Genomic DNA, 82237 nt, shown 5'->3' with positions numbered 1-82237 from the left:
TGCCAACGCTCCGCGTTGCCGCCCTCCTCCGCCTTGCGATCGCACGCACCAGACCCCGCTCCCTGATCCGGCCTGATCCAAACGAAAGACCCTAGACGTACGGATCGAGCGCCGTGAAGACGTGCTGAGCGGTTCGGGCCGGGGCTCCGTGGACGGGCCCCGGCCTGTGCGTCGTGCGGCGTACGACGGCCGGGAGCGGCGTACGCCGAGGTGCCGGTGTCAGCCGGCCGCGCGCGCGTGGAAGCGCAGGAGTTCCTTCCAGCGGTAGCGGAAGCCGCCCCACGCGTCACGCCCCACGACCTCCAGGAGGTGGGCGTCCACCAGCCGTTCGATCAGGTCCTCCGCCTCGGCCGACGTCGTGGAGAGCGTCTTGGCGCCGGTGGTGAGGTCGAACTCCGGGGTGTCGATCGAACCGAGCCGGTGGTAGGCGGCGGCCACCCGGGTGCTCAGGTTCTGGAAGCAGCGGTCGAACCTGCTGCGCAGCGAGTTCTCCCCGTGGCTGAGCTCGGCGAGCCGCTGCTCGGGGTCGCGCAGCCGGGCCACCAGGTCGTCGGCCGACCAGTGCTGCCTGCTCTGCAGCCGGATGCCGGCCGCGCGCAGCGCGAGCGGGATGTGGTCGCAGAGCGCGGCGAGCGTGCGCAGGGTCTCCGGGTCCGTGGTCTTGAGGCTGTTGCGGGTGATGGAGCGCAGCATCGACACGGACTCGTCGGACGACAGGGCGCCGAGTCGTACGCGCAGCGTGTCGGAGCTCTCCAGCAGGTCGTTGAGACCGTCCCTGCCGGTGACCAGGACGCCGCACAGGCCGCTGCCGGGCAGCAGAAGCCGCACTTGGGCGAAGGAGACAGCGTTGTCCAACGTGATGAGGACGCGGCGGCCGTCGAGCTTGCTGCGGTAGAGCGCCGCGCACTCCTCGACGCCGACGGGGATGCGGTCGGCGGGTGTGCCGAGCGCCCGCAGGAAGCGGTGCAGGACCTCGCGCGGATGCAGCGGAAGGCCGTTCTCCTGGAGGTCGATGAAGAGCTGGCCGTCCGGGAAGCGGGCGGCGGCCCGGTGCGCCCAGCTCAGCGCGAGGCCCGTCTTGCCGATGCCGGGGCTGCCGGTGATGCAGCCGACGGGCAGCGGCGCGTGCTCGGTGCGGCCGAGCAGCGCCTGGTCGAGCGCGGCCAGTTCGGTGGCGCGGCCGACGAAGCCGTGCACGCCGGGCGGGAGTTGGGCGGGGGTCGACCAGCTGTCGTCCTGCGGGGTGGTGGCGGCCGCGGGAGCGGGCGCGGCCAGGTCGAGTGCCTCGTCCTGGAGGATCAGCTGGTGCAGCTCCTGCAGTTCGGCGCTGAGGCCGATGCCGAGCTCCTCGACGGAGATCTGGCTGCCCTGGCGGAAGGTCTCCAGCGCCTCGGCGCGGCGTCCCGACCGGTACTGGGCCAGCATCAAATAGGCACGCATCCGGTCGCGCAGGGGCCTGGCCTGCACGAGCGCGGTCAATTCCCCCAGGAGCGCGTCGTGTTCACCCAACTCAAGGCGCAGCGCCATCTGTCGTTCGATGGCGTGCATGCGCTCCTCGTCCAGGCGCATCACCTCCACTTCGGCGAAGTTCGACGTGACGTCGCTCAGCGCGGGGCCGCGCCAGAGTCCGAGCGCGTCCCGCATCAGGTCGGCCGCCTCCGCGAGCCGGCCGCGGCGGGCCTGCTCCTCGCCCGCGCGCACCAGGCGCGCGAAGGTGACGGTGTCGAGGGTGTGGGAGTCGGAGCGGAACACGTAGCCGGGGGTGACGGTGGCGATCACCGTCTGCTCGCAGCCCGCGGCGCGGAACACCTTGCGCAGCGCGGCCACGCAGATGGCCACCTGGGTGCGTCCGGTGCTCGGCGGGCTGCCGCTCCACACCTGTTCGATCAGGGAGTCGACGGAGACCACCTGGTCGGGCGAGAGCAGCAGGGCCGCGAGCACGGCCCGCTGCCGCGGCCCGCCCACCGCGATGCTCTCCGACCGTGCGCGGACCTCCAGCGGGCCGAGTATTCGAAACTCGAGGCCCTGCTTGGCCGGCTGTCTTCGCTGACTTGGTACGTAATCGACTGCCGCGCGCTCAGAGCTCTCCGACGTGGGTCGGGGTGGGCAGGGCGAGAAAATCGACTCCATGAAGTTACCCCCAGGTATTACCTTGCGGTATTTATGGCGGCTCGAAGGGAGACTGGTGCATGGCCGCGCGGGGGCGTATGGAGCCCGCGCCGGATTACGAGCGAGTGGGGCACCGCGACAAGGCGCAGTTACCCCTTTGCGTCAGGACAGATTTGACAGGACATAAGGTCCGAGTCTCCGTCGATCGCAGAACCTTCCTCTGGTGCTCGGTCGTCATCACGGCACGGAAGAGTTCCGCCTAGGGAGGGTCTCGATCCCTCCGCCCCCGTAGTTCGAAATCATACGGACTATGGTCGCCCGTCGCAGTCGCCCATCGTCAATAATCGGCCTTACTTTAGTCGAGTGTCCAGCCGCCCCTTTCGCGCCAATTGGCCGGAACTATGCTCAACTGCGCCCGGTTTGGGGCCGTTTGTAGGCCGCATATGCATGCTAAGTGATCAAAGTCTCCGCCCCGGGCGTGTACGGATGAGGTGCGTCACCGGGGTCGCATCGTTCGGCATTTCGCAATAACCCTTAGGAAGGTCTGCCCCCTGACCTTCGTCGTGTACCGGAAAGCGAAGGTCGTGCGGGGCCTACCGGCAGTGCCAAGAGCCCTGTTGACCTTGTAACGTGACGCGGGTGGTGGAAACGGCAAGTGACCCGAGGACCGTCTGGGCGAAGAGCCGGCGGCGGGTGAGCGAATATCTGCATTCGCGAACAGCCGCCGCCGACGCGCTCCTTTTCGTCCTGCTGATGGTGGCGCCCGCGGTCACGATGGCCTTCTCGCGGCAGGGCGCGGTCGAGTCGGCGGTGTCCGTGGCGCTCATCGCCGCGGGTGTCGCGACAAGCAGGCGCGCACCCTTTGTTTCCCTGATGGCCGTCACCGCTTTCGCACCGCTTTACGTTGCGATCGATACGATTCCGCTCGGGATGTCGCCCGCGGTGGCGATGGTCGTACTCGGCTGGCTCGCCGGACACCGCATGCCCGAGGCGCGCCCCGCGACCATCGGATTCGCCGTGGTCGCGCTCCTCGGCCTCGCCCTCGCCGCGGCCTTCGGCAACGTCTGGTCCTGGCCGTTCGTGACGCTGATCGAACTGCTCGCCATCCTGCCCTGGTGGGCCGGGCACTACAGCCGGATGCGGGCCCAGGTTTTCCGCGCGGGCTGGGAGCGCGCCGACCACCTGGAGCGCGAACAGCGGATCATCGCCGAACAGGTCAGGCTCCGCGAACGCGCCCGCATCGCCCAGGACATGCACGACTCGCTCGGCCACGAGCTGAGCCTGCTCGCCCTCCAGGCGGGCGCCCTGGAGATGGCCACCGACCTCACGGAGCGCCACCGCACGGCCGTCGCCCAGCTGCGCTCCACCGCCATCACCGCCACCGAACTGCTGCACGACGTCATCGGGTTGCTGCGCGACGCCACCGACGACGAGCCGGCCCGCCTTGAACCGGCGTCGGAGTCCGTCACGGAGCTGGTGGCGCGCGCCAAGGCCTCCGGGGTGCCGGTCACGCTGCGCAGCGACGGCACGCTCGACGGGCTGCCGCCGATGACCGAACGGGCGGCCTACCGCGTCGTCCAGGAGATGCTGACCAACGCCATGAAGCACGCGCCGGGGATGCCGGTGCGGGTGCATCTTGAGGGCGACCCCGCCGAGCTCGACGTGACCGTCTCCAACGAACTGCCCGCGGACGGCGCGCACAGCGGCCTGCCGAGCGGCGGGCGCGGACTGCTCGGCCTCCAGGAGCGGGTCAGGCTCGCGGGCGGCAAGCTGCGCATCGACTCCTCGGGCGGCGTCTTCTCGGCGACCGCGCGGCTGCCCCGGCACGCCCCGCTCCCCGACGACGCGCTCCCCGATGACGTGAAATCGCCCTCCGGAACGCCGGATTCGGAATCGGCGCACCAACTGCTCAGGGCGAGGCACGGGCTGCGCAGACAGCTGAAGCGGATGGCGATGGTGCCCGTCGTGCTCGCCGTCGGAACCGGCCTCGCGCTGATCGGCGTACGCACCTATACGGTCATGACCACCGCGATCTCGGCCGAGACCTTCGAGCGGATCGAGACCGGCGAGACCCTGGCGGAGCTCGGCGACCAGCTGCCCGAGTCCTCGCTCGACAAACCGTCCGACGGCCGGGCGGAACAGCTTCCCGCGCCGCCCGGCTCGACCTGCCGCTACTACGGCACGAGCCGCAACGTGCTCGACGCCACCCGCGACCTGTTCCGGCTCTGCTTCGATGACGGAGTGCTGGTGGCCAAGGACAGGCTGCAGGCGGTGCCGCAGCGGTGAGAGCCGCCGCACCACAGCCGAACCGCAGCCGCACCACCGGCGTGCACCACAGCCGCACCACAGGCGTACCGAGGAAAGCGGAGACCATGATTCGCGTAATGCTCGCCGACGACGAGGCGATGATCCGGGCCGGAGTCAGTTCGATCCTGTCCGCCGACCCGGACATCGAGGTGATCGCGGAGGCCAGGAACGGCAAGGAGGCCGTCGAGCAGTGCCGGCTGCACCGGCCGGACGTCGCGCTCCTCGACATCCGCATGCCGGAGCTCGACGGGCTCGCCGCCGCCACGCAGATCAAGTCCGCGGTGCCCGGCACCGCCGTGCTGATGCTGACCACCTTCGGCGAGGACGAGTACATCACCCGGGCGCTCAGCGAGGGCGCCAACGGGTTCCTGCTCAAGGCGTCCGACCCGCGCGAACTCATCGCCGCCGTGCACGCGGTGGCCGAGGGCGCGGCCTACCTCTCGCCGCGGGTCGCGCGCCGCGTCATCACCAAGCTCCAGGAGACGGGGCTCACTCCCGCGGGCCCGGCGCGCAGCCGGGTCGCGCTGCTCACCGAGCGGGAGCGGGAGGTGCTCACGCTGCTCGGTTCCGGCATGTCCAACGCGGAGATCGGGCGGCGGATGAACCTCGTCGAGGGCACGGTGAAGAGTTACGTCAGCGCGATCCTGAACCGGCTCGACGTGCGGAATCGGGTGCAGGCGGCGATCCTCGCGTACGAGGCGGGGCTCGTGAGCCGGTCCGGGGGGCGTTGAGCGGGCCCTCGGGGCGGGGGCGGGATCGGGTGCGGCTGCGTCGTGGCTGGGCGCGCCCCAGGCGGCGGAGCCGCAGGCGGGACGGCCCCGCGCCCCTTTGCGGAGTTCCCCGCGCCCCTTGCGCAGTTCCCCGCGCCCCTTAGGGGGCTGGCTCAGCTGGAGAGGTGGCGGATCATCGCTGCCAGGCGTTTGATGCCCTCGTCGACCTGATTGCCTGTCAGATAGCTGCAGGAGAGGCGGATCTGGCGGTCGCCGTCGTGGCCCAGGTGGAAGTAGCGCATCGGCGTCCACAGGACCCCGAACTCGCGGGCCGAGACGTCGAGCGCCGCGTCGTCCGCCTCGAAGGGGACGTCGAGACTGAGGAAGAAGCCGCCGTCCGGATGGTTCCAGGAGACCTGGGAGCGGGGCCGCTCCGCGCTCGGGAACTCGCGCTCCAGGCCGTCCCTGATCCGGCCCATCATCTCCTGGTAGTGCTCGGCCGCCACGGCGTTCGCCGCGCGCAGGCCGCCGTCGCCCGCGAGGAGCATCGCGCCGATCACCGCCTGCGAGACGCTCGGCGTATTGACCGTGATCATGCTCTTGATCTTGGCGAGTTCCGCCGCGAGCAGTCCGTCGGCGGCCGGTCCCGCCTCGGTCGTCAGGCCGGTGACCCGCTGGTCCGCCACCACGTAGCCGACGCGGGCGCCGGGGAAGGCGCTCTTGGCGAACGAGCCGAGGTAGACGACCTGTTGACGGTCGTCGAGGGACTTCAGGGTCGGCAGACGCCGGCTGCTGAAGAGCCCGTACGGATTGTCCTCCAGGAGCAGCAGGTCCAGGCGGCGTGCCGTCTCCAGGAGTGCCTCGCGGTCGGCGCGCTCCATGCTGACGCCGGTCGGGTTGGAGCAGTCGGGCACCACGTACAGGGCGCGCACCCGCTTGCCCCGCGCGGTCAGTTCCGTGACGGTGCGCTCCAGTGCGGCGAGGTCCACGCCCGTGCCGGTGCCGGGCACCGCCACCACGGGGATCTCCAGGAGCCGGGCCGCGCCGGTGACGCCCACGTAGCAGGGGTTGTCGACCAGGATCACGTCGTCGGGGTCGCGGCACAGCGCACGGAGGACGAGCAGGACGGCCTCCTGGCAGCCGACGGTCACCACGACCGACTCCGGGGGCACGTCGATGTCCTCGTCCACCCGCAGCATCCGGGCGACGAGCTCGCGGATCTGGCCGGCGGTGTGGCCGTACTGGAACAGCGCGGTACGGACCTCGTCCTCGCTGTTCCCGGCGGCCCGCAAATGGTCGATGTACGCCTGGACCAGGCGCGGGATCTCGTCCGCGGCGAAGAACCCCTCGTAGGGGCGGCCCGGCGCGAACGACACCGCGTCCGGGTAGCGGTACGTGATCTCGTTCAGGAACGTCATGGTCGTCAGGACCGGGCTGGTGACGCTGGCGTGCAGCGCCCCCGCGTCCAGCACCACGGCGGACGTGCCGGGGGCCGGGTCCCCGGCGGCGGTAGGGGCCATCAGCGCTGCTCCTTCGGGAGGTACGGAAGGTCCAGATGCCGCAGGTGCATCGCGCGCGGCGCGAGGACCGAGACGTCGACGGCGTCGACCGTGGCGCGTCCGGTGAGCGCCATGGTGTCGGCGAGTTCCCGCATCAGGAGTGAGAGTACGGCGTGTGCGCCCGCCGCGCCGTCCACCGCGAGGCCGTGCAGCACGGGGCGGCCGACGAGGACGGCGGTGGCGCCGAGCGCGAGCGCCACGACGATGTCCGAGCCGCGCCTGACGCCGCCGTCCAGCAGGACGGGGCAGCGCCCTTCGACGGCGGCCACCACCTCGGGCAGCACCTCCAACGTGGCCGGTGCGCCGTCGAGTTGGCGTCCGCCGTGGTTGGAGACGACGATGCCGGACACCCCGGCGTCCATCGCGGCCCGCGCGTCGGCGCCGCTCAGCACGCCCTTGGCGATGACGGGCAGCCCGCTCCACTCGTGGAGCCGGGCGACCACCGACCAGTCGAGGGCCGGGTGGAAGGCGGTGCGGCTGTGCGCGGCGGGTGACGCCGCGCCGCCCGCCTGTGCGCCGTCGGCCAGGTCGTCGACCAGGTTGGCGGGCACGATGTGGGGCGGCACCTGGAAGCCGTTGCGCAGATCGCGCAGGCGCCGCCCCATGAAGGGGGTGTCGACCGTGACGACGAGGGCCTCGTAGCCGGTTGCGGCGGCGCGCCGCGCGAGCGAGCGCGTCACCTCCTCGTCCCGGAAGCAGTACAGCTGCAGCCACAGGGGAGCGCTCGCGGCGCGCGCGACCCGTTCCAGGGCCTGGCTCGCGAAGGTGGAGACCACCAGCGGCAGCCCGAGCGCGCCCGCCGCGCCCGCCGTGCCGATCTCGCCGTCGCCGTGCGCCAGTTCGTGGTACGCGACGGGGGCCACGCCGAGCGGCGCGGCCCACCGGCTGCCGAGGACCTCGACGTGGGTGTCGGGCTCGGTGAAGCCGGGGAGGGCCTTGGGGCGCAGGGACACCGTGTCGAACACCGCCTCGTTGGCCGCGAGGGTCCGCTCCCTGCCCGCGCCGCCCGCGATGAAGTCCCAGACGTCCTTGGGGAGTTCGCGCCGGGCGAGCGCGGCGTAGTCGTCCAGGCTCAGCGGTGGTGCGCCGTGCGCCGTGGCTGCGGGGCCGGTCACCGGTTCGCCGTCTCCCGGGTGCGCTCGACCGCCTCGTACAGCGCCTTGATGTTGGAACTGCCGAAGCCCTGGGCGCCGTTGCGCTGGATGAGCTCGTAGAAGACCGTGCGGCGCTCGTAGGGCGAGCGGGTGAAGATCTGCAGCAGGTGGCCCCACTCGTCGCGGTCGACGAGCACGTTGGTCTCGCGCAGGTCGGCGATGTGCTCCTCCAGGTCCCCGACGCGCTCGCGGATCACGTCGTAGTACGTGGCGGGGGTGTTGAGGAACTCCACGCCGCGCCCGCCCAGTTCGCGCACCGAGCCGATGATGTCCTCGACGAGGAAGGCCAGGTGCTGTACGCCGGCCCCGGCGTGCGCGGCGAGGAACTGGTCGATCTGGCCCGGGTTGCGGGTCGGGTCGGGCTCGATGAGCGTGAAGGTGATGCCGCCCGACTCGTTGCGCACCACCTTGGAGTCCATGGCCTGGTCGCCGACGAGGATGTACTCCTCGGAGAAGTAGTGCAGGTCGAAGGCCTGGTTGTAGAAGTCGACGGTCCGCTTGAGGGTGTCGACGGGCAGGCAGGCGGCGATGTGGTCGACGCCGCCGAGGACGGTGGCGGCCGACGGTGCGTCGCCGGGCACGTCCAGGACGTTCCAGCGGCGGTCGGGCGGCAGCGTGCCCGCGGGCGACGCGGCCTCCTGGACGAGGGTGTGGCGCAGGTCGCCGAAGCCCGAGACGACCGCGAAGCGGTCCTCGCGCGCCGGGTCAGCGGCCGCGGCGGGCTCGCGCAGCGCGGCGGCGCCCGCGCGGGTGGCCCGCGCGTAGTCCTGGTCGAGGTCCTCGCAGACGAACGCGAGGTCGGCGAAGGAGTCGCCGTGCGCGTCGAGGTAGCGGGAGACCTCGCCCGTGTCGCCGACCGGTGCGGTGACGACGAGGGTGACGGCGCCGTTGCGCAGCGCCCACGAACGGCGGTCCGCCGTGCCGGTCTCAGGACCCGCGGTGGCGATCGGCTGGAAGCCGAAGCGGTCGGTGAAATAGCTGATCGCCGCGTCCTCGCGCGCGGTGTACAGCTCCGAGTAGGCAATGGTGGTCGGTGACATACCAGCTCCAAGCGGATGGCTTACCCAGTGCGAATTCCTGGCATGGAGGGCGGTAATCCATGCGCCTTTTCAAGGATCCCGCTAATGCCCCTGGAGGCTACTTTACGAGCTTGGTTTATACCCTCGTTATTGAAGCCATATTAAGGCTCTGACCTGCGAGTATGTCCCGCTCGCGAATAATCTTGACGGTCTCTTCGAGCGGCTGCTACCGTCTCGCTCGAATCCAATTATTGTGCATCCTGAAGACTGTCGGGGAACTATATCGACAGGTTCTATCGCAGGATGTATCGGGTTGTCGACACAGGGGGGTCACCATGCGTCCGATTTCTGCTGAGCATTCTGTTGAATCCATTACGGCCTGGCTGACCGAGCGGTTCGCCGGGTACGCGCGGCGTGCCGTCGAGGACATCGACCCGCAGCGTCCGTTCGCCGACTACGGCCTCGACTCGGTGGGCGCCATGTCGCTCGCCGTCGACATCGAGGACCACTTCGGCGTCGAGATCGACGCCGAGGAGATGTGGAACCACCCCTCGCCCGCGGCCCTGGGCGAGCTGCTCACCGGCAAGCTCGCCGGGACCTGAGCGATCCACAGGTCCGGCCGCGGCGCCTGAGCGCCCCACAGGTCCGGCCCCGGCGCCCGCGCGCCCCACAGATCCAGCCCCGGCGGCACAGAACAGCCTTTTGAGGAATGCGAGGAGACAGGTGTCCGACGTTGCAGCCATGCGACACGATTTGTCCGGCGCTCAGCTGGGGGTATGGCTGGCGCAACAGCTGGAGCCCGCCAGCTCCCGCTACAACGTCGGCGTCTGCCTGGAGATCGAAGGGCCGGTCGACACCGAGCGCTTCCCCGAAGCGGTGCGCCTGGTCGCCGCCGAGACCGAATCGCTGCGCGTCCGGTTCGACACCGACGCCGAAGGGCCCTTCCAGGTCCTCACGCCGGACTGCGAGATCCCCTGCCACGTCCTGGACATGACGGACGAGCAGGACCCGCGCGCGGCCGCCGAGGCCTGGATGCGGCACGACCTCACCACCCCGCTCGACCTGCGCAGCGCACCGCTGTTCACGCACGCCCTGATCGCCACGGGCCGGGACCGCTTCGTCTGCTACATCCGCTACCACCACATCCTGCTCGACGGCTTCGGCCTGATGCTCTACGTGCGCCGCCTCGCCGCCGTCTACTCCGCGCTCGTCGCGGGCGAGGAGTACCCGCCGAGCACCTTCGGCGCCCTGGAGCACCTGGTCGGCGAGGACGCCGCCTACCGCGAGTCGGCCGCCTTCGCCGCCGACCGCGACTTCTGGCTGGAGCAGTTCGCCGACGCCGGTGAGCCCGCCACGCTCGCCGGACGCTCCGCGCCCGCCGCGCCCACCGCGCTGCGCGGCAGCGTGCCGCTCTCCGAGGAGCGCACCGACGGACTGACCCGCGCCGCGGCCGCCACCGGCGGCCCCCGCTCGGCGCTCCTGATCGCCGCCATGGCCGCCTATGTGCACCGCATGACGGCCGCCGAGGACATCGTCCTCGCGCTGCCCGTCAGCGCGCGGGCCGGACGCACCGCCCTGTCCACGCCCGGCATGCTCGCCAACGAACTGCCGCTGCGCCTGCGCGTGGAGTCCGGCACGAGCTTCGCCGACCTGGTGGCCCAGGTCTCCCGCGAGGTCGGCCAGGTGCTCAAGCACCACCGCTACCGAGGCGAGGACCTGCACCGCGATCTCGGCCTGTCCGGCGGCGAGTCGGGCCTGGTCGGGCCGATGGTCGACATCCTGTCCTATGTGCGCATCCCGTCGTTCGCGGGCAGCGAGGCCACCATCCGCCCGCTCTCCGGCGGCCGCGTGCGCGACCTGATCGTCACCGTCTACGGCGACCCGCACGGCGGCATGCGCGTCGACTTCGAGGCCAACCCGCGGCTCTACACGCAGGACGAGACGCACGCCCACCAGGAGCGCTTCCTGCGGCTGCTCGGCGCCCTCACCGAGGACCCGGCGCGCCCCGTCTCCGAGCCCGAACTCCTCGCCCCCGGCGAGCGCGACGACGTCCTCGGCACCTGGAACGACACCGCCCACGAGGTGTCCGCCGCCACCCTGCCCGAGCTCTTCGAGTGGCAGGCCGCGCGCACCCCGGGCCGGGCCGCCCTCACCTTCGAGGACACCACCCTCACGTACGCCGAGCTCGACGCCCGCGCCACCCGGCTCGCCCGGCACCTGACGCTGCGCGGCGCGGGCCCCGAGCGGTTCGTCGCCGTCGCCGTGCCGCGCTCCCTCGACCTCGTCGTCAGCCTGCTCGCCGTCCTCAAGACGGGCGCCGCCTATCTGCCGGTCGACCCGGACTACCCGGCCGACCGCATCGCGTACATGCTCGACGACGCCTCGCCCGCGCTGCTGCTCACCAGCGCCGACGTCGCGGAGCGGCTGCCGGAGACCGAGGGCGTGCCGCACCTCGTGCTCGGCGACGACGTCCCCGGCGACCGCGCCGCCGATGGCCAGCCCGCGGCCACCGCGGCCCGCGCCTGCCCGCGCGACCTGCGCCACCCCGCGTACGTCATCTACACCTCGGGTTCGACGGGCCGGCCCAAGGGCACCGTCGTCTCGCACGGCGCCATCGTGAACCGGCTGCACTGGATGCAGGACACCTACGGCCTCGACGAGACCGACCGCGTGCTCCAGAAGACGCCGTCCGGCTTCGACGTGTCGGTGTGGGAGTTCTTCTGGCCGCTGATCGTCGGCGCCACCCTCGTCGTGGCCCGCCCCGACGGGCACCGCGACCCGGTCTACCTCGCCGAGCTGATCCGCCGCGAGCGCGTCACCACGCTGCACTTCGTGCCGTCCATGCTGCACGCCTTCCTGCGCGCCAACCCGGTGCCCGAACGGGGCGCGCTGCGCCGCGTCTTCTGCAGCGGCGAGGCGCTGCCGCGCGAACTGCTCGCCGAGTTCCAGACCACCTGGAACGTGCCGCTGCACAACCTCTACGGCCCCACCGAGGCCGCCGTCGACGTCACCTACTGGAACGGCTCCGACGAGCCCGCCCACGGGCCCGTGCCGATCGGCCGCCCGGTGTGGAACACCCGCTGCTACGTCCTGGACGCAGCCCTGCGCCCGGTGCCGCCGGGCGTCCCCGGCGAGCTCTACCTTGCGGGCGTCCAGCTCGCCCGCGGCTATCTCGGCCGCAGCGCGCTGACCGCCGAACGCTTCGTCGCCGACCCCTTCTCGACGGGCGGCGCACGCCTCTACCGCACCGGCGACCTGGCCCGCTGGAACGCCGACGGCACGCTCGGCTACCTCGGCCGCACCGACCACCAGGTCAAGCTGCGCGGCTTCCGCATCGAGCTCGGCGAGATCGAGTCCCGGCTCGCCAAGGAGCCCGAGGTCGCGCACGCCACGGTCCTGGTCCGCGAGGACCGCCCAGGCGACCAGCGCCTGGTCGCCTACCTGGTCGCCGCGCCCGGCACGGACCCCGACACCGAGCGCATCGCCCTCGCCCTCACCGGCGACCTGCCCGCGCACATGGTGCCGTCCGCGTTCGTCGTCATCGACACGCTGCCGCTGACCGCCAACGGCAAGCTGGACCGCAAGGCGCTGCCCGCGCCCGAGTACGGCCCGCAGGGGGCCGGGCGCGGCCCGCGCACCCCCCGCGAAGAGGTGCTGTGCCAGCTGTTCGCCGACGCCCTCGGCCTCGACCGGGTCGGCATCGACGACAGCTTCTTCGACCTCGGCGGCCACTCGCTGCTCGCCACCCGGCTCAGCAGCCACATCCGCGAGGCCCTCGGCTTCGACGTGCCGATCCGCCAGCTCTTCGACACGCCGACCATCGCCGGGCTCTCCGCGGCCCTGGACCGGGCGGGCACCGCGCGCGCCCGGCTCACCGCGGGCGAGCGGCCCGAGCGTCTCCCGCTCTCGCCCGCCCAGCAGCGCCTGTGGTTCCTGCACCGCCTCGAAGGCCCATCGGCGACGTACAACATGCCCGCCGTGCTCCGCCTGACCGGCGAACTCGACGCGGCCGCCCTCCGGTCGGCGCTCGGCGACGTCGTCGCCCGCCACGAGACGCTGCGCACGGTCTTCGCCGAGGACGAGTCCGGCGCCCACCAGAAGGTGCTCCCCGCCGAGGCGGCCAAGCCCGTGCTCGTCACCGAGCGCACCGACGCGGAGCTCGTCGACGAACGCGTCGAGCGGGCCGCCCGCCACACCTTCGACCTCACCTCCGAAATCCCGCTGCGTACCTGGCTGTTCGAGACCGGGGAGCAGGAGCACGTGCTGTTGCTCCTGCTGCATCACATCGCGGGTGACGGCTGGTCGATGGGTCCGCTGGCCCGTGATCTCGCCACCGCCTACACCGCGCGGCTGGCCGGTGGCGAGCCCGGCTGGGACGCGCTGCCCGTGCAGTACGCGGACTACGCGCTGTGGCAGCACGACATGCTCGGCGACGAGAGCGACGCCGACAGCCCCCTTTCCCGCCAGCTCGGCTACTGGCGCGAGCACCTCGCCGACCTGCCCGAGCAGCTGCGCCTGCCCACCGACAGACCCCGGCCCGACTCGCCCACCCAGCGCGCCGGTTCGGTTTCCTTCACCGTCGCGCCCGCACTGCACGGCGCCGTCGCCGACCTCGCGCGCGCCACCCACTCCAGCGTCTTCATGGTCACCCAGGCCGCCCTCGCGACCCTGCTGCACCGGCTCGGCGCGGGTGACGACATCCCGATCGGCACGCCGATCGCGGGCCGCACCGACAAGGCGCTCGACGACCTCGTCGGGTTCTTCATCAACAGCCTGGTGCTGCGCACCGACACCGGCGGCAACCCGACCTTCCGCGAGCTCCTGCACCAGGTGCGCGGGCGTGACCTGGCCGCCTACAGCCACCAGGACCTGCCCTTCGAGCGACTCGTCGAGGCCCTCAACCCGACCCGCTCGGCAGGCCACCACCCGCTGTTCCAGACCCTGTTGACCTTCGACTCGACGCGGCACGACGCGGCCGAGGGACTCACCGGCATGCCCGGACTCGACGTCACCGTCGAGCAGGCCGCCGCGGCGAGCGCCAAGTTCGACCTGTCCTTCTCCTTCGACGAGCGCACCGACGACGAGGGCCGCCCCGCCGGGCTCGGCGGACTCCTGGAGTACAGCGCCGACCTGTTCGACCGGCACACCGTGGAGACGCTCGTCGAGCGCCTGCTGCGCGTCCTCGCCGCCGTCGCCGCCGACCCGGAACTGCGCATCGGCGCCGTCGACATCCTCGACGCCGCCGAGCGCGACCAGGTCCTGCCCCGCCTCGCGGGCCCGGCCCGGCACACCCGCCCCGGCACCCTCGTCGACCTCTTCGAGGCACAGGCCCGCCGCACCCCCGGGCGCGCCGCGCTGACCTTCGACGGCGCCTCCCTCACGTACGCCGAGATCAACGCCCGCGCCAACCGGCTCGCCAGGCTGCTCGCCGGGCGCGGCATCGGCCCCGGCTCCGTCGTCGCGCTCGCGCTGCCCCGCTCCGCCGAGCTCGTCGTGGCGCTGCTCGCCGTCGTCAAGTCCGGTGCCGCCTATCTGCCGCTCGACCCGGACTACCCGGCCGACCGCATCGCCTACATGATCGAGGACGCCGCCCCCGCGGCCGTCCTCACCGACACCGCGACGGCCGGGACGCTGCCGGTGCGCGGCGCCGCGGAGTTCACCGTCGACGCCCCCGAGGCCGCCGGGCTCGACGCGCACGACCTGGCCCCGCACGAGCGGACCAGGGCCGTCCACCCGCTGGACACGGCGTACGTCATCTACACCTCGGGATCGACGGGCCGGCCCAAGGGCGTCCTCGTCCCGCACCAGAACGTGACGCGGCTCTTCTCCGCCACCGAGCACTGGTTCGGGTTCGACGAGAACGACGTGTGGACGCTCTTCCACTCCTACGCCTTCGACTTCTCGGTGTGGGAGCTGTGGGGCGCGCTGCTGCACGGCGGCCGGCTCGTCGTCGTGCCGCACCGCGTCAGCCGTGACCCCGGCGCCTTCCGCGCGCTGCTCGCCGACGAGGGCGTCACCGTCCTCAACCAGACGCCGTCCGCCTTCCACCAGCTCGCCGCGGCCGACCGCGAGGCCCCCGAAGGCGCCGAACTCGCCCTGCGCTACGTCGTGTTCGGCGGCGAGGCGCTCGACGTCACCCGGCTCACGGACTGGTACGCGCGGCACGCCGACGACGCGCCCGTCCTGGTGAACATGTACGGCATCACCGAGACGACCGTGCACGTCACCCATCTCGCCCTGGACCGCGCCGCGGTGACCGGCCCCGCGGGCCGCATCGGCACCGGCATCCCCGACCTCAGGGTGTACGTCCTCGACGCCCACCTCCAGCCGCTGCCCGCGGGGTCCGTCGGTGAGATGTACGTCGCGGGCGCCGGTGTCGCACGCGGCTACCTGGGCCGTCCGGGGCTGAGCGCCGAGCGGTTCGTCGCCGACCCGTTCGCGGCCGGCTACGGCGAGCACGGGACCCGCATGTACCGCACGGGCGACCTCGCGCGCCTCGGCGCCGACGGCGTCCTGGAGTACGCGGGCCGCGCCGACCAGCAGGTCAAGCTGCGCGGCTTCCGCATCGAACTCGGCGAGATCGAGGCGGCGTTCGCCGCGCACCCCGACGTCGCCGACGCCACCGTGCTGGTCCGCGAGGACAGCCCCGGCGACCAGCGCCTGGTCGCCTACGCCGTCCCCCGCACCGGCACGGCCACGCCCGCCGGCCTGCGCGAACACGCGGCCGCCGCGCTGCCCTCGCACATGGTGCCGTCCGCCGTCGTCCTCCTGGACCGGCTGCCGCTGACCGCCAACGGCAAGCTGGACCGCAAGGCGCTGCCCGCGCCCGAGTACGGCCCGCAGGAGTCGGGGCGCGCCCCGCGCACCCCGCACGAGGAAGCCCTCTGCCGCCTGTTCGCCGACGCCCTCGGCGTCGAGCGGGTCGGCATCGACGACAGCTTCTTCGACCTCGGCGGCCACTCGCTGCTCGCCACCCGTCTGGTCGGCCGGGTCCGTTCGGTGCTGGGCGCCGAACTCCCCGTACGCCAGCTCTTCGACACCCCCACCGTGGCCGGTCTCGCCGCCGCGCTCGGCGAGGCGGGCACCGCGCGGGCGGCGCTCACCGCTGGCACCAGGCCCGAGCGGCTCCCGCTCTCGCACTCCCAGCGCCGGCTGTGGTTCCTCAACCGCCTCGAAGGCCCCTCGGCGACGTACAACATCCCGGCGGCCCTGCGCCTGTCCGGCGCACTCGACGTGTCCGCCCTCCGGTCGGCGCTCGGCGACGTCGTCGCCCGGCACGAGAGCCTGCGCACCGTCTTCGCCGACGACGCGGAGGGACCGCACCAGGTGGTCCTGGACGCGGCCGCCGAAGCGGCCCGCCCCGAACTGACCCTCGTCCGCACGGACGAGGCGGGCCTCGAAGCGGAAGTGGCCGCCGCCGCGCGCCACATCATCGACCTCACCTCCGAAATCCCGCTGCGCTCCTGGCTGTTCGAGACCGGCGAGCAGGAGCACGTGCTGCTGCTTCTGCTGCATCACATCGCGGGTGACGGCTGGTCGATGGGTCCGCTGGCCCGTGATCTCGCCACCGCCTACACCGCGCGGCTGGCCGGTGGCGAGCCCGGCTGGGACGCGCTGCCGGTGCAGTACGCGGACTACGCGCTGTGGCAGCACGACATGCTCGGCGACGAGGCCGACGCCGACAGCGCCCTCGCCCGCCAGCTGGACTACTGGCGCGAGCACCTCGCCGACCTGCCCGAACAGCTGCGCCTGCCCACCGACAGGCCCCGCCCCGCGCAGGCCACCCAGGACGGCGACACCCTCTCCTTCACCGTCCCCGCCGCGCTGCACGCCCGCCTGGACGCGCTGGCCGCCGAGACCCGCTCCAGCGTCTTCATGGTCACCCAGGCCGCGCTCGCCGCCGTCTTCTCGCGGCTCGGCGCGGGCGACGACATCCCGATCGGCTCGCCCATCGCGGGCCGCACCGACAGCGCCCTCGACGACCTCGTCGGGTTCTTCATCAACAGCCTGGTGCTGCGCACCGACACCAGCGGCGAGCCGACGTTCCGCGAGCTCGTGGACCGCGTCCGCACCACCGACCTGGCCGCCTACACCCACCAGGACCTGCCCTTCGAGCGGCTCGTGGAGGTGCTCAACCCGGTCCGCTCGCTCAACAGGCACCCGCTGTTCCAGGTGTGGCTGACCGTCCACGACACCCAGCGCGACGCGCTCGCCGCCCTCGGCGCGCTGCCCGGCATCACCGTCGCCACCCACCAGGTGGACCAGGGCAGTGCCCGCTTCGACCTCGCCTTCGAGCTGAAGCAGCACCGCACCGAGGACGGCACGGCCGCCGGGCTCGAAGGAACCGTCGAGTACAGCACCGACCTCTTCGACGCCGCCACCGTCCGCTCCCTCGTCGACCGCCTGGTGCGCTTCCTGGACGCCGCCACCGCCGCGCCCGACGGGCCCGTCGGCGCCGTCGAACTGCTCGGCGCCGACGAGCGCGAGCGGCTGCTCGTGGCGTGGAACCGGACCGTGGCGCCCACCGGCCCCACGGCAGGACCGACCGTCCCCGAGCTGTTCGAACTGGTCGCGGCCGCGCACGCCGACAGGCCCGCGATCGTCGACGACGAGGTCACCCTCACGTACGCCGAACTCGACGCACGCGCCAACCGGCTCGCGCGCCTCCTCCTCGCACGCGGCGCGGGCCCCGAGCGGTTCGTCGCCGTCGCGCTGCCCCGCTCCGCCGACCTGGTCGTCGGCGCGCTCGCCGCGCTGAAGGCGGGCGCGGGCTATCTGCCCGTCGACCCCGACCAGCCCGACGACCGCATCGCCTATCTGCTCACCGACGCGCGGCCCGCCGTCCTGGTCACCACCGCGGAGACCGCGGCCAGGCTGCCCGACGCGCACTGCGCGAGCGTCCTGCTCGACGAGGCCGCGACGGCCGCCGGGCTCGCCGCGCGGTCCGCCGACGCCCTCACCGACGCCGAACGCGGCGCCCCGCTGCGGCCCGACAGCGCCGCGTACATGATCTACACCTCGGGAACGACCGGACGTCCCAAGGGCGTCGTCGTCTCCCACGCGGGCGTGCCCCACCTGACGGCGACCCACGTCGACAGCGTCGGCGTCACGCCGGAGAGCCGCGTCCTGCACAACCTGGCACCCGCCTTCGACGGCGCGTTCTGGGAGGTGTGCATGGGCCTGCTCACCGGCGCTGCCCTCGTCGTCGTCCCGTCCTCCGTCGCCCCGGGGGCCGACCTCGCCGCGTACGCGCGCCGCCACGGAGCCACCCACGCCACGATCCCGCCCGCCGTCCTCGCCCTCGTCCCCGAAGGCGCGCTGCCCGAGCGGATGACGCTCGTCGTCGCCGCCGAGGCCTGCTCGCCGGAGCTCGTGGAGCGCTGGTCGGCGGGGCGCGTGATGCTCAACGCGTACGGCCCGACCGAGACCACCGTCTGCGCCACCATCAGCGCGCCCCTCGCCGGCCGCGCCGTGCCGCCGATCGGCCGCCCCATCGCCGCCACCCAGGTGTACGTACTCGACGAGCGCCTGCGGCCCGTACCGCCCGGCGTCCCCGGCGAACTCTGCGTCGCCGGCGCGGGCCTGGCCCGCGGCTACTTCGACCGGCCCGCGCTCACCTCGGAACGCTTCGTCGCCAACCCCTTCGGCACGCCGGGCGAACGCATGTACCGCACCGGGGACCTGGTGCGCTGGCGCGCCGACGGCACGCTCGAATACCTCGGCCGCGCCGACAACCAGGTCAAGATCCACGGCCTGCGCGTCGAGCTCAGCGAGATCGACACCGTCCTCGAAGGCCACCCCGCCGTCGCCCAGGCCGCCGTCCTGGTCCGCGAGGACCGGCCCGGCGACAAGCGCCTCGTCGGCTACGTGACGCCCGGCGCCACCACGCCAGAACCGGCCGGACTCCGCGCCCACCTGCGCGACGTGCTGCCCGAGTACATGGTCCCCGTCGCCCTCGTCGTCCTCGACGCGCTGCCGCTGACCTCCACCGGCAAGCTCGACAAGAAGGCCCTGCCCGCCCCGGACTTCCAGGCGGACGCGGGCACCGGCGAGCGCGGTCCCCAGGGCCGCACCGAGGAGGTGCTCTGCGCGCTCTTCGCCGACATCCTCGGACTCGACAGGATCGGCGTCGACGACGGGTTCTTCGACCTCGGCGGCGACAGCATCCTCTCCATCCAGCTGATCAGCCGGGCCCGCGCCGAGGACATCAGGCTCACCGTGCGCGACGTCTTCGAACGCCAGACGGTCGCCGCGCTCGCGCAGTCCGTCGAGGAGGCCCTCGCGGCCGCCGCCACCGAGGAGAGCACGGACACCGCACCGGCCGGGGAGACCGCCACGTCCGGCACCGGCACGGCCGACGCCGAGCGCCCCGTGCGGTGGACGCCGATGATGCGCTGGTTCGCCGAACTCGGCGCGCCCGTCGCCCCGTTCAACCAGTCCGTGGCCGTCCAGGTCCCGGCGGGCGCGGAGCTCGACGCGCTGACGGACGCCGTCCAGGCCGTCGTCGACCACCACGACACGCTGCGGATGCGCACCGGCGCCGTACCCGGCGACGTGGAGATCACGGCCGCGGGCACGGTCCGGGCCGAGGACCTCCTGCGCCGCTTCGACGCCACCGGTCTCGAAGGCGCCGCACTCGAAGAAGCCGTCCGCCGCGAGGCGCGGCGGGAACGTGCGCTCCTCGACCCCGCCGAGGGCCGGATGCTGCGCGCGGTCTGGTTCGACCGGGGCGCGCGGGACGGCCTGCTCGCGCTGGTCGCCCACCACTTCGCCGTCGACGGCGTCTCCTGGCGCATCCTGCTCCAGGACCTCGCCGAGGCCTACGAGGCCGCCGAACACGGCAGCTACACGATCCTCGCCGACGTCGGAACGCCGTGGTCCCGGTGGGCCCGCGCACAGTCCGACGACACCACCGACACCGACGCCGAACTCGCTTACTGGCAGGCCGTCGTGGCCGGCGCCGACGACCGCGGCACCCCGCGGCTCGACCCCGCCCGCGACACCCAGGAGAACGCGGGACGCATCGCACTCAGCCTGCCCGCGGACCTCACCCGCGACCTGCTGACCCGGGTGCCCGGCGCCCTGCACACCGGCATCTCCGACGTCCTGCTCGCCGCCTTCGGCGGGGCGATCGGCGACTGGCGGCGCTCGCGCGGACTGCGCGGCGGCCCCGTCCTGGTCGACGTCGAACAGCACGGCCGCGACGACGCCCACGGCGCCGACCTCACCCGCACCCTCGGCTGGTTCACCGCGCTCTACCCGCTGCGCCTGCCCACCGGCACCACGGAACGCGGCCACGGCACGCTCGGCGACCTGGTGCGGGACGTCAAGGAGTGCACCCGCGCCGTGCCAGGACAGGGCGCCGGCTACGGCCGACTCCGCTACGCCCAGGGGGCGTTGGCCGACCACACGGCCCCCGAGTTCCTCTTCAACTACCTGGGCCGCGTCACCGGATCCGGCGAGGGGGAGGCCTGGGGCGTCGCCCTGCGCGACGTCGCGGGCACCGACCCCGCGATGCCCCTCGACCACCCCGTCGCGCTGAACGCCGCCACCGAGGACGGCGCGGACGGGCCGTGCCTGCGCGTGGAGTGGACGTACGCCACGGGCCTGTACGCCGAGGACGACGTCAGGAGCCTCGCCGACGGCTGGTTCCGCAGGCTCGAAGAGCTCGTCACCTACGCGGGCCGCCCCGAGGCCGGCGCGCTCGTGCCCTCCGACGTCACCCTGCCCGGCCTCACCCGGGCCGACATCGACCACCTGGAGCAGGCCGCCGCGGCCCCGCTCGCCGACGTCCTGCCGCTCACCCCGCTCCAGGAGGGCTTCGTCTTCCTGAACCTCGCGGACGACACCGCACTCGACGTGTACGTCGGCCAGATCGTCCTCGACCTCGACGGCGAGGTCGACGCGGAAGGCCTGCGCACGGCCGCGCGACAGCTCCTCGACCGGCACCCCAACCTGCGCGCTGGCTTCCACCAGCGCGCCGACGGCGCCTGGGTCCAGGTCGTCCCGCGCACCACCGAAGTGCCGTGGCGCTACGCCGACTTGACCGACACCGCCGACACGGAGACGGCCGACCGGATCGCCGAGGAGGACCGCTGGGCCGAATTCGACCTGGCCCGCCCGCCGCTGCTCCGCTTCACCCTGATCAAGCTCGGCGACACACGCCACCGCCTGGTCATGACGAACCATCACATCCTGTTCGACGGCTGGTCCCTGCCCGTCGTCTTCCGTGACCTGCTCACCCTGTACGCGCGCCGCGACGGCACCGGGAAGATCCGCGCGCTGCCCAAGCCGCGCGACTTCCGCGACCACCTCGGCTGGCTCGCCCGCCAGGACAAGGACGCCGCCCGCACCGCGTGGACGCGCTCGCTCGGCGACCTCGACGCGGGCTCGCTCCTCGCCCCCGACGCGGGTCCCGTCGTCACGGCCCCCGGCCAGGTCCCCTTCCAGGCGGGCCGCGAACTCAGCGAGGGCCTCACCACGTTCGCCCGCGCGCACGGCCTCACCGTCAACACGGTGGTGCAGGGCGCCTGGGCCCTGGTCCTCGCCCAGCTGACCGGCGCCTCCGAGGCCGTCTTCGGCGTCACCGTCTCCGGCCGCCCCGCCGAACTCCCCGGCGTGGAGAGCATGGTCGGCCTGTTCATCAACACCGTGCCGCGCCGGGCGCACATCGACCCGGCCGAGCCGGTCGGCCAGTACCTGCGCCGCCTCCAGGAGGAGCAGACCCGCCTCCTCGACCACCAGTGGGTCGGGCTGGCCGAGGTGCAGAACTGGGCCGGATCCACCGGCCTGTTCGACACCGCGATGGTCTTCGAGAACTACCCGCTCGACGGCGACGCCCTGGACGAGACCCTGAACGCCGCGGGCCTCGCCATCGCCGGCATCCAGACAGCCGACAGCACGCACTTCGCCCTCAACCTCGTCGCCGACCTGCGCGATTCGGAACTCAACGTCCGCTTCGACCACCGCTCCGACGTCCTCGCGGAGGAGCAGGTCCGCGAGATCGCGGAACGCTTCGGCCGGGTTCTGGCAGCGTTCGTCGCGGACGCGGAGGTGCCGGTGGGCCGGATCGGCCTGCTGGGCGAGGCGGAGCGCGAGCGGATGCTCGTGGAGTGGAACGGTGTGACGGGCGGCGAGGTGTCGTCGGTGTCGCTGCCGGAGCTGGTGGCGGCACGGGCGCAGGCCACGCCGGACGCGGTGGCCGTGAGCGACGAGAACTCCGCGCTCACGTACGGGGAGTTGGTGGATCGCGCGGACCGTCTCGCGCGGCACCTGGTCTCGCGGGGCGTGGGTGCCGAGCGGTTCGTGGCGGTGGCGATGCCTCGTGGTGTCGACGCGGTCGTCGCGCTGCTCGGTGTGCTGCGGGCCGGTGGGGCGTACGTTCCGGTGGATCCGGAGTATCCGGTGGAGCGGATCGCGTACATGCTGGAGGATGCGGCGCCGGTGCTGGTGCTGGCCTCCGGTGAGGTGGCCCAGAAGCTGCCCGCGACGCAGGTTCCGGTCGTCGTACTCGATGGTCTCGAACTGCCGGACGCGAGCGCGGAGCTGAAGGCTCCCGCTCCTGGTGATCCCGCGTACGTCATCTACACCTCAGGTTCGACCGGCCGCCCCAAGGGTGTCGTGGTCGAACACCGTGCCGTGGCGGCGTACTTGGCGCACGCGGGCGCGGCCCACCCTGACGCCTCGGGTTCGACCGTGCTGCACTCGCCGCTGTCCTTCGACCTGACGGTGACCGCGCTGTGGACTCCGCTGACGGTCGGCGGTCACGTCCACCTCACGGCTCTCGACGAGGGTGACGTGGCGGCCCGTCCGCAGCCTTCGCTGATGAAGGTCACGCCGAGCCACCTGCCCCTGCTCCAGGAGCTGCCGGAGACGGTGAGCCCCAGTGGCACGCTGATCATCGGTGGCGAGCAGCTGACCGGCGAGGCGCTGGCGGCCTGGCGTGAGCGTCACCCGTCCGTCCGAGTCATCAACGCCTACGGTCCCACCGAATCCACCGTCAACTGCGCCCAGTTCGAGATCGAGCCGGGCCAGCAGGTTGCCGGAGGCCCGGTGCCGATCGGGCGGCCCTTCGGGCATCTGCGGATGTACGTCCTGGATGGCGCGCTGCGGCCCGCTCCGGTGGGTGTCGCGGGTGAGCTCTATCTCGCGGGCCCGCAGTTGGCGCGCGGATACTGGGGCAGGGCCGCGCTGACGGCCGAGCGTTTCACCGCCGATCCGTACGGCGGTCCGGGCGCCCGCATGTACCGCTCCGGTGACCTCGCCCGCTGGAACGGCGAAGGTCAGCTCGAATACGTCGGGCGTACCGACCACCAGGTCAAGCTGCGCGGTCACCGCATCGAACTCGGCGAGATCGAGTCCGCCGTGCTCGCGCACCCCGCCGTGGCCCAGGCCGCCCTCGTGCTGCGCGAGGACGAGCCCGGTGACCAGCGCCTGGTCGCGTACGTCGTGCCGGCCGACGGGGTCGACCTCGCGGCCGCCGACGTGCAGACGCGGCTGCGCGACGGGCTCCCGGACTACATGGTGCCGTCGGCGGTCGTCGTGCTCGACGCGCTGCCGCTGACCGTGAACGGCAAGCTGGACCGGGCCGCCCTGCCCGCGCCCGCCTACGCCGACCGCCCGGCGGGCAGCCGTGGTCCGCGTACGCCGCAGGAGGAGATCCTCTGCACCCTGTTCGCCGAGGTCCTCGGTCTCGACCGGGTCGGCATCGACGACGACTTCTTCACCCTCGGCGGGCATTCCCTGCTCGCCACGCGTCTGGTCAGCCGGATCCGGCAGGGCCTCGACGCCGAGGTCTCCATCCGGCAGGTCTTCGACAAGCCGACCGTGGCCGCGCTGGCCGAGGCCCTGACGGCGGCGGGCCGGGCGCGGTCCCCGCTGGCCCCGCAGGTGCGCCCCGAGCGGCTCCCGCTGTCGTACGCCCAGCGCAGCATGTGGCTCCTGCACAAGCTGGAGCCCGAGTCGACGGCGTACAACATCCCGACCACCCTGCGGATGACCGGTGACCTGGACACCGGGGCGCTGCGCGCGGCGCTCGCGGACGTCGTGGCCCGGCACGAGAGCCTGCGCACCGTCTACGCGGAGGACAAGGAGGGCGACCACCAGATCGTCCTGCCCGCCGACGAGGCGCGGCCCGCCCTGCCGGTCGTGGCATGCGGACGGGAGCAGCTGGCCGACCGGATCGCGGAAGCGACCCGGTACGTCTTCGACCTGTCCGCCGAACTCCCGCTGCGCGCCACCCTGTTCGAGGTCGCGCACGACGAGCACGTGCTCCTCCTGCTCGTCCACCACATCGCCAGCGACGCCTGGTCGCGCGTCCCGCTTGCCCGTGACCTGACCACCGCCTACACGGCACGCGCGGGCGGCTCGGCCCCCGAGTTCGCGCCGCTGCCCGTGAGTTACGCGGACTACGCCCTGTGGCAGCGCGACGCGCTCGGCGGCGTGGACGACGCGGACAGCGTGCTGGCCCGCCAGCAGGACTACTGGGCCGCACAACTCTCCGGCCTTCCCGAGGAGTTGCAGCTTCCCGCCGACCGGCCGCGGCCCGCCGTCGGTGGCTACCGGGGTGACCGAACCGTCTTCACCGTGCCCGGTGACGTGCACCGGAGGCTCGGTGCGCTGGCCCGCGAGACCGGCAGCAGCGTCTTCATGGTCGTGCAGGCCGCGCTCGCCGCGCTGCTCAACAGGATCGGCGCGGGCGACGACATCCCGGTCGGCACGCCCGTCGCCGGACGCACCGACAGCGCGCTGGACGACCTCGTCGGCTACTTCATCAACACCCTGGTGCTGCGCACCGACGCGAGTGGCGACCCGACGTTCCGGGAACTCCTGGACCGGGTGCGCCGCACCGACCTGGAGGCGTACGCCCACCAGGACCTGCCCTTCGAGCAGTTGGCGGAGATCGTCAACCCCGTCCGCACGCCGGGCAGGCATCCGCTCGTGCAGGTGACCCTCAACGTCACCCACGTCGACGCGGGCTCCGTCGCCCGGCTGCCCGGACTCGACGTGACCTTCGAGCACGCCGAGGTGACGGGCGCCAAGTTCGACCTCGCCTTCAGCCTCGCCGAGGAGCGCACGGAGGAGGGCGAGCCCGTCGGCATGATGGGCGCGCTCGACTACCGCACGGAACTCTTCGACGCCGCGACGGCCGACGAACTCGCCCAGCGCCTGCTGCGCGTGCTGACCGACGCCGTGACCCACCCGGACCGGCCGCTCAGCCGCATCGACCTGCTGGGCGCGGCGGACCGCGAACGCGTCCTCGTGGAGTGGAACGGCGCCACCGGCGGCGAACCGCCCACGCTGACCCTGCCGGAGCGGGTCTCCGCGCGGGCGCGGGTGTCGCCGGACGCGGTGGCCGTGAGCGACGAGAACTCCTCTGTGACATATGGGGAGTTGGTGGGGCGTGCGGATCGTCTCGCGCGGTATCTGGCCGCTCAGGGTGCGGGTGCCGAGCGGTTCGTGGCGGTGGCGATGCCTCGTGGTGTCGACGCGGTCGTCGCGCTGCTCGGTGTGCTGCGGGCCGGTGCGGCGTACGTTCCGGTGGATCCGGAGTATCCGGTGGAGCGGATCGCGTACATGCTGGAGGATGCGGCGCCGGTGCTGGTGCTTGCTTCCGATGAGGTGGCCCAGAAGCTGCCCGCGACGCAGGTTCCGGTCGTCGTGCTCGATGGTCTCGAACTGCCGGACGCGACAGGTGAGTTGACGTCTCCCGCTCCCGGTGATCCCGCGTACGTCATCTACACCTCGGGCTCGACCGGCCGCCCCAAGGGTGTCGTGGTCGAACACCGTGCCGTGGCGGCCTACTTGGCGCACGCGGGTGCGGCCTACCCGGACGCCTCGGGCGCCACCGTCCTGCACTCGCCGCTCTCCTTTGACCTGACCGTGACCGCGCTGTGGACCCCGCTGACGGTCGGCGGTCACGTCCACCTCACCGCCCTCGACGAGGGTGATGTCGCGGCCCGTCCGCAGCCCACCCTCATGAAGGTGACCCCAAGTCACCTGCCTCTGCTCCAGGAACTGCCGGACACGGCGAGCCCCAGTGGCACGCTGATCATCGGCGGCGAGCAGTTGACCGGCGAGGCTCTGACGGCCTGGCGTGAGCGTCACCCGTCGGTCCGTGTCATCAACGCCTACGGTCCCACCGAATCCACCGTCAACTGCGCCCAGTTCGAGATCGAGCCGGGCCAGGAGATCGGCGCCGGTCCCGTCCCGATCGGGCGGCCCTTCGGGCATCTGCGGATGTACGTCCTTGACGCCTCCCTCCAGCCCGTACCGCCTTCTGTGGCAGGCGAGTTGTACCTCGCCGGTCCGCAGTTGGCGCGCGGGTACTGGGGTCGGGCCGGTCTCACGGCCGAGCGGTTCACCGCCGATCCGTACGGTGCGCCGGGTGCGCGCATGTACCGCTCCGGTGACCTCGCCCGCTGGAACAGGGACGGTCAGCTCCAGTACCTCGGCCGCACCGACCACCAGGTCAAGCTGCGCGGTCACCGCATCGAACTCGGTGAGATCGAGTCCGCCGTGCTCGCGCAGCAGGGAGTGGCGCGGGCCGCCGTCGTGGTGCGCGAGGACAAGCCGGGGGACCAGCTGCTCGTCGCGTACGTCGTGCCGGCCGGTGCGGGCGGTCTCGTGGCCGCCGACGTGCAGGAGGGGCTGCGCGCCGGGCTGCCCGACTACATGGTGCCCGCGGCGGTCGTCGTGCTCGACGCGCTGCCGCTCACCGTGAACGGCAAGCTCGACCGGGCCGCCCTGCCCGCACCGGAGTTCGGCGGCGGCGCGCAGGCGCGGCGGCTGCCGCGCTCCCCGCAGGAAGAGATCCTCTGCGCGCTCTTCGCCGAGGTGCTCGGCGTCGAGGCCGTCGGGATCGACGAGGACTTCTTCGCGCTCGGCGGGCACTCGCTGCGGGCCACCCGGCTCGTCAGCAGGATCCGGCAGGCGCTCGACGTGGACGTCTCCATCCGGCAGGTCTTCGACGTGCCGACCGTGGCGGGCCTCGCCGCGGCCCTGACCGGCGCCGCGCTCCCCGCACGCGCCCCGCTGGCCGCGCGGCCGCGCCCCGAGCGCGTCCCGCTGTCGTACGCCCAGCGCCGCCTGTGGTTCCTGCACCAGTTGGAGGGCCCGTCGGCGACGTACAACATCCCGACCGCCCTGCGGATGTCGGGGGCGCTCGACGTCGATGCGCTGCGCTCGGCGATCGCGGACGTCGTCGTGCGGCACGAAACCCTGCGGACCGTCTTCGCCGAGTACGAGCACGAGGACGGGCCCCGGCAGATCGTCCTGGCACCCGAGGCCGCCGTGCCGGACCTCGCCGTGGTGGACGTGGCGGCGGACGAGCTCGACGACGCCGTCGTACGGGCGGCGGGACACGCCTTCGACCTGCGCTGCGACCTGCCGGTGCGGGCCACGCTGTTCAGGACCGCGCCCGACGAGCACGTGCTGCTCATGCTGATCCACCACATCGCCACCGACGGCTGGTCCACCGGGCCGCTCGCCCGCGACCTGGGCACCGCCTACCAGGCCCGGACCCGCGGTGCCGCGCCCGCCTGGGCGCCGCTCGCGGTGACCTACGCGGACTACGCGCTGTGGCAGCGCGACGCGCTCGGCGGCGTGGACGACGCGGACAGCGTGCTCGCCCGCCAGCAGGCCTACTGGACCGGCCAACTGGCCGACCTTCCCGAGGAGTTGCAGCTCCCCGCGGACCGGCCGCGGCCCTCCGTCAGTGGACACGAGGGCGGCCGCGTCACGTTCACCGTGCCCGCCGCGCTGCACGGGCGGCTCGCCGAGCTCGGCAAGGAGACGCACACCAGCGTCTTCATGGTCGTGCAGGCCGCGCTCGCCTCGCTCCTGAACCGGCTCGGCGCGGGCGACGACATCCCGATCGGCACGCCCGTCGCCGGACGCACCGACAGCGCCCTCGAAGACCTCGTCGGCTTCTTCATCAACAACCTGGTGCTGCGCACCGACACCGCGGGCGACCCGACGTTCCGGGAGCTCCTCGACCGGGTGCGGCGCACCGACCTGGACGCGTACGCACATCAGGACCTGCCCTTCGAGCAGCTCGTGGAGGCGCTCAACCCGGTCCGCTCGCTCGGCCGGCACCCGCTCTTCCAGGTGCTCCTGAGCGTCAGCCCAGTCGACGACGACCCGGCGGGACAGGCCGGACTCGCGGGCCTCGACGTCGCCCCGTACCGGCTCGGCACCGCCGTCGCCAAGGTGGACCTCGCGCTGGCGCTCGCCACCGCGCGGTCGGCCGACGGGGCGCCCGCCGGGTTCTCCGGAGTCCTCGACTTCGCCACCGCGCTGTTCGACAGGGCCACCGCGGTCTCCGTCGTCGACCGGTTCCTGCGGCTGCTCGAAGCCGTCACCGCGGACCCGGACCTGCCGATCGGCGCCCTGGACGTCCTGTCGGCGGCCGAACGCCACGAGATCCTCGTGCGCCGCAACGACACCGGCACCGCCGCCTCGCCCGCCACCCTGCCCGAGCTGTTCCAGCGGCAGGCGCGGAAGACCCCGGACGCGCCCGCCGTCGTCTCCGGCGAGCTCACGCTGTCGTACGCCGGACTCGACGCGCGGGCCGACCGGCTCGCGCACCGGCTGCGCGCCCACGGCGTGCGGCGCGGCACCCCCGTGGTGCTCCTGATGCGCCGCTCGCCCGACCTGATCGTGGCGACCCTCGCCGTCGCCAAGGCGGGCGGCGCCTACGTCCCGCTGCACGAGTCCTACCCGGTGGAGCGCATGCGCTTCGTCCTCGACGACGCGGCGGCGCGGATCGTGCTCACCGACGACGAAGAGGCCGCCCGCGCCGCCGAGTTGGGCGCGGACCTCACCGTCCTCAGGGCCGACGAGGACCCGGCGGGAGTCCCGGACGGGGCACTCGCACTCGACCTGGCGCCCGCCGACCTGGCGTACGTGATGTACACGTCGGGCTCGACCGGCGTGCCCAAGGGCGTCGCCGCCACCCAGGGCGGCGTCGCCGACCTGGCCCTGGACGGCTGCTGGTCGCCGCAGGCGCGCGAACGCGTCCTGCTGCACGCCCCGCACGCCTTCGACGTCTCCAACTACGAGATGTGGGTCCCGCTGCTCTCCGGCGGCACCGTCGTGGTGGCCCCGCCCGGCACCCTGGACGCCGCCGCGCTCGGCGCACTCCTGGAACGCCACCGCATCACCGGGGTGCACCTGACCGCCGGGTTCTTCCGGGTCGTCGCCGAGGAGGCGCCCGGCTGCTTCGCCACCGTCCAGGAGGTCCTCACCGGCGGTGACGTCGTCGCCCCCAACGCGGTCGCCCGCGTCCTGGACCACGCACCGCACCTGGTCCTGCGCCAGCTGTACGGGCCGACGGAGACCACGCTGTGCGTCGCGCACCACGCGGTGACCGCGCCGTACGAGCCAGGCGCCCGGCTGCCGCTCGGCAGGCCGCTCGACCACACCCGCCTCTACGTCCTGGACGCCGCGCTGCGCCCGGTGCCCGACGGCGTCGTCGGCGAGCTGTACGTCGCGGGGGCCCAGCTCACCCGCGGCTACCTCGGGCGCGCCGCGCTCACCGCCGAGCGGTTCACCGCCGACCCGCACGGCGCGCCGGGGGAGCGGATGTACCGCACCGGCGACCTGGCCAGGTTCGACCGCGAAGGCCGGCTCGACTACCTCGGCCGCGGCGACGACCAGGTCAAACTGCGCGGCTACCGCATCGAACTCGGCGAGGTCGAGGCCGTCCTCGCGCGCTTCCCCGGCGTGGCCCAGGCCGCGGCGCTGGTCCGCGAGGACCGCCCCGGCGACCGCCGCCTGGTCGCCTACGCGGTGCCATCGGGCGGCGGCGAGGCCGACCCCGGCGAGCTGACCGGATGGCTCCGCGAGCGGCTGCCCGACTACATGGTCCCCGCGGCCGTGCTCGTGCTGGACGCGCTGCCCCTGACCACCAACGGCAAGCTGGACCGCAAGGCGCTGCCCGCGCCCGACTTCCAGGCACTCGCCACCGGACGCGAGGCGGGCACCGGACCGGAGAAGCGCCTCGCCGCCCTCTTCGCCGAGGTCCTCGGCCTGGAGCGGGTCGGCGTCGACGACGGGTTCTTCGACCTCGGCGGCGACAGCATCCTCTCCATCCAGCTGGTCAGCAGGGCCCGCGCGGCGGGCCTCGCGCTCACCGTGCGCGACGTGTTCGAGCACCAGAGCGTCGCCAGGCTCGCCGGGCTCGACCTGACGGCCGGCACCGGACCGGCCGCGGCGGACGTCGCCCCCACGGGCCCGCTGCCCGCCACCCCCGTCATCAGCGCGTACGGCGAGAGCGGCGGCCCCGTCGCCGGGTTCAACCAGTCCGCCGTGGTGCGGGTGCCCGCAGAGGCAAGGCTCGACACGCTCGGCGCGGCCCTGCGGACGCTGCTCGACCACCACGACGCGCTCCGGCTGCGGGTCGGCGGGCTCACGCCCGACACCGACCTCGACGTACTGCCGCCCGGCACCGTCGACGCCGCCGACTGCCTGGTCCGCGTCGACGTGGCGGACCTGACGGACGAGCAACTGCCCGACGCGGTCAGGCGCGAGGCGGAGAGCGCCCGCACCCGGCTCGCCCCGGCCCGCGGCGTCATGCTCCAGGCCGTCTGGCTCGACCGGGCCGCGCGCCCCGGACTCCTCGTCCTGGTCGCCAACCACCTCGCCGTCGACGCGGTCTCCTGGCGCACCCTGCTCCCCGACCTCGCCGAGGCCTGGCGGGCCGCCCACGACGGAACACCGGTGAGCCTCGCGCCCGTCGGCACGTCCTGGCGGCAGTGGGCGCACACCCTGCACGCCATGGCCACCACCCAGGAACGCGAGAGCGAGCTGGACATCTGGCGCGCCGTCCTCGACCGGCCCGCCACCCCCCGGGCGTACGGCAGCCACGACGAGGCGGGCACGCTCTCGCTCACGCTCCCCGCCGACGTCACCGAGCCGCTCCTGAGCTGGGTGCCCGGTGTCTTCACCGGCGGCGTCAACGACGTGCTGCTCACCGCCTTCGCCGTCGCCGTCGCCGAATGGCGGCGCGAACGCGGCGAGCAGGCGGGCCCGGTCGTGGTCGACCTGGAGAGCCACGGACGGCACGAGGACGCGGTGCGCGGCGCCGAACTCTCGCGCACCGTCGGCTGGTTCACCAGCGTCCACCCCGTCCGGCTCGCGCCGCGCGACGAGGCGGACCTGTGGGACGGCGGACCCGGCATGGGCCGCGCCGTCCGGCACGTCAAGGAAGCGCTGCGGGCCTTCCCCGACCACGGCATCGGCTACGGCCTGCTCCGCCACCTCAACCCGCGCACGGCGGCCGCGCTCGCCGCCTTCCCCGCCCCCGAGTACGGCTTCAACTACCTGGGCCGCGGCGCCATCGCCGGCGACCCCGGCGACTGGGACCGCGTCGCGGGCGGCGTCGCGGGCCGCCCCGAAGGCACCCCGCTCACCCACGCCGTCGAGATCAACTGCGCGGCGCAGGACGGCCCCGAAGGGCCGCACCTGACCGCCAACTGGACGTACGCGGGCGGACTGTACGACGCCGAAGGCATCCGGCGCCTCGCCGACCTGTGGTTCACCGCCCTCGCGGCCCTGGTGGAGCACGCGCGCAGGCCCGACGCCTCGGGCCTCACACCGTCCGACCTCACGCACGCGTCGCTGAGCCAGGCAGAGATCGACGAGTTCGAGGAAGACCTCATGTCCGATTGGGAGAACCAGCAGTGAGCAAGCAGCCACCACAGATCGAGGACATCCAGCCGCTGTCCTCGCTGCAAGAGGGCTTTCTCTTCCTCAGCCTCTTCGACAAGGCCGGACTCGACGTCTACATCCGCCAGTTCGTCCTCGACCTGGACGGCGACCTCGACGCGGACGCCATGCGCGCTGCCGCGCAGCAGCTCCTGGACCGGCACGCCACGCTGCGGGCCTCCTTCCGCCAGCGCAAGAACGGCGACTGGGTGCAGATCGTCATGCGCGGCGTCCGGGTGCCGTGGACGGTCGTCGACCTCACCGCGCTCGACGACGACAAGCGCGAGGAGGAGGCGCGGCGCACCGTCGAGGAGGACCGGCTGCGCCGCTTCGACCCCGCGCGCCCGCCGCTGATCCGCTTCACGCTCATCCAACTGGCCCCGCACCGGCACCGGTTGGTCATGACCAACCACCACATGCTGTTCGACGGCTGGTCCCTGCCCATCCTGCTGCGCGAACTGACCGCCCTCTACACCGGTACGAGCGGTGCCGCGCTGCCCCGCCCGCGGCCCTTCGCCGAGTACCTGTCCTGGCTCGGCGAGCGCGACAAGGACGCCGCGCGCACCGCGTGGACCGAGGCCCTCACCGGCATCGAGTCCCCGACGGTCGTGGCGCCCGACGCGGGCCCCATCAGCGAGCTGCCCCGTCAGATGCCCGTGCCGCTCGACCCCGAGGTCAGCAGCGGGCTCGCCGACCGGGCCCGCGCGCACGGCCTCACCGTCAACACGGTGGTGCAGGGCGCCTGGGCCCTGGTCCTCGCCCAGCTGACCGGCGCCTCCGAGGCCGTCTTCGGCGTCACCGTCTCCGGCCGCCCCGCCGAACTCCCCGGCGTGGAGAGCATGGTCGGCCTCTTCATGAACACGGTGCCGCTGCGCGCCCGCATCGACCCCGCGGAGACCGCGGGCCAGTACCTGCGCCGCCTCCAGGAGGAACAGACCCGCCTCCTCGACCACCAGTGGGTCAGCCTCGCCGAGGTGCAGAGCTGGGCCGGGTCCACCGGTCTGTTCGACACCGGCATGGTCTTCGAGAACTACCCGGTCAACGCCGCGAAGCTGGACGCGGGACTCGGCTCGGCCGGCCTCACCGTGGACAGTGCCGCGATCCGCGGCGGCGGCCACTTCGCCATGCAGCTCATCGCCGACCTGCGCGGCACCGCGCTGAACGTGCGCGTGGACTACCGCCCCGACCTCCTGGCCGACGACCGCGTCCGCGAGATAGCAGGGCGCGTGGCCCGCGTCCTGGCGGCGTTCGTCGCGGACGCGGAGGTGCCGGTGGGCCGGATCGGCCTGCTGGGTGATGCGGAGCGCGAGCGGATGCTCGTGGAGTGGAACGGTGTGACGGGCGGCGAGGTGTCGTCGGTGTCGCTGCCGGAGCTGGTCTCCGCGCGGGCGCAGGCCACGCCGGACGCGGTGGCCGTGAGCGATGAGAACTCCTCTGTTACATATGGGGAGTTGGTGGGGCGTGCGGACCGTCTCGCGCGGTATCTGGCCGCTCAGGGTGCGGGTGCCGAGCGGTTCGTGGCGGTGGCGATGCCTCGTGGCGTGGACGCGGTCGTGGCGCTGCTGGCGGTGGTGAAGTCGGGTGCGGCGTACGTGCCGGTGGACCCGGAGTACCCCGTGGAGCGCATCGCGTACATGCTGGAGGATGCGGCGCCGGTGCTGGTGCTCGCCTCCGATGAGGTGGCCCAGAAGCTGCCCGCGACGCAGGTCCCGGTCGTCGTACTCGATGGTCTCGAACTGCCGGACGCGACGCCCCAGTTGCAGGCTCCCGCGCCGGGCGATCCCGCCTACGTCATCTACACCTCGGGCTCGACCGGCCGCCCCAAGGGTGTCGTGGTCGAACACCGCGCCGTGGCCGCCTACTTGGCGCACGCGGGCGCGGCCTACCCGGACGCCTCAGGCGCCACCGTCCTGCACTCGCCGCTCTCCTTCGACCTGACCGTGACCGCGCTGTGGACCCCGCTCACGGTCGGCGGCCATGTGCATCTGGCCGCGCTGGACGGCGACGACCACGCGTCCCGCGCGCGTCCCTCCCTGATGAAGGTCACCCCGAGCCACCTGCCCCTGCTCCAGGAGCTGCCCGAGTCGGTCAGCCCGAGCGGCACGCTGATCATCGGCGGTGAGCAGCTGACCGGCGAGGCCCTGACGGCCTGGCGTGAGCGTCACCCGTCGGTCCGTGTCATCAACGCCTATGGTCCGACCGAATCCACCGTCAACTGCGCCCAGTTCGAGATTCTGCCCGGCCAGGAGGTCGGGTCCGGTCCGGTGCCGATCGGGCGGCCCTTCGGGCATCTGCGGATGTATGTCCTCGATGGCGCGCTGCGGCCCGCTCCGGTGGGTGTCGCGGGTGAGCTCTATCTCGCGGGTCCGCAGTTGGCTCGCGGTTACTGGGGTCGGGCCGGTCTCACGGCCGAGCGTTTCACCGCCGATCCCCACGGCGCGCCCGGCGCCCGCATGTACCGCTCGGGCGACCTCGCCCGCTGGAACGCCGAAGGCCAGCTCGAATACGTCGGGCGCACCGACCACCAGGTCAAGCTGCGCGGTCACCGCGTCGAACTCGGCGAGATCGAGTCCGCCGTGCTCGCGCACCCCGCCGTGGCCCAGGCCGCCCTCGTGCTGCGCGAGGACGAGCCCGGTGACCACCAGTTGGTGGCGTACACCGTGGCCGCCGAGGGGCGGACCGTCCAACCGGCGCACGTGCTGGCCGAGTTGGGCGGGCAGCTGCCCGACTACATGGTGCCGTCGGCGATCGTGGTGCTCGACGCGCTGCCGCTGACCGTGAACGGCAAGCTGGACCGGGCCGCGCTGCCCGCACCGGCCTACGCCGACCGCCCGGTCGGCGGGCGTGGTCCGCGTACGCCGCAGGAGGAGATCCTCTGCACGCTGTTCGCCGAGGTCCTCGGTCTCGACCGGGTCGGCATCGACGACGACTTCTTCACCCTCGGCGGGCACTCGCTGCGGGCCACCCGGCTCGTCAGCAGGATCCGCCGGACGCTGGACGTGGAACTGCCCATCCGCCAGCTGTTCGAGACGCCCACGGTGGCGGGCGTCGCGACGGCGGTCGCCACGGCGGGCCGCGGCCGCGCCGCGCTGGTGGCCAGGCCGCGCCCCGAGCGCGTCCCGCTGTCGTACGCCCAGCGACGCCTGTGGTTCCTGCACCAGCTGGAGGGTCCCTCCGCGACGTACAACATGCCGACCGCGCTGCGCCTGAAGGGCGCGCTCGACGAGGGCGCGCTGCGCGCCGCCGTCGCGGACGTCGTGGCCCGGCACGAGAGCCTGCGCACCGTCTTCGCCGAGGACGACGAGGGACCCCGGCAGATCGTGCTCGCGCCCGAGGACGCGCGCCCCGGGTTCGACCGGGTGGACAGCGGCCCCGACGACGTGGCCCGCGCGCTCGGCGAGGCCGCCGGGTACTGCTTCGACCTCGCCGCCGAACTCCCGCTGCGTGCCACCCTGTTCAGGGTCGCGCCCGAAGAGCACGTGCTGCTGATCCTGCTGCACCACATCGCGGGCGACGCCTGGTCGATGACGCCGCTGGCCCGTGACCTGAGCGCCGCCTACAGCGCGCGCGCCGGGGGACTCGCGCCGGACTGGACCGTGCCCGACGTGGCGTACGCGGACTACACGCTGTGGCAGCACGAGACGCTCGGCGCCGCGGACGACGCCGACAGCGCGCTCGCCACCCAGCTCGCCTACTGGCAACGGCAGTTGGCCGGGCTGCCCGAGGAGCTCCAGCTCCCCGCCGACCGGCCGCGCCCCGCCGTTGCCTCGCACCGCGGCGACCGGGTGGCCTTCACGCTCTCCGCCGACGCGCACCGAGGGCTCGCCGAGCTCGCCAGGTCCACGCACACCAGCATGTTCATGGTCGCGCAGGCCGCCGTGGCGGCGCTCCTGAGCCGGCTCGGCGCGGGCACCGACATCCCGGTCGGCACGCCGATCGCGGGCCGCACCGACGCCGCGCTCGACGACCTCGTCGGCTTCTTCATGAACACCCTGGTGCTGCGCACCGACACCTCCGGCGACCCGACCTTCCGGGAGCTGCTTGCCGGTGTGCGCGGCACCGACCTGGCCGCCTACGCCCACCAGGACCTGCCCTTCGAGCAGCTGGTGGAGGCCCTTAACCCGGCGCGTTCGCTGGGCCGTCACCCGCTCTTCCAGATCCTGCTCACCGTGCACAACGCCGACGAGGGCGCCGCCGCCGACGCGATCGGCCGGCTGCCGGGACTCGACGTCTCGGTGCAGGGCGGCGGGGACGGCGCGGCGCGCTTCGACCTGTCGTTCGCGTTCACCGAGCAGTTCGCCGAAGGGCGGGAGCCCGCCGGGCTGCACGGCTCGGTGACCTACAGCACCGACCTCTTCGACCGGGGCACGGCCGAGGCGCTGGTGGCCCGCCTGGAGCGGGTCTTCGCCGCCGCCGTCGCGGACCCCGACGGGCGCGTCGGCGCCGTCGAACTCCTCGCGCCCGCCGAGCGCGAGCGGCTGCTCGGCACGGACGGCGCGACCGAGCGCGTCTTCCCCGAAGAGTCGGTCGCCGAGGCGTTCCGCGCCCAGGCCGCCCGCACCCCGGACCACCCGGCGCTGCTCGCGGGCGACACCACCCTCACGTACGCCGAACTGGACGCCCGCGCCGAGCGGTTGGCGGCGCTGCTCCGGTCCAAGGGGGCCGGGCCCGAGCGGTTCGTCGCGCTGGTCCTGCCGCGCGGCGCCGAGCTGATCGTCAGCCTGCTCGCGGTGCTCAAGAGCGGCGCCGCCTATCTGCCGATCGACCCGGGCCACCCCAGCGAGCGCATCGCGTACATGCTGGCGGACAGCCGGCCGATGCTGGCCATCGGCACCACGGAGACCGCCAGGGACCTGGCCACGACGACGGACCTGGAGTGGCTGCTGCTCGACGACCCGGAGCTCGAACTCCCCGTCGTCGAAGGGACCTCGGCGGAGACGGCGGAGGCCGGGCACCCCGCGTACGTCATCTACACCTCCGGCTCGACCGGGCGGCCCAAGGGCGTCGTCGTCAGCCGGGGCAGCCTCGCCAACTTCCTCGGCGACATGCGCGCCCGCGTCCCGGTGGGCGCCGCCGACCGGCTGCTCGCCGTCACCACCATCGGCTTCGACATCGCCGGACTCGAAGTCTTCCTGCCGCTCGTGGACGGCGCGACGCTCGTGCTCGCCGACCGCGCCACCGTGCGGGACCCGGGCGCGCTCGGCGCGCTCCTCGCCGACAGCGGCACCACCGTCGTGCAGGCCACCCCGAACCTGTGGCACGGCCTGCTCGACACCGTCCCCGACGCGCTGCGCGGCGTGCGCGCGCTGGTCGGCGGCGAGGCGCTGCCCGCCGAACTCGCCCGCCGCCTCGCCGAGTCGTGCGCGTCCGCGATCAACGTGTACGGCCCGACCGAGGCCACCATCTGGGCGAGCGCCGCCCCGCTCGCCCCCGCGCTCACCGGCGCCCCGCCCATCGGCGTCCCGCTCGCCAACACCCGGATGTACGTCCTGGACGCGGGCCTGCGCCCGGTGCCGCCCGGCGTGCCCGGGGAGCTGTACATCGCGGGCGCCCAGCTGGCCCGCGGCTATCTGGGCCGGGCCGCGCTCACCGCGGAGCGGTTCACCGCCGATCCGTTCGGGGCACCGGGGGAGCGGATGTACCGCACCGGCGACCTGGCGCGGTGGCGCGGCGACGGACAGCTCGACTACCTCGGCCGCACCGACCACCAGGTCAAGCTGCGCGGCTTCCGCATCGAGCTCGGCGAGATCGAGGCGGCGCTCGGCCGCCACCCCGGCATCGCCAAGGCCGCGGCGCTGGTCCGCGAGGACCACCCCGGCGACCAGCTCCTCGTCGCGTACGCCGTGCCCGAGGACGGCGCCGCGCTCACCCTGGCGGACGTGCGCGAGCGACTGGCCGCGTTCCTGCCCGACTACATGATCCCCTCGGCGCTCGTCAGCCTCGACGCGATGCCGCTCACCCCCAACGGCAAGCTCGACCGCACGGCCCTGCCCGCGCCCGACCACTCCGGGCGCGCCGCGGGCCGGGCCCCGCGCACCCCGCAGGAGGAGATCCTCTGCACGCTCTTCGGCGAGGTGCTCGGCGTGGACGGCGTCGGCATCGACGACGACTTCTTCGCGCTCGGCGGACACTCGCTGCGCGCCACCCGGCTGGTCAGCCGCGTCCGGGACGTGCTCGGTCTCGAACTGGCCGTCCGGGGGCTCTTCGAGACGCCGACCGTCGCCGGTCTGGTCGCCGCCCTCGGCCGCGCCGACCGCGCCCGCGCCGCCCTGCGGGCCCGCCCGCGCCCCGAGCGGCTCCCGCTGTCGTACGCCCAGCGCCGCCTGTGGTTCCTGCACCACCTGGAGGGGCCGTCCGCGGCGTACAACATCCCGACCGCGCTGCGCCTGAAGGGCGCGCTCGACGAGGACGCGCTGCGCGCCGCGCTCGCGGACGTCGTGGCTCGGCACGAGAGCCTGCGCACCGTCTTCGCCGAGGACACCGAAGGGCCGCACCAGGTCGTCCGCGCCGCCGACACCGCACGGCCGGGCCTCGACGTCTCCGACACCACCGAGGCGGACCTGCCGCGCGCCCTGCGCGAAGCGGCGGGCCACTGCTTCGACATCACCGCCGAACTGCCCCTGCACGCCCACCTGTTCCGCCTCGCACCCGACGAGCACGCGCTGCTGCTGCTCGTCCACCACATCGCGGGAGACGGCTGGTCGATGGCGCCGCTCGGCCGCGACCTCACCACCGCGTACGCCGCCCGTGCGCGCGGCGCCGCGCCCGGCTGGACGCCGCTGCCCGTGCAGTACGCCGACTACGCCCTGTGGCAGCGCGAGGTGCTCGGCGACGAGAGCGACGCGGACAGCCCGCTGGCCCGTCAGATCGCCTATTGGAGCGAGCAACTCGCCGCACTGCCCGAGCAGTTGGAGCTGCCGACCGACCGGCCGCGCCCCGCGGTCTCCGGGAACCAGGGCGACCGGGTCACCTTCACCGTGCCCGGCGAGCTGTACGAGCGGCTCGGCGCGCTCGCCCGCACCAGCCGCACCAGCGTGTTCATGGTCACCCAGGCCGCGCTCGCCACGCTCCTGAGCCGGCTCGGCGCGGGCACCGACATCCCGATCGGCACACCGATCGCGGGCCGCACCGACAGCGCGCTCGACGACCTCGTCGGCTTCTTCGTGAACACCCTGGTGCTGCGCACCGACACCACGGGCGACCCCACCTTCGGGGAGCTCCTGGACCGGGTGCGGCGCACCGACCTGGACGCGTACGCCCACCAGGACCTGCCCTTCGAACGGCTCGTGGAGGTCCTCAACCCGGTCCGCTCGCTGGGCCGTCACCCGCTCTTCCAGACCCTGCTCACCTTCAACAACGACCGGCAGGACGCGGGTGGCGCGGGCCCGGACACGGCGCTCGACGCGAGCCGCGTGGAGACCAGCACCGGCGCCGCCAAGTTCGACCTGTCGCTGACGTTCAGCGAGCGGCGCGACGGCGCGGGCGAGCCCGACGGGCTGCACGGCTGGCTGGAGTACCGCACCGAGCTGTTCGACGCCGCGACCGCGCGGGCCATGGTCGACCGGCTGCTGCGCGTCCTCGCCGCGGCCGCCGCCGATCCCGGGCTGCGCATCGGCGCCATCGACATCCTCGACCCGGCCGAACGCGAACGGATCGTCGTGGGCCGCGGCGGCCCGGTGCGGGACCTGGCGCCCACCACCGTGCTCGACCTGTTCGCCGCGCAGGCGGCGGCAACGCCGGGCGACACCGCCGTGCTCGCGGGCGACACCACCCTGACGTACGCCGGACTCGACGCGCGCGCCAACCGGCTCGCGCGCTTCCTGACCGCGCGCGGCGCGGGCCCCGAGAGCGTCGTGGCCATCGCCATGCCGCTGTCGGCGCAGACCGTCGTCTCGGTCCTCGGCGTCCTCAAGTCCGGCGCCGCCTATCTGCCGATCGACCCCGAGACCCCCGCCGACCGCGTCGCGCACCTGCTGCGCGACGCCGCGCCGCACGCCGTCCTGACCACGGCGGCGACTCCGGCGGGACTGCTTCCTGACGACACCGACCCGTACGCCGTCGGCCTGCCCGACGTCGTCGACCTCGACGCCCCCGGCACGGTCGCGGCGCTCGCCGCGCTCGACGACGGGGCGGTCACCGACGCCGAGCGCACCGCACCGCTGACCCCCGGCAACGCCGCGTACGTGATCTACACGTCGGGCTCCACCGGACTGCCCAAGGGCGTCGTCGTCGAACACCTGCCGCTCGTGCGGTACCTGACGACGGCCAAGGACCGCTACGCGGGCGCGGCGGGCACCGCGCTGCTGCACTCGCCGCTCGCCTTCGACCTGACGGTGACGGGCCTCTACACGCCGCTCCTGACCGGCGGCACCGTCCGCGTCGGCGACCTCAAGGAGCTGCACGGCGTCGCCGTCAGCGCCCCGCAGACCGGCTTCCTCAAGGCCACGCCCAGCCATCTGCCGCTCATCCAGGGCATGGCGGAGCAGGACGTGCCGCGCGGCGAGCTCGTCCTCGGCGGCGAGAACCTCACCGCGGGCCCCGTCCGCGAACTCCTGCGCGCCCACCCCGGCGTGACCGTGGTCAACGAGTACGGGCCCACCGAGGCCGTCGTGGGCTGCACGGAGTGGCGGGTCACCGCGTCCGACGAGGTGCCCGACGGGTCCCTGCCCATCGGCTCGCCGTTCCCCGACACCCGGCTGTACGTCCTGGACGAGGGCCTGCGCCCGGTGCCCGACGGCGTCCCCGGCGAGCTGTACATCGCGGGCACCCAGCTGGCCCGCGGCTACCTCGGGCGCGCCCCGCTCACCGCGCAGCGCTTCGTCGCCGACCCGTTCGGCGGGCCCGGCGCGCGCATGTACCGCAGCGGCGACCTCGCCCGCTGGAACAAGGACGGCCTGCTCGAATACCTCGGCCGCACCGACGACCAGGTCAAGCTGCGCGGCTTCCGCATCGAGCCCGGCGAGATCGAGGCCGTCCTCGACCAGCACCCGCAGGTCGCCCAGACCGCCGTCGTGGTGCGCGAGGACCGGCCGGGCGACCGCCGACTCGTCGGGTACGCCGAGGGTGCGGAAGGCAGCACCCCGCAGGGCGCCGACCTGGTGCGGTGGCTGCGCGAGCGGCTGCCCGACTACATGGTGCCCGCGACCGTCGTCGTCCTCGCCGGACTGCCCCTGACCGGCAACGGCAAGGTCGACCGCAAGGCGCTGCCCGCGCCCGACTACCAGGCGCTCGCCACCGGACGGGCGGCGGACACGCCCCGGCAGAAGGCGCTCGCCGCGCTCTTCGCCGAGGTGCTCGGCCTGGCACAGGTCGGCGTCGACGACGGGTTCTTCGACCTCGGCGGCGACAGCATCCTCTCCATCCAGCTCGTCGGCAGGGCGCGCGCGGCCGGACTGCGCCTCACCGTGCGGGACGTCTTCGAGCACCAGTCGGTGGCGGCCCTCGCGGAGTTCGCCGCGGAGGCGGGCGAGGACGGCCCCGCGGCCGGCGCGGACCAGCGCACCGGCACCCTGCCCGCCACGCCGATCATGCGCTGGTTCACCGGACAGGGCGGCCCCGTCGCCCCGTTCAACCAGTCCGTCGCGGTGCGCGTGCCCGCGACGGTGGACCTGCCGACCCTGACGGCCGCGCTCCAGACGCTCCTGGACCACCACGACGCGCTGCGCATGCGCGTCACCGACACCGGCACGGACGACGGCGTGGAGATCCTGCCCGCCGGAGCCGTCCCGGCGGCGGAGTGCGTGCGCCGCGTGGACGTCTCGCACCTCGCCGCCGACGACCTGCCCACGGCCCTGCGCACCGCGGCCGAGGAGGCCCGCACCCGGCTCGACCCGGCCACCGGGCGGATGGTCGACGCGGTGTGGCTCGACCGGGGCGAGGCGGCGGACCCCGCGGACCGGCGCGGTCTGCTCGTCCTGGTCGCGCACCACTTCAGCGTCGACGCCGTGTCCTGGCGCATCCTGCTGCCCGACCTCGCCGAGGCGTGGCAGGCGGCCGCGCGCGGGCAGGAACCGGCGCTCGCCCCCGTGGGCACGCCCTGGCGGCACTGGGCCCGCACCCTCCACGAGGGGGCCGCCGAGCAGGCCCGTGAGGCCGAACTCCCCCTGTGGCAGGGCATGTTCGACGGCGCGCGGGACCCGGGCACCGACCCGGCGCGCGACACCCGCGAGGACGCGGGACGCCTCGCCGTCAGCCTGTCGCCCGAGACCACCAAGGAACTGCTCACCTGGGTGCCCGGCGAACTCCACGCGGGCGTCACCGACCTGCTGCTCGCCGCGTTCACCGAGGCGGCCGGCGCCTGGCAGCGCTCGCGCGGGCGCAGCTCGGGCGGAGTCCTGCTCGACCTGGAGAACCACGGCAGGCACGAGGAACTGCACCCCGGCACCGACCTGTCGCGCACCGTCGGCTGGTTCACCACGCTGCACCCGCTGCGGCTCGCCACCGACCCGGAGGGCACCGGCGGCGCCACCCCCGGCGTGCTCGTCAAGCACGTCAAGGAGCAGGTGCGCGCCGTACGCGACCACGGCGTCGGCCACGGCCAGCTCCGCTACCTCAACCCCCGCACCCGGCAGCTCCTGGAAGCCACCCCGGCGCCCGAGTTCGGCTTCAACTACCTGGGCCACTTCACCGGTTCGGACACCGCGGAGGAGGCCGCCGACTGGGCCGCCGTCAGCCGCGGGCTCGCCGGACAGGACCCCGGGGCGCCGCTCGCGCACGCGGTCGAGCTGACGGCGGGCGCGCACGACGACGAGGCGGGGAACCCGGTCCTGCGCGCCGAATGGACCTTCGCGCGCAGGCTGCACTCGGAGGCCGACGTCCAGCGGCTCGCCGACGCCTGGTTCCGCGCCCTGCAAGCCCTGGTCGAGTACGCCCGGCGGCCCGACGCCGGCAGCCTCACCGAGTCCGACGTCGCGCTCAGCTCCATCAGCGCCGACGAGATCGCGCTTCTGGAATCCGATTGGGAGGCGTCCCTGTGACGACCACACGCTCCGGCCTGCAAGACATCCTGCCGCTCACCCCGTTGCAGGAGGGGATGCTCTTCCACCACGCCTACGACGCGGACGCCGACGACGCCCTGGACGTCTACACCGTCCAGGTGTTCCTTGAGCTGGAGGGCCACGTCGACGTGGCGGCGCTGCGCACCGCCGCGGACGCGCTGCTGCTGCGCCACCCGAACCTGCGCGCCGGATTCCGCTTCCAGGGCGTCAAACGGCCCGTGCAGTTCATCCCGCGCACGGTCTCCGCCGTACTGCGCGAGAAGGACCTGACCGCCGTGCCGGAGGCCGACCGGGAGCCGCAGGCCGAGGCCGTGGCGGTGCGGGACCGCTGGGAGCGCTTCGACCTGGCGCGCCCGCCGCTGGTCCGGTTCACGCTGCTGCGCCTGGCACCCGGGCGCCACCGTCTGATCATGACGTGCCACCACATCCTGCTCGACGGCTGGTCGATGCCGGTCCTGCTGCGCGAGCTGATGGCGCTGTACATCTCGCGCGGCGACGCCACCGCGCTGGCGCCGGTGCGCCCCTACCGCGACTACCTGGCCTGGCTCGCCGCCCGCGACCGCGACGGCGCGCGCGACGCCTGGCGCGCCGCCCTCGAAGGACTGGACAGGCCCACGCTCGCCGCGCCCGAACCCGGGCCGCTCACGGTGCGGCCCGAGCGCGTCGGGTTCACGCTGACCGACGCCTCGCACGCCGCGCTCGCCCAGTACGCCCGCTCCCAGGGCCTGACCCTGAACACCGTCGTCCAGGGCCTGTGGGCCGTCGTGCTCGGTCGGCTCACGGGCAGCGCCGACGTGGTGTTCGGCGCGACCGTCTCCGGGCGGCCCACCGACCTGCCGGGCGTGGAGAACATGGTCGGGCTGTTCATGAACACGCTGCCGGTGCGCGCCAGGCTCGACCCGGCCGAGCCCGTCGGCGCGCTCCTGCGCAGGCTCCAGGACCAGTCGGCGCGGCTCCTCGACCACCAGTGGGCGGGGCTCGCCGAGATCCAGAACTGGGTCGGCTCCAAGCGCCTGTTCGACACCGCGATGGTCTTCGAGAACTTCCCGTCCCGGGTCGGTGGCGGCCAGGGCGGCGAGGACGCCCCCGCCGTCGACGCGCCCCGCGTCGTCAAGATCCACTCCAGTGACGCCATGCACTACCCGCTCGGCCTGCTCGTCCTGCCGCGCCCGCCCATGCGGTTCTCGCTGGGCTACCGGCCCGACCTGTTCGAGCGCGCCGAGGTGGAGCGCGTCGCCGACCGTCTTCGGCACGTCATCGACGCGGTGCTCGCCGACCCGGACCTGCCGGTCGGCCGCATCGACGACGGCGCCCGCGCCACCGCGTCCACCGGCACGGCCACCGCGGACACCGCCCAGACCGGCGCCGGACACCCCGCCGCGCTGCCCGAGACGACCTGCCGCGACCTCTTCGAGGAGCAGGCCGCCCGTACGCCCGAGGCGCCCGCGCTCTCCGACCACGAGGCCCTGCTCGGCTACGGCGAACTCGACGCCCGCGCCAACCAGTTGGCCCGCGACCTGATCGGCCGCGGCGTCGGCCCCGAGTCGTATGTCGCCGTCGCCATGCCGCGCGTCAACGACCTCGTCGTCGCGATGCTCGCCGTCCTCAAGGCGGGCGCCGCCTACGTGCCCGTCGACCTCGGCTACCCGGACGAGCGCATCACGCGGATGATCGACGACTCGGCGCCCGTGCTCGCGCTGACCGTCACCGAGGCGGCCGGCCGGCTCGACGGCCTCGGCGTACCCGTGCTCGCCGTGGACGACGCCGGACACCGCGAACTGGTCGCACGCCAGGACGCGGGCCCGGTCACCGACGCCGACCGGATCGCCCCCGCGTCCCCGCGCCACCCCGCGTACGTCATCTACACCTCCGGCTCCACCGGACGCCCCAAGGGAGTCGTCGTCGAGCACCGCTCGCTCGCCGCCTACGCCCAGCGCTGCCGCGAGGAGTACCCCGGCGTCGACGGCGTCGGCCTGCTGCACTCCTCGATCTCCTTCGACCAGAGCGTCGGCGCCCTGTACGTGCCGCTGATCAGCGGGGGACAGGTGCGCCTCGCCGAACTGGACGAGCGCGCGGTGCCGGGCCCCGGGCCCGGCGCCGCACGGGCCACGTTCATGAAGGCGAGCCCCTCCCACCTGGCGCTCCTCGCCGAACTGCCCGACGAGGTGTCGCCGACCGGCAGCATCACCTTCGGCGGCGAACAGCTGCGCGGCGAGGTGCTCGGACCTTGGCGCGAGCGCCACCCCGGCACCACCGTCTTCAACGTGTACGCGCCCACCGAGGCCACCGTGCACTGCGTCGACCACCGCATCTCGCCCGAGGACGAGACCCCCAAGGGCCCCATCCCGATCGGCCGCCCCAACGCCAACACCCGCCTGTACGTGCTCGACACGGCGCTGCGGCAGGTGCCCGACGGCGCGCCCGGCGAGCTGTACATCGCGGGCAGCCAGCTGGCCCGCGGCTACCTCGGCCGTCCCGCGATGACCGGCGAACGCTTCGTGGCCTGCCCCTACGAGGCCCCCGGCGCCCGCATGTACCGCACCGGCGACCTGGTGCGCCGCAACGCGGACGGCGACATCGAGTACGTGGGCCGCGTCGACGAGCAGGTCAAGGTCCGCGGCTTCCGCGTCGAACTCGGCGAGATCCAGACCGCGTTGACGGGCCATCAAGGCGTCACCCAGACCTCCGTGATCGTGCGCGAGGACGAGCCGGGCGACCAGCGCATCGTCGCGTACCTGGTCCCCGGCCAGGACGGCTGGGACCAGTCCGTGGCCCGCCGCCACCTCGCGGGCGTGCTCCCCGAGTACATGCTGCCCGCCGCCTACGTCACCCTGGACGCGCTGCCGCTCACGCCCAACGGCAAGATCGACCGCACGGCGCTGCCCGCCCCCGACTACGGCGCCCAGGCCACCGGCAGGGAGCCGCGCACCCCGCGCGAGGAGATCCTCTGCGGGCTCTTCGCCGACGTGCTCGGCACCAGCCGCCGCATCGGCATCGACGACAACTTCTTCGACCTGGGCGGCCATTCGCTGCTGGTGATGCGCCTGGTCGGCCGCGTCCGCACGGCGCTCGGCGTGGACCTCGGCATCCGCAGCCTCTTCGAGGCCCCCACGGTCGCCGCGCTCGTCGAACGCCTCGACGCGAGCGCGCCGGACGCCAGGCCCGCGATCCGGCGGGACGGCACACGCCCCGAGCGGCTGCCGCTCTCCTTCGCCCAGCGCAGGCTCTGGTTCCTCGCCCAGCTCTCCGGACCTGGCCACACCTACAACATCCCCATCGCGCTGCGGCTGCGCGGCCGTCTCGACCGCGCCGCGCTCGCCGCCGCCCTCACCGACGTCGTCGACCGGCACGAGAGCCTGCGCACCGTCTTCCCCGCCGCCGACGGCGAGCCCTACCAGCGGGTCCTCGACACCGTGCCGTTCGAGCTGCGCCCCGAGAGCGTGCGCGAGGACGCGCTGCGCGAGACGCTCGCCGAGGCCTCCCGCGCCGTCTTCGACCTGGCCGAGCAACCGCCTTTGCGGGCCCGCCTGTTCGAGGTGGCAGGCGAGGCAGCGGTATCCGCTGAAGAGCACGCCGACCACGTCCTGCTCCTGCTCGTGCACCACATCGCCAGCGACGCCTGGTCGCGCGGCCCGCTCGCCCGCGACCTGGGCGCCGCCTACGCCGCGCGCGCCGAAGGCCGGGCGCCCACCTGGACGGCCCTGCCCGTCCAGTACGCCGACTACGCCCTGTGGCAGCGCGAGCTGCTCGGCTCCGAGGACGACGCGGACAGCCTGGTCTCCCGGCAGCTCACCCACTGGCGCGAGGCGCTCGCGGGACTGCCCGAACAGATCGAACTGCCCCTGGACCGGCCGCGGTCCGCCGCCTCCAGCCAGCGCGGCGGCCAGATCCACCTGACGATCGACCCCGACCGCCACCGCCAACTCCTTTCCCTGGCACGGGAGTCGGGCGCAAGCCTGTTCATGGTCCTGCAAGCGGGCCTCGCCGCGCTCCTGAACCGGCTCGGCGCGGGCGACGACATCCCGATCGGCTCGCCGGTCGCGGGCCGCGGCGACGAGGCGCTCGACAACCTCGTCGGCTTCTTCGTCAACACCCTGGTGCTGCGCAACGACGTCTCCGGCGACCCGGCCTTCCGTGAACTCCTGCGCCGTACGCGGGAGACGGACCTGGCCGCCTACGGTCACCAGGACGTGCCCTTCGAGCGGCTCGTCGAGGTCCTCAACCCGGTCCGCTCCGCCACCACCCACCCGCTGTTCCAGGTCACCCTGGTGCTCCAGAACACCGCCCGCTCCACCCTCGACCTGCCGGGCCTGACCGCCAACACCGTGCAGGTCACCGACGGCTCCAACAAGTTCGACCTCGGCTTCAGCCTCACCGAGCGCTACACCGAGGACGGCACGCCCGTGGGCCTCGTCGGCACCGTCGACTTCTCCACCGACGTCTTCGACGCCGCCACCGTCGAGACGGTCGCCCGCCGCTACACCCGCCTCCTCGCCCAGGCCGTCGAGAACCCCGCCACCACGGTCAGCGGCTTCGCACTCTGGGACGAGGGCGAGCGCGGGCGGGTGCTCACCGAGTGGAACGACACCGCGCACCCGGCGCCCGCCGCGAGCGTGCCCGAACTCTTCGCCGCGCAGGCCCGCCGCACCCCGGACGCCACCGCCGTCCTCTTCGCGGGGGACCGGCTCACGTACTCCGAACTCGACGCCCGTGCCGAGGAGTTGGCGAGCCGTCTCAGCGCCGAGGGGGCAGGCCCCGAGTCCCTGGTGGCCGTCCTGATGCGGCGCTCGCCCGACCTGGTCGTGGCGCTGCTCGCCGTACTCAAGTCGGGCGCCGCCTACGTGCCGCTCGACCCGCGCTACCCCCAGCGCCGCATGGAGCAGGTACTCGGCGAGACCACGCCCGCCGTGCTCCTCGCCGACGCGGCGGAGCGCGAGCGCGCCGAGAGCCTGCGCGCCTGTGCCCCCTCGGCGAAGGTCGTCGCGGTGGCCGACACGGGGCCCGCGGCCGACGGCGGCGCGGACCGCGCGCCCGTGCGGCCGGGACAGCTCGCGTACGTCATGTTCACCTCCGGCTCCACCGGCCGGCCCAAGGGCGTCGCGGTCAGCCACGAGAACATCGTCGGTCTCGCGCTCGACCCGTGCTGGCGGGGTGAGGCCCAGGAGCGGGTGCTCGCCCACTCGCCGCACTCCTTCGACGCCTCCACCTACGAACTGTGGGTGCCGCTGCTCTCCGGCCGCACCGTCGTCGTCGCGCCGCCCGGCGAACTGGGCGCGCCCGAACTGCGGCAGGTCATCCAGGACAACGACGTGAGCTGCGTGTTCCTGACGACCGCGCTGTTCAACTTCCTCGTCCAGGAAAGCGTCGACGCGCTGCGCGGCCTCAAGCAGGTGTGGACCGGCGGCGAAGGCGTCTCGCCGGACGCCGTGCGCCGGGCCGTCGCCGAGTGCCCCGACACCGTCGTCACCCACGTCTACGGACCCACCGAGACGACGACGTTCGCCACCTTCCACGCCCTGCGCGCGGACCGGGCGATCGACGGCACCGTGCCGATCGGCGGACCGATGGCCAACACCCGCGCCTATGTGCTCGACGACCGCCTGCGGCCCGTGCCGCCCGGCGTCCCCGGCGAGCTCTACCTGGCCGCCTCCGGCCTGGCCCGCGGCTATCTGGGCCGCCCGGCGCTGACCGCCGAACGCTTCGTCGCCGTCCCGTTCGCGGGCCCCGGCGAGCGCATGTACCGCACCGGCGACCTGGTGCGCTGGAACGCCGGGGGACAGATCGAGTTCATCGGCCGCAGCGACCAGCAGGTCAAGATCCGCGGCTTCCGCATCGAACCCGGCGAGATCGAGACCGTCCTGACCCGCCACGACACCGTCGCGCACGCCGTGGTCACCGTCCACGAGCCGCAGCCCGGCGACAAGCGCCTGGTCGCCCACGTGGTCGCCGCCGACCCCGGCACCCCGGTCGACATCGCGAAGCTGCGCGCGTACGCCGCCGAGACACTGCCCGACTACATGGTGCCGGTGGCGATCACCCCCGTCGACGCGCTGCCCCTCACCCCCAACGGCAAGGTCGACAAGAAGGCGCTGCCCGCGCCCGTCTACGACACGGCGGGCGGCCGCGGCCCGCGCGGACCCGTCGAGGACGTGCTGTGCGGCCTCTTCCGCGAGGTCCTCAAGATCGACAAGGTCGGCATCGACGACAACTTCTTCGACCTGGGCGGGCATTCGCTGCTCGCGCCCCGGCTCGCCGAACGTATCCGTACGGCCTTCGGGGTGCGCCTCGCGGTCCGTGACGTGTTCGCGGCGCCCACCGTCGCGGCCCTCGCCGACCGCGTCTCGGGCGACGGCGCGGGCCACGACCCGCTCGGCGTCCTGCTGCCGCTGCGCCCGCACGGCGCCGCCGCCCCGCTGTTCTGCGTCCACCCCGGCCTCGGCCTGAGCTGGAGTTACGCGGGACTGCTGCGCCGCATCCCGGCCGACGTGCCGGTGTACGGACTCCAGGCGCGCGGCTTCGCCGAGGGCGACGTGCTGCCCGAGTCGATCGAGCGGATGGCCGCCGACTACGTCGACCAGATCAAGACCGTCCACCCCGAAGGCCCCTACCGGCTGCTCGGCTGGTCGCTCGGCGGCAACGTGGCCTACGCCATGGCGTCGCTGCTCCGGGCCAAGGGCGAGAAGGTCGAACTCCTCGCGCTCCTGGACGCCTACCCGAGCGCGGGCGCCGCGGCACCGGCCGCGCCCACCGCCGGCGCCACCGCGCCCGCCGCCCCCGACGAGCGCGACCGCGCCGAACTCCTCGCCCGCAACCTGCGCGCCGACGGGTTCGCCGTCGACGCCGAGGAACTCCTCGCCACCGGCTTCCCAGCGGCCCGCTACAAGGCCCACCTGGCGGGCCGGGGCGACCCGCTCGGCGAGCTCGACGAGCGCGAACTGACCGCCGTGTCACGGGTGTACGCCAACAACGTCCACCTGCTGCGCGCCCACCGCCCCGAGCCGACCGACGACGGCGTGCTGCTGTTCTCGGCCACCCGGGTGTCGGCCGCGGCCGCCGAGCGCGCCGAGCGCGCGGGGGACGGCCGCCCGCGCGGCGAGGCGGCCTGGCGGCCCTACGTCGGCGGCGACATCGAGATCGTCGACGTCGACGCCGCCCACGCCGACCTGCTGGCCTCCGACTCCGCACTCGCCCGCATCGGCGACACCCTCGCCGACCGGCTCTGAACCTCCCGCCCCGCACCAGCCCGCACCAGAAGGACGACGTCATGCCTCTCATCAAGGTGAACGGCATCAATCTCAACTACGAGGAGTCGGGACCGAGTTCGGGCCCGCCCGTGCTGCTCGTCATGGGCAGCGGCTCCGGCGGCAGGGCCTGGCACCTGCACCAGGTGCCCGCCCTGACCGCCGCCGGATACCGAGTCATCACCTTCGACAACCGCGGCATCCCGCCGACCGACGAGTGCGGCGACGGTTTCACCATCGACGACCTCGTCGGCGACACCGCCGGGCTCATCGAGGCGCTCGGCATCGGCCCCTGCAAGCTGGTCGGCACCTCGCTCGGCGCCCGCGTCGCGCAGGAGCTGATGCTCGCCCGCCCCGGCCTCGTCGAACGCGCCGTGCTGCTCGCCACGCGCGGCCGCGCCGACGCGCTGCGCGCCGCCCTCGGCCGCGCCGAGGTCGAACTGTACGACTCGGGCGCCGAGTTGCCGCCCGCGTACGAAGCGGCCGTGCAGGCCATGCAGAACCTCTCGCCGCGCACCCTGAACGACCCCGAGCAGGTCCGCGACTGGCTGGACGTCTTCGAGCTGACCCGCCGCTCGGGCCCCGGACACCGGGCCCAGCTCGGCCTCAACTCCGAGCAGGACCGCCTCGCCGCCTACCGCGACATCGCGGTGCCCTGCCTCGTGGTGGCCTTCCAGGACGATCTGCTCACCCCGCCCTCGCTGTGCCGCGAGGTCGCGGAGGCGATCCCCGGCGCGGGCTTCGACGTGGTGCCCGACTGCGGCCACTACGGCTATCTGGAACGGCCCGAAGAGGTCAACAAGCGTGTCATCGAGTTCTTCGGGACGGTGGACTGACCATGGACTTCTCCCTGCTGTACTTCGCCAACCGCAAGGTCGACGACCCGCCCGCCGAGTACGACCTGCTCTTCGACGCGGCCCGGTTCGCCGACGAGCACGACTTCACCGCGGTCTGGCTGCCCGAGCGGCACTTCCACCCCTTCGGCGGCGCCTACCCCAACCCGGCGCTCGCCGCCGCCGCGCTCGCCACCCGCACCAGCAGGCTGCGGCTGCGCGCGGGCAGCGTGGTGCTCCCGCTGCACGACCCGCTGACCGTCGTCGAGGACTGGGCGTTCGTCGACAACCTCTCGCGCGGCCGCGTCGACCTGGCCCTGGCCACCGGCTGGAACGCCAACGACTTCACGCTGGTGCCCGAGCGGTACGCGGACCGCAGGGCGTACACGATGGACAACGTGCCGGTGCTGCGCGACCTGTGGGCGGGCAAGACCGTCACCCGGCGCAACGGCAAGGGCACCGACGTCGAGGTCGGCACCTACCCGCGCCCCGTACAGCCCGACCTGGACATGTGGCTCACCTGCGCGTCCAACCCGGCGGGCTTCGCCGAGGCGGGCGCGCTCGGCCTCAACGTACTGACCGCGCTGCTCTTCCAGCGCGTGGAGGACCTGGAGCCGCGCATCACGACGTACCGCGAGGCGCGTGAGAAGGCGGGCCTCGACCCCGACACCGGCAAGGTCACCGTCATGGTGCACACCTTCGTGGGGGAGAGCGACGAGGCCGTACGCGCGGTGGTCCGCGAGCCGTTCCTGGAGTACCTGGAGTCCTCCGTCGACCTGTGGAAGGACCACTGGCAGGACCTGAACCGCTTCTCCGGCGACAAGCTACTCAGCTACGCCTTCGAGCGCTACTTCCGTACGTCGGCGCTGCTCGGCTCGGTCGAGAAGTGCACCGAATTCGTACGCGGCCTGCGCGAGGCGGGCGTCACCGAGGTCGCCTCGCTGATCGACTTCGGCGCGCCGGGACCCGTGACCCTCGACGCGCTGCCCTACCTCGACCAGGTGCGGCGCGCCGTCCAGGAGGGCTGACGGGCCGCCCGCGCCGGGGGTGGGCGGGCGAACGGAGAAGGGCCGTCCGGCTGGTGCCGGACGGCCCTTCCCCTTCTTCGGAGCGGCACGGGGGGACCGCTCCTCCAGGGGTGGTTCAGTCGGCGGCGCGGCCGCGCCTGCCGTAGGCCCACACGAGTTCGAGCGCCAGGCCCGCGACCACGGCGCAGCCCACCGACGCCCAGGGCGCGGTGACGCCGACCAGGCGCAGCTGGAAGAACTCCTGCAAGGCGGGGACGAGAAGGACGAGGCAGAAGCCGGCCGCCATGGTGAGGACCAGCAGGACCCGCCACCACGTGTAGGGGCGGGCGATGATGGCGAGCGCCCAGAGCGCGACCAGGAACAGCGCGAGCGTCGCCGCCGAGGTCTCCGCGTCCAGGTCGTCGGCGTACACCTGCCGGGCCACCAGGTAGGCCACCGACGTGGCGAGCGCGGCGAGCGCGCCCGCGGGGATCGCGAAGCGCAGCACCCGGCCCACGAAGTCCGGCCGCGCGCGCTCCTTGTTGGGGGTGAGCGCCAGGAAGAACGCGGGCACCCCGATGGTCAGCGTGCCGATCAGCGTGATGTGCCGAGGCAGGAACGGATAGGGCACGCGCGCGCAGACCACCACGATGGCCAGCAGGACCGAGTAGACGGTCTTGGTGAGGAAGAGGTTGGCGACGCGCTCGATGTTGCCGATGACGCGGCGGCCCTCGTCGACCACGTGCGGCAGCGCGGCGAAGCTGTTGTCGAGCAGCACGATCTGGGCGACCGCGCGGGTGGCGGAGGACCCCGAGCCCATCGCCACACCGATGTCGGCGTCCTTGAGGGCGAGCACGTCGTTGACGCCGTCGCCGGTCATCGCCACCGTGTGCCCCTTGGCCTGGAGGGCCTTGACCATGTCCCGCTTCTGCTGCGGGCCCACCCGCCCGAAGACGGTGCCCCGGCCGACCGCCTCGGCCAGCTCGTCGGGGGTCTCGGGCAGATAGCGGGCGTCGACGGGGCGGTGCGCGCCCGGCAGGTCGAGGCCGGCGGCGACCGCGCCGACGGAGACCGCGTTGTCGCCGGATATCACCTTCGTGGTGACGCCCTGCTCGGCGAAGTACCGCAGGGTGTCAGGGGCTTCCCGCCGGATCCGCTGCTTGATGTTGACCAGCGCGCACGGCACCGCCGCGTCCGGCACCGCGGCGGGGTCCCTCAGGAGCTCGTCGAGCGGCCGCGAGGAGCGGGCGAGCAGCAGCACGCGCAGGCCGCGCGCGCCGTAGGTGTCGGCGGCGGCGAGCACGGTGTGCCCGGGGCGCAGCAGTACGTCGGGCGCGCCGATCAGCCACGTCGACTCGACGCCGCACGACTCGACGAAGGCGGCGCCGCTCCAGCGGCGGGCCGAGGAGAACGGCGCCTCGGCCGCGCGGATCCACCCGTCGGGCGCCGGATGCGACTCGGCGATCGCCCGCATGCTCGCGTTGGGCCGCGGGTCGGCGGCGCCGAGCGCGCCGAGCGCCGCCGTCACGGGGACGGCCGGATCCAGCGAGTGCACCTCGTCGACGTCCATGGCCGGTTCGGTGAGCGTGCCCGTCTTGTCCAGGCAGACGGTGTCGACGCGGGCCAGGCCCTCGATCGCGGGCAGCTCCTGGACCAGGCACTGCTTCCTGCCGAGCCGGACCACGCCGACCGCGAAGGCCAGCGAGGTGAGCAGCACGAGGCCCTCGGGCACCATCGGGACGAGACCGCCCACCATGCGGCGTACGGCCTCGGGCAGATCGTCGTCGTTGACCATCAGCTGGGTGATGATCAGCGCGATGCCCGCGGGCACGATGGCGAGCGTGACGAACCGCAGGATCCGGTCGATGCCGTTGCGCAGCTCGGAGTTGACCAGGGTGAACCTGCGGGCCTCCTCGGCGAGCTGCGCCGCGTACGCCTCGCGGCCCACCCGGGTCGCGGTGAACGTGCCGGCGCCCGCCACCACGAAGCTGCCGGACAGCACGGCGTCGCCGGGACGCTTGACGATCGGGTCGGCCTCGCCGGTCAGCAGCGACTCGTCGACCTCAAGCCCCTGGGCGACGCGGACCAGGCCGTCCACCACGATCCGGTCGCCCTGTCCCAGGTCGACGGTGTCGTCGATGACGATCTCGGTGGCGCCGAGCGTCACGGGGGCGCCGTCGCGCCACACCCGGGGCCGGGTCTCGCCGACGATGGCGAGCCGGTCCAGGGTCCGCTTGGCGCGGAGCTCCTGGACGATGCCGATCAGGGTGTTGGCGAGGATCACGCCGCCGAACAGGGCGTCCTGGACGGGCCCCACGATCATGATGATCACGAAGAGGACGCCGATGATGGCGTTGATTCGTGTCAACAGATTGGCGCGGACGATCTCCCCCACGCCACGGCTCGACCGGGCGGGGACGTCGTTGACCCGGCCCCGTGCGACCCGCTCGGCCACCTGGGCGGCGGTGAGTCCGAGCGCCGCGTCGACGGGCCCCGTGGGCACCGGCCCGGCAGGGGCCCCAGGGCCGGCGCCACGGCCGGTCCCGCCGTGCGCCTCTACCCGCTTCTCCATGCTTCCGGTGCCCCTCCGCACTCGTGGTACCGGGCCGTTCCCTCCGCGAGGAACGGCCCGGCGATGTGCCCCGGAGCGACGTTAGGAGCAGTCGAGCGGCCGCCACCAGGCACGAACGGTATGACTTGGCCCGTACTTTCGATGGGGTGACGTCCGCCGGACGGACTCAGTTCACCAGCAGTTGGTGACTGGCGAGCTCGCGGTAGAGCGGGCTCGAACCGGTCAGTTCGCCGTGCCGGCCCACGGCCGCGACCCGGCCCCGCTCGACCACCACGATCTGGTCGCTGTCGACCACCGTCGAGAGCCGGTGGGCCACGACGATCAGCGTGCGGTCCGCGGAGGCGAAGCTGATCGCGTCCCGCATCGCCGCCTCGTTGCGGGCGTCCAGATTGCTGGTCGCCTCGTCGAGCAGCATGATCGGCGGCCGCGCGAGGAACGTCCTGGCGAGCGCGAGGCGCTGGCGCTCGCCGCCGGACAGCAGCACGCCGCCCTCGCCGACCTGGGCGTCGAGGCCGTCGTCGGTGCGGGCCACGATGTCCTGGAGGTTGACCGAGCCGAGGGCCTCCATCATGTCGTCCTCGGTGGCCCTGGGGGCGGTGAGGGCGAGGTTGTTGCGCAGGGTGCCCGCGAGGACCGGGGCCTCCTGTTCCACATAGCCGAGCTTGGCGCGCAGTTCGGCGCGCGGGAGCTCCCGGACGTCCTGGCCGTGCACGCGGATCGCGCCGCCCGACACGTCGTAGAACCGCTCGATCAGCGACAGGAGCGTCGACTTGCCCGCACCGGAGGGGCCCACCAGGGCGGTCCGGGTGCCGCGCGGCACGCTGAAGCTCACGTCGTGCAGGACCTGCTCGCCCGTCGCGTACGAGAAGGCGACCCGGTCGAACTCGACGGCGGGCGCGGGCGCGGGAACCGGACCCTCGGCGCCCGAACCGCCGGGAGCGGCGCGCTCCTTGACGGAGAGGACGGCGCGCAGGGGCTTGTCCTGGGAGCCGGAGCCGGAGCCGGAGCCGGAGCCGGAGCCGGAGCCGGAGCCGGAGCGGGACCCGGACCCGTGGCCGGGGGTGTTCCGCTCCTCGTCGCCGGTCTCCTGCGGCAGGTCGAAGACCTCCTCGATGCGGTGCAGCGCGCCGAGCCCGCTCTGGAGCCGGGTGTAGGCGTTCAGGGCCCGGCCCAGCGGGAACCACAGCATGAAGAGGAGCAGCACGAAGGCGACCAGGTCGCCCACGCTCATCGCGCCGTCCGCGACCCGCGCGCCGCCCACGCCAAGGACCACCAGGAAGGCGACCTGCATGGTCGTCGTGGTGATCGGGGTGATCAGCGCCTGGAGCCTGCCGACGTCCAGGCCCGCGTCGTGGGCCGCCTGCGCGTCCTTGTCGATGACGGCGCTCTCGCGCTCCTCGGCGCCGCTGGCCCGGATGGTGCGCACCGCGGACAGGGCGCGGTCCACGGACGCCGTCATGTCGCCCATGCGCATCTGCGCCCGGTGCGAGGCCGACCGCATGCGCCGCGCGAGCGCGAGGACGGCGAGCAGCCCGACGAGGATGCCGCCGGCCGCCGCGGCGAACAGCGGCAGGTCCAGGACGGCCATCGCGATCGCCGAGCCGACGACCATGACGATGCTGGTGACGGACTCCAGGAGCCCTGAGGTGACCACCGCGCGCAGCAGCGTGGTGTCCGCGCCCACCCGCGAGAGCAGATCGCCGGTGCGGCGCAGGTCGTACTCCGCGATCGGCAGCCGCAGCAGATGGGCCACCAGCCAGCGCCTGGTGGTGAGCACCAGGCCCTCCGCGGTGCGCTGGAGCATGAAGTCCCGTACGCCGCTGATCACGGCGACGGCCGTGAGGACGCCGATGAGCAGGACCACCTCGGTGGCCACGGACTCCTCCGCCTGGATGTGGTCGAGGACCGACCTGGTCAGCAGCGGCTGGGCCAGCGTGCCGCCGGTCTCCAGGAGGGAGAGCACGGCCACCACGACCAGTGCCGCCCGATGGACCCGCAGATAGGGCAGGAGCGAGCGCAGCCCGGCGCGACGACGCCCAGGACGCGGAGAAGTCTTCATGGGACGGGGAGGCTAGGGGCCCGCGTTATGGCCCTCTTATCAATCCCGCGGAGCGCTCGGAAAACGGATCAATAACAGAAGAAAAGAGACGCTTTCTATTGTACGGCCTACAGTCCTCTTCCCCGCGGCCATAGGAGAGTTCGTCAGTGCATGCATCAACGCGCGGGTATGCCCCCACAGGAGAGAACCTCCTCGGTCAACTGGAGGAGCTCAACCGGCAATTCCCGGAGTGGCACGAGCTCGTCGACCGCGAGCGCCTGGAGTCCTTCTCCGCCGAGACGCAGGAACGGCCGGTCAAGCACGACGACTTCGGCAGCGACGAGGCCGGCGGCCGCGGCATCGAGTACCTCCACGCCCAGGCCATCAACACCCAGGCACGCGCCACCGGCATCAAGAAGCTCCTGGGGTTCGCCGGCGGATCCGCCGAGCGCTCCGGAGAGCGGTACCTCGTCGACCTGCTCGGCGGTGACGGCCTCATCCGCACCGTGTGCGAAGAGCTGGGCATCACCGACTTCAACATTCTGACCTGCGACGCCTCGCCCCACATGATCTCGGCGGCGTGGGCGGCCCGCAAGCCCGCGCTGCTCCAGCGCGCGGAGCGCCCGCTGCTCAAGGACAGCTCGGTGGACGCCGTGCTGCTCGCCTACGGCTCGCACCACGTGCCGCCGTCCGACCGGCAGGCCGTCGCCACCGAGGCGGCCCGCATGCTGCGGCCCGGCGGCACCTTCGTGCTGCACGACTTCCTCGTCGGCTCGCCCGTCGACGTCTGGTTCGAGCAGGTCACCGACGCGTACTCGGAGACCGGTCACAAATTCCTGCATTTCACGTGGGACGAGATCACCGGTTATCTGGAGAAGGCCGGATTCGACTCGTGCGACGTTCTCGAGATCGACGACCCCTACACGGCGACGGGGCCCACCCCGGAAGCCGCGGAGCTGGAAATCGGCAAGTACCTGCTCAACATGTACGGCCTGACCAAGCTCCTCAAGGACCGCGACGAGGCGGACGCCTACCGGTGGACGGCGAAGACGGCCCAGTCCATCTTCCGTTACGAGGACGCCAAGGGCGGCCTCCTGGAGGCCGAACTAGGCTTCGACGAGGAGAGCGACGCGTGGCGGATCACGATCCCGCGCCGTGCCGTCGTCGGCATCGGCCGCAAGAACCCGTGACCCCCACAAGCTCCGCAACCGACCGCCCCGGAAAGGACCACGCGCCATGACCAACCCCTTCGAGAACGACGACGCCCAGTACCTGGTCCTCGTGAACGACGAGAACCAGCACTCCCTGTGGCCCGTGTTCGTCGACGTGCCCGAGGGCTGGAGGTCCGTCTTCGGCGAGGCCGCCCGCAAGGACTGCCTCGAGTACATCGAGCAGAACTGGACCGACATGCGGCCCAAGAGCCTCGTCGACGCCATGGACGGGAGCAAGTGACCCAGGCCGCGCCGGCCGTCCCCGATCTGGTCGACCCCGCCAGCCACCTCGATCCCGGCATGGACGAGGTCTGGGCGGGGCTGCGCAGGGACGACCCGGTCCACTGGCATCCGGGCACGGCGGACACCCCGGGGTTCTGGGTCGTGACCCGGCACGCCGACGTGTCCGCCATCCTGCGCGACCCCGCCCGCTTCACCTCCGAGAAGGGCAACGTGCTCGCCACGATGCTGCACGGCGGTGACTCGGGCGCGGGCCGGATGCTGGCGGTCACCGACGGGCCCCGGCACAAGGAGCTGCGCACGGTCCTGATGTCGGCGTTCTCGCCGCGTGCCCTGGCGGGCGTGGCCCAGCGGGTGCGCGCCACCACCCGGCGCCTCCTGGAGGAGGCGCTGGAGCGCGGCAAGGTCGACTTCGCCCAGGACATCGCCTCGCACATCCCGCTGGCCACCATCTGTGACCTGCTCGACGTGCCCGAGGCGGACCGGGACTACATCCTCACCCTGACCAAGTCGGCGCTCGCCTCCGACTACGCGAACCAGGACAGCGGTGAGGACCGGCTCGCCCGCGGCGAACTGCTCCTGTACTTCCACGACTTGACGCGGCAGCGCAGGGCGAACCCGGGCGACGACGTGATCAGCCTGCTCGCCACCCGCCCGGTGGGCGGGGAGCTGCTGCACGAGGACGACATCGTCCTGAACTGCTACAGCCTGATCATGGGCGGCGACGAGACCAGCAGGCTCTCGATGATCGGCGCCGTGCACGCCATGATCCGGCGGCCCGACCAGTGGCAGGCGCTCAGGAGCGGCGACGTCACGATGGCGAGCGCGGGCGAGGAGGTGCTGCGCTGGACGACACCCACCATGCACTTCGGGCGGGTGGCCACCGAGGACGTCGAACTGCACGGGCGGACCATCGCCGACGGCGACCTGGTGACGCTCTGGTTCAACGCGGCCAACAGGGACGAGGACGTCTTCGACGACCCGTACCGCTTCGACCTCGGGCGCAGCCCGAACAAGCACCTCACCCTCGGGTACGGCCCGCACTTCTGTCTGGGGGCCCATCTCGGCCGGGTGGAGATCACCGCGATGCTCGACGGTCTGCGCACGTTCGTCGCGGAGGTCGAGCAGACCGGGGACGAGCGGCACATCTACTCGAACTTCCTGTCCGGCATGAGCAGTCTGCCGGTCGCCCTCACCCCGAACCGAGGGCCCGCGCCCGACTGGGCGGAATGAGCGGCCGCGAAGGGCGGGGAGGCACAGCGCCTCCTCGCCCTTCGTCGTTTTCCGGCCACCCCGGAGGTACCCCACTCGTATGACCGGAGCACTGCCGAAGGTCAATTCCATCGGTGCCGAACGCCAGATGTGGCGGGCCCGGCCCGCGTCCTACGGTCGTGGTGCAGCAAGGGAAGGAGCACAACCACCATGATCACGTTGAACGGCGTGACCAAGCGGTACGGCGACAAGGCCGCTGTCAACGACCTGTCCCTGGAGATCAAGCCCGGCAAGGTCACCGGCTTCCTCGGCCCCAACGGCGCCGGCAAGTCGACGACCATGCGCATGATCCTGGGCCTCGACGAACCCACGTCGGGACAGGCGCTCATCAACGGCAAGCCGTACAGCGCGTTGCGACACCCGCTCAGCGAGGTCGGAGCGCTCCTGGACGCGAAGGCGGGCCACCCCGGCAGGACCGCGTACCACCACCTCCTGGGCCTGGCCCGGAGCAACGGCATCTCCGCCAAGCGGGTCGCCGAGGTCCTCGACGTCGTCGGCCTGGGCGAGGTGAAGAACAAGCGCATCGGCTCGTTCTCGCTCGGCATGGGCCAGCGCCTGGGCATCGCGGTCGCGCTCATCGGGGACCCGAAGGTGCTGCTCTTCGACGAGCCCGTCAACGGCCTGGACCCCGACGGGGTGCGCTGGGTCCGCGAGTTCATCCGCTCGCTCGCCGCCGAGGGCCGCACGGTCTTCGTGTCGAGCCACCTGATGAGCGAGATGCAGGACACCGCGGACCACCTCGTGGTCATCGGCCGCGGCAGGCTCATCGCCGACGCGCCCATCGACGAGGTCATCTCGGGATCCTCGATGAACTCGATGAAGGTCGTCACCACCCATCCGGACGTGCTCCAGAAGGAGTTGGTGCGCGCCGGTCTGGACGCCAAGGAGCACCCCGAGGGCAACGCCCTCCTGGTGACCGGCGGTTCGCTGGAGGACATCGGCTCCGCCGCGCACCGCCTGGGCCTGCCGATCTTCGAACTCAGCCAGCGCAACGCGTCGTTGGAGCAGGCCTACATGGAGCTCACGGCGGCCAGCGTCGAGTACGAGGCGGCCGGCATCACCCAGGAACCGTCGGACGCGAAGCGATAGGAAGCCCCAAGCCATGACTGCGACAGCCATTCCCAGCGGCCGGACCGAGGGCCAGACCCAGGGTCAGGCCAAGCTCAAGGGCGGCGGACTGCGCGGTGCACTCGCGTTCGAGTGGACCAAGCTGTGGACGGTCCGCTCCACCTGGTGGAACCTCCTCGCCGCCGTCGTCCTGATGACGGGCTTCTCCGCGATCGTCGGCATGTCCGCCGAGGCGAGCGCGAAGAACGGCGTCAGCGTCGCCGAACCCGCGCCGCACGCGGCCACCGACGCCGTGCTGCTCGTGCAGCTGACCACCGTCATGCTCGCCACCCTCGCCATCACCAGCGAGTACGCGAGCCGCTCCATCCTCACCACCTTGCAGAGCGTGCCGGTCCGCAAGCGGATGTTCCTCGCCAAGTCGGTCGTGGTGACCGGCGTCGCCCTGGTCTCCGGCATGGTGTTCAGCGCGCTCGGCACCCTCGTCGCCGCCCCGCTGATGGGCGACTACGGCGAGTTCACCGGCGGCGACCTCGCCAAGACGGCCCTCGGCACGGGCGCCTACCTCGCCCTGCTCGCCCTGTTCACCCTCGGCCTCGGCACGATGATGCGCAGCGCGGCGGGCACCATCACCACCGTGATCATGATGCTCCTCGCGGTGCCGCAGATCATGTCGGTGGTCGGCGTGGACTGGCTGAAGGACGCGGCCGACTACATGCCGGGCAACGCGGGCGTGGTCCTGATGACCCAGGAGACCGAGCCCTACGGTTCCGGCACCGCCCTGATCGTTCTCGTGGTGTGGACCCTGGTGACCTTCATCGGCGGTCGCACACTCCTCCGACGCCGGGACGCCTGAAAATCCCCCGCAGGCTCCCGGTCCGAGCGGCCCGGGGGCGGTGATGCCAACCCCCTTCGGCGTCACCGCTCCCGGGCCGCTCCGTATGCCGACATCACCCGTCATCCACGGATAACGCGGCAATAGGCCCCGCATACCGCGCTGGCCAAGACTGGCGGGGTGTCAGACCCGAACGCGTTCCGAGCCGCAGGCGCCGCGCAGCAAGGCGTCTGGCTGGCCCACCAGTTGGACCCCGACAGCACGCTCTACCACTGCGGGGTCCGCCTCGTCCTCGAAGGGCGCGGCCTCGACGTACCCCTGCTGCGCGAGGCCGTGCGGCGCGCGATGGCCGAGGCGGAGACGCTGCGGACCCGGTTCGCCGCGTACGGGGACGAACTGCGCGTGCGGATCGCGGACGTGCCCGAAGAGCCGCTGACCGTCGTCGACCTGCGGTCCGGACCCGCGGCGTCGCGGGAGGCCGCCGCCCGCGCCTGGACGGACGCCGACCTCGCCGCACCCATGGACCCGGCCCGCGGCCCGCTCGCCGCGCACGCCCTGCTCCGCATCGCCGACGACCTGGCCTGGCTGCACCTGCGCTACCACCACATCACCCTCGACGGATACGGCCAGAGCCTCTATCTGCGCCGCCTCGCCGACCTCTACAGCGCCCTGGCGACGGGCCGCGACCCGGGACCGAGCCCCTTCGCACCGCTGGGCCGCGTCCTGGACGAGGACGCCGCGTACCGCGCCTCCGCACGCCACACCCGTGACCGCGCCCACTGGCTGCGGGAGTTCACCGGCGCGCCCGCGCCCGTCACCCTCGCGGGCCGCACCGCGCCGCCCGGCGCCGAGGTGCTGCGCAGCGCCGTACGGCTCTCCGGGGAGCGGGTGCGGGGACTGCTCGACGCGGTGCCCGCGGCCGCGGGCCGCTGGTCGCTGCTCGTCGTCGCCGCGACCGCCGCCTATCTGCACCGGCTCGGCGGCGCCCGCGAGGTCGTCATCGGCCTGCCGCTCGCCGCGCGGGTCGGCGGGGCGTCGGCCACCACGCCGTCCATGGCGGTGAACGTGCTGCCGCTGCGCCTCACCCTCGACGGGACGACCACGTTCGCCGGACTGGTCGCACGGACCCGCGGCAAGATCAGCGAGGCGATCGGGCACCAGCGCTACCGGGGTGAGGAACTCCGCGCGGAACTGGGCCTCTCGGGCGCGGCGGACGAGCTGCACGGCCCGTTCGTGAACGCCATCGCCTACGAGGACGCACCGGCCTTCGCGGGCCTGCGCGTCACCCGCCACCAGGTCATGACGGGCCCGGTCAAGGACCTCTCGATCGTCGCCGTCGGCGGCCAGGACGGCGCGGACGGCGTCCTCGTCGAGCTGGAGGCCAATCCCGCCGTGTACGACGCGGCGGACCTGACCCGGCACCGCGACCGCTTCACCGCCTTCCTCGACGCGCTGGCCCGCACCCCCGACGAGCCGGTCGGCGACGTCGACGTCATCGACGACACCGAGCGAAGGCTCCTGCGCTCCTGGCGCGAGACCGGCACGGACACGCCCCCGCCCACCGAGAACCTCGCCCGCCTCTTCACGCGCCAGGCGACCCTGCACCCCGACGCGACCGCCCTCGTCGACGTCGCGGCCGAACAGGCCCTGACGTACGGCGAGTTGAACGCCCGCGCCGACCGGCTCGCCGAGTGCCTCACCGCGGCCGGTGTGGCCCCCGGCGACCTCGTCGCGATCCTGCTGCACCGCTCGGCCCACCTGGTGGTGGCGATCCTCGCGACGCTCAAGGCGGGCGCGGGCTACGTGCCCCTGCACCACGGCCACCCGGCGGAACGGTCCCGCGCGATCGTCGCGGACACGGGCACGCGCGTCCTGCTGACCGACCCGTCGACGACCGGCCATCCGGCGGCGGACGGGCCGCACGTGATCGAGGTGGGGGCGGGGACGGGTGGCCCCGGGGCGGTTCAGGGCATCGAACGCGCCGCTCCCGCACCGGGCCCCGGCGCGGACGTGCCAGGTGACTCCGGCGCATACGTGCCGGGAGACTCCGGCGCATACGTGCCGGGTGACTCCGTCGCGTACGTCATGTTCACCTCCGGCTCCACCGGCCGGCCCAAGGGCGTGGCCGCCACCCACGCCAACGTGGCGGCCTTCGCGCTGGACCGGTGCTGGCGCGACGACGTCGCCGAGTGCGTCGTCCTCCACGCCAACCACGCCTTCGACGCCTCCACCTACGAACTGTGGGTGCCCCTGCTGCGCGGCGGCCGGATCGTCGTGGCGCCCGAGGTGCCGCCCACGGCCGCCCACATCGGACGGCTCGTCGCCACCCACCGCGCCACCAACTTCCATGCCACGGCAGGGCTGTTCCGGGTGCTCGCGCAGGAGGCGCCGCACGTCTTCGCCGGACTGCGGGAGATCTCCACCGGCGGCGACGTCGTCTCCGCCGACGCGGTCCGCGCGCTCCAGCGGGCCTGCCCCGGCCTGGTCGTCCGCACCACCTACGGGCCGACCGAGACCACCGCGTTCGCCACCCAGCTCCCGTTCACCGCCGCCGACCCGGTCCCCGACGCCGTACCGATCGGCCGCCCCATGGACCACACCCGCACCTACGTCCTCGACGCCCGGCTGCGCCCCGCGCCCATCGGGGTGGCGGGCGAGCTGTACGTGGCGGGCGCGGGCGTCGCACGCGGCTACTGGGGGCGCCCCGCACTCACCGCCGAACGCTTCCTGCCCGACCCCTTCGGGCCGCCCGGCGCGCGCATGTACCGCACCGGGGACATCGCCCGATGGCGCACCGACGGCACGCTCGACCACCTGGAGCGCGCCGACGACCAGGTCAAGATCCGTGGTTTCCGCATCGAGCCCGGCGAGGTCGAGTCGGCCCTCAGACGCAGGCCGGGCGTCGGCCAGGCGCTCGCACTGGTGCGGGATTCCGGGGCGGGCCGAGGCGGCGCGGTGGGTGGCGAGGCGGCGGGTGGCGACGGCGTCGACAAGCGGCTGGTCGCGTACGTCGTACCCACTGATGAGCCGGACACCGCCGCTCTCGACCCCCACACCCTGCGCACCGCGCTCGCCGCGGAGCTGCCCGACCACCTGGTGCCCGCCGCCGTCGTCGTCCTCGACGCCCTGCCGATCACCGCGAACGGCAAGGTCGACCGGGCGGCCCTGCCCGCCCCCGACTTCGGGACGCGCGCGCGGGGCCGTGACCCGCGCACCCCGCTGGAAGCGACCCTGTGCGGGCTCTTCGCCGACGTCCTCGGTGTCGACCGCGTGGGCATCGACGACAGCTTCTTCGACCTGGGCGGACACTCCCTGACGGCGACCCGGCTCGCTGGCCGGGTGCGCTCGGCGCTCGGCCTGGACCTGGAGATGCGGGCGCTGTTCGAGACGCCGACGGTCGCCGCGCTCGCCCCGGGCCTGGCCGGGGCGGACCGCGCGGGGCCGCCGCTGGTCCCGGTGCCCGATGCGGACCGCCCCGAGCGGCTGCCGCTGTCGTACGCGCAGCGCCGCCTGTGGCTCGTCGAGCAGGTGGAAGGCCCCGGCGCCACCTACAACATGCCGCTCGCCCTGCGCCTGACGGGACCGCTCGACCGTGCGGCGCTCGCCCTCGCGCTTGCCGACGTCACCGAGCGGCACGCGAGCCTGCGCACCGTCTTCCCCCAGGGGTCGGACGGGCGGGCCCACCAGCGGATCCTGACCGGCGCTGACGGCTTTCCGCCGCTGACCGTACGGGAGTTGGCGCCCGACGGGCTGCCGGGAGCGCTCGCCGCCGAGGCCGCGCGCGGCTTCGACCTCACCCGGGACGTGCCGCTGCGCGCCACCCTGTGGCGCGTCGGCGCCGACGCGCACGTCCTGCTCCTCGTCATCCACCACATCGCGGGTGACGCCTGGTCGCTGCCGCCGCTCCTGCGCGACCTGTCCACGGCGTACACGGCCCGGCGCGACGGCGGCGTCCCCGCCCTGCCTCCGCTGCCCGTGAGCTACGCCGACTACACGCTCTGGCAGCGCACGCTCCTGGGTGACCTCGACGACGAGGACAGCCCGTTCTCCTCACAACTCACCTACTGGCGTGGTGCGTTGGACGGTCTCCCGCAGGAGATCGCGCTGCCCCACGACCGGCCGCGCCCGCAGAGCGCATCGCACCGGGGCGGCTCCGTGCCGCTCGTCATCGACGCGCACCTGCACGACCGGATCGGACGCCTCGCCCGCGAGGGCGGCGCCAGCGCGTTCATGGTCGTCCAGGCCGCCTTGGCCGCGCTGCTCACCCGGCTCGGCGCGGGCGAGGACATCCCCCTCGGGGCGCCGGTCGCCGGGCGTGCGGACGACGCGCTCGACGACCTGGTGGGCTTCTTCGTCAACACCCTGGTCCTGCGCACCGACACCTCCGGTGACCCGACGTTCCGCGAACTCCTCGCCCGGGTCCGGGAACGCGACCTCGCCGCCTACGCCCATCAGGACCTGCCCTTCGACCGGCTCGTCGAGGCGCTCAATCCGCCGCGCTCGCTCGCCAGGCACCCGCTGTTCCAGGTCATGCTCGCCTTCCAGGGCGTGACCGACGGCGCGGTGGAGCTCCCCGGGGTCCGGGTGGCGCGCGAGCCGCTCGCCGCGCCCGCCGTCAAGTTCGACCTCTCCTTCGAACTCGCCGAACGCTTCGCCCCCGACGGCACGCCCGTCGGGATCACCGGGACCGTCGAGTACGCGCGAGACCTGTTCGACGCGGACACGGCGGCCGGCCTCGCGCGACGGCTCGTCCGGCTCGTCGACGCGGTGACCGCCGACGCCGACCGGCCCCTCAGCTCCTTCGACCTCCTCGAACCGGCCGAGCGCACACGGCTGTTGACCGAATGGAACGACACCCGCGCCGGCCTCCCCGGGGCCACCGTGCCGGAGCTCTTCGCGGCGCGCGCGGACCAGGCGCCCGATGCCCTCGCGCTCGTCTTCGAGGACACCGAGCTGACGTACCGCGAGCTGGACGCGCGCGCGGAGCGCCTCGCCCGGCACCTGGCCGGGCTCGGCGCGGGCCCCGAACGGGTCGTGGGCATCGCGCTCCCGAGATCCGCCGAGCTGATCGTCACGCTGCTCGCCGTACTCAAGGCGGGCGCGGCCTTCCTGCCGCTGGATCCTCAACTGCCCGCCGAGCGGCTTGAGTTCATGCTCAAGGACGCCGGGCCGATGTGCGTGGTGACGCGTGCGGACATCGCCGACGAGCTGCCTACGGCGGGCTGCGCGCTGGTGGTGCTCGACGACCTCGACCCCGGCGCCGACCTGAGCTGTGACCTCGACGATCGCGACGGGCCGGACGGCTCCGGTCCCGCGCGCGGACACCACCCCGCCTACGTCATCTACACCTCCGGCTCGACCGGGCGCCCCAAGGGCGTACTGGTGACCCGCGAAGGGCTCGCCAACCGGCTGTCCTGGATGCAGGAGCGCTACCGACTGACCGCCGAGGACCGGGTGCTCCAGAAGACGCCCGCGAGCTTCGACGTCTCCGTCTGGGAGTTCTTCTGGCCGCTGGTGCGCGGCGCTGCTCTGGTCGTCGCCGCGCCGGAGGGGCACAAGGACCCGGACTACCTGGCCGACGTGATCCGCGCGCGCGGCGTGACCGTCGCGCACTTCGTGCCGTCCATGCTCCGCGCCTATCTCCGGGCGCCCCGCGCCGGTGAACCCTCGCCGCTGCGCCGGGTGTTCAGCAGCGGTGAGGCGCTCACACGGGAGCTGGAGGCCGACTTCCACGCCACGGTGGACGCGCCGCTCTCCAACCTCTACGGGCCGACCGAGACGGCCGTGGACGTCACGGCGTGGGACTGCCGTCCCGGAGAGGGAGCGGACACGGGCCGGCCGGTGCCGATCGGCGAGCCGGTGGCGAACACCCGGGTCTACGTCCTGGACGGGCGGCTCGGGCTCGTACCGCCGGGCGTGGTGGGGGAGTTGTACGTGGCGGGCGTGCAGTTGGCGCGCGGCTATGTGCGGCGTCCCGGCCTCTCGGCGGAGCGGTTCGTCGCGGATCCATATGCCGCCTCGTACGGCGTCGCGGGTGAACGCATGTATCGCACGGGCGACTTGGCGCGCTGGACCGCCGACGGGCAGGTCCAGTACGTCGGGCGCGTGGACGACCAGGTGAAGGTGCGCGGCTTCCGCGTCGAACCCGGCGAGATCGAGGCGGCGCTCCTCGCGCATCCCCGGGTGGCGCAGGCCGCCGTGGTGGTCCGCGCGGACGGGCCCGGCGAGCCCCGCCTCATCGGGTACGTGGTGCCGTCCGGTGACTGCGACCCGGTGGAGGTGCGGCGCTCGGTGCGGGAGCGGCTGCCCGACCACATGGTGCCCGCCGCCGTCGTACCGCTCGACGCGCTGCCCGTCACGGCCAACGGCAAGCTCGACCGCGCGGCGCTCCCCGCGCCGGGCTTCGCCTCGGCCGCCGGGGGCAGGACCGCCCGCACGACGCGCGAACGCACGCTGTGCGCGCTGTTCGCCGAGGTGCTCGCGGTCGACGCGGTCGGCATCGACGACGGCTTCTTCGACCTCGGCGGCGACAGCATCCTCTCCATCGACCTGGTCGGCAGGGCCCGCGCGGCCGGTCTCGTCCTCACTCCCGGCGACGTGTTCCGCTGCGGGACGGTCGCCGCGCTCGCCGAGGTGGTGCGCGAGGCGTCCGACGACACCGGGCCCGTCGAGCTCGCGGCCACGGGTGGGTTCGAGCCGACGCCGGTCATGCACTGGCTCCGCGAACGCGGCGGCTCGCCCGACGCGTTCCACCAGTCGGTGCTCGTGTGGACCCCCGCCGACCTCGACGAGAAGGGTCTCATCGCGGCGGTCGACGCCCTGGGCCGCCACCACGACGCGCTGCGGATGCGGCTGGACGTGGAGGGCGAAGGCGGAGGCGACGGTGACCTGGACGGCGTCGGTGTCGGAGTGCGCTGGCGGCCGTACCTCCCCGATGCCGGGTGCTTCGACGCCGCGAGCCGTGTGCGGCGCGTCGACGCGGCCCGGCTCGACGAGGCGGGCCTGCGCGCCCGCGTCGCAGAGGAGTCGGCCGCCGCGCGAGGGCGCCTCCGGCCGCGCGACGGGGTGGTCCTGGAGGCCGTGTGGTTCGACGCGGGACGCGACCGGTGCGGTCAACTCCTGCTCGTGGTCCACCACTTGGCGGTCGACGCGGTGTCCTGGCGGATCCTGCTGGCCGACCTGGCGGCGGCCTGGGGCGCCGTGGCCGCCGGAAGGCGGCCGGGCCTCGCCCCCGTGGGGACATCTCTCCGGTCCTGGTCCGCGGCGCTCGTGACCGAGGCGCGGACGGCGCGGCGCGAGGCGGAGCTGCCCGCCTGGACCGATGTCCTGCGAACTCCAGAACAACCTCTCGGCGTACGAGAGTTGGACCCCGCCCGCGATCTGGGCGAGACCGCGCGGTCCCTCGGCGTCACGGTTCCTGACGAGGACGCGGACGCGCTCCTGAACGGGCTCCCCGCCGCCTACCGCACCGACGTCCCCACGGTCCTGCTCGCCGGACTCGCCCTCGCGCTCGGCGAGTGGCGCCGCCGCGACGGACGCAGGCGCGACGGGCCGCCGGGCGACGGGAGCGTACTCGTCGACGTCGAGGGTCACGGCCGCGAGGAGGCGCTCGTGCCGGGCGCCGACGTGAGCCGCACCGTGGGCTGGTTCACGACGCTGCATCCCGTGCGCCTCGACGCGGGCGACGCGCAGGATCCGGCGCGGACCGTCTGGGACGCGGTCCTGGACGGCGGACCCGAGGCGGGCGCCGTGCTCAAGCGGATCAAGGAGCAGTTGCGCGCGGTGCCGGGCGGGGGTGTGGGCCACGGGCTGCTGCGCCACCTCAACGACCGGACGGCACCGGTGCTCGCCGCGCTCGCCCGTCCCCAGATCCTCTTCAACCACCTGGGGCGGCTCACGGCCGCGGACGCGCCCGAACCCTGGCGTCCCGTCGCCGCGCCGCAGGGGCCGCCGCCCGGCACCCCGGGCCTTCCCCTGTCCCATGCCCTTGAGATCACCACGCTGGTCGAGGACCACGGCGCGGGACCGCGGCTGCGGCTCACCCTGTCCTGGCCCTGCGGCCTGCTGACCGAACCCGACGTGGCCTCGCTCGCCCGCACCTGGCTGGCCGGCCTCAGCGCGCTCGCCCGGCACGCGGGACGGCCCGGGGCGGGCGGCAGGTCGCCGTCCGACCTCGCGCTCGTCTCGCTGAGCCAAGAACAGATCGAGCGGCTCGAAAACACCTGGAGGACTTCGCGGTGAGCGCGGAAATCGAAGACATTTTGCCGCTGTCCCCGTTGCAGGAAGGGCTGCTGTACCACGCCCAGCACGGCACGCGGGGTGCCGCGGGCACCGTCGACGGCTACGGCGTCCAATTGACCCTGCGCCTCACGGGCCCCCTGGACCACACCCACCTCCGAGCGGCCTGCGACACCCTCCTCGCCCGCCACGCCAACCTCCGCGCCGCGTTCCTCCACGAGGACCTGGACCGCCCGGTGCAGCTGATCGCGGCCGAGGTGGAGACCCCCTGGCGGGAGCACGACTTGAGAGGCGTTGGGAGTGACGTGGTCCCCGGACCTGAGGGGGCGGCGGTCGGCATCGGCGCGATGGGCGGCGGTGCGACGGGCGTCGGCGCGGCAGGTGACGGCAGCGGGCCGGTCGGCGCGCCGGGCCTGCCTGAGGTGGCCGGTGCCGAAGGGGACACGGACACGTACGCGGACACGTACGCGGACGCGGCGCGGGAGCGCGCGGACGTCGCCGCGCGGCTGCTCGCCGAGGAGCGCGGGCGGGGGTTCGACCTGGCGCGTCCGCCCCTGCTGCGCTTCACGCTCGTCCAACTCGCGGACCAGGAGCACCTGTTCGCGCTCACCCACCACCACATCCTCCTCGACGGCTGGTCCGTCCCCGTGCTCGTACGGGAACTGCTCACGCTCCACGCCCACCGCGGCGACCCCGCGGCGCTGCCCAGGGTCCGCCCCTTCCGCGACTACCTGGCCTGGCTGGCCGGCCGGGACCACGAGGTGGCGCGCGCCGCCTGGGCGTCGGCGCTCGCCGGGATCGAGGGACCCACGCGACTCGCCCCGGAGGCCGCACAACCCCCTGCCGACCGCGCCCCGCAGGCCCCCGCACACCTCACCGCCGACCTCGACGAGGGCCTCACCGCGGACCTGCGTGCCCGTGCCGCGGCGGGTGGGCTCACGCTCAACACTCTGATCCAGGGCGCCTGGGGCGTGCTCCTGCACAAGCTGACGGGTCGCGACGACGTGGTCTTCGGTGGTGTCGTCTCGGTGCGGCCGCCGGAGCTGCCGGGTGTGGCCGACATGGTGGGGCTGCTCATCAACACGCTGCCCGTGCGCGTCCGCGTCGCCCCCGGCGACAGCCTCGGCGCCGTCTGTGCCCGTCTCCAGGACGAGCAGTCCCGGCTGATCGACCACCAGTACGTCGGGCTCGCCGAGCTCCAGCGCATCGCGGGCAAGGGCGAGCTGTTCGACACGGTCGTCGTGCACGAGAACTACCCGGTCGACACCGGCACCGCGCCCGAAGGACCGGCCGGGCCCGGCCCCCGCATCACCGGCACCGACGACCAGGGCGGCACGCACTACCCGCTGGCCCTGATCACCCACCCGGGCGACCGGCTGCGGCTGCGCCTCGACCACCGGCCCGACCTCTTCGACGCCGCCACCGCCCGCGACATCCTGGACCGCCTCGTACGGATCCTGCGCGCCGCCGCGACGGACCCCGGACGCCCGGTGGCCCGCACGGACGTGCTGTCCGCGACGGAGCGCGGGCGCGCCCTCGCCGACTGGGGGCGCGGCGCCCCGCAGGCGGGACACGGCCTGACGGCCGTCCCCGGCCCGCCCGACCTGTCCCGGCTCTTCGCGGACCAGGCCGCCCGCACCCCCCACCGGACCGCGGTCGTGGACGGCGGGACCCGGCTGACCTACCGCGAACTGGACGTCCGCGCCGAGGCGTTGGCCCGCGAGCTCGTGCTGTGCGGGGCTGGGCCGGGACGCCGGGTCGCCGTCGCCATGGAGCGCTCCGCGGACCTCGTGGTGGCGCTGCTCGCCGTCGTGCGCTCGGGCGCCGCCTACGTACCGATCGACACCCGGTGGCCCGCCGAGCGGCGCACGTTCATCCTGCGCGACACCGGTGCCAACGTGCTGCTCCCCGACGCGTGGGCGCCGCGCACCCTCACGGGCGACGGCGTCTGCCCCGCCCCGCGCCCCGGCGGCACCCGGGCCGCCGGGTCCCATCCGGACGCCCTCGCGTACGTGATGTACACCTCCGGCTCCACGGGCCTGCCCAAGGGCGTCGCGGTCACGCACCGCGACGTCATCGCCCTCGCGGCGGACCTGCGCTTCACCGGCGGCGCCCACGACCGGGTCCTGCTGCACTCCTCGCACGCCTTCGACGCGGCCACCTACGAGATCTGGGTGCCGCTCCTGAACGGCGGCCGCGTCGTCGTCGCGCCGCCCGGCGAGCTGACCCCGCCCGTCGTCAAGGAACTCGTCGCCGAACACGGCCTGACCGCGATGTTCCTGACGATCGGTCTGTTCCGGGTGCTCGCCGAGGAGGCACCGGACTGCTTCGGCGGGCTCCGCGAGGTGTGGACCGGCGGCGAACGCGTGCCGCCCGAGCCGCTGCGCGCCGTGCTCGGCGCCTGCCCCGGCACCACCGTCGTCGCCGTCTACGGACCGACCGAGACGACGGCCTTCGCCACCTGCCGGGCGTTCGCGCCCGGCGACCGGGTCCCGGACACCGTGCCGATCGGCGGCCCGATGGACGGCACCCGCACCTACGTGCTCGACCGCTCCCTCGGACTCGTACCGCCGGGAACGGTGGGGGAGTTGTACGTGGCGGGCGCCGGACTTGCCCGCGGGTACCTGGCCAGACCGGGGCGCACGGCGGAGCGCTTCGTCGCGGATCCGTACGCCGATTCGTACGGGGTGCCCGGCGAGCGCATGTACCGCACGGGCGACCTGGCCCGCTGGACGCCCGACGGGCAGCTGGAGTTCGCCGGGCGCGCCGACACGCAGGTGAAGGTGCGCGGCTTCCGCGTCGAGCCCGGTGAGATCGAGACGGCGCTCCTGGCCCAGCCGGGCGTCGGGCACGCCGCGGTCGTCGTCCGCGAGGACCGGCCGGGCGACCGGCGCCTGGTCGCCTACGTGGTGCCGGGCAGCGGCGCGGCGGCCGGGCGGATCGACACCGGGCGGCTCACCGACGCGCTGGCCGAGCGGCTGCCGGGGCACATGGTGCCCTCGGCCGTCGTCGTCATCGACGCGCTGCCGCTGACCGTCAACGGCAAGCTGGACCACGCGGCGCTCCCGGCCCCCGGGCTCGCCCCCGCGCCGGGCGGCCGCACGCCGCGCACGGAGCGGGAACGCGCCCTGTGCGGGCTCTTCGCCGAGGTGCTCGGGCTGCCCGAAGTCACCCTCGACGACAGCTTCTTCGCGCTCGGCGGCGACAGTCTCCTGAGCATGCGGCTCGCGGGCCGCGTCCGCGCCTCCCTCGGCGTGGAACTGCCCCTGCCGCTGCTGTTCGAGCACCCCACGGTGGCGGCCCTCGCACCGCACCTGCCCCCGTCGGACCCCAAGCCGCCGCGCCCCACGCTGAGACGCATGCGCTGACCCGCCGCCGCCCCGCCCCGGCCGCCCCACCGCAACCGGCACCAACCGCACCAACCGGCACCGAGGAGAACCTGAGTGATCCCCCTATCGTTCGCGCAGCGGAGGCTGTGGCTCACCGGGCAGCTGGAGGGCCGCTCGGCGACGTACAACATCCCGCTCGGCCTGCGCCTGACCGGGGCCGTGGACGGCGCGGCGCTCGCGGCGGCGCTGCGGGACGTCGTGGGGCGGCACGAGAGTCTGCGCACGGTGATCGGGCGGTTCGGCGGCGAACCCTGCCAGGTGATCCTGGACCTCGCGCAGACGCGTGAACTCCTCACCGACCTGACCGGCGCGGGCACCCTCGCCCCGGCCGAACTGGCCGTCTCCCTGGCCGAGTTCGTCGGCTACGAGTTCGACCTGACGGCGGAGGCGCCGCTGCGCGCGTGGCTGTGCCGCACGGGTCCCGACGAGCACGTGCTCGCCCTGGTCGTGCACCACATCGCGGCCGACGGCTGGTCGCTCGGCGTCCTGCTGCGTGACCTCGGCACGGCGTACGCGGCACGGCTCGAAGGGCGTGCCCCGGCATGGGAGCCGCTGCCCGTGCAGTACGCGGACTACACCCTGTGGCAGCGCGAACTGCTCGGCGACGAGAACGACCCGGAGAGCCTGGCCGCACGCCAACTCGCCTTCTGGCGCGGGCGCCTGGCCGGGGCGCCGGAGGAACTGGCCCTGCCCACCGACCTGCCCCGGCCGCCCGTCGCGAGCCGCCGCGGCGCCACGGTGCCCCTCACCATCGGTCCCGAGCTGCACGGCCGCCTCGCGGCGCTCGCCCAGGACCTCGGCGCCAGCGTCTTCATGGTGCTGCGCGCCGGGCTCGCGGCCCTGCTCTCCCGGCTCGGCGCGGGCGACGACATCCCGATCGGTACCCCGGTCGCCGGCCGCACCGAGGAGGCGCTGCACGACCTAGTGGGCTGCTTCGTGAACACCCTGGTGCTGCGCGCCGACACCAGCGGCGACCCCTCGTTCGCCGAGCTCGTGGGGCGGGTCAGGGACGCGGACCTGGCGGCGCTCGCCCACCAGGACGTGCCGTTCGAGCGCCTGGTGGAGGCGCTGAACCCGACGCGGTCGCTCGCCCGCCACCCGCTGTTCCAGGTGATGTTCGCCTTCGAGAAGTTCACCGGAACGCTGCCGCCGCTGGGCGGCCTGGCCGCCGAGCCCGTGCCGCTCGACCTCCCCGTGGCCCACTTCGACCTCTCCTTCGACCTCACCGAACGGCACGACGCCACCGGCGCGGCGGCCGGCCTCACCGGCACCCTCGGCTACGCCACCGACCTGTTCACCGCCGACACCGCCCGGAGCGTCGCCGAGCGCTGCGTGCGTCTGCTCGCGGCCGCCGTACGGGACCCTGAGCTGCCCGTCACCGCCCTTGACCTGCTCGGATCCGAGGAACGCGAGCGGCTCCTGACCGAGGCGTGCGGCGACGCGGGCCCGGCCGCCGGACCGGGGACGGTGACGGACCTGTTCGCCGAGCGCGTGGCCCGCCACCCCGGGGCGACCGCCGTCGTCAGCGGCGACATCGCGCTCACCTACCGCGACCTGGACGCCCTCTCCGCGCGGCTCGCGCACCGCCTGCGCGCCCTCGGCGCCGGCCCCGAGCGGCTCGTCGCCGTGCGCATGGACCGCTCCGCCGACCTCGTCGTCACCCTCCTCGCGGTCGTCAGGACCGGCGCGGGCTACGTCCCCCTCGAACGCACCGCGCCCGCCGCGAGGACCCGCTTCATCCTCACCGACACACGCGCCGAACTGCTGCTCACCGACGACATCGCCGGTCTCCCGCCCGACCTCGACGTGCCCGTGCTCGCCGTGGGCGACGTACTCGACGTACGCGATGTCACCCCGCCCCTCGACAAGCTGCCGCCCGCCGGCATCCACCCCGAGAACACCCTCTACGTGATGTACACGTCCGGCTCGACCGGCCGTCCCAAGGGCGTGGTCACCCCGCACGCCGCCGTGTCCGCGTTCGCCGCCCACCGCCCTTGGCGGGACGAGGGCGGCCCGGACGGCGTCCTGTTCCACGCCAACCACGCCTTCGACGCCTCCACGTACGAGCTGTGGGTGACGCTCGCGCACGGCGGCCGCGTGGTCGTCGCGCCCCCGGGACCGCCGGACGGCGCGGCGGTCGCCGGGCTCGTCGCACGGCACGGCCTGACCCACGTCCACGTGACCGCGGGCCTCTTCCGCGTCTGGGCGGAGGACGCACCGGAGATCTTCGAGGGCCTGCGGGAGGTGACGACCGGCGGCGACGTCGTCCCGGCCGCCGGGCTCCGCGAGGTGCTCCGCGCCTGCCCCGGCACCGTGGTCACGGCCGCGTACGGGCCCACCGAGACCACCGCCTTCACCACCCTCAGCACCTTCACGGCGGGCACCGATCCGGACGCCGTCCCGAACACCGTGCCGATCGGCCGCCCGATGGACGGCATGCGCGCCTACGTCCTCGACCACCGCCTCGCCCTCGTCCCGCCCGGCGTCGTCGGCGAGCTGTACCTGGCGGGCAGCGGACTCGCGCGCGGCTACGCGAACCGGTCCGGTCTCACGGCGGAGCGCTTCGTGGCGGATCCGCACGCCGATTCGTACGGGGTGCCCGGCGAGCGCATGTACCGCACGGGTGACCTGGCGCGCCGACTGCCCGACGGGCAGCTGGAGTTCGCGGGCCGCGTCGACGACCAGGTGAAGGTGCGCGGCTTCCGCGTCGAACTCGGCGAGGTCGAGTCCGCGCTGCTCGGCCACCCCGCCGTGGCCCGTGCGGTCGCCGCGACCAAGGCGGACGCCTCGGGGGACAAGCGCCTGATCGCGTACGTGGTTCCGGCGGGCCGGGCGGACGGCGACGGCGAGGGTTCCGGCCCCGCGCCGCTCGACACCGACGCCGTCCACCGCTACGTCCGGACCGTGCTGCCCGACCACGCGGTGCCCTCCGCCGTCGTACGCCTGGACGCACTGCCGCTCACCGCGAACGACAAGCTCGACCGGGCCGCGCTGCCCGACCCCGACCCCTCGGCAGCGGGGCGCGGCCGCGCCCCGAGCACCCCGCGCGAGCACGCCCTGTGCGCACTGTTCGCCGAGCTCCTCGGCCTGCCCGAAGTGACGGTGGACGACAACTTCTTCGCGCTGGGCGGCCATTCGCTGCTCGCGACCCGGCTGGTCGGCCGGGTGCGCGCCACGCTCGGCGTCGAGCTGGACATCGCCCAGCTGTTCGCGGCGCAGACGGTCGCGGAACTGGCCCGTGCGCTCCCGGACGACGGCGGCGCGTCCCGCCCCGCCGTGCGCGCGGCGAGCCCCCGCCCCGACGCGCTCCCGCTCGCCCCGGCCCAGCGACGCCTGTGGTTCGTCGGCGAGTTGGCGGGCCGCTCGGCGACGTACAACATCCCGGTGACCGCCCGGCTGACCGGCGACGTGGACGCCGCGGCTCTGGCGGCGGCGCTGCGGGACGTGGTCGCACGGCACGAGAGCCTGCGGACGGTGGTCGGACGCTCGGGTGACGTGCCGTGCCAGCGAGTCCTTGACATGGCCGAGGTGGGCGAGCTGCTCGCGTCGGCCGCGCCTGACGACGACGGCGGCACGGACGCCGTGCGGGACCGGGCGGCCGGGTACGAGTTCGACCTGACGGCCGAGGTCCCGCTGCGCGCCTGGCTGCGCCGCACCGGCCCCGACACGCACGAACTCGCCCTGGTGGTGCACCACATCGCGGCCGACGGCTGGTCGATGGGCATCCTGCTGCGCGACCTCGGCGCGGCGTACGCGGCACGGCTCGAAGGGCGTGCCCCGGCGTGGGAGCCGCTGCCCGTGCAGTACGCGGACTACGCGCTGTGGCAGCGGGAGCTGCTCGGCGACGAGAGCGACCCGGAGAGCCTGGTCGCCCGGCAACTCACCTACTGGCGGGATGAGTTGGCCGACATCCCCGAGGAGATCACGCTCCCTGCGGACCGGGCGCGGCCCGCACGGGCGAGCGGGCGCGGCGGCACGGTCCCGCTGCGGCTCTCCGCCGCGACGCACGCGCGCCTCGCGGAGCTCGCGCGGGACGCGGGCGCGAGCGTCTTCATGACCGTACAGGCGGCCGTCGCCGCGCTGCTCTCCCGGCTCGGCGCCGGGGACGACGTGCCGCTCGGCACGGCCGTTGCGGGGCGCACCGACGAGGGGCTCGACGGCCTCGTCGGGTTCTTCGTGAACACGCTGGTGCTGCGCACCGACGTGTCGGGGGATCCGAGCTTCCGGGAGCTGCTGGGCCGGGTGCGGGCCGCCGACCTGGGCGCGTTCGGGCATCAGGACGTGCCCTTCGAGCAGTTGGTCGAGGTCCTCAACCCCGTGCGGACCGCCGCGCGCCACCCGCTCTTCCAGGTCATGCTCGGCTTCCAGCACGGCATCGGCGGGGCGGAGTTGAGCCTGCCGGGAGTGAAGGTGGAGCAGCATGCGGCCCGCCCGGCGGCGGCCAAGTTCGACCTCTCCTTCGACCTCACCGAACAGTTCACCGCCGACGGCGCCCTCGCCGGACTCGACGGCAGCCTCGGCTACGCCGCCGACCTCTTCGACCGGGCCACCGCCGCCCGTCTCGCCGACCGGCTGCGCCGTCTCGTCGAGGCCGCGGTGCACGCTCCCGACCTGCGGCTCGGCGCCCTCGACATCCTGGACCCCGACGAGCGCACCCAGCTCCTCGCCGACGCCGAGGGCGGCCGACAGGACGTCCCGGCCGCCGATGTCGCCGCGCTCTTCGAGCGGCGGGTCCGCAGCGCCCCGGACGCGACGGCCGTCGTCGACGCCGACGGTTCCACGCTGTCGTACGCCGAACTCGGCGCCCGTGCCGACCGGTTCGCGCGGCGCCTCGCCGCCGCGGGTGTGCGGCCCGAGCGCCCGGTGGCCGTGCTGATGGAGCGCTCGGCTGCGCTGATCGTCGTGCTGCTCGCGGTCGTGAAGGCCGGTGGCGCCTATGTGCCGCTCGACGGCAGATGGCCGCGCCCACGGCTCGACTTCATCGTCGAGGACACCGGCGCCGCCGTCCTCGTCACGGACGGAAGCGCGGCCGAACTCCCGCTGGGTGACGGGGAGATGACGTGTCTGCGTGCCGACGGGGCGGCCGGGACCGATGAGGCCGCGGAGGGTGCGGCCCCGGACGTCCCGCTCGGTGGTGGTGCCGGCCCCGACGGGCTGATGTACGTGATGTACACCTCCGGCTCGACCGGGCGGCCCAAGGGCGTCGCCGTCACCCACCGGGGCGTCGCGGGCCTCGCCGCCGACCGGCGGTTCCGCGCGGAGGCGCACCGGCGCGTGCTGTTCCACTCGGCGCACGTCTTCGACGCGTCGACGTACGAGATCTGGGTGCCGCTGCTCGGCGGCGGCACCGTCGTGGTGGCCCCGCCCGGCGATCTCGGCCCCGCCGGAATCGGCCGGGCCACCGGCGAGCGGGGCGTCACCGCGCTGTTCCTCACCATCGGGCTCTTCCGGGTGCTCGCCGAGGAGGCGCCGGAGTGCTTCGCCGGGCTGCGCGAGGTGTGGACGGGCGGCGAGCTGGTCCCCTCCGTGGTCGTCGAACGCGTCCTGCGGGCCTGCCGGGACACCCGGGTGATCGACGTCTACGGACCCACCGAGACGACGGCGTTCGCCACCTGCGGCGCCGTCACCGAGGCCGACCTCGCCACGGTCTCGCCGCCGATCGGCCGGCCGATGGACGGCACCCGCACCTATGTGCTCGACGCGGGCCTCGGCCCGGTACCTCCCGGCGCGGTGGGGGAGTTGTACCTCGCGGGCGCCGGTCTGGCCCGCGGCTACGCGCGGCGCCCCGGACTCACGGCGGAGCGCTTCGTCGCGGACCCGTACGCCGCGTCGTACGACGTACCGGGCGAACGCATGTACCGCACGGGCGACTTGGCGCGCTGGACGGGCGACGGGCGCATCGACTTCGTCGGGCGCGCCGACACCCAGGTGAAGGTGCGCGGTTTCCGCATCGAGCTCGGCGAGGTCGAGACGGCGCTCCTCGCCCACCCCGGCATCGCGCAGGCGGCGGCCGTCGTGCGCGAGGACCGGCCAGGCGACCGGCGCCTCGTCGGCTACGCGGTGCCCGCCGACGGAGTGCCGAAGGATGCCGTCGACGGCGTGGACCCGGCCGAGCTGACCGGTGGGCGGCTGCCCGACTACATGGTGCCTTCGGCCGTCGTGACCCTGCCCGCACTGCCGCTCACCGTGAGCGGCAAACTCGACAGGAACGCGCTGCCCGCACCGGAGTTGACGCGCGCCACGGCGGGCAGGGCGCCGCGCACACCGCGCGAGCACGCGCTCTGTGCGATCTTCGCCGATGTGCTCGGCGTGCCCTCGGTCGGCGTCGACGACGACTTCTTCCGGCTCGGCGGCCACTCGCTGCTCGCCACCCGTCTTGCGGGCCGGGTGCGCTCCGCGCTCGGCGTCGAGCTGCGCATCCACACGGTCTTCGACCACCCCACCGTCGAAGCGCTGGCCCGGCAGCTCCAGGACGGCGGCCGGGTCCGCCCCGCGCTCACCACCAGGACCAGGCCGGACCGCGTCCCCGTGTCGTACGCGCAGCAACGCCTGTGGTTCCTGGCCGAGTTGACCGGTCCTTCGGCGACGTACAACATCCCGATGGCCGTGCGGCTGACCGGCGACGTGGACACCGCCGCCCTCGCCGCCGCGCTGCGCGACGTGGTCGCACGGCACGAGAGCCTGCGGACGGTCTTCCCCGCGTCGACCGGCGGCGTGCCCTACCAACGGGTGCTGTCCGCCGAGGAAACGGGCGACCTGCTCACCGAGGTGCCGGTGCCCCCGGACGGCCTGCGCCGCGAGCTGTCCGCCCGCGCCGCACTCCCCTTCGACCTGAGCACCGAACTCCCCTTGCGTTCCTGGCTGTTCCAGGTGACGCCGGGCGAGAGCGTGCTGCTGCTCGTGGTGCACCACATCGCCGGGGACGGCTGGTCGATCGGGCCGCTGGCACGCGACCTCGGCACGGCGTACACGGCGCGGCACGAAGGACGCGCCCCTGCGTGGAAGCCGCTGCCCGTGCAGTACGCGGACCACGCACTGTGGCAGCGGGAGCTGCTCGGCGACGAGAGCGACCCGGAAAGCCTCATGGCTCGCCAACTCTCCTTCTGGGAGAAGGAGTTGAGCGGCATTCCCGAGGAACTCGCGCTGCCCTTCGACCGGGTACGGCCCGTCGAGGCGAGCGGGCGCGGCGGCACGGTCCCGCTGCGGCTCTCCGCCGCGACGCACGCCCGTCTCGCGCAGGTCGCCCGGGACACCGGCGCCAGCGTGTTCATGGTGGCGCGCGCCGCCCTCGCCGCGCTGCTCACCCGGCTCGGAGCCGGGGACGACGTGCCCATCGGCACGGCGGTGGCGGGACGCACGGACGACGCGACGGACGATCTGATCGGGTTCTTCGTGAACACTCTGGTGCTGCGCACCGACGTGTCGGGCGACCCGGCCTTCCGGGACCTCGTGGCCCGCGTGCGGGCCGCCGACCTGGCCGCGTTCGCGCACCAGGACGTGCCCTTCGAGCAGTTGGTGGAGGCGCTCAACCCCGCGCGGACGCTCGCCAGGCACCCGCTGTTCCAGGTCATGCTCACCTTGCAGAACGCGGCCCGGGAACCCCTGGCACTGCCCGGTCTGCGGGTCGACCCGGTCGAACCGGGGGCGACGGCGGCCAAGTTCGACCTCTCCTTCGACCTCACGGAACGGTTCGGCGCCGACGGCACCCCGGCGGGCGTCGAGGGCGGCCTCACCTACGCCACCGACCTCTTCGACCACGCCACGGCGCGGGCCACGGCGGACCGGTTCGTCCGGCTGCTCGACGCGGTCACCCGCGATCCGGGGCTGCGCGTGGCGGACGTGGACCTGCTCACGGGCGACGAACGCGCCCGCCTCGCGGCCCAGGCCGACGGCGGGAGGACCGGCCCGGCGCGGGAGCACCGGGGCGTCGCGGCACTCTTCGAGGAGCAGGTGGCTCGGACCCCCGGGGCACCCGCCGTCATCCGGCAGGACACCACCCTGTCGTACGCGCGGCTCAACGCCGAGGCCAACCGGATCGCGCACCGGCTCATCGGCGTCGGCGTGGGGCCCGAGGACGTCGTCGCCGTCGTCATGGAGCGCTCGGAGAGCCTCGTCGCGGCCGTGCTCGGCGTCCTGAAGGCGGGCGCCGCGTTCCTGCCGGTGGAGCCCCATCTGCCCGCCGAGCGGGTGCGGTTCATGGTCGAGGAGGCACGGCCGTCCTGCGTGGTGAGCCGGGCGTCGGTGGCGGTCCCGCTGCCGGACACCGGGCTGCCGCGCGTCGACGTGGACGCACTCGGACAGGACGGCGGCGGCCCGGCCGGCGACCCCACCGACGCGGACCGCGTCAGGCCGCTGCGACAGGACCACCCGGCGTACGTCATCTACACCTCCGGCTCCACCGGCCGCCCCAAGGGCGTCGTGGTCCCGCAGCGCGGCATCGTCAACCGGCTGCGGTGGATGCGCGAACGGTCCCCGCTGACCGGCGACGACCGCGCCCTCCTGAAGACACCGGCGAGCTTCGACGCGTTCGTGCCCGAGCTGCTCGGACCGCTGACCGACGGCGCCGCCCTGGTGGTGGCGCGCCCCGACGGGCACCGGGACCCCGCGTACCTCGCCCGCCTGGTGCGTGACCTGCGGGTGACCACGGCGACCTTCGTGCCCTCGATGCTCCGGGCGTTCCTGGACACCCCGGAGGCCGCCGCGTGCGACGCGCTGCGCCGCGTCCTGAGCGGCGGCGAGGCACTCCCGCGCCGGACGGTCACCGCGTTCGCCGCCACCCTCGACGCGTCCCTGACCAACTGCTACGGGCCCGCGGAGGCGTCCGTGGACGTGCTGGTGGGGGAGTGCCGTGCCGACGAGGGGACGGACGGCGCCCCGGTGCCGATCGGGCGGCCGGTGGCGGGCACGCGCGTGTACGTCCTCGACGGGCGGCTGGGACCGGTGCCGCCGGGTGTGGTCGGGGAGTTGTACGTGGCGGGCGCGCAGGTGGCGCGCGGCTATGTGCGGCGCCCCGGACCCACCGCCGAACGCTTCGTACCGGACCCGCACGCCGCCGCGTACGGCGTGCCCGGTGAACGCATGTACCGCACCGGCGACCTGGCGCGCAGGCTCCCCGACGGGCGCGTCGAGTTCGTGGGGCGCGAGGACGACCAGGTGAAGGTGCGCGGCTTCCGCATCGAACCCGGCGAGGTCGAGGCGGCGCTGATCGGGCATCCCGGGGTGGCGCGGGCCTGCGTGACCGTCCGCACGGACGGCCCCGACGGCGATCCGCTGCTGGTCGGCTACGTGGTGCCCGCGCCCGGCGCGGCGTGCGAGCCCGCCGCGCTCAGGGACCACGTACGGGCCACGCTCCCCGAACACCTGGTGCCCGGCGCGGTCGTCGTCCTCGCCGAACTGCCCCGTACCGACGGCGGGAAGATCGACCGGCGCGCGCTGCCCGCGCCGGGACTCGCCGCGTCCCCGGCGGGCCGGAGCCCGCGCACCGCGCGCGAACAGGCCCTGTGCGGGCTCTTCGCCGAGATCCTCGGCCTGCCGTCCGTCACGATCGACGACAGCTTCTTCGACCTCGGCGGACACTCCCTGCTCGCGGCGCGCCTGGCGAGCCGGATCCGGGGCGTCCTCGGCGCCGCTGCGGGCGTGCGGACCCTGTTCGAGGCGCCCACGGTCGAGGCGCTCGCCCGCCGTCTCGCGGGCGCGCCGCCCTCGCGCGGCGCGCTCGACGTGCTGCTGCCGCT

The 82237-nt window shown here is 73.8% G+C and carries 22 protein-coding genes (1 of these 22 running past the window's edge); 16 read left to right on the top strand and 6 right to left on the bottom strand.

Annotated features, from left to right (window positions below; genetic code table 11):
* Nucleotides 1-219 precede the first annotated feature (219 nt).
* Nucleotides 220-1965: a BTAD domain-containing putative transcriptional regulator gene (locus ACIO9J_RS39780; protein ID WP_402010146.1), complete on the bottom strand. Its 1746-nt coding sequence runs from the start codon at nt 1963-1965 to the stop codon at nt 220-222.
* Between the two features lie 837 nt (nt 1966-2802).
* Here ACIO9J_RS39780 and ACIO9J_RS39775 point away from each other — a divergent pair.
* Entirely contained in the window at nt 2803-4395 is a 1593-nt protein-coding gene (locus tag ACIO9J_RS39775; RefSeq protein ID WP_402010144.1) for a sensor histidine kinase, read from the top strand.
* Nucleotides 4396-4481: 86 nt separating this feature from the next.
* Nucleotides 4482-5147 (top strand): response regulator, encoded by a 666-nt coding sequence (locus tag ACIO9J_RS39770; protein WP_402010142.1) that lies wholly within the window; start codon nt 4482-4484, stop codon nt 5145-5147.
* A 152-nt stretch (nt 5148-5299) separates the two neighbouring features.
* Here ACIO9J_RS39770 and ACIO9J_RS39765 read toward each other — a convergent pair whose 3' ends face one another.
* Genes ACIO9J_RS39765 through hppD form a run of 3 tightly spaced genes read right to left on the bottom strand, consistent with a single transcriptional unit; the run spans nt 5300 to nt 8879 of the window.
* Nucleotides 5300-6646 carry a PLP-dependent aminotransferase family protein gene (locus tag ACIO9J_RS39765; protein ID WP_402010140.1) on the bottom strand — a complete coding sequence of 449 codons (1347 nt, stop codon included), beginning with the start codon at nt 6644-6646 and terminating at the stop codon, nt 5300-5302.
* Nucleotides 6646-7800 (bottom strand): alpha-hydroxy acid oxidase, encoded by a 1155-nt coding sequence (locus ACIO9J_RS39760; protein WP_402010138.1) that lies wholly within the window; start codon nt 7798-7800, stop codon nt 6646-6648. The genes ACIO9J_RS39765 and ACIO9J_RS39760 overlap by 1 nt, the downstream gene beginning before the upstream one ends.
* Nucleotides 7797-8879, bottom strand: a complete 1083-nt coding sequence (gene hppD / locus ACIO9J_RS39755; protein WP_402010136.1) for a 4-hydroxyphenylpyruvate dioxygenase — start codon at nt 8877-8879, stop codon at nt 7797-7799. Before hppD ends, ACIO9J_RS39760 begins: the two co-directional genes overlap by 4 nt.
* 314 nt (nt 8880-9193) lie before the next feature.
* On the opposite strand from hppD, the gene ACIO9J_RS39750 reads away from it, so the two are divergent.
* From ACIO9J_RS39750 to ACIO9J_RS39725, 6 genes are all read left to right on the top strand, one after another.
* A complete protein-coding gene (locus ACIO9J_RS39750; RefSeq protein WP_402010134.1) occupies nt 9194-9460 on the top strand; it encodes an acyl carrier protein in 267 nt (88 codons plus the stop codon).
* Nucleotides 9461-9599: 139 nt separating this feature from the next.
* Complete coding sequence (locus tag ACIO9J_RS39745) at nt 9600-31544, top strand: non-ribosomal peptide synthase/polyketide synthase (RefSeq protein ID WP_402010132.1); 21945 nt, start codon at nt 9600-9602, stop codon at nt 31542-31544.
* Nucleotides 31541-42541 carry an amino acid adenylation domain-containing protein gene (locus ACIO9J_RS39740; RefSeq protein ID WP_402010131.1) on the top strand — a complete coding sequence of 3667 codons (11001 nt, stop codon included), beginning with the start codon at nt 31541-31543 and terminating at the stop codon, nt 42539-42541. Before ACIO9J_RS39745 ends, ACIO9J_RS39740 begins: the two co-directional genes overlap by 4 nt.
* On the top strand, nt 42538-49785 hold the full coding sequence (locus ACIO9J_RS39735) for an amino acid adenylation domain-containing protein (protein WP_402010129.1): 7248 nt from the start codon (nt 42538-42540) through the stop codon (nt 49783-49785). The genes ACIO9J_RS39740 and ACIO9J_RS39735 overlap by 4 nt, the downstream gene beginning before the upstream one ends.
* Before the next feature lie 41 nt (nt 49786-49826).
* Entirely contained in the window at nt 49827-50639 is an 813-nt protein-coding gene (locus tag ACIO9J_RS39730; RefSeq protein WP_402010128.1) for an alpha/beta fold hydrolase, read from the top strand.
* A 2-nt stretch (nt 50640-50641) separates the two neighbouring features.
* Nucleotides 50642-51664 (top strand): MupA/Atu3671 family FMN-dependent luciferase-like monooxygenase, encoded by a 1023-nt coding sequence (locus ACIO9J_RS39725; RefSeq protein WP_402010126.1) that lies wholly within the window; start codon nt 50642-50644, stop codon nt 51662-51664.
* Nucleotides 51665-51779: 115 nt separating this feature from the next.
* On the opposite strand, the gene ACIO9J_RS39720 is transcribed toward ACIO9J_RS39725, so the two are convergent.
* Both ACIO9J_RS39720 and ACIO9J_RS39715 read right to left on the bottom strand, forming a co-directional pair.
* Nucleotides 51780-54215 (bottom strand): cation-translocating P-type ATPase, encoded by a 2436-nt coding sequence (locus ACIO9J_RS39720; RefSeq protein ID WP_402010124.1) that lies wholly within the window; start codon nt 54213-54215, stop codon nt 51780-51782.
* A 166-nt stretch (nt 54216-54381) separates the two neighbouring features.
* Entirely contained in the window at nt 54382-56274 is a 1893-nt protein-coding gene (locus tag ACIO9J_RS39715; protein ID WP_402010123.1) for an ABC transporter ATP-binding protein, read from the bottom strand.
* Between the two features lie 146 nt (nt 56275-56420).
* Between ACIO9J_RS39715 and ACIO9J_RS39710 the strand changes: the two genes are divergently transcribed.
* From ACIO9J_RS39710 to ACIO9J_RS39675, 8 genes are all read left to right on the top strand, one after another.
* Complete coding sequence (locus ACIO9J_RS39710; protein WP_402010121.1) at nt 56421-57443, top strand: class I SAM-dependent methyltransferase; 1023 nt, start codon at nt 56421-56423, stop codon at nt 57441-57443.
* Nucleotides 57444-57489: 46 nt separating this feature from the next.
* Nucleotides 57490-57705 carry an MbtH family protein gene (locus ACIO9J_RS39705; protein WP_402010119.1) on the top strand — a complete coding sequence of 72 codons (216 nt, stop codon included), beginning with the start codon at nt 57490-57492 and terminating at the stop codon, nt 57703-57705.
* Nucleotides 57702-58937 (top strand): cytochrome P450, encoded by a 1236-nt coding sequence (locus ACIO9J_RS39700; protein WP_402010117.1) that lies wholly within the window; start codon nt 57702-57704, stop codon nt 58935-58937. Before ACIO9J_RS39705 ends, ACIO9J_RS39700 begins: the two co-directional genes overlap by 4 nt.
* A 189-nt stretch (nt 58938-59126) precedes the next feature.
* On the top strand, nt 59127-60065 hold the full coding sequence (locus tag ACIO9J_RS39695) for an ABC transporter ATP-binding protein (RefSeq protein WP_402010115.1): 939 nt from the start codon (nt 59127-59129) through the stop codon (nt 60063-60065).
* A 13-nt stretch (nt 60066-60078) separates the two neighbouring features.
* On the top strand, nt 60079-60897 hold the full coding sequence (locus ACIO9J_RS39690) for an ABC transporter (protein WP_402010113.1): 819 nt from the start codon (nt 60079-60081) through the stop codon (nt 60895-60897).
* A gap of 159 nt (nt 60898-61056) precedes the next feature.
* A complete protein-coding gene (locus tag ACIO9J_RS39685) occupies nt 61057-69117 on the top strand; it encodes an amino acid adenylation domain-containing protein (protein ID WP_402010111.1) in 8061 nt (2686 codons plus the stop codon).
* On the top strand, nt 69114-72482 hold the full coding sequence (locus ACIO9J_RS39680) for an amino acid adenylation domain-containing protein (RefSeq protein WP_402010109.1): 3369 nt from the start codon (nt 69114-69116) through the stop codon (nt 72480-72482). The genes ACIO9J_RS39685 and ACIO9J_RS39680 overlap by 4 nt, the downstream gene beginning before the upstream one ends.
* A gap of 75 nt (nt 72483-72557) precedes the next feature.
* Nucleotides 72558-82237 carry the 5' portion of an amino acid adenylation domain-containing protein gene (locus ACIO9J_RS39675; protein ID WP_402010108.1) on the top strand. Its footprint extends 859 nt past the window's final position, so only the first 9680 of its 10539 coding nucleotides appear in the window; the start codon lies at nt 72558-72560; its stop codon lies off the right edge, out of view.

The organism is Streptomyces sp. NPDC087300, assembly GCF_044744425.1.
Taxonomy (GTDB): Bacteria; Actinomycetota; Actinomycetes; order Streptomycetales; family Streptomycetaceae; genus Streptomyces.
This window is presented reverse-complemented; position numbering and strand designations above follow the sequence as displayed.

What these genes read in the sequence shown, in the direction of transcription:
- ACIO9J_RS39770 (WP_402010142.1), top strand. Translation starts at nt 4,482, where the DNA reads ATGATTCGCGTAATGCTCGCCGACGACGAGGCGATGATCCGGGCCGGA.
- ACIO9J_RS39765 (WP_402010140.1), bottom strand. Translation starts at nt 6,646, where the DNA reads ATGGCCCCTACCGCCGCCGGGGACCCGGCCCCCGGCACGTCCGCCGTG.
- hppD (WP_402010136.1), bottom strand. Translation starts at nt 8,879, where the DNA reads ATGTCACCGACCACCATTGCCTACTCGGAGCTGTACACCGCGCGCGAG.
- ACIO9J_RS39750 (WP_402010134.1), top strand. Translation starts at nt 9,194, where the DNA reads ATGCGTCCGATTTCTGCTGAGCATTCTGTTGAATCCATTACGGCCTGG.
- ACIO9J_RS39745 (WP_402010132.1), top strand. Translation starts at nt 9,600, where the DNA reads ATGCGACACGATTTGTCCGGCGCTCAGCTGGGGGTATGGCTGGCGCAA.
- ACIO9J_RS39730 (WP_402010128.1), top strand. Translation starts at nt 49,827, where the DNA reads ATGCCTCTCATCAAGGTGAACGGCATCAATCTCAACTACGAGGAGTCG.
- ACIO9J_RS39725 (WP_402010126.1), top strand. Translation starts at nt 50,642, where the DNA reads ATGGACTTCTCCCTGCTGTACTTCGCCAACCGCAAGGTCGACGACCCG.
- ACIO9J_RS39720 (WP_402010124.1), bottom strand. Translation starts at nt 54,215, where the DNA reads ATGGAGAAGCGGGTAGAGGCGCACGGCGGGACCGGCCGTGGCGCCGGC.
- ACIO9J_RS39715 (WP_402010123.1), bottom strand. Translation starts at nt 56,274, where the DNA reads ATGAAGACTTCTCCGCGTCCTGGGCGTCGTCGCGCCGGGCTGCGCTCG.
- ACIO9J_RS39705 (WP_402010119.1), top strand. Translation starts at nt 57,490, where the DNA reads ATGACCAACCCCTTCGAGAACGACGACGCCCAGTACCTGGTCCTCGTG.
- ACIO9J_RS39695 (WP_402010115.1), top strand. Translation starts at nt 59,127, where the DNA reads ATGATCACGTTGAACGGCGTGACCAAGCGGTACGGCGACAAGGCCGCT.
- ACIO9J_RS39690 (WP_402010113.1), top strand. Translation starts at nt 60,079, where the DNA reads ATGACTGCGACAGCCATTCCCAGCGGCCGGACCGAGGGCCAGACCCAG.